Origin of the sequence: Arthrobacter sp. Edens01, from assembly GCF_001307035.1 — a bacterium.
Taxonomy (GTDB): domain Bacteria; phylum Actinomycetota; class Actinomycetes; order Actinomycetales; family Micrococcaceae; genus Arthrobacter_B.
In genome coordinates, this window is record NZ_LKIU01000002.1 from 226511 (window position 1) to 339106 (window position 112596).

The 112596-nt window shown below is 65.6% G+C and carries 108 protein-coding genes, 1 tRNA gene, 1 pseudogene and 1 riboswitch (1 of these 111 running past the window's edge); of the genes and pseudogenes, 74 read left to right on the forward strand and 36 right to left on the reverse strand.

Translation table 11 applies throughout. From position 1 onward, the window contains the following. On the forward strand, window positions 1-353 hold the 3' end of the coding sequence (locus tag AO716_RS01435) for a sensor histidine kinase (protein WP_055239178.1). Its footprint begins 979 nt before the window's first position; only the last 353 of its 1332 coding nucleotides appear in the window; the start codon falls outside the window, past its left edge; its stop codon occupies window positions 351-353. Next, on the forward strand, window positions 346-1029 hold the full coding sequence (locus AO716_RS01440; RefSeq protein WP_055239179.1) for a response regulator: 684 nt from the start codon (window positions 346-348) through the stop codon (window positions 1027-1029). The genes AO716_RS01435 and AO716_RS01440 overlap by 8 nt, the downstream gene beginning before the upstream one ends. A gap of 300 nt (window positions 1030-1329) precedes the next feature. Here the strand turns inward: AO716_RS01440 and AO716_RS01445 are convergent, their stop codons facing one another. The 3 genes from AO716_RS01445 to AO716_RS01455 all read right to left on the reverse strand — a co-directional run bounded on the left by AO716_RS01445 (window position 1330) and on the right by AO716_RS01455 (window position 4411). Continuing rightward, on the reverse strand, window positions 1330-2214 hold the full coding sequence (locus tag AO716_RS01445) for a 1,4-dihydroxy-2-naphthoate polyprenyltransferase (RefSeq protein ID WP_055239180.1): 885 nt from the start codon (window positions 2212-2214) through the stop codon (window positions 1330-1332). 100 nt (window positions 2215-2314) lie between these two features. Beyond that, the gene (locus tag AO716_RS01450; RefSeq protein WP_055239181.1) at window positions 2315-3451 is read right to left on the reverse strand and encodes an AMP-binding protein; all 1137 of its coding nucleotides are present in this window, start codon (window positions 3449-3451) and stop codon (window positions 2315-2317) included. A 6-nt stretch (window positions 3452-3457) separates the two neighbouring features. After that, complete coding sequence (locus tag AO716_RS01455) at window positions 3458-4411, reverse strand: 1,4-dihydroxy-2-naphthoyl-CoA synthase (protein WP_055239182.1); 954 nt, start codon at window positions 4409-4411, stop codon at window positions 3458-3460. A gap of 95 nt (window positions 4412-4506) precedes the next feature. Between AO716_RS01455 and AO716_RS01460 the strand changes: the two genes are divergently transcribed. Genes AO716_RS01460 through AO716_RS01490 form a run of 7 tightly spaced genes read left to right on the forward strand, consistent with a single transcriptional unit; the run spans window position 4507 to window position 14301 of the window. Further along, window positions 4507-8232 (forward strand): nitrate reductase subunit alpha, encoded by a 3726-nt coding sequence (locus AO716_RS01460; protein ID WP_055239183.1) that lies wholly within the window; start codon window positions 4507-4509, stop codon window positions 8230-8232. After that, window positions 8232-9908 (forward strand): nitrate reductase subunit beta, encoded by a 1677-nt coding sequence (gene narH, locus AO716_RS01465; RefSeq protein ID WP_055239184.1) that lies wholly within the window; start codon window positions 8232-8234, stop codon window positions 9906-9908. Before AO716_RS01460 ends, narH begins: the two co-directional genes overlap by 1 nt. After that, a complete protein-coding gene (gene narJ / locus AO716_RS01470) occupies window positions 9905-10603 on the forward strand; it encodes a nitrate reductase molybdenum cofactor assembly chaperone (protein ID WP_055239185.1) in 699 nt (232 codons plus the stop codon). The genes narH and narJ overlap by 4 nt, the downstream gene beginning before the upstream one ends. Continuing rightward, on the forward strand, window positions 10600-11427 hold the full coding sequence (gene narI, locus AO716_RS01475; protein ID WP_082413238.1) for a respiratory nitrate reductase subunit gamma: 828 nt from the start codon (window positions 10600-10602) through the stop codon (window positions 11425-11427). The genes narJ and narI overlap by 4 nt, the downstream gene beginning before the upstream one ends. A gap of 21 nt (window positions 11428-11448) precedes the next feature. Next, complete coding sequence (locus AO716_RS01480; RefSeq protein WP_055239186.1) at window positions 11449-12684, forward strand: nitrate/nitrite transporter; 1236 nt, start codon at window positions 11449-11451, stop codon at window positions 12682-12684. 38 nt (window positions 12685-12722) lie between these two features. Beyond that, window positions 12723-13448 (forward strand): histidine phosphatase family protein, encoded by a 726-nt coding sequence (locus AO716_RS01485; protein WP_055239187.1) that lies wholly within the window; start codon window positions 12723-12725, stop codon window positions 13446-13448. Continuing rightward, the gene (locus tag AO716_RS01490; RefSeq protein ID WP_055239188.1) at window positions 13432-14301 is read left to right on the forward strand and encodes an NAD(P)H-hydrate dehydratase; all 870 of its coding nucleotides are present in this window, start codon (window positions 13432-13434) and stop codon (window positions 14299-14301) included. The genes AO716_RS01485 and AO716_RS01490 overlap by 17 nt, the downstream gene beginning before the upstream one ends. 39 nt (window positions 14302-14340) lie before the next feature. Here the strand turns inward: AO716_RS01490 and AO716_RS01495 are convergent, their stop codons facing one another. Then, window positions 14341-15399, reverse strand: a complete 1059-nt coding sequence (locus AO716_RS01495) for an NAD(P)-dependent alcohol dehydrogenase (protein ID WP_235471973.1) — start codon at window positions 15397-15399, stop codon at window positions 14341-14343. 86 nt (window positions 15400-15485) lie between these two features. Between AO716_RS01495 and AO716_RS01500 the strand changes: the two genes are divergently transcribed. Both AO716_RS01500 and AO716_RS01505 read left to right on the forward strand, forming a co-directional pair. Then, the gene (locus AO716_RS01500; protein WP_082413239.1) at window positions 15486-16214 is read left to right on the forward strand and encodes a TetR/AcrR family transcriptional regulator; all 729 of its coding nucleotides are present in this window, start codon (window positions 15486-15488) and stop codon (window positions 16212-16214) included. Next, window positions 16214-16969, forward strand: coding sequence for a CPBP family intramembrane glutamic endopeptidase (locus AO716_RS01505; protein ID WP_082413240.1), 756 nt, complete (start codon window positions 16214-16216; stop codon window positions 16967-16969). The genes AO716_RS01500 and AO716_RS01505 overlap by 1 nt, the downstream gene beginning before the upstream one ends. Before the next feature lies 1 nt (window position 16970). Here AO716_RS01505 and AO716_RS01510 read toward each other — a convergent pair whose 3' ends face one another. Next, window positions 16971-17411, reverse strand: coding sequence for a VOC family protein (locus tag AO716_RS01510; RefSeq protein WP_055239189.1), 441 nt, complete (start codon window positions 17409-17411; stop codon window positions 16971-16973). A gap of 245 nt (window positions 17412-17656) precedes the next feature. On the opposite strand from AO716_RS01510, the gene AO716_RS01515 reads away from it, so the two are divergent. The 3 genes from AO716_RS01515 to AO716_RS01525 are packed head-to-tail and all read left to right on the forward strand — an operon-like array spanning window position 17657 to window position 20468. Beyond that, window positions 17657-18868 carry a thiolase family protein gene (locus AO716_RS01515; RefSeq protein WP_055239190.1) on the forward strand — a complete coding sequence of 404 codons (1212 nt, stop codon included), beginning with the start codon at window positions 17657-17659 and terminating at the stop codon, window positions 18866-18868. Then, window positions 18868-19623 (forward strand): enoyl-CoA hydratase/isomerase family protein, encoded by a 756-nt coding sequence (locus tag AO716_RS01520; RefSeq protein WP_055239191.1) that lies wholly within the window; start codon window positions 18868-18870, stop codon window positions 19621-19623. The genes AO716_RS01515 and AO716_RS01520 overlap by 1 nt, the downstream gene beginning before the upstream one ends. Next, window positions 19620-20468, forward strand: coding sequence for a 3-hydroxyacyl-CoA dehydrogenase family protein (locus AO716_RS01525; RefSeq protein ID WP_055239192.1), 849 nt, complete (start codon window positions 19620-19622; stop codon window positions 20466-20468). Before AO716_RS01520 ends, AO716_RS01525 begins: the two co-directional genes overlap by 4 nt. 93 nt (window positions 20469-20561) lie before the next feature. On the opposite strand, the gene AO716_RS01530 is transcribed toward AO716_RS01525, so the two are convergent. Both AO716_RS01530 and AO716_RS01535 read right to left on the reverse strand, forming a co-directional pair. Further along, window positions 20562-21122, reverse strand: coding sequence for a hypothetical protein (locus AO716_RS01530; RefSeq protein WP_055239193.1), 561 nt, complete (start codon window positions 21120-21122; stop codon window positions 20562-20564). A gap of 45 nt (window positions 21123-21167) precedes the next feature. Further along, on the reverse strand, window positions 21168-21971 hold the full coding sequence (locus AO716_RS01535; protein WP_055239194.1) for a MerR family transcriptional regulator: 804 nt from the start codon (window positions 21969-21971) through the stop codon (window positions 21168-21170). Between the two features lie 97 nt (window positions 21972-22068). Between AO716_RS01535 and AO716_RS01540 the strand changes: the two genes are divergently transcribed. Then, window positions 22069-22812, forward strand: coding sequence for a tyrosine-protein phosphatase (locus tag AO716_RS01540; protein WP_082413241.1), 744 nt, complete (start codon window positions 22069-22071; stop codon window positions 22810-22812). Here the strand turns inward: AO716_RS01540 and AO716_RS01545 are convergent. Then, the gene (locus AO716_RS01545) at window positions 22809-23192 is read right to left on the reverse strand and encodes a hypothetical protein (RefSeq protein WP_055239195.1); all 384 of its coding nucleotides are present in this window, start codon (window positions 23190-23192) and stop codon (window positions 22809-22811) included. The two genes, AO716_RS01540 and AO716_RS01545, sit on opposite strands and share 4 nt — an antisense overlap. 16 nt (window positions 23193-23208) lie before the next feature. Beyond that, window positions 23209-23341, reverse strand: a riboswitch (SAM riboswitch). 136 nt (window positions 23342-23477) lie between these two features. Next, window positions 23478-24452: an SGNH/GDSL hydrolase family protein gene (locus AO716_RS01550; RefSeq protein ID WP_055239196.1), complete on the reverse strand. Its 975-nt coding sequence runs from the start codon at window positions 24450-24452 to the stop codon at window positions 23478-23480. A 279-nt stretch (window positions 24453-24731) separates the two neighbouring features. Between AO716_RS01550 and paaZ the strand changes: the two genes are divergently transcribed. Continuing rightward, a complete protein-coding gene (gene paaZ / locus AO716_RS01555; RefSeq protein WP_055239197.1) occupies window positions 24732-26816 on the forward strand; it encodes a phenylacetic acid degradation bifunctional protein PaaZ in 2085 nt (694 codons plus the stop codon). A 105-nt stretch (window positions 26817-26921) separates the two neighbouring features. On the opposite strand, the gene AO716_RS01560 is transcribed toward paaZ, so the two are convergent. The 3 genes from AO716_RS01560 to AO716_RS01570 form a co-directional block, all read right to left on the reverse strand. Then, on the reverse strand, window positions 26922-27557 hold the full coding sequence (locus tag AO716_RS01560) for a TetR/AcrR family transcriptional regulator (RefSeq protein WP_055239198.1): 636 nt from the start codon (window positions 27555-27557) through the stop codon (window positions 26922-26924). 70 nt (window positions 27558-27627) lie between these two features. Beyond that, a complete protein-coding gene (gene paaK, locus AO716_RS01565; protein WP_055239199.1) occupies window positions 27628-28971 on the reverse strand; it encodes a phenylacetate--CoA ligase PaaK in 1344 nt (447 codons plus the stop codon). Between the two features lie 94 nt (window positions 28972-29065). Continuing rightward, window positions 29066-29542 (reverse strand): hotdog fold thioesterase, encoded by a 477-nt coding sequence (locus tag AO716_RS01570; RefSeq protein ID WP_055239200.1) that lies wholly within the window; start codon window positions 29540-29542, stop codon window positions 29066-29068. A gap of 165 nt (window positions 29543-29707) precedes the next feature. On the opposite strand from AO716_RS01570, the gene AO716_RS01575 reads away from it, so the two are divergent. After that, window positions 29708-30499 carry a DedA family protein gene (locus AO716_RS01575; RefSeq protein ID WP_055239201.1) on the forward strand — a complete coding sequence of 264 codons (792 nt, stop codon included), beginning with the start codon at window positions 29708-29710 and terminating at the stop codon, window positions 30497-30499. 75 nt (window positions 30500-30574) lie between these two features. On the opposite strand, the gene AO716_RS01580 is transcribed toward AO716_RS01575, so the two are convergent. Next, a complete protein-coding gene (locus AO716_RS01580; protein ID WP_055239202.1) occupies window positions 30575-32755 on the reverse strand; it encodes a S9 family peptidase in 2181 nt (726 codons plus the stop codon). 100 nt (window positions 32756-32855) lie between these two features. Beyond that, window positions 32856-33413 (reverse strand): hypothetical protein, encoded by a 558-nt coding sequence (locus AO716_RS01585; RefSeq protein WP_055239203.1) that lies wholly within the window; start codon window positions 33411-33413, stop codon window positions 32856-32858. Between the two features lie 229 nt (window positions 33414-33642). Here AO716_RS01585 and paaA point away from each other — a divergent pair, with 229 nt between their 5' ends. The 11 genes from paaA (at window position 33643) to AO716_RS01640 (ending at window position 42104) form a co-directional block, all read left to right on the forward strand. After that, complete coding sequence (gene paaA / locus AO716_RS01590) at window positions 33643-34638, forward strand: 1,2-phenylacetyl-CoA epoxidase subunit PaaA (RefSeq protein ID WP_055239204.1); 996 nt, start codon at window positions 33643-33645, stop codon at window positions 34636-34638. Window positions 34639-34640: 2 nt separating this feature from the next. Further along, a complete protein-coding gene (paaB, locus tag AO716_RS01595) occupies window positions 34641-35003 on the forward strand; it encodes a 1,2-phenylacetyl-CoA epoxidase subunit PaaB (protein WP_235471974.1) in 363 nt (120 codons plus the stop codon). After that, window positions 35000-35818: a 1,2-phenylacetyl-CoA epoxidase subunit PaaC gene (paaC, locus tag AO716_RS01600; RefSeq protein WP_055239205.1), complete on the forward strand. Its 819-nt coding sequence runs from the start codon at window positions 35000-35002 to the stop codon at window positions 35816-35818. The genes paaB and paaC overlap by 4 nt, the downstream gene beginning before the upstream one ends. 5 nt (window positions 35819-35823) lie before the next feature. Beyond that, a complete protein-coding gene (gene paaD, locus AO716_RS01605; protein ID WP_082413243.1) occupies window positions 35824-36369 on the forward strand; it encodes a 1,2-phenylacetyl-CoA epoxidase subunit PaaD in 546 nt (181 codons plus the stop codon). A gap of 3 nt (window positions 36370-36372) precedes the next feature. Then, window positions 36373-37533: a 1,2-phenylacetyl-CoA epoxidase subunit PaaE gene (gene paaE, locus AO716_RS01610; protein WP_055239206.1), complete on the forward strand. Its 1161-nt coding sequence runs from the start codon at window positions 36373-36375 to the stop codon at window positions 37531-37533. 40 nt (window positions 37534-37573) lie between these two features. Continuing rightward, entirely contained in the window at window positions 37574-38341 is a 768-nt protein-coding gene (locus AO716_RS01615; protein WP_055239724.1) for an enoyl-CoA hydratase/isomerase family protein, read from the forward strand. A gap of 170 nt (window positions 38342-38511) precedes the next feature. Continuing rightward, window positions 38512-39120, forward strand: coding sequence for a hypothetical protein (locus tag AO716_RS01620; protein WP_055239207.1), 609 nt, complete (start codon window positions 38512-38514; stop codon window positions 39118-39120). 55 nt (window positions 39121-39175) lie between these two features. After that, a complete protein-coding gene (locus tag AO716_RS01625) occupies window positions 39176-39811 on the forward strand; it encodes a copper resistance protein CopC (RefSeq protein WP_055239208.1) in 636 nt (211 codons plus the stop codon). Window positions 39812-39930: 119 nt separating this feature from the next. Beyond that, the gene (locus AO716_RS01630) at window positions 39931-40509 is read left to right on the forward strand and encodes a copper chaperone PCu(A)C (protein WP_055239209.1); all 579 of its coding nucleotides are present in this window, start codon (window positions 39931-39933) and stop codon (window positions 40507-40509) included. Next, on the forward strand, window positions 40509-41747 hold the full coding sequence (locus AO716_RS01635; RefSeq protein ID WP_055239210.1) for a Dyp-type peroxidase: 1239 nt from the start codon (window positions 40509-40511) through the stop codon (window positions 41745-41747). The genes AO716_RS01630 and AO716_RS01635 overlap by 1 nt, the downstream gene beginning before the upstream one ends. A gap of 90 nt (window positions 41748-41837) precedes the next feature. Next, window positions 41838-42104 carry a DUF6480 family protein gene (locus tag AO716_RS01640; protein ID WP_055239211.1) on the forward strand — a complete coding sequence of 89 codons (267 nt, stop codon included), beginning with the start codon at window positions 41838-41840 and terminating at the stop codon, window positions 42102-42104. A gap of 86 nt (window positions 42105-42190) precedes the next feature. On the opposite strand, the gene AO716_RS01645 is transcribed toward AO716_RS01640, so the two are convergent. After that, entirely contained in the window at window positions 42191-42640 is a 450-nt protein-coding gene (locus AO716_RS01645; RefSeq protein ID WP_055239212.1) for an Lrp/AsnC family transcriptional regulator, read from the reverse strand. A gap of 209 nt (window positions 42641-42849) precedes the next feature. Between AO716_RS01645 and pdhA the strand changes: the two genes are divergently transcribed. Genes pdhA through AO716_RS01670 form a run of 5 tightly spaced genes read left to right on the forward strand, consistent with a single transcriptional unit; the run spans window position 42850 to window position 48608 of the window. After that, window positions 42850-43998: a pyruvate dehydrogenase (acetyl-transferring) E1 component subunit alpha gene (gene pdhA, locus AO716_RS01650; protein ID WP_082413244.1), complete on the forward strand. Its 1149-nt coding sequence runs from the start codon at window positions 42850-42852 to the stop codon at window positions 43996-43998. Between the two features lie 12 nt (window positions 43999-44010). Continuing rightward, window positions 44011-45063, forward strand: a complete 1053-nt coding sequence (locus AO716_RS01655; RefSeq protein ID WP_055239213.1) for an alpha-ketoacid dehydrogenase subunit beta — start codon at window positions 44011-44013, stop codon at window positions 45061-45063. Further along, entirely contained in the window at window positions 45060-46487 is a 1428-nt protein-coding gene (locus tag AO716_RS01660) for a dihydrolipoamide acetyltransferase family protein (protein ID WP_055239214.1), read from the forward strand. Before AO716_RS01655 ends, AO716_RS01660 begins: the two co-directional genes overlap by 4 nt. Window positions 46488-46539: 52 nt before the next feature. Further along, window positions 46540-47391: an MBL fold metallo-hydrolase gene (locus AO716_RS01665; RefSeq protein WP_055239215.1), complete on the forward strand. Its 852-nt coding sequence runs from the start codon at window positions 46540-46542 to the stop codon at window positions 47389-47391. After that, entirely contained in the window at window positions 47370-48608 is a 1239-nt protein-coding gene (locus tag AO716_RS01670; RefSeq protein ID WP_200907582.1) for an MFS transporter, read from the forward strand. The genes AO716_RS01665 and AO716_RS01670 overlap by 22 nt, the downstream gene beginning before the upstream one ends. On the opposite strand, the gene AO716_RS01675 is transcribed toward AO716_RS01670, so the two are convergent. Then, window positions 48605-49504, reverse strand: a complete 900-nt coding sequence (locus AO716_RS01675; RefSeq protein ID WP_055239219.1) for a phosphatase PAP2 family protein — start codon at window positions 49502-49504, stop codon at window positions 48605-48607. The genes AO716_RS01670 and AO716_RS01675 overlap by 4 nt on opposite strands. A gap of 72 nt (window positions 49505-49576) precedes the next feature. On the opposite strand from AO716_RS01675, the gene AO716_RS01680 reads away from it, so the two are divergent. Next, window positions 49577-50590, forward strand: coding sequence for an o-succinylbenzoate synthase (locus tag AO716_RS01680; RefSeq protein ID WP_268753541.1), 1014 nt, complete (start codon window positions 49577-49579; stop codon window positions 50588-50590). A 113-nt stretch (window positions 50591-50703) separates the two neighbouring features. Next, a complete protein-coding gene (menD, locus tag AO716_RS01685; protein WP_055239220.1) occupies window positions 50704-52431 on the forward strand; it encodes a 2-succinyl-5-enolpyruvyl-6-hydroxy-3-cyclohexene-1-carboxylic-acid synthase in 1728 nt (575 codons plus the stop codon). 69 nt (window positions 52432-52500) lie between these two features. On the opposite strand, the gene AO716_RS01690 is transcribed toward menD, so the two are convergent. The 5 genes from AO716_RS01690 to AO716_RS01710 form a co-directional block, all read right to left on the reverse strand. Then, complete coding sequence (locus tag AO716_RS01690) at window positions 52501-53262, reverse strand: amino acid ABC transporter ATP-binding protein (RefSeq protein ID WP_055239222.1); 762 nt, start codon at window positions 53260-53262, stop codon at window positions 52501-52503. 6 nt (window positions 53263-53268) lie between these two features. After that, window positions 53269-54054 carry an amino acid ABC transporter permease gene (locus AO716_RS01695; RefSeq protein ID WP_055239223.1) on the reverse strand — a complete coding sequence of 262 codons (786 nt, stop codon included), beginning with the start codon at window positions 54052-54054 and terminating at the stop codon, window positions 53269-53271. A gap of 73 nt (window positions 54055-54127) precedes the next feature. Next, window positions 54128-54910 (reverse strand): basic amino acid ABC transporter substrate-binding protein, encoded by a 783-nt coding sequence (locus AO716_RS01700; RefSeq protein ID WP_055239224.1) that lies wholly within the window; start codon window positions 54908-54910, stop codon window positions 54128-54130. A 186-nt stretch (window positions 54911-55096) separates the two neighbouring features. Continuing rightward, window positions 55097-55882: a basic amino acid ABC transporter substrate-binding protein gene (locus AO716_RS01705; RefSeq protein WP_055239226.1), complete on the reverse strand. Its 786-nt coding sequence runs from the start codon at window positions 55880-55882 to the stop codon at window positions 55097-55099. Window positions 55883-55982: 100 nt separating this feature from the next. Continuing rightward, on the reverse strand, window positions 55983-57302 hold the full coding sequence (locus tag AO716_RS01710) for an isochorismate synthase MenF (RefSeq protein WP_055239228.1): 1320 nt from the start codon (window positions 57300-57302) through the stop codon (window positions 55983-55985). Window positions 57303-57445: 143 nt separating this feature from the next. On the opposite strand from AO716_RS01710, the gene AO716_RS01715 reads away from it, so the two are divergent. Genes AO716_RS01715 through AO716_RS01725 form a run of 3 tightly spaced genes read left to right on the forward strand, consistent with a single transcriptional unit; the run spans window position 57446 to window position 60625 of the window. Continuing rightward, the gene (locus AO716_RS01715; protein WP_055239230.1) at window positions 57446-58192 is read left to right on the forward strand and encodes a demethylmenaquinone methyltransferase; all 747 of its coding nucleotides are present in this window, start codon (window positions 57446-57448) and stop codon (window positions 58190-58192) included. Beyond that, window positions 58189-59526, forward strand: coding sequence for a geranylgeranyl reductase family protein (locus AO716_RS01720; RefSeq protein ID WP_055239232.1), 1338 nt, complete (start codon window positions 58189-58191; stop codon window positions 59524-59526). Before AO716_RS01715 ends, AO716_RS01720 begins: the two co-directional genes overlap by 4 nt. Window positions 59527-59566: 40 nt before the next feature. Continuing rightward, window positions 59567-60625 carry a polyprenyl synthetase family protein gene (locus AO716_RS01725; RefSeq protein WP_055239233.1) on the forward strand — a complete coding sequence of 353 codons (1059 nt, stop codon included), beginning with the start codon at window positions 59567-59569 and terminating at the stop codon, window positions 60623-60625. A 75-nt stretch (window positions 60626-60700) separates the two neighbouring features. Here AO716_RS01725 and AO716_RS01730 read toward each other — a convergent pair whose 3' ends face one another. From AO716_RS01730 to AO716_RS01740, 3 genes are all read right to left on the reverse strand, one after another. Continuing rightward, window positions 60701-61123, reverse strand: a complete 423-nt coding sequence (locus AO716_RS01730) for a hypothetical protein (RefSeq protein ID WP_055239234.1) — start codon at window positions 61121-61123, stop codon at window positions 60701-60703. A 109-nt stretch (window positions 61124-61232) separates the two neighbouring features. After that, window positions 61233-61865: a putative glycolipid-binding domain-containing protein gene (locus AO716_RS01735; protein WP_055239235.1), complete on the reverse strand. Its 633-nt coding sequence runs from the start codon at window positions 61863-61865 to the stop codon at window positions 61233-61235. A gap of 79 nt (window positions 61866-61944) precedes the next feature. Beyond that, window positions 61945-63360, reverse strand: a complete 1416-nt coding sequence (locus AO716_RS01740) for a PucR family transcriptional regulator (protein WP_055239236.1) — start codon at window positions 63358-63360, stop codon at window positions 61945-61947. A 157-nt stretch (window positions 63361-63517) separates the two neighbouring features. Between AO716_RS01740 and gabT the strand changes: the two genes are divergently transcribed. Continuing rightward, on the forward strand, window positions 63518-64873 hold the full coding sequence (gene gabT, locus AO716_RS01745) for a 4-aminobutyrate--2-oxoglutarate transaminase (RefSeq protein WP_055239237.1): 1356 nt from the start codon (window positions 63518-63520) through the stop codon (window positions 64871-64873). Window positions 64874-64953: 80 nt separating this feature from the next. Here gabT and AO716_RS01750 read toward each other — a convergent pair whose 3' ends face one another. After that, window positions 64954-65610, reverse strand: a complete 657-nt coding sequence (locus AO716_RS01750) for a TetR/AcrR family transcriptional regulator (RefSeq protein WP_055239238.1) — start codon at window positions 65608-65610, stop codon at window positions 64954-64956. A 169-nt stretch (window positions 65611-65779) separates the two neighbouring features. Here AO716_RS01750 and AO716_RS01755 point away from each other — a divergent pair, with 169 nt between their 5' ends. The 4 genes from AO716_RS01755 to AO716_RS01770 all read left to right on the forward strand — a co-directional run bounded on the left by AO716_RS01755 (window position 65780) and on the right by AO716_RS01770 (window position 71677). After that, on the forward strand, window positions 65780-67144 hold the full coding sequence (locus tag AO716_RS01755; protein ID WP_055239239.1) for a flavin monoamine oxidase family protein: 1365 nt from the start codon (window positions 65780-65782) through the stop codon (window positions 67142-67144). A 6-nt stretch (window positions 67145-67150) separates the two neighbouring features. Next, a complete protein-coding gene (locus tag AO716_RS01760; RefSeq protein ID WP_055239240.1) occupies window positions 67151-68038 on the forward strand; it encodes a universal stress protein in 888 nt (295 codons plus the stop codon). After that, window positions 68035-69591 carry an APC family permease gene (locus AO716_RS01765; protein WP_055239241.1) on the forward strand — a complete coding sequence of 519 codons (1557 nt, stop codon included), beginning with the start codon at window positions 68035-68037 and terminating at the stop codon, window positions 69589-69591. The genes AO716_RS01760 and AO716_RS01765 overlap by 4 nt, the downstream gene beginning before the upstream one ends. Before the next feature lie 658 nt (window positions 69592-70249). Beyond that, window positions 70250-71677: a CAP domain-containing protein gene (locus AO716_RS01770; protein WP_055239242.1), complete on the forward strand. Its 1428-nt coding sequence runs from the start codon at window positions 70250-70252 to the stop codon at window positions 71675-71677. An 84-nt stretch (window positions 71678-71761) separates the two neighbouring features. Here AO716_RS01770 and rarD read toward each other — a convergent pair whose 3' ends face one another. Beyond that, window positions 71762-72778, reverse strand: a complete 1017-nt coding sequence (gene rarD, locus AO716_RS01775) for an EamA family transporter RarD (RefSeq protein ID WP_055239243.1) — start codon at window positions 72776-72778, stop codon at window positions 71762-71764. A gap of 138 nt (window positions 72779-72916) precedes the next feature. On the opposite strand from rarD, the gene AO716_RS01780 reads away from it, so the two are divergent. Together AO716_RS01780 and AO716_RS01785 are read left to right on the forward strand one after the other, a co-directional pair. Continuing rightward, window positions 72917-74344 (forward strand): FAD-dependent oxidoreductase, encoded by a 1428-nt coding sequence (locus tag AO716_RS01780; RefSeq protein WP_055239244.1) that lies wholly within the window; start codon window positions 72917-72919, stop codon window positions 74342-74344. A gap of 260 nt (window positions 74345-74604) precedes the next feature. Then, window positions 74605-75897: a GAF domain-containing protein gene (locus AO716_RS01785; RefSeq protein WP_055239245.1), complete on the forward strand. Its 1293-nt coding sequence runs from the start codon at window positions 74605-74607 to the stop codon at window positions 75895-75897. On the opposite strand, the gene AO716_RS01790 is transcribed toward AO716_RS01785, so the two are convergent. Continuing rightward, window positions 75894-77558 (reverse strand): DHA2 family efflux MFS transporter permease subunit, encoded by a 1665-nt coding sequence (locus tag AO716_RS01790; RefSeq protein WP_055239246.1) that lies wholly within the window; start codon window positions 77556-77558, stop codon window positions 75894-75896. The genes AO716_RS01785 and AO716_RS01790 overlap by 4 nt on opposite strands. 191 nt (window positions 77559-77749) lie before the next feature. Between AO716_RS01790 and AO716_RS01795 the strand changes: the two genes are divergently transcribed. The 9 genes from AO716_RS01795 (at window position 77750) to AO716_RS01835 (ending at window position 87208) form a co-directional block, all read left to right on the forward strand. Continuing rightward, window positions 77750-79273 carry an aldehyde dehydrogenase family protein gene (locus AO716_RS01795; RefSeq protein WP_055239247.1) on the forward strand — a complete coding sequence of 508 codons (1524 nt, stop codon included), beginning with the start codon at window positions 77750-77752 and terminating at the stop codon, window positions 79271-79273. Window positions 79274-79331: 58 nt separating this feature from the next. Then, the gene (gene adhP / locus AO716_RS01800; protein WP_055239248.1) at window positions 79332-80351 is read left to right on the forward strand and encodes an alcohol dehydrogenase AdhP; all 1020 of its coding nucleotides are present in this window, start codon (window positions 79332-79334) and stop codon (window positions 80349-80351) included. Then, window positions 80351-80761: a DUF779 domain-containing protein gene (locus tag AO716_RS01805; protein WP_055239249.1), complete on the forward strand. Its 411-nt coding sequence runs from the start codon at window positions 80351-80353 to the stop codon at window positions 80759-80761. The genes adhP and AO716_RS01805 overlap by 1 nt, the downstream gene beginning before the upstream one ends. A 110-nt stretch (window positions 80762-80871) precedes the next feature. Further along, window positions 80872-81282: a hypothetical protein gene (locus tag AO716_RS01810; protein WP_152969825.1), complete on the forward strand. Its 411-nt coding sequence runs from the start codon at window positions 80872-80874 to the stop codon at window positions 81280-81282. 139 nt (window positions 81283-81421) lie between these two features. Then, window positions 81422-82033, forward strand: coding sequence for a TetR family transcriptional regulator (locus AO716_RS01815; RefSeq protein WP_055239251.1), 612 nt, complete (start codon window positions 81422-81424; stop codon window positions 82031-82033). Window positions 82034-82069: 36 nt separating this feature from the next. Beyond that, the gene (locus tag AO716_RS01820) at window positions 82070-84691 is read left to right on the forward strand and encodes an MMPL family transporter (RefSeq protein WP_055239252.1); all 2622 of its coding nucleotides are present in this window, start codon (window positions 82070-82072) and stop codon (window positions 84689-84691) included. 122 nt (window positions 84692-84813) lie between these two features. After that, the gene (locus tag AO716_RS01825; RefSeq protein WP_055239253.1) at window positions 84814-85113 is read left to right on the forward strand and encodes a DUF4193 domain-containing protein; all 300 of its coding nucleotides are present in this window, start codon (window positions 84814-84816) and stop codon (window positions 85111-85113) included. Window positions 85114-85214: 101 nt separating this feature from the next. Further along, window positions 85215-85838 (forward strand): NTP transferase domain-containing protein, encoded by a 624-nt coding sequence (locus tag AO716_RS01830; protein ID WP_055239254.1) that lies wholly within the window; start codon window positions 85215-85217, stop codon window positions 85836-85838. A gap of 182 nt (window positions 85839-86020) precedes the next feature. Then, window positions 86021-87208, forward strand: a complete 1188-nt coding sequence (locus AO716_RS01835) for a TerC family protein (protein ID WP_055239255.1) — start codon at window positions 86021-86023, stop codon at window positions 87206-87208. Between the two features lie 85 nt (window positions 87209-87293). Here AO716_RS01835 and AO716_RS01840 read toward each other — a convergent pair whose 3' ends face one another. Further along, complete coding sequence (locus tag AO716_RS01840; protein ID WP_055239256.1) at window positions 87294-87929, reverse strand: hypothetical protein; 636 nt, start codon at window positions 87927-87929, stop codon at window positions 87294-87296. A gap of 84 nt (window positions 87930-88013) precedes the next feature. On the opposite strand from AO716_RS01840, the gene AO716_RS01845 reads away from it, so the two are divergent. Continuing rightward, entirely contained in the window at window positions 88014-88787 is a 774-nt protein-coding gene (locus tag AO716_RS01845; protein ID WP_055239257.1) for a glycosyltransferase family 2 protein, read from the forward strand. Here the strand turns inward: AO716_RS01845 and idi are convergent. After that, on the reverse strand, window positions 88735-89265 hold the full coding sequence (gene idi / locus AO716_RS01850; protein WP_055239258.1) for an isopentenyl-diphosphate Delta-isomerase: 531 nt from the start codon (window positions 89263-89265) through the stop codon (window positions 88735-88737). The genes AO716_RS01845 and idi overlap by 53 nt on opposite strands. Before the next feature lie 50 nt (window positions 89266-89315). Between idi and AO716_RS01855 the strand changes: the two genes are divergently transcribed. From AO716_RS01855 to AO716_RS01880, 6 genes are read left to right on the forward strand one after another with little or no spacing between them, the layout of a single operon-like run. Continuing rightward, a complete protein-coding gene (locus AO716_RS01855; RefSeq protein ID WP_235471975.1) occupies window positions 89316-90368 on the forward strand; it encodes a polyprenyl synthetase family protein in 1053 nt (350 codons plus the stop codon). Window positions 90369-90370: 2 nt separating this feature from the next. Further along, entirely contained in the window at window positions 90371-91291 is a 921-nt protein-coding gene (locus AO716_RS01860) for a phytoene/squalene synthase family protein (RefSeq protein ID WP_082413246.1), read from the forward strand. Continuing rightward, on the forward strand, window positions 91288-92898 hold the full coding sequence (gene crtI, locus AO716_RS01865) for a phytoene desaturase family protein (RefSeq protein WP_055239260.1): 1611 nt from the start codon (window positions 91288-91290) through the stop codon (window positions 92896-92898). The genes AO716_RS01860 and crtI overlap by 4 nt, the downstream gene beginning before the upstream one ends. Beyond that, a complete protein-coding gene (locus AO716_RS01870) occupies window positions 92898-93248 on the forward strand; it encodes a lycopene cyclase domain-containing protein (RefSeq protein WP_055239261.1) in 351 nt (116 codons plus the stop codon). The genes crtI and AO716_RS01870 overlap by 1 nt, the downstream gene beginning before the upstream one ends. Then, window positions 93245-93583, forward strand: a complete 339-nt coding sequence (locus AO716_RS01875) for a lycopene cyclase domain-containing protein (RefSeq protein ID WP_055239262.1) — start codon at window positions 93245-93247, stop codon at window positions 93581-93583. The genes AO716_RS01870 and AO716_RS01875 overlap by 4 nt, the downstream gene beginning before the upstream one ends. Next, window positions 93580-94470 (forward strand): prenyltransferase, encoded by an 891-nt coding sequence (locus AO716_RS01880; protein WP_055239263.1) that lies wholly within the window; start codon window positions 93580-93582, stop codon window positions 94468-94470. The genes AO716_RS01875 and AO716_RS01880 overlap by 4 nt, the downstream gene beginning before the upstream one ends. Window positions 94471-94634: 164 nt before the next feature. Here AO716_RS01880 and AO716_RS01885 read toward each other — a convergent pair whose 3' ends face one another. Both AO716_RS01885 and AO716_RS01890 read right to left on the reverse strand, forming a co-directional pair. After that, window positions 94635-96125: a catalase gene (locus AO716_RS01885; protein WP_055239264.1), complete on the reverse strand. Its 1491-nt coding sequence runs from the start codon at window positions 96123-96125 to the stop codon at window positions 94635-94637. A gap of 42 nt (window positions 96126-96167) precedes the next feature. Beyond that, the gene (locus AO716_RS01890) at window positions 96168-96635 is read right to left on the reverse strand and encodes a Fur family transcriptional regulator (RefSeq protein ID WP_055239265.1); all 468 of its coding nucleotides are present in this window, start codon (window positions 96633-96635) and stop codon (window positions 96168-96170) included. Between the two features lie 108 nt (window positions 96636-96743). Here AO716_RS01890 and AO716_RS01895 point away from each other — a divergent pair, with 108 nt between their 5' ends. Together AO716_RS01895 and AO716_RS01900 are read left to right on the forward strand one after the other, a co-directional pair. Then, complete coding sequence (locus AO716_RS01895; RefSeq protein ID WP_055239266.1) at window positions 96744-97502, forward strand: alpha/beta fold hydrolase; 759 nt, start codon at window positions 96744-96746, stop codon at window positions 97500-97502. Continuing rightward, window positions 97499-98263: an esterase/lipase family protein gene (locus AO716_RS01900; RefSeq protein ID WP_235471976.1), complete on the forward strand. Its 765-nt coding sequence runs from the start codon at window positions 97499-97501 to the stop codon at window positions 98261-98263. Before AO716_RS01895 ends, AO716_RS01900 begins: the two co-directional genes overlap by 4 nt. On the opposite strand, the gene AO716_RS01905 is transcribed toward AO716_RS01900, so the two are convergent. Continuing rightward, entirely contained in the window at window positions 98260-99003 is a 744-nt protein-coding gene (locus AO716_RS01905) for an MBL fold metallo-hydrolase (RefSeq protein ID WP_055239267.1), read from the reverse strand. The genes AO716_RS01900 and AO716_RS01905 overlap by 4 nt on opposite strands. 122 nt (window positions 99004-99125) lie before the next feature. Between AO716_RS01905 and AO716_RS01910 the strand changes: the two are divergent. The 3 genes and pseudogenes from AO716_RS01910 (at window position 99126) to AO716_RS01920 (ending at window position 102130) form a co-directional block, all read left to right on the forward strand. Then, window positions 99126-100398: pseudogene (locus AO716_RS01910) on the forward strand (MFS transporter). A gap of 142 nt (window positions 100399-100540) precedes the next feature. Continuing rightward, on the forward strand, window positions 100541-101413 hold the full coding sequence (gene htpX, locus AO716_RS01915; RefSeq protein WP_055239268.1) for a zinc metalloprotease HtpX: 873 nt from the start codon (window positions 100541-100543) through the stop codon (window positions 101411-101413). Between the two features lie 33 nt (window positions 101414-101446). Further along, window positions 101447-102130, forward strand: coding sequence for a histidine phosphatase family protein (locus AO716_RS01920; RefSeq protein ID WP_055239269.1), 684 nt, complete (start codon window positions 101447-101449; stop codon window positions 102128-102130). An 81-nt stretch (window positions 102131-102211) separates the two neighbouring features. On the opposite strand, the gene AO716_RS01925 is transcribed toward AO716_RS01920, so the two are convergent. Continuing rightward, window positions 102212-102703 (reverse strand): YajQ family cyclic di-GMP-binding protein, encoded by a 492-nt coding sequence (locus AO716_RS01925; RefSeq protein ID WP_055239270.1) that lies wholly within the window; start codon window positions 102701-102703, stop codon window positions 102212-102214. 151 nt (window positions 102704-102854) lie between these two features. Here AO716_RS01925 and AO716_RS01930 point away from each other — a divergent pair, with 151 nt between their 5' ends. From AO716_RS01930 to amt, 6 genes are all read left to right on the forward strand, one after another. After that, window positions 102855-103319, forward strand: coding sequence for a hypothetical protein (locus AO716_RS01930; RefSeq protein ID WP_055239271.1), 465 nt, complete (start codon window positions 102855-102857; stop codon window positions 103317-103319). A 91-nt stretch (window positions 103320-103410) separates the two neighbouring features. Further along, window positions 103411-103492, forward strand: a tRNA-Tyr gene (locus tag AO716_RS01935). Window positions 103493-103655: 163 nt separating this feature from the next. Beyond that, on the forward strand, window positions 103656-104102 hold the full coding sequence (locus AO716_RS01940; protein WP_055239272.1) for a MarR family winged helix-turn-helix transcriptional regulator: 447 nt from the start codon (window positions 103656-103658) through the stop codon (window positions 104100-104102). 66 nt (window positions 104103-104168) lie between these two features. Next, window positions 104169-104567, forward strand: coding sequence for a thioredoxin (trxA, locus tag AO716_RS01945; RefSeq protein WP_055239273.1), 399 nt, complete (start codon window positions 104169-104171; stop codon window positions 104565-104567). Between the two features lie 243 nt (window positions 104568-104810). Further along, on the forward strand, window positions 104811-106037 hold the full coding sequence (gene fdhA / locus AO716_RS01950) for a formaldehyde dehydrogenase, glutathione-independent (protein ID WP_055239274.1): 1227 nt from the start codon (window positions 104811-104813) through the stop codon (window positions 106035-106037). 300 nt (window positions 106038-106337) lie between these two features. Then, window positions 106338-107924 carry an ammonium transporter gene (gene amt / locus AO716_RS01955; RefSeq protein WP_055239275.1) on the forward strand — a complete coding sequence of 529 codons (1587 nt, stop codon included), beginning with the start codon at window positions 106338-106340 and terminating at the stop codon, window positions 107922-107924. Between the two features lie 75 nt (window positions 107925-107999). Here the strand turns inward: amt and AO716_RS01960 are convergent, their stop codons facing one another. Both AO716_RS01960 and AO716_RS01965 read right to left on the reverse strand, forming a co-directional pair. Continuing rightward, window positions 108000-108278, reverse strand: a complete 279-nt coding sequence (locus AO716_RS01960; protein ID WP_055239276.1) for a putative quinol monooxygenase — start codon at window positions 108276-108278, stop codon at window positions 108000-108002. A 36-nt stretch (window positions 108279-108314) separates the two neighbouring features. Further along, window positions 108315-109271, reverse strand: a complete 957-nt coding sequence (locus tag AO716_RS01965) for a DNA-3-methyladenine glycosylase family protein (RefSeq protein ID WP_235471977.1) — start codon at window positions 109269-109271, stop codon at window positions 108315-108317. Window positions 109272-109394: 123 nt separating this feature from the next. Here AO716_RS01965 and AO716_RS01970 point away from each other — a divergent pair, with 123 nt between their 5' ends. Continuing rightward, the gene (locus AO716_RS01970) at window positions 109395-110765 is read left to right on the forward strand and encodes a cystathionine beta-synthase (protein WP_055239277.1); all 1371 of its coding nucleotides are present in this window, start codon (window positions 109395-109397) and stop codon (window positions 110763-110765) included. A 45-nt stretch (window positions 110766-110810) separates the two neighbouring features. Then, on the forward strand, window positions 110811-111959 hold the full coding sequence (locus tag AO716_RS01975) for a cystathionine gamma-synthase (RefSeq protein WP_055239278.1): 1149 nt from the start codon (window positions 110811-110813) through the stop codon (window positions 111957-111959). A 19-nt stretch (window positions 111960-111978) separates the two neighbouring features. Here AO716_RS01975 and AO716_RS01980 read toward each other — a convergent pair whose 3' ends face one another. Then, entirely contained in the window at window positions 111979-112395 is a 417-nt protein-coding gene (locus tag AO716_RS01980) for a hypothetical protein (protein ID WP_152969826.1), read from the reverse strand. Window positions 112396-112596: the final 201 nt, after the last annotated feature.

Sequence of the window (112596 nt, forward strand, 5' to 3'; positions counted from 1 at the left end):
TGACCAACGCCCTGAAGCACGGAGGGCGCCGCACAACCGTTCGGCTCAACTTCGACTGGAGCGGCCCGGGACTGACCCTGCACGCATCCAGTGCGCGGCATCCGAATGCGACGGAAGGCACGGCCGGGCAGCGGACGGGCCGGGGGATTCCCGGAATGCGGGAGCGGGCCAGCCTGGCCGGCGGCTGGCTTACGGCGGGTCCGGACGGCGATCAGTTCCGGGTGACGCTGTTCCTGCCTTACGGCCCAGCCGAGGGCCGTCCTGCTGCAGCTGATCCTGCAGCCGGCCAGGAACCGGGGGAGACCCCACAGCTCGCACTGAGCAGCGGAGGGAAGGTTCCCGGCGATGTCTGAAACAGATACACGGATCTCAGTTGCGCTGGTGGACGACCAGCCGCTGTTCCTGGCCGGAATCCGCATGCTGGTCGAGAGCCAAGAGGACATGGTCTTCGCCTGGGACGCCGGGGAAGGGCTGCAGGCGGCCCGGCTGGCGGCCGAAAAGCGCCCTGACGTGATCCTGATGGACCTTCGGATGCCTGTCCTGGACGGTGTGGAAGCTACCCGGCGCATTGTTGCCGAGGCGGAGGGCACCGGGGAAGAACCGCCCCGGATCATCGCGCTCACCACGTTCAACCGCGACCAGGCGGTGGTTCAGGCTGTTCAGGCCGGGGCCAGCGGATACCTGCTCAAGAGTGCTGAGCCGGAGTTCCTCCTGGCCGCCATCCGGACCGTCCACTCGGGCTATTCAGTGATTGCTCCGGGGTCAATCCATTCCCTCTTCGACCACGCGGCCCGCAACGCACCGGCACGGGAACCGGATCTTGCCGTCCTAGAAGTCCTCTCCGCACGGGAACGCGACGTGTTCCTGCTGGCGGCAAAGGGCCTGAGCAACGGTGAAATGGCACAAAGCCTCTTCGTCTCGGAAGCCACGGTGAAGACCCATCTGCGCAGCGTCCTGGACAAGCTGCAGCTGCGCACCCGGATCCAGCTGGTGTCCTTCGCCCACGAGCGCCGGCTGCTGGGCAGCTGACCGGGATGCCGGTACGCAGACAACCCGTGACAAGGACCGGGCGCGGGAAACCCAGAGGGCTGCACGCTGCCGGTCACCTGGGGATAGTGGCCGCCGCGGTCCACGCCTTGTCCTGGTGCATGGTCGGCATCCTGGCAGCTCCCGGGATTTCCGGACCCAATGCAGGGTCCGCAGGCGGGGACGCCGCATGGCTGGTTACGCTTCTGGCACTCCTGGCTTCAGCGGTGCTGATCCTTGGGACAGTGCTCGGTGTCCTCGGGACCGGCAAAGGCGGTGAGTCAGCCGCAGAGCGGCTTCGCGCTAGGCCAGCACCCGCGTCAGCACCAGCGCCAGCCCGTAGACGACGCTGAAGCCCAGGTTGATCAGGCCCGTCTGCTTCAGCACCGGGATCAGGCTGCGGCGCTTCTTGCCCTTGAGCATGAGCCAGCTGGGCATCAGGCAGGCCGGCAGCAGCAGCAGGACCAGCAGCACCCACGGATAGTCGCCCACCAGCAGCAGCGGCAGGAGAAGCGCCAGCGCGAGCATCATCACGTAACTGATGCGGGCGGCGTCGTCACCCAGGCGAACCGCAAGGGTCCGCTTCCCGGATTCCCGGTCCGTGGGGATGTCCCGCACGTTATTGGCCATCAGCAGGGCCGTGGCAATCAGCCCGGTGGAGATGGCACCGATCCAGGCCGCAGCGTTGACCTGCCCGGCCTGCGTGTAGGTGGTGCCCAGCGTGGCAACCAGGCCGAAGAAGACGAAAACGAACACATCGCCCAGGCCAAGGTACCCGTACGGGTTCCGGCCTCCGGTGTAGCCCCAGGCGGCAGCGATGCAGCCCACGCCCACCAGCAGGAGGAACCAGGCCTGGGAAAGGATTACAAGCGCAAGGCCGGCCGCCATGGCCAGGCCGAAGCACAGGAATGCCGCGTACTTCACGTGTTTGGCGGCAGCGGCACCGGAGCCCGTGAGCCGCAGGGGACCCACCCGGTTGTCATCGGTGCCGCGCACGCCGTCGGAATAGTCGTTCGCGTAGTTCACGCCCACCTGGAGCAGGATTGCCACCAGTGCGGCCAGCAGCGCGTTGAACCAGCGGAAGGAGCCCAGATCGAACGCAGCCGCGGAACCGATAATCACCGGAGCAACTGCCATGGGAAGTGTCCTGGGGCGTGCCCCCTCGAACCATTGCGCCGCTGTGGCCACAGTCAATTCCTTCGTTAGCTCGTGCTGGTGTGCTCCGGCAGGAAAAGGCTGCCGGGCAGCTTCATTCTCCCGCACCACCGGCGGGAGGGCGAAACGGGTCCTAGCCGCGGGCGGCGGCGAGCAGCTGGCGGACGGCCAGCCTGTCAGTCTTGCCGCCGGGGAGCAGGGGAAGCCGTTCCAGCTCCACCACAATCTTGGGTACTGCCGGTGCGCCCAGCGCGGAGCGGACCGCGCCCCGCAGCAGGTCGGTGTCCACCGAGCCGACGACGACGAGTCCCACCACGGCGCCCCACTCCGGGTCCTCAAGTCCCATGGCCACCGCCTGGTGCACTTCGGGAAGCTGTTCGGCCGCGGCTGCCACAGCAGCGCCGGAGACCTTCACGCCGCCGGTGACGATCACGTCGTCGAGCCGTCCGGACACGGAAACCAGTCCGTCCGCTGTCACCGAGCCCGTGTCATCGGTGCGGAACCAGCGCTTGCCCGAATGGAAGGCGAACCGTTCAGCGGTGAGCTCCGGCGCGCCGAGGTAACCCTCAGCCAGCATGTCTCCGGCAATCCAGAGCCGGCCCTCGGACTCCTGGACCTCGACGCCGGGCAGAGGCACGCCGTCGTACACGCAGCCGCCCGCCGTCTCGCTCATGCCGTAGGTGCGGACCACGTTCAGGCCCTGGGCCTGGGCCTGTGCCAGGAGGGCCGGGCTGGCGGCTGCCCCGCCCAGGAGGATCCCGTCGAAGCGCTTCAGCACGGCCAGCGTGTCCGGTGCCGGATCGGTGAGCAGCCGGTGCAGCTGGGTGGGGACCAGGGACGTCAGCCGGGTGCGGTCCGTCATCGCCTGAGCCGCGGTGGTGAAAGCTTCCGGGCTGAACGGTGCTCCGGTGTCCATGAGCACAGGTTCGGTTCCCGCATACAGGGAACGCACCAGCACCTGCACGCCGGCAATGTAATGCACCGGCAGGGCCAGCAGCCACTGGCCGTCCCTGCCCAGGTGCATCGCCGTCGCCATTGAGGAGGCCGCCAGCGCATCCGTGCTGAGCATGGTCTGCTTCGGCACTCCGGTGGAGCCGGAAGTGCTGATGACCAGGGCGACGTCGTCGTTGGGCAGTTCCCCGGTGAACGTCTGCGCCGGGTCGGAGTGCGGGGCGACGGCAGGACCTTCACCGGCCAGCGCGGCGGCCAGGGGCGGCAGCAGGTCCCCGGCGTTGTATCCGGCAGGTGTGTGGACGGGAAGCAGTTCCATGACGTCCTAGAAGTAGTAGGGGAAGTTGGACCAGTCCGGGTCCCGTTTGGACAGGAACGCTTCCTTGCCCTCCACTGCTTCGTCGGTCATGTAGGCCAGGCGGGTTGCCTCGCCGGCGAAGACCTGCTGGCCGGCCAGGCCATCATCGGCCAGGTTGAAGGCGAACTTCAGCATGCGGATCGCCTGCGGGGACTGCCGGGCAATGTCCGCGGCGTATTCGAGGGCAACCTTCTCCAGGTTCTCGTGGTCCACCGCTTCGTTGACGGCTCCCATGGCAACCATGTCCTCAGCCGAATACTCACGGGCCAGGAAGAAAATTTCCCGGGCACGCTTCTGGCCGATCTGGCGTGCCAGCAGCGCTGAGCCGTAACCGGCGTCGAAGCTTCCCACCGTCGCGTCGGTCTGCTTGAACTTGCCGTGCTGGCGGGAAGCGATGGTCAGGTCGGCAACTACGTGCAGGCTGTGTCCGCCGCCGGCGGCCCAGCCGTTGACGACGGCGATGACCACCTTGGGCATGGTCCGCATCAGGCGCTGGACTTCCAGGATGTGCAGCCGGCCAGCGCGGGCCGGATCAATCGTTTCCTGGGTCTCGCCCTCTGCATACCGGTACCCGTCACGCCCGCGGATGCGCTGGTCACCGCCGGAACAGAAGGAATGGCCGCCGTCCTTGGGAGAGGGGCCGTTGCCGGTGAGGAGCACGGTGGCAACATCGGGAGTCATCCGTGCATGGTCCATGGCGCGGTAGAGCTCGTCAACGGTACCGGGACGAAACGCGTTGCGGACCTCCGGCCGGTTGAAGGCGATCCGCACCGTGGGCAGGTCGCGCACGACGGCGCCGTCGGCGTCGCGCTCCACCTGGCGGTGGTAAGTCATGTCCTGGAAATCTTCAAAACCGCCAACCACCCTCCACTGCCGGGGATCGAAGATGTCAGAGACCTGCGCGGGAAGTTGTGTAGTCACGGTCTCGAGTTTATCGCGGCAGCATCTTGGCCGGCTCCGGACCGGTTTCCGCCTACTGCCTTCTAGCCTCCGCAGCACCGGCGTAGCTTGAGTGAATGGCTAGCAGCTCCGTTACGGGGACCGACGGCCCCGCCTCCGATGCACTCCTAAAACTTGGCAGGTTCTTCACCCGCTGGGACGAAACGGCCGACGGCCGCGCTGTCTTCCGCGAAGGTGGGCGCAAGGGCGATGCCTTCTACCGGAACAGGTGGAGCCACGACAAAGTGGTCCGCTCAACCCACGGCGTGAACTGCACGGGCTCCTGCTCGTGGAAGGTCTATGTCAAGGACGGGATCATCACCTGGGAAGCCCAGGAAACTGACTATCCCACCGTTGGCCCGGACCGGCCCGAATACGAACCCCGGGGCTGCCCGCGCGGCGCAGCGTTCTCCTGGTACACCTATTCACCCACACGGGTGCGCTATCCCTACATCCGCGGCGTGCTGCTTGAAATGTACCGGGAGGCCAAGCGGTCCACCGGAGGGGATCCGGTGCTGGCCTGGGAATCCCTCATTGCCGATCAGGGGAAGCGCCGGACGTGGCAGCAGGCCCGCGGCAAGGGCGGCCTGGTCCGTTCAAGCTGGCAGGAAGCCCTGGAAATGACCGCGGCAGCCCACGTTGCCACGATCAGGAAGTACGGTCCGGACCGGTGCACCGGCTTCTCCCCGATTCCCGCCATGTCCATGGTCTCCCACGCAGCCGGTGCACGGTTCATCAACCTGATTGGCGGGGTGATGAACAGCTTCTATGACTGGTATGCGGACCTGCCGGTCGCCTCACCGCAGGTATTCGGCGACCAGACAGACGTCCCTGAGTCAGGGGACTGGTGGGACGCCACCTACCTGATGATGTGGGGCTCGAACATTCCGGTGACCCGGACCCCGGACGCGCACTGGATGGTTGAAGGACGGTACCGGGGCACGAAAGTGGTGTCGGTCAGCCCGGATTACGCGGACAACACCAAGTTCGCCGACGAATGGCTGCCCGCCCAGGCCGGGTCCGATGCAGCGCTCGCCATGGCCATGGGCCACGTGATCCTCAAGGAGAACTTCGTGGACCGGCGGGTGCCGTTCTTCGAGGACTACGTGGTGCAGTACACGGACCTGCCGTTCCTGGTCACCCTGGTGGATGGCCCGGGCGGAACCACTGTTCCGGGAAAATTCCTTACCGCACAGGACCTGGGCGGAGAGGACGCGCAGGCTGCCGATGCCGCGTTCAAGACTGTCCTGCTGAACCGGGAAACGGGCGCCCCCACCGTGCCCAACGGTTCCATGGGGTTCCGCTACAACGATGACGACGCCGGGAAATGGAACCTGGATCTGCAGGGTGTCTATCCGGCACTGTCCCTGGCTGACGGTGCCGGCTGGCTCGGGGAGACCAGCGGGGTTGACCTGCCGGTGTTCTCCGACCCCTCCGGCGCAGGAACGGTGGTGCACCGCGGGGTTCCGGTAACAACGGTGGCGGGCAGGAAGGTCACCACGGTCTTTGACCTGATGCTGGCGCAGTACGGCGTGGGCAGGGACGGGCTGCCCGGAGACTGGGCCTCCGGATACGACGACGCCGCCACCGCCTACACCCCGGCATGGCAGGAAGAACTGACGTCCATCAAGCCCTCGGCGGTCATCCGCACAGCCCGGGATTTCGCGGCCAACGCTGAGAAGTCCAAGGGCCGGTCCATGATTATCCTCGGTGCGGGCATCTGCCAGTGGTACCACGGTGACGTTACGTACCGGGCGATCCTGGCCATGCTGATGCTCTGCGGCTGCGAGGGGCGCAACGGCGGCGGCTGGGCGCACTATGTGGGGCAGGAAAAGTGCCGTCCGATCACCGGATGGGCCGCGATGGCCTCGGCGGGGGACTGGAACCGGCCGCCGCGGTTCATGATCGGTACGGCCTTCTGGTACATGCACACGGACCAGTTCCGTTCCGACGGGTACTCCACCGACGCCGTGCAGTCGCCGCTGGCGGAAGGCCACCTGCGGGGCATGCATTCGGCGGATGTTATTGCCAAGTCCACCCGCATGGGCTGGATGCCGTTCTTCCCGCAGTTCGACGCCAAAAACTCACTGGACGTCGCCGACGAGGCCGCAGACGGCGTCGCCCGCGGTGAAGCGCCCAACGAGGCTCGGTGGGTGGCGGACCGGCTCAAGGAGGGCAGCCTGCGCTTTGCCGTGGAGGACGTCGATGCGCCGGAGAACTGGCCGCGCACCCTGATCCTGTGGCGGTCGAACCTCCTCGGTTCCTCCGCCAAGGGAGAGGAATACTTCCAGAAGCACCTGCTGGGCACGCTGAACAACGTGATGGGCAAAGACCACGGCGATGCCCGCCCCAAGGACGTGGTGTGGAGGGAGGATGCACCGCAGGGAAAGCTGGACCTGCTGGTTTCCGCGGACTTCCGGATGACGAGCTCCACCCTGCTCTCCGACGTCGTGTTCCCGGCGGCGACCTGGTACGAAAAGTACGACCTCTCCTCCACAGACATGCACCCGTACGTGCATGCGTTCACCCCGGCTATCGCGCCGCCGTGGGAGGCGAAGTCGGACTTCGAGCTTTTCCGCCTGCTTTCCGTGGAATTCTCCCGTCAGGCACAAAAGCACCTGGGGGTGCGCAGGGACATGGTCGCCACGGCGCTGACCCACGACACCCCGGGGGAAATCGCCCAGCCCGGCGGGCACGCCCCCGACTGGAAGAACACGGATATACCGGCGGTGCCCGGGAAGAACCTGCCCAACCTCGCAGTGGTGGAACGCGACTACACCGCGATCGCGGACAAGTTCGTGGCCATGGGACCGCTGGCGGAGAAAGCCGGGTTCACCACCAAATACATCACCTATGAGGTCTCCAAGCAGGTGCGCCAGCTGGCAGCCAAGCACGGCGTCTTCGACTCCGGCGCCGCCCGCGGGCGGCCTGCCGTGGATACCGACGCCCGGATGGCAGAGGCAATCCTGCTCTTCTCCGGAACCACCAACGGTGAACTGGCTGTCCAGGGCTTCGAAACCCTGGAGAAACGCACCGGAACGCCGCTGGCTGACCTGGCGATCGGCGCCGAGGACAAGTTGATCACCTTCCGGGACACCCAGGACCGCCCGACGCCGGTGATCACCTCACCGGAATGGTCCGGCTCCGAGACGGGCGGGCGCCGGTACGCCCCGTTCACCATCAACATCGAACGGCTGAAACCCTTCCACACGCTAACCGGGAGGATGCACTTCTTCCTGGACCATGACTGGATCCGGGACATGGGGGAGGCGCTGCCCGTCTTCCGGCCCCCGCTGGATATGGCACGGCTGTTCGGCGAACCGCAGCTGGGCACCCGGGGTGAGCTTTCCGTAGCGGTGCGTTACCTGACCCCGCACAACAAGTGGTCCATCCACTCCGAGTACCAGGACAACCTGTTTATGCTCTCCCTCTCCCGGGGCGGCACAGCCGTCTGGATGAGCCCGCAGGACGCGGAGCTGATCCAGGTCCGGGACAACGACTGGGTTGAATGCGTCAACACCAACGGGGTGCTGGTGGGCCGGGCGATCGTCAGCAGCCGGATGCCTGCCGGCGTCGTGTACGTCTACCACGCGCAGGAAAGGATCATCGATACGCCGAAGTCCGAAGCCACCGGCCGGCGCGGCGGCATCCACAACTCGGTAACGCGGATCCTGGTGAAGCCCAGCCACATGATCGGCGGATACGCCCAGCTGTCCTGGGCCTTCAACTACCTGGGCCCCACCGGCAACCAGCGGGACATTGTCTCCGTGGTCCGCCGGCGCTCGCAGGAGGTGAGCTACTGATGAGGATCATGGCGCAGGTTGCAATGGTCATGGCGCTGGACAAGTGCATTGGCTGCCACACGTGTTCGGTGACCTGCAAACAGGCCTGGACCAACCGGGCCGGTACTGAGTACGTCTGGTTCAACAACGTGGAGACCCGCCCCGGGCAGGGGTATCCGCGCCGCTATGAGGACCAGGAGAAATGGCGCGGCGGATGGGAATTGAACCGGCGCGGGAACCTGAAACTGAAGGCCGGCGGCCGGATGGCCAAGCTCTTCGGGATCTTCGCGAGCCCGGTCCAGCCGGAGCTCAGCGACTACTACGAACCGTGGACGTACGACTACGAGAACCTGATCCAGGCACCTGCCGGCAACGATTTCCCGGTCGCCCGGCCCAAGTCCCTGATCACCGGCGAGAACATGAAGATCGAATGGTCGGCGAACTGGGATGACGACCTCGGGGGTGCACCGGAAACGGCGCAGCAGGACCCGGTGGTGGAAAAGCTCCGGCAGGACGCTGAGGACAAGGTCAAGTTCGAATTCGACCAGACCTTCATGTTCTACCTCCCGCGGATCTGCGAGCACTGCCTGAACCCCTCCTGCATGGCATCCTGTCCTTCCGGCGCGATCTACAAGCGTGAGGAGGACGGCATTGTCCTGGTGGACCAGGACCGCTGCCGCGGCTGGCGGCAGTGCGTCACCGGCTGCCCTTACAAGAAGATCTATTTCAACCACCGCTCCGGCAAGGCTGAGAAATGTACGTTCTGCTACCCGCGGATAGAGGTGGGGCTGCCCACCGTGTGCGCGGAGACGTGCGTAGGCAGGCTGCGGTACATCGGAATTTTCCTGTACGACGCCGACCGGGTCACCGAAGCGGCAGCAACACCGAATGAACAGGATCTTTACGAGGCCCAGCTGGACCTCATGATGGACCCGAACGACCCCGAGATCATCGCGGCCGCCCGCGCGGAGGGAATCCCGGAGGACTGGCTGGATGCAGCCCGCCGCTCACCGGTCTACGCGCTGGCCAAGGAACTGCGGGTGGCTCTGCCGCTGCATCCGGAATACCGCACCATGCCCATGGTCTGGTACGTCCCGCCGCTGTCTCCGATCGTGGATGTACTAAAGGAACAGGGACACGACGGCGAGAAGGCCGAGAACCTCTTCGGGGCGATTGAAGCGCTGCGCATCCCGGTGGAATACCTGGCCGAGCTCTTCACCGCCGGGGACACCGATCTGGTGACCTCAGTGCTGCGGAAGCTGGCCGCCATGCGCGCCTACATGCGGGACATCACCCTGGGCGATGCGCCGGATGAAACCATCGCCTCCGACGTGGGCATGACCGGCGAGGAAATCGTGCGGATGTACCGGCTTATGGCGGTGGCCAAGTACGAAGAGCGGTATGTCATCCCCAGCGCGCATCTGGAAGACGCCCACAACCTGGAGGAAATCGGCTGTTCCCTGGACACCGACGGCGGACCAGGGATGGGCCAGACCGGGGTGTTCGGTGAGGCATCCGGGCGCCCCATGCCCGTGGCGGTGGAGAACTTCGCCGCCCTGGAGGCACGGCAGCGCGGCGACGACCCGGCAGGGAACCGGGACATGACGGGCCGGGTCAACCTCCTGAACTGGGACGGGCGGGGCTCACCCCGGGGACTTTTCCCGCCCGGCCAGACTGACGGCGGTGAACGGACATGAGCCTGCTGGAGAAGCTGCTGGGGAAACCCGGCAAGGGAACCATGGCTCCGGAAAGGTACGCGGACCGCAATCCGCGGCGCAGCGCCGTCGTCCGCCAGGTGGCCTCTTTGCTGCTGCAGTATCCGGAGGAGGACCTCATTGCCTCCCTGCCGGTCCTGCGCAGCGCGCTGGAAGAATCAGGTGCGCTGGAGCCGGGGGTGCAGGAGCTCTTCGGCTGGCTGGCCGCCCGTCCGCTGCCCGGCGTGCAGTCGGTCTACGTCCAGGAGTTCGACCTCTCCAAACGCCACAGCCTGCACCTGACCTACTGGACAGACGGGGACACCAGGCGGCGGGGTGAAGCGCTCGCAGCCTTCAAAGAGGTCTACCGGGAACACGGGATGCTGCCGGAGGGCACGGAACTGCCCGACTACCTGCCGCTGGTGCTGGAGTTCGCAGCGAAGGTTTCCCCGGAAGACGGCTATGAACTCCTGCAGCGCTACCGTCCTTCACTGGAACTGCTGCGCCTGGCGCTTCGGGACGCCGGGCTTCCGTACCACCACGTGCTGGCGCTGGTGTGCACCACGCTTCCCGGTGTCTCACCGGAGGACGCACAGACGGTGATGCGCACAGCCGGGTACGGGCCGCCTACGGAAACCGTGGGCCTGGAGCCCTACAGTTCGCGGCTGCTGCCGCTGTCGGAGAGGAACCGGACATGAGCACCCCAGCCTCCCGTTTTCCCGCTGATGTGCTGCCACCTGAAAACGTGACCGTCACTCTGGGCGACGTCATGCTCTGGGGAGTGCTTCCGTATGTTGTGATAGCGGTTCTGGTTTTGGGATCCATCTGGCGCTACCGGTATGACCAGTTCGGCTGGACCACCCGGTCATCCCAGCTCTACGAGGCGCGGATCCTGCGGATCGCCTCGCCGCTTTTCCACTTCGGGATCCTGGCAGTAATCGCCGGGCACTTCATCGGGCTGGTGATTCCGCAGGACTGGACAAAGGACGTTGGGATCTCCGAGGGGCTGTACCACGCAATGGCACTGGGGATCGGGCTCATCGCGGGAATCGGCACCATGGTGGGGGTCGTCCTGCTGATCTACCGGCGCCGCACCACCGGGCCGGTGTTCATGGCCACTACCCGGAACGACAAGCTGATGTACGTGGTCCTGGTTGCCGCACTGTTCGCCGGGCTGGCAACAACCCTCATCTCGGTGTTCGACCCCAACATCACGGACTACCGCGAAACCGTCTCACCTTGGTTCAGGTCCGTTTTCATCTTCCAGCCGGACATCGCCGCGATGACCGCTGCGAGCCTCTCCTTCAAAATCCATACGCTGTGGGGCCTGGCGCTGTTCGCGATCTGGCCTTTCACCCGGCTGGTGCATGCCTTTACTGCACCGCTGCAGTACCTGTTCCGCCCCTACATCGTCTACCGCTCGCGCGGGAAGCGGAATACACCCGGTGCCGTACCGCCGCGCCGCGGCTGGGCACCGGTTGGCACACCGGACCGGGTCCGCAAGGGAGTTCCCCGGCAGTAAGGGTTATGTGAAAGGACCGTCATGGCATCCGCATCATCCGCTCCCGCTGCCCCGGACCTGAAATCCGGGCAGCTGCTGAACCTCATCACGGCCACCATCGCCTCGACGGTCGGCTTCTGGGCCTGGACCATCATTGGTCCGCTCTCTGCCCGCTACACCCAGACGATGGATCTGAACCCCAGCCAGGCCTCCATCCTGGTCGCGATGCCCATCCTCGTTGGGTCCATTGCCCGGATCCCGGTCGGGGCCTGGACGGACCGCTACGGCGGACGGCGGATGTTCACCCTGGTACTGGGCGTGACAGCCCCGCTGGTCCTGCTGACGGCGGTTGCCGGAGAGACCGGCAGCTACGGGCTGATCATCGTCGTCGCATTTTTCCTGGGTATTGCCGGGACGGTCTTCGCCATCGGCATCCCGTTCTGCTCCGCCTGGTATGACCGCAGCCGCAAGGGTTTTGCCACCGGGGTGTTCGGCGCAGGCATGGTGGGTACCGCAGTCTCGGCGTTCTTCACCCCCCGGCTGGTCAGCGGCGTGGGGTACTTCAACGCCCACCTGATCATCGCCGGCGTTGTGGCACTGATGGCGGTGATCAGCTGGCTGGTACTGCGGGAATCCCCGGCCTGGAGCCGCCCCACGGAGCCGACGCTGCCGAAGATCCGCCACGCGTTTACCCTGAAGGTCACCTGGCAGCTGTGTTTCCTCTACGGCGTGGTCTTTGGCGCCTTCGTGGCGTTCTCGAACTACCTGCCAACCTATCTGGGCAACGTCTATGACTATGACGCGACCGCAGCCGGAACCCGGACCGCCGGATTTGCGGTCGCTGCAGTGATCGCCCGTCCCATCGGCGGAACCGTTGCGGACAAGGTTGGGCCCAAGATCGTCACCCTCACCTCCTTCGCGGGGACAGTTGTCCTGGCCATGGTGGTCGCCTTCCAGCCGAGTCAGGAACGGGTGTACGGAACGGCGTTCCTGCTGATGGCACTGTTCCTGGGACTGGGCACCGGCGGGGTCTTCGCCTGGGTTGGGAGGGCAACGCCGCCAAAGGACGTTGGTACGGTCGGCGGCATCATCGCGGCAGCCGGCGGCCTGGGCGGCTACTTCCCGCCACTGGTCATGGGGGCAACCTACGACGCCGAAAACTCAAGTTACTTCATTGGCCTGACCCTGCTGGCCGTGTTCGCCGCACTGGCCCTGCTGCTGACCTTTACCGTGCGCAACGGAGGGAAAACCGACGAGCGGCTCCGGGCGCCCGCCTAGACCCTTGGCACGGAGAGCCTGCTGAGTAGAGTCGGACGATGGGTGCAACAGAGCTGATCCTCATCCGTCACGGCGAGAGTGCCGGAAACGTCGCCGCCACGCAGGCGCAGCGGACCGGTGCCGAGGTGATCGACGTCGGGCTCCGGGATCCGGATGTGCCGCTCAGCGGTGACGGGGAGCGGCAGGCGGTGGCGCTGGGGGCGTGGCTCGCCTCCCTGCCCGCTGATGAGCGGCCTGAATCGGTATGGTGTTCGCCCTACCTGCGCGCCCGGCAAACCGCCGAACTGGCCGGGTTGTCACCCTTCCGGGTGGATGAGCGCCTGCGGGACCGCGAACTCGGAATCCTCGACCTGCTGACTTCCCGCGGGGTCGCTGCCCGGTATCCGGTGGAGGCCGAGCGCAAACAGTGGCTGGGCAAGTTCGCCTACCGGCCGCCCGGCGGTGAATCCTGGGCGGACGTTGCCCTGCGCCTGCGCTCGCTGCTGCGGGACCTGGACGACGCCGAAGACGGGCGCCGCGTAGCGGTGGTCTGCCACGACGCAGTGATCCTGCTGCTGCGCTACGTCTGTGAAGGACTCCTGGAGGCAGAACTGCTGGACATTGCCTCCGCGTCCAGTGTGCGCAACGGTTCAATCACCCGCCTGGTCCGGCCCTCCGGTACCGGTTTCTGGGAAGTGGCGTCCTTCAACGGCGTCGAGCACCTGGCCGCGGGAGGCGCCCCGGTCACCGAGCATGCAGGAGATGAAAATGTCCACCCGCGCTGAACTGGTTACCCCTGCGCTGCTGCGTTCCTGGCAGGTCTCCCGCGACGCCGAGGGCAAGGACGACCGCGGCACTGTCCTGGTGATCGGCGGAGCCCGGCGCACGCCCGGAGCCGCAATCCTTACCGGCCGGACGGCGCTGCGTGCCGGTGCCGGGAGACTGACTCTGGCAGTGGCTGAGACGGCAGCCGTAGCCTCTGCTGTTGTGCTGCCCGAGTGCGGCACTGTTGGACTGCCGGAAAACGGGGAACGCATCAACGGCAATGCTGCTGCCGATGCGCTGGGCACCGACCTGGACAGTGCGGACGTGCTGGTGGTGGGACCCGGGCTGGACGATGCCGAGGATACCGCAGACCTGCTGCGCAGCATCAGCCCTCGAATCCCGGAGGGAGCATCGGTGGTGCTGGACGCCTACGCGCTGGGCGTCCTGCCCGGGCTGCCGGAACTGCGTGAACTTCTCTCCGGCAGGCTTGTGCTCACACCCAACCGGACCGAAGCCGCACGCCTGCTGGACACCGATGAGGTTCAGGACGCCGACGCCGCAGCCCTGGAAATCGCGCGTGTGTACGGTGCGGTGGTCACCAGCAAGGGGCGCATTACGGCCCCGGACGGCCGGGCGTGGGAGATACCGGCGGGCAATCCCGGCCTGGCCACCTCAGGCAGCGGAGACGTCCTGGCCGGAGCGGTGGCCGGGTTCCTTGCCCGCGGTGCCTCGCCCGACCAGGCAGCCTGCTGGGGCACCTACCTGCATGCCGCGGCAGGTGACCGCCTGTCTTCGTCGAAGGGACCACTGAGTTTCCTGGCCAGTGAACTGCTGGAAGCCATGCCGCAGATCATGACCGAACTGACTGTCTAATGCCCGGGTGCCGGACGGCAGAGCATCAGTCCGAACGGCCTAGTCCCTGGAGACCGTCAGCACTATGGACCCCTGCACCTTGCCGGATTCGAGGCGTTCCATCGCGGACGCAGCAGCGGCCAGCGGAAACCGGCTGTCGATGTGCGGCACAATGCCGCCGGATTCAAGCAGCCCGGTCAGCCGTTCGAGCTCCGCTCCGCTCTCCTTGGCAAGGACAGCCCGGAACTGCCGGTGCCCCCGATCCAGTATGGACAGGACGCCGCCGGCTATCTGGCGCTCAAACATTCCGCCGGTCACTCTGCCGCCTCCTTCGCCGCCCACCAGCGCGGCGGTCCCGCCCGGCTTCAGTGCCCGCCTCAAGCGGGACAGGGAAGGATTGCCGGCTATGTCGACAACCGCGTCATAGCCGTCCGGTGACGCAGCGAAGTCCTCCAACCGGTAGTCCAGGACGGTTTGAGCCCCCAGCTCCCGTACGAAATCGGCCTTGGCTGCCGACGAGGCCCCGGTGACTTCCGCGCCTGCCGCCACCGCGAGCTGCACCGACAGGCTGCCCACGCCGCCGGACGCGCCGAGGATGAGCACCCGCTGGCCGGCGGAAACGCGTGCCACGTCCGTGACGGACTGCATCGCGGTGAGGCCAGAGACCGGAAGGACGGCAGCCTGTTCGAAGTCCAGGCCCCGGGGCATCGGAGCCAGCTTCCGTTCCAGCGCCGCTGAATACTCGGCAAAGGATCCTTTTCCGATTCCGTAGACCCTGTCCCCGGGCTTGAACCGCGTCACTGAGGAGCCAACGGCGACTACCTCTCCGGCGAGGTTGAGTCCTGCCACCGGCCGACGCGGGGTACGGAGGCCGAAGAATGCCCGCAGCAGGTACGGAGTACCCGTCATCACGTGCCAGGTTCCCTTGGCGAGTCCGGCTGCGCGCACCTGAACGAGGACCTCCTTGTCCGAGACGGAGGGGAGGGGGACGGTTTGCAGTGTGAGGACCTCGGGCCCGCCGTAGCCGTTCTGGAGCACTGCCTTCATCCGTGCGGGCAGGACGCTGTTCTTGCCGGCAGCAGGCCGGTCCAGCGGGAGGTTGGCATTCGTCCCAGACATGGGAGCCCTTTCGTGTTGGCGTTCGAACCTTACTTTGTAAGGCGGACGCTACCTTACAAAGTAAGGCGGCGGTAGAGTTAGCCGAAATGAATGAACAACGGCAGACTCCCCGCCCACCGCTGACCCGAGAACTGGTGCTGCGCCGCGCCGTCGAGCTGGCTGACGCCGGGGGGCTGGCAGCACTGACCATGCGTTCCCTGGCCCAGGCACTTGAGGTCAAGCCGATGTCCCTGTACCACCACGTCGCCGGCAAGGAGGAAATCCTGGACGGCCTGGTGGACGTCGTTTTCGCCGAAGTGGACCTCCCGGCTGACGGCGGGTCATGGCGCACGGTGATGGAACGCCGGGCCGCATCCCTGCGCGGCACCCTGGGCCGCCATCCCTGGGCAATTGGCCTGCTGGAGACCCGGACGGCACCCGGACCCGCAACACTGCAGCACCACGACTCAGTGCTCCGCGTCCTGCGCCGGACGGGTTTCAGTATTGAAGGGGCGGGGCATGCGTATGCCCTGCTGGACAGCTTTATCTATGGCTTTGCACTGCAGGAAGCCGGCCTGCCGGTGGGTACTCCGGACTCCGACCCGGACGTGATGCAGTCAATGGCGCGTTCGTTCTCTCCGTCCGACCTGCCGTACCTAGCCGAGACAGCTATGCACCGCGCGATGCAGCCCGGCTACGCCTTCGGAAACGAGTTCGGCTTCGGTCTGGGGATTATTCTGGACGGGCTGGAGGCTCTCCTGGAACGGGAGCAGAAAACCCCCGCGGAACAAGACGGGCTGATGCCCTCGCCGCGCCGGGCGGATAGTGTGGATTGATGGCAACACCTGACCTCCCGGCCCGCTCCCGCCGCACTGTCCTGCAGGAAGCGCCGCTGTCCTACCGCTTTACAAAGAGCGACGGCGCAGCGTTGGCGTTCTATGTCGGTGCGATGCTGCTGCTGAGCCTGACGCCGGCGGCGCTTGCGGTAACCACCGTGATCACGGACCCGGTAACGGCGTCGTACGCGGTGAACTTCACGTTCTACCTGATCGCCGGAATCCTCGCGTTCATTGCCGCCCGCTCCTACGTGGTGCGTGAAACCCGGATTCTGGCAACCCGGCCGTGGCTGACCCTAGGAGTCATTCCGCTGTCCATCATCGCGATGCTGGTCGCCACCATGATCCTGGTGCTGCTCACCGGACCGCCGGAGACCGCGGTGAACCAGGTGGCGGCCCAGGATTTGATGACCTCGGTGTCACCGTGGCTCATTGTGCCGCTGTTTGTTGTCCTCGCGCCGTTCGTGGAGGAGTACATCTACCGCCACCTCCTGATCGGCAAGCTCTCGCGCCGCTGGAACATCTGGGTGTGCAGCCTGCTGTCCGTGCTTGTCTTCTCCGGCATCCATGTGCTGGGGGAGTCTGAGTTCTCCCTGGCCGTGCTGGTGCCATACCTGGCCATGGGAGCTGTGCTGGTGGGCGTCTACGTCTGGGCGGGCAACAACTTTATGCTCTCCTACTTTGTGCACGCCGCGAAGAATCTGCTGGCCGTTGTCCTCACCTACGCGGTGCCGGCGGAGCTGCTGCAGCAATAACCTAGCTGATGCAGAACTCGTTGCCTTCCGGGTCTGCCATTGTGTACCAGAGGTGTGGACCCTGGCTGGCCTCCCAGAGGAATTTCGCGCCGCGTGCTTCCAGTGCGGCCCTGGTGGCGTTGATGTCATCTCCGGAGAGCCGGATGTCCAGATGAATGCGGTCCTTGACGGTCTTGGGTTCCGGCACGGGCTGGAACAGGATCCGCATCGGGGCGACAGGTGAAACCCGCGGAACCGGCTGCAGGATCGCAGACCCGGCTTTCCACATGCGGACGCCGTTGTGGTCAATGACGTCATCCGGTGTGGCAAAGCCCTTCGCGAGCATTTCGTCGATGAAGTCCTGATTGGTTTCCTCGACCGGCCAGCCGAGGGTTTCCGCCCACCAGTCGGCCTGGTCATGGGCATTTTCGCAGTCGATGCAGATCTGGATGTCGTAAGCCATGGACCAAACCTAGGCCGGTGCGCAGCTGGTGTCGTGGCCCTTGCGGACAATTGCCGTCCGCAAGAGGACTTGCGGAGTACACGCGTCGAATGCGGCCGCGTTACCCGGACGCTCCGGAAGAACCGTCACGTGTTTGACCGTCCCGGCCGGTTCTGCGATTGTTTATAGAACGATTGGTCGGTAAATCCGGCGGCCGCGGAGGCAGTGAAGCCCGGCGGCAGGCTAGCAACTCTTTGGGAGCAGACATGGCTGAGGCTTTTCTCGTTGGTGGAGTGCGGACCCCCGTGGGCCGCTACGGAGGTGCGCTCTCCAGCGTCCGCCCCGATGACCTGGCAGCGCTGACACTGCGCGAACTCGTAGCACGCGAAGGCCTGGACCCCGCCGTCGTTGATGAAGTCATCCTCGGCAACGCCAACGGTGCAGGCGAGGAAAACCGCAACGTGGCCCGCATGGCCGCACTGTTGGCGGGCTTCCCCGAGACCGTTCCCGGCATCACCGTGAACCGGCTCTGCGCCTCCGGACTGTCTGCCATCATCATGGCTTCGCACATGATCAAGGCAGGGGCCGCGGACATCGTGATTGCCGGCGGCACGGAATCGATGAGCCGTGCTCCATGGGTCACTGAAAAGCCCACCAAAGCTTTCGCAAAGCCCGGGGACACCTTCGACACCTCGATCGGCTGGCGCTTCGCCAACGAACGCTTCGTCTCCGGCGACCTGTCCCGCGACGGCAAGATGACCTACTCCATGCCCGAAACGGCAGAAGAACTAGCGTCCACTGACAACATCTCCCGTGAAGACGCCGACGCGTTCGCCGTCCGCTCCCACGAAAACGCCCTGGCCGCCATCGCTGCCGGACGCTTCAAGGACGAAATCGTTCCCGTCACCGTCAAGGGCCGCAAAGGCGACACCGTCGTGGATACCGACGAAGGCCCCCGCGAAGGCACTTCCATGGAGGTCCTGGGCAAGCTGCGCCCGGTCGTGAAGCCCGGCGGCATTGTCACTGCGGGCAACGCCAGCTCCCTGAACGACGGCGCCTCCGCGATCATCATCGCCTCCGAACGTGCCATCAAGAAGTACGGCCTGACCGCACGTGCACGGATTGTCGACGGCGCCTCCGCCGGTGTACCGCCGGAAATCATGGGCATCGGCCCGGTCCCGGCCACGCAGAAGGTCCTCGAGCGCAGCGGTGTCCGCCTGGACCAGATCGGCGCCGTCGAGCTTAATGAAGCCTTCGCCACGCAGTCCCTCGCGTGCATCCGCCGCCTGGGCCTGGACGAGGGCATTGTGAACAACGACGGCGGCGCAATCGCCCTGGGGCACCCGCTCGGTTCCTCCGGCTCCCGCATTGCCATCACCCTGCTGGGCCGGATGGAGCGCGAAGGTGCTTCCCGCGGCATCGCCACCATGTGCGTCGGTGTTGGCCAGGGCACGGCCATGCTGATCGAGGCTGTCTAGTGGCAGGGTTCGACCACTTCACCACGCTTAAGGTCACCGTCGGGGAGGACCGCATCTCTGCTGTCCTGAACCGGCCGGAGGTCCGCAATGCCATTGACCAGGCCATGGTTGATGAACTGCACGAGCTCTGTGCGGCACTTGAAAGCGATCCGAAGGTCCTGATCCTTTCCGGGACCAACGGAGTTTTCGCCTCCGGCGCGGACATCGCCCAGCTGCGCGAACGCCGTCGGGAAGACGCACTGCGCGGCATCAACTCGACCATCTTCCACCGCATCGCCAAGCTGCCCATGCCGGTTATCGCCGCGCTGGACGGCTACGCGCTGGGCGGGGGAGCGGAGCTGGCCTTCGCCGCCGACTTCCGCATTGCCACCCCGACCGTGAAGATCGGCAACCCTGAAACCTCCCTCGGCATCATGGCCGCGGCCGGGGCAACCTGGCGGCTGAAGGAACTCGTCGGGGAACCAATGGCCAAGGAGATCCTGCTGGCCGGCCGCATCCTGAACGCTGAGGAAGCACTCGCAGCCCGCCTGGTCACCGAGGTCCACGAGGCGGAGAACCTGCTGGGCGCTGCCAATGCACTGGCTGACCGGATCGCCAGGCAGGATCCGCTGGCCGTCCGCATTACCAAGTCCGTGTTCCACGCGCCCGCCGAGGCGCACCCCGTGATCGACACCCTCGCCCAGGGCATCCTCTTCGAGTCCGAGGCGAAGTTCGACCGCATGCAGGCATTCCTGGAAAGGAAGAAAAAGAAATGACAGTTCCCTCCAAGGTCGGTGTCCTCGGCGGCGGCCGCATGGGTGCAGGCATTGCCCACGCCTTCTGCACCGCCGGTGCCTCCGTCGTCGTTGTTGAGCGCGACGAACAGGCGGCCAGCGCGGCGTACGAGCGCGTTGCCTCCAACCTGGCCAAGAGCGTTGAGCGCGGCACCACGGACGAGACCCTCGATTCCCTGGTCGCCCGGCTGAGCGTTTCTACGGACTACGCCGACTTTGCCGGCTCCGGTCTGGTCGTCGAAGCCGTGCCTGAAGACTTCGATCTGAAGGCGACCGCGCTGACGGCTGTGGAGGAACAGCTCGACGCCGATGCCTGGCTTGCGTCGAACACCTCCTCGCTGTCAGTTTCCGAGCTGGCGGAGAAGCTCCAGCGCCCGGAGCGCTTCTGCGGCCTGCACTTCTTCAACCCTGTTCCGGCGTCCACCCTGATTGAGGTGGTCCTGGGCAAGCAGACTTCCGAAGAGCTGGCCGAAGCCGCCCGGACCTGGGTGGCAGACCTCGGCAAGACGCCCGTCGTCGTCAATGACGCCCCGGGCTTTGCTAGCTCCCGGCTGGGCGTGGCCATCGCACTCGAGGCCATGCGCATGGTCGAGGAAGGTGTTGCTTCCGCCGAGGATATCGACGCCGCCATGGTCCTGGGCTACAAGCACCCGACCGGTCCGCTGAAGACCACCGACATTGTGGGCCTGGACGTGCGGCTCGGCATCGCCGAGTACCTTGCCTCCACGCTCGGTCCGCGCTTCGAGCCGCCGCAGATCCTGCGGGACAAGGTTGCCCGAGGCGAACTTGGCCGCAAGACCGGCAAGGGCTTCTTCGACTGGAGCTAGTTTGCGCCTGGCAGCAGCTCGCATGCTTCGCCTCTTGAGGGAGCATGCGGGCTGCTGTTCTTAAGCTTTGCGGTGTCTGCGGAACTGGGGCCGTCAGCGCGCGGCGTCAATCCCGGCACGCCATCCCGGAGCGCGCCCGCCGTGCGGCGGGTACAGGGCCCCGGCATCAATGCCTGAGCTCTGGAGCAGCCAGGAGACCAGGGAGTTTGAGTTCCACATATCGCCGTCGGGCATTTTGGCGCCCCACACCATGTCCGGAACTTGAGGCACCCTGGCGCGCAGGGCATCGGCACCGGACGTGGATACGTTGAACACCAGGGGCGGCTCCGGAGCATAGCCAAGGTCCGGAATGACCCCACCGCGCCAGCACCGCACTTCATACCGAAAGAGCTTCAGGCGGCCGAGCACCCGGAGACCGACTGGACCTTCGGCCACCACGCCGCGTTCACCGCTGCCCTGGCCCCACGAAGGCGTCATCTCGATCGCGTAGCTGGAACCGTCGGCCGCGACCTCCAGGGCTGCGTGGAAGAGCGGCTGGGGGCGGCGCCGCTCCCGCACGGAGCGCCAGAGTTCCCACCAGCGGCTGGTGTGGATCACCAGATGTCCGCCGGCGCCAACAGGCAGCCACCACAACCGCACCTGCGCCGTGTCCATGTGCCGCCTCCTTATGGAAACTGTCCGGCCCTCAGCAGGCCGCAGCTAAGCCTTGCCGACCGGCTGCTGCAGCTCGGTCACCCAATCCGCCTGGTCCTCTGACCCGGAGCGCAGGTAGACCTCCCGGCACGGGCCGGAGGGGGTCAGCCCGCGGGCAATGATTTCGGCGTGGACCGCCTGCCAGCTGTCGGCGATGCCGTCCATGGAGCCAAGATGGACCCCGCAGATCGCCATCGGAACGCTGGGCAGTTCCACTGCCTCGACGCCGTCGGGAACCGGATCTGGGCTGGCGAAGCCTGCCGTAATCCGCATGCCGTCCTCACCCATGTCGTACTGCGCCACCGGTACACCTGACGGCGCGCCGGATGGAGACAGCCGGGCGGCGACGCTGTCGAAGAGGGGTCCGACGACGCCGGGGACCTCGGGCTGTTCGGCCACCATTGCCTGGCGGGCAGCGAGGCGGAGCGCCGGAAGGGGTTTTTCAATGATTTCGATCTGGGCCATGTGCTTTTCCTTTTCGATGAGATGGAGCCTGCGCTCCACGTCGATGAGCCGTGCGGCAGCAATCCGTGCCTCCTCTGCGACCTCTGCCCGCCTCAGGCGCAGCAGGGCGGCGATTCGCCCTGAGTCCACGCCGGAGTCGAGCATGGCGGAGATGTCCTCCAGCCCGAAGCCCAGGGAACGCAGTGCGACGATCCGGTGCAGCCGTTCAAGCTGGGCTGGATCGTAGGAACGGTAGCCGCTGAAAACATCCACGTGGGCAGGTACGAGCAGGCCGGAAGTATCCCAGTGCCGAAGCATGCGGTGGGTTACCTGGCCGATCTGCGCGAACGCTCCGATGGATAACATGGTCCAGTTCTCCTGCCTTCCACAGTGTCAGGGTCAAGTATGACTGGCTGGGGCCTGCAGAGGCCGGTTGGGCGTGCGTCCGCCTAGTCTTGGAGGCATGGGTGAGCCGAGGAGCCGGAACGTGGACTGGGAAGGCGCTGCCAATGCCCGGGACCTGGGCGGAATTCCCGCAGCCAACTCGCACATTCAGCCCGGGCGTGTGTACCGGATGGGCCGCTCCGAATGGCTCACCGCCCGCGGCTGGCAGCAGGCATACGACGCCGGTGTGCGGACGGTAGTTGACCTGCGCAACAGTTCCGAGATCGGGCGCCGCGACACGGATCCCGTAGTCCCCCCGTCGGCTGTTACCGGAATCCGGTTCCTGAATCTGCCTACCCAGGAAGCGGACGATCCTGACTTCACCGCGCTGACCGGACCGTACATGAGCTCACCCCGGTTCTACCCGGAGAACCTGCGCCGCTGGCCGGAAAAGTTCGCGGCAATCGCCCGCGCCGTCGCTGATGCGCCGCCCGGCGGCGTCGTACTGCACTGCTCAGCCGGTCGCGACCGTACGGGACTCGTCGCCGCCCTGCTGCTGGACCTGGCCGGCGTGGCGCCGGGGGAGATCGCAGCCGACTACCGCGAAGCGCTGACCGGCATCAACGACTGGCACCGCACCCAGCAGCGGCCACGGGAACGGCCGCTGGACGACTCCGAGCTCGCGGCCCGCGCCGGCTCCGCCGAAGCGGAGCTGCTGGATATGCTGCGGAACTTCGACGCCGCAGCCTACCTGCGCCGGGCCGGTGCCGGTGAGGGAACCCTCGCCCGGCTCCGGTCCCGGCTGCTGCAGGAGGACTTCTAAGCAGACTGGTCCTGCATGGTTATGTCATTGCGCGGAAGCCGGCCCCTGCATGGGAAAACCCTTTCCGTGGTGGCCAAGTAGAAAAAAGAGCTCCTGTTCCGGCCCTCAAAGGCGCCAGGGACCATCAGCGAGGAATACCGGGGGCACCACTGGGGCGTCCCGGGGCTGGCGGCCAGGGCCTCGGCCAGCAGAGGAACGTCGTGGTGCCACATGATCTGCTGCCGTCCATCGAGCACCAGGCAGATCAGGTCCAGTTCCGGGTCGGCGTGGACCTCGACGTCGATCCAGTCGTCGTACTTCATGAGGCGGCCGCCATGGATCCAATGGATCTTGTGGCCGGGGGCAAATGCGGTGCAGCGGGGGTCACTGGAGGGAATCACAGCGTGTCCTTCGAGATGAGTGTCCTTGCCCGCTCCGGTTGGACGCGGGCCGCTTCGTCATCCGAACCACCCGCCGAACATTGGGGTTGGTGCATGGCCAGTCGGAGCTTTTCCACACCCTGCGGGCGCGGAGGCCATGTCTCGTGAAGCACTGATTACGTTAGCAGGCCGCGGGGACACCCGTACATACAGACGGCCCGGGCCTTCTTCCGAACCTCACGGCACGACGGCGGTGCCCGCGTCTGGTGGGCACCGCCGTCGTCTCAGGTGCGTGAACGGTACTGGTCAGAGGCGGCCGCGGCAGGGATGGCCGCCGCCGGGGTGCAGGTCCACATCCGCGGTGATGGCGGCCAGGTAACCCTCGCGGTAGCCGGTGGCATTTGGATGCAGGTCGAACGGGCTGTTTGCGTAGATGATCCACGGAGCGGCTGAGCCGATGCCGTGGCCGGCGAACTCGTCCACCACATCAACATAGGTGGACCTGCGGTCCGGCAGCTGGGCGGCGAGAACTGCGTTCAGTGCGTCTGTTCCGGCGTTGAAAAGCGCTGCGGCGTCAGGACTCAGAAGCCCGGGAACACCGGCCCCGTCAAACAGATGCGGGTATCCGGTCAGGACCAGCTCGGCCCGGGGGGCCAGGGCCCGCAGCTGCCCGAGGGACTGGCGCACCTGGGGTGCGAGGGCTGTTTCCGCGTATTCCTGTGCCGCCGCGAGTGCCGGAGCGCAGGTGGCCGGGAGCTGGGCACCGGCGCAGGCTGCCACGACTTCGCCGAACCGCACATCGTTGCCGCCGATGGTCAGCGTGACCAGGTCGGTGTTCCGGTCGATGCTGCCTGCAGCCTGCAGGGAGGCGATTTGTTCCGGCAGGTCCACGGGGCCTGTGGGCGCTGAGGGAGGGGTGCTGGCCGCCGTCGCGCCGCCGCAGGTGACATCAGCGTCCAGTTCAACCTTGCGGAGTTCATCCAACAGGGCCGGGTAGCCTTCGGCGGTGCGGCCGCAGGCACCGAGGACTGCTCCGCCGCCGAATCCGGCGGCATACGAATCCCCAAGTGCTACGTAATCAACTGTCCTTTTGGGCCCGCGGTCCCACCCATTGTGGGGCCCGTGGTGGCCGCGGTCGCGGTCCGCTCCGGTACCGGCTGCGGTCCAGCCCGGGGGAGCACCTGCCGCGTCCGCCGCGGGTACGGCCAGGGACCCTGCCGTGAGCAGGCATCCTGCGGACAGCAGCGCCGCTGCCCGTCCCCACTTGCGTAACTGGAACATGTTCCTGCCTTCCGCCGTCGTCGTCTGCAGTGCAGTGCCGCGTAACCGCTTACGGTAGCGGCCGCGCACCTGCGGCGGAATACGAAGAGGACGAACGGAGCGGGGAGGAAAAGTATGGGCCGGTCCGCTTTTGGGTGATGTGCCGCAGGGCACTCTCATGTAGGCTGGATTCATTACCGACCGTCCGGTCAGTTATCGGCCTGCGCCGCCGCAGCTGCGGCCAGCGGAACCGGTCCGGACTGGAAAATGAACGTCCAGTATCGAAAGGGTCCGTCAAAGATGACCTCAACCGCCATAGACGTGCAAGTCGTCCCCAGTTTCGTCCAGGACGAATGGTGGACCCCGGAAGGCACCTCGGCCAACCCCGCTGAAGTCCGCGACGCCTCCACGGGCGAGCTGCTGGCACTGGTCAGCACCGACGGCCTGGACACCGCCGCAGCCGTCGAACACGGCCGCACGGTGGGCCACCGCGGCCTCGCCGGCCTCACGTTCCACCAGCGGGCACTGAAGCTGAAGGAACTGGCGCAGTACCTCAACGGACGCCGCCCGGAACTCTACGAGATCTCCGCACGCACCGGCGCCACCAAGATTGACTCCCTGGTGGACATCGACGGCGGCATCGGCGTCCTCTTCACCTTCGGTTCCAAGGGCCGCCGCGAGCTTCCGAACTCCACCGTGGTGATCGACGGCACCGCTGAGGTCCTGTCCAAGGACGGCTCCTTCATTGGCGAGCACATCTACACGTCCATCCCGGGCGTCGCCGTGCAGATCAACGCGTTCAACTTCCCTGTCTGGGGCATGCTGGAAAAGTTCGCCCCTGCCTTCATCGCCGGCGTACCGACGATCGTGAAGCCTGCAACTCCCACCGGCTACCTCACCGAAGCCGCCGTGCGGATGATGATCGAATCCGGCATCCTGCCCGCCGGTTCCCTCCAGCTGATTTCCGGCTCCGCGCGCGACCTGCTGGACCACCTCGACTACCGGGACATGGTCTCCTTCACGGGATCGGCGTCGACCGCCAACAAGCTGAAGAACCACACCAACGTCATCGAAGGCGGCGTCCGTTTCACCAGCGAAACCGACTCGCTGAACGCTTCGATCCTCGGCCCGGACGCTGTTCCCGGTACCCCGGAATTTGATGCGTACGTGAAGTCGCTGGTCACCGAAATGACCGTCAAGGCCGGCCAGAAGTGCACCTCCATCCGCCGCGCCATTGTGCCCAAGGCCTTGGTGAATGATGTCGTTGCTGCCGCCGCCAAGCGCATCGAAGAGCGCGTTGTCCTCGGCGACCCCCGCGCTGAGGGCGTCACCATGGGTGCGCTGGCTTCCGCTGAGCAGCGCGACGGCGTCCGTTCTTCCGTCCAGACGCTCCTGGATGCCGGCGCGAAGATCGCGTTCGGCAGCCTGGAGGCCCCCGAAACCGTGCAGGCTGACGGCAGCCGCGGCGTCGTCGAAGACGGTGCCTTCATGGCGCCGGTGCTGCTCACCTGGGATGACCCCAACGCAGAGGCACTGCACTCGGTTGAGGCCTTCGGCCCGGTTTCCTCCGTGGTCGGCTATGAAGACACCGCCGACGCCGTGCGCCTGGCTGCCCTGGGCGGCGGCTCGCTGGTAGCCACCGTCTGCAGCAACGACCCGTCAACCGTCCGCGAAGTTGTCGCCGGCATCGCCGGCCACCACGGCCGTGTGCACGTCCTGAACCGGGAAACCGCCCGCACCTCCACCGGCCACGGTTCGCCCGTGCCGCACCTGGTCCACGGCGGTCCCGGCCGCGCCGGCGGCGGCGAGGAGCTCGGCGGCATCCGCGCCGTCAAGCACCACATGCAGCGCACCGCCATCCAGGGTTCACCGAACATGCTCACCGCCATTACCGGCGTCTGGCACACCGGCGCAGACCAGTTCTTCGATGAGACCCACCCGTTCCGCAAGGACCTTTCGACGCTGAAGATCGGCGATGCGATGGCCTCGGAACTGCGGGAAGTCACCCTGGAGGACATCACCGCGTTCGCAAACAGCACCGGCGACACGTTCTACGCGCACACCAACCAGGAAGCTGCTGAGGCGAACCCGTTCTTCCCGGGCATCGTGGCGCACGGCTACCTGCTGCTCTCCTGGGGTGCCGGACTGTTCGTGGAGCCTGCTCCGGGACCGGTACTGGCTAACTACGGGCTGGAGAACCTGCGGTTCATCACGCCGGTTGCTGCCGGCGACTCCATCCGGGTCACCCTCACGGCCAAGAAGATCACCCCGCGTGAGACCGACGAGTACGGCGAGGTTGCCTGGGACGCCGTCCTGCACAACCAGAACGACGAGATCGTGGCCACCTACGACGTGCTGACCCTTGTGGAGAAGAAGCGCGCCTAGCCTCCACCTCACCTCACCTCCATCGAGATCGCAGAAACTGCCCGTTAGAAGCTTCTAACGGGCAGTTTCTGTCATCTCGTTTGGGGGGGAAGAAAGGGAACGGGATCAGGGCTTGCCGTGCAGGCCGTCGAACATCATTGAAATAATGTCGTCGGCGAGCTTCTCCGCGCTCAGCGAGCCGCCTGGCTTGTACCACTCAACGATCGAGTTGATCGTTCCGAAAAGCAGGCGGGTAGTGGTCCGGGGATCGATGTCGCTGCGCAGTGACCCTTCGGAGCGGGCGGCGTCTACGAGCTCCGCCACGCGGCGGTCGAACTGGCGGCGGCGCTCCATGGCGTCACGCTCGACTTCAGTGTTGCCGCGCAGCCGCAGGAGCAGGGTGACGAACGGCAGCCGCTCGGTCAGGACTTTGATGGTGCCCCGGAGCACGAACTCGAGCCGGGCGTCGGCCGGACCGGAGGAAGCCTGCGGGTCGTCCAGTATGCCTTCGAGGCCGCCCAGGGCGTTTTCGAGCGCAAGGCGCAGCAGGTCGCCCTTGGACGGAACGTGGTGATAGATCGCGGACTTGGTGATGCCCAGATTCTCCGCGAGGATGCCCATCGACGTCGCTTCGTAGCCGTGACGGTTAAACACGTCAACGGCTATGTTCAGCACGGTCTGCTGGTCATAGCCGGGCCGCCCCCTGCGGGTGCCGTTGGCGCCGGAGGGAGAGGAAGTCGCGGAACTCGTTGGACTAGGCATCTGGATATTTTCGCATGATCGTTCGGTTGGCCGGGACACGTCCCGGCCAACCGAACACTTTCTGCGGCTGTTAGGCCGGCTTGTTTTCCTGCTTGCGCAGGTCGTAGATCCGGCGCAGCTTGCCGCTGGAACGGGCCAGTGAACCGGGCTCCACCACGTGGATGGCGCAGGAGGATCCGATGTGGATCTTGATCTGGCTCTTCAGCTCAGCGGCGGCCTTGACGCACTCGTCAGCCGAAGACTCGGCGCGGCGCTCGATCTTTACGGCCAGCTCGTCCATACGGTCCGGTCGGGTGATTTCGAGCTGGAAGTGCGGGCTGAGGGCTGGGATCCGCAGGGCGATCTCCTCGATCTGGCTCGGGAAGAGGTTCACGCCGCGCAGGATGATCATGTCGTCATTGCGGCCGGTGATGCGGCCCATGCGGCGCATGCCCGGACGTGCCGTGCCGGGCAGCAGACGGGTCAGGTCGTGCGTGCGGTAGCGGATGATCGGCAGTGCTTCCTTGGTCAGGGACGTGAAGACCAGTTCGCCGTGCTCACCGTCGTCCAGGACCTTGGTGTCATCGAACGGATCGATGATCTCCGGACGGAAGTGGTCCTCCCAGATGTGGGCGCCGTCCTTGGTTTCAACGCATTCCCCGGCTACGCCCGGGCCCATGACCTCGGAGAGGCCATAGATGTCGCAGGCGTCGATGTCCATCATCTGCTCAAGCTCATGCCGCATTTCCTCAGTCCACGGCTCGGCGCCCAGGACGGCGTTCTTCAGCGAGGTGGAGCGCGGATCGATCCCGGCGCGCTTCATGGCATCGGCAATGGTCAGCAGATAGGTGGGAGTAGCCAGGATGGTGTCCGGCTGGAAGTCCTGGATCAGCTGGATCTGCCGTTCGGTCTGGCCGCCGGACATCGGAATGACCGTGCAGCCCAGCTTCTCGGCGCCGAAGTGGGCGCCCAGGCCGCCGGTGAAGAGGCCGTAGCCGTAGGCGTTGTGGACCTTGTAGTTGGACTTCACTCCGGAGGCACGCAGTGAGCGGGCCACCAGGGTGCCCCAGCGGTCAAGGTCGCCCTTGGTGTAGCCGACGACGGTCGGACGGCCGGTGGTCCCGGAGGATGCGTGGATGCGGGACACCTCGTCCATCGGCACAGCGAACATGCCAAACGGGTAGCTCTGGCGCAGGTCTTCCTTGGTCGTGTACGGGAACTTGGCCAGATCCGAGAGTTCCTTGAGATCGTCCGGGTGGACACCGGCGTCGTCGAATTTCTTCGTGTACAGCGGCACGCGGTCATAGGCGTAGCGGACCGTCTCCTTGAGGCGGGTGAGCTGCAGGGCCTCGATCTGATCCCGGCTCATGAGCTCCTCGGCGTCGAGGGTGGCGGGATCTGCTGCGGTGGCCTTGATTGCGGAGGCGGTATTCATTGCGTAGAACCTTTGGGAGAGGGGTAGGGCTTGATTGTGCAGTGTTGGGAAAGAAAGTGGAAGTGCGTAACCCGGTGCGGGCGGAAGGGCCGGTTCAGGACCGGCGGGCCGGATTCGGAATGGTGCGTGAGCGGCCCCTGAATTCAGCAACGACGCGCGTCGCGCCGTCCGGAGACTCGGCGGTGACTTCGATGTCGTACACGCCGCTGCGGCCTGCCGCTGCACGGCGGCTGGCTTCGGCCCGAAGCTTATCGCCGGAACGGGCTGAAGAGATGAAGTTGATGTCGGCTCCGGAAGCCACGGTGATGGTCTCCATGTTTGCCAGCGAGTCTGCGCCGGCCGGATTGCACGCAAGGGCAAATGCGGTGTCCGCGAAGGCGAAAACCATGCCGCCGTGCGCGATCGAAAACCCGTTCAGCATCTCCGGACGCAGATCCATGGTGATGACTGCCTCGCCGTCAGCGAGGTGCTCTACCTTAATTCCGAGCCATTCCGAAGTGGCATCGTGTTCCAGGATGGGATGCGCGGGGTTCGTTTCGCGAACCGGTGCGGTGACGCCGTAGTCAGCCATGGATGCCCTCACTTTTTTCTTTACCGAATGTTCATTAGGTAATCCTGTGAGCGTTATCACTGTCAAGTTGAAGCAGTCTCATGCGGGTGTGTGACACCGGGGGCCGGCCGTAATACTTGGCGTTCCCAGCCCCCGCAAAGGCTCATGGTCTAACCTGACAAAGTGATGTTTGCCACAGCCGCACCGGGAGTGCTGCAGCCCAAGTCCTCGCTCTTACCCGAATGGCTGGATCCCCAGGTCTTCCTCTCCGACCCCGCCGTGGGCCCCTGGGTAGTCCTGCTGATCTGCGGAATCGTCTTCGTGGAAACGGGCCTGCTCATCGGGTTTTTCCTCCCCGGGGATTCCCTGCTCTTCACCGCAGGTCTCCTGGTAGCCACAGGTGCCATGCAGATCAACATTTGGGTGCTGATCCTGCTGATTGCCCTCTGCGCTTTCGCCGGTGACCAGCTGGGCTACTACATAGGCCGCAAGGCGGGACCCGTGGTCTTCAACAGACCCGAATCCAGGTTCTTCCACCAGGACAACGTTCGCCGGGCCGAGGCATTCTTTGCCAGGCACGGTGGCAAAGCAGTGGTCCTCGCCCGCTTCATCCCGGTGATCCGGACCTTCACGCCGGTAGTCGCCGGCGTCGGCCGGATGCATTACGCAACCTTTATCGCCTACAACGCCATCGGCGGGGCCTTCTGGGCGCTGAGCGTCACGCTGCTGGGGTACATTCTGGGCGACCGCGTGCCGTTCGTACGGGACAACCTGGACCTGATCTTCCTCGGTGTTATCGCCTTGACGCTGATCTTTGTGGTTGCAGGGCTGTTCCGCCCGGGCAAGCGGCAGCGCGCTGCGGGCAAAGGCCCCGCAGGGAAGGAAGCAGGGAAGGAAGCAGGGAAGGAAGCGCGTCCGCGGATCCGTCCAGTGCCGCGGCCCCGCCCGAGAGCGCCGGAGGCCGGCGGGATCGACTAGCCGGACCTGCCCGGACCAGACATACCGGAAGCCGGGTACCCCGCGGGGTACCCGGCTTCCTGCGTCTCCTGAGAGTTACCGGGCCGCAGCCGGAGAAACCACTCCAGGCAGCAGGTCCCGGGCGCCCAGCGCCGAGAGTACAAAGGCATAGTCCCAGGCGCGGTCCTTCCAGGCTTCGTAACGGCCGGATGCGCCGCCGTGGCCGCCGTCCATCTCGATTTTCATCACGATCGGCTCGGAACCGGTGGTGGTTTCGCGCAGCTTCGCGACCCACTTGGCCGGTTCTACGTAAAGCACCCGGGTGTCGTTGAAACTGGTCACCGCTGCTATGCGCGGGTAGTCCACGGCGCGGATGTTCTCATACGGGCTGTACTCGCTCATGTAGCGGTAAACCTCGGGATCGGTGATCGGATTGCCCCACTCCTCCCACTCCAGAGCTGAAAGCGGCAGGTCGGGATCCAGGATGGAGGTCAGTGCATCAACGAACGGTACCTGGGCCAGGATCGCCCGGTACTTTTCCGGTGCCAGGTTCGCGACGGCGCCCATCAGCAGTCCGCCCGCGGAGCCGCCCATGGCCGCGATCCGCTCCGGGTCCACCCATCCTGAGGCAGCCATGTGGTCGGTCGCTGCCACGAAGTCGGTGAACGTGTTCTTTTTGTTCAGCTTCTTGCCCTGGTCGTACCAGGCGCGGCCCATCTCGCCGCCGCCGCGGATGTGCGCCACCACAAAGACGACGCCGCGGTCCAGGAGGGAGAGCCGGGCAATGTTAAACGCCGGGTCCATGGAGATTTCGTAGCTGCCGTACGCGTAGACCAGTGCGGGGTTGGAACCGTCCTGTGCCACTTCCCGGCGGCGGAGCACCGAGAGCGGGATGCGGGTGCCGTCCGCCGCCGTCGCCCAGTCCCGCTCGGCAACGTAGTCGGAGCGGTTGTACCCGCCGCGGACGGGGGTTTCCTTCCGCAGCTCCAGCTCGCCCGTGGCCAGCACATAGTCATAGACGCGCGGGGGAGTGAGGTAGGACGTGTAGCTGAGCCGGATGATCGGGGAGTCGTATTCAGCGTTGGTCAGGCCTGCCGTGTAAAGCTGCTCATCGAACGCGGGCTCGGCCGGCGCCTGCTGCTCCACAGTGCCAATCCCGGCCAGCGGCAGGATCTGCACCCGCTCCGTGGTGTCCTTGCGGACCGAAACCAGGACGTGCGTGGAGGTGACGGATACCCCGTTGACCCGGACGGCGTCGTCGTGGGCCACCACGGTGTGCCACTGCTGCTCCTGCAGCGGCTTGGCGAACTCCGGCTCCGCGACCAGGGAGACCATCGAGTTCAGTGCGTCCTTGTTGTGAGTGATCAGGTACTGGCGCACACCGTCCCCGGTAAACGGTTCGACTTCGTACAGGATCCGCTCGCTGCGCGGGATCAGGGTACGCACGGTATCCGACGGATCATCGAAGTCCAGGACACGGTATTCGCTGTACTCGGAACAGCTGATGCCGATCAGGAGCTGCCTGCGGTCGGCGGAAAGGTCGAAGCCTGTCCACATGGCGACGTCGTCCTCCTGGTAGATCACGGCGTCTTGGCTGACATCCGTGCCCAGGGTGTGAGCCTTGATCTGGTAGGGGCGCCACGAATCGTCTACGACGGTGTAGAACACCCGGGTTCCGTCCGGGGAGAAAGCGAGGGAGTAGAAGACGTTGGAAACGACGTCGGGCAGCAGCTCACCGGTGCGCAGGTCCTTGATGCGAAGGGTGAACCGCTCATCTCCTGCGTTGTCCTCGCAGTACGCCAGCAGGTTGCCGTCCTCGGTGACGGCCAGGCCGCCGAGCGCGAAGAAGGGCTTGCCCTCAGCTTCGGCATTGCCGTCAATGAGGATCTGCTCTCCGGGGACCGGAACGCCGGGTTCGACGACGGGCGGTGTCCAGTCCGCGTGCAGATCACCGGTGTCCTGGGCTGCAGTGCGGCAGTGGATCGCGTACTGCTGGCCTTCCTCGGTGCGGGTGTAGTACCACCAGCCTCGCTTGCGGGCAGGAACGGAAAGATCCGTTTCAACGGTGCGGGCCTTGATCTCGTCGAAGATCTGCTGCCTCAGCGGTTCCTGATCCGCAGTGACGGCCTCGGTGTAGGCATTCTCCGCATTGAGATGCTCAACGACCTCGGGATTTTCCTTCTCCCTCAGCCACTCATAGTCGTCGGTAAACGTTTCACCGTGATGGGTGCGCTCGACGGGGACTTTTTTGGCAGCCGGGGGAACAGGTGTAGTCATGGTCCCGAATATATCGAGCCGGACCGGCGGCGGCGACGGGCCGCGCCCCTTTATGCTTCGGGCGGAGCGGGCAGCGCCCAGGATCCCCGGCGCGGGTGGGCTAGCGTCCCAGCAGGATCCAGGCGCTGAACATTCCGGCAGCGGCAAAGAACACCCAGTTCGCCAAGACAAGGATAAGAGTGTGCGCGAAGGGCCGGGGGCCGGTGCTGGGCACCACGGTCACGGGATCTTCGGTGGCCGGTCCGCGGCGGAACTGGGACCACAGCGACGTGGCCAGCAGCAGGCCGCCGCCGGCCAGGGCTACCGGAACGGCCGGAAGGGTTAACAGGACTGTGCTGCCCGCGGTCCAGTACAGGAGGATGTGAGCCAGGACGACGCCGGCCAGGACGGCCAGCGGGCGGCCGGGCTTTCCCGCGAGGGCCGCGGGCAGATACCGGGGTGCGGCACCGGCAGCGAGAAGCAGGGTCAGGACTACGGCGAGACCGCTTGCGGTGATCTTCAGGATGCCGCCGCTTGAGGCAACGGCGGCGGCAACGGCGCAGAAGCCGAGGAGTCCCAGCAGGATTGGTACCAGCAGGTGGGCGGCCAGGGCGGGGGCGCTGCCGTTCCTGAACCCCTCCGGCACACGGACGCGCTCCGGCGTTCCCCTGCTGGCCATACGTTTCCTCCTGGATGCGGCTGTCCCTTCAAAGGTATCCGGTGTCAGCGTGGCCGCCTGACACCGCTACGGGCATGGGGCGGTGTGTCCAGGGCGGCCGCAAAGAACCCGCTCCGCCTTGACGTGCCATCGCTCACACGCATATCCTGAACGAACGGTCGGTAATTATTGGCCGAACGACTTCCGCGGAGCTGTCCGCGGCCACGTGGAAAACAGTGAGGTGACATCTATGGCTACGCAGGCAGACACAGAGCGTGACTTGTACGCCGTCCCGGCCCAGCAGGACGATGACGCAGCCGGGCAGGCAGCATTCGACGCGATCATTGCCGACGACTCGCGGATCGAGCCCCGCGACTGGATGCCGGAAGGCTACCGGAAGACCCTGGTCCGCCAGGTCTCCCAGCACGCGCACTCCGAGATCATCGGCATGCAGCCTGAAGCCAACTGGATCACCCGTGCCCCCTCACTGAAGCGCAAGGCCATCCTCCTGGCCAAGGTCCAGGACGAAGCCGGCCACGGCCTCTACCTCTACTCGGCCGCCGAGACCCTCGGAACGCCGCGGGACAAGATGACCGAAGACCTCATCGCCGGCAAGGCCCGCTACTCAAGTATCTTCAACTACCCCACCCGCAGCTGGGCAGATATGGGCGCCATTGGCTGGCTCGTTGACGGCGCCGCCATCTGCAACCAGGTCCCGCTCTGCCGCGCCTCCTACGGACCCTACGGCCGTGCCATGGTCCGTATCTGCAAGGAAGAATCCTTCCACCAGCGCCAGGGATTCGAGATCCTGCTCGAGCTGGCCAACGGCACCGAGGCGCAGAAGCAGATGGCCCAGGACGCCATCAACCGCTGGTACGCCCCGGCCCTGATGATGTTCGGCCCGCCGGATGATGATTCCCCCAACTCCCGCCAGTCAATGGCCTGGAACATCAAGCGCTTCTCCAACGACGAGCTGCGCCAGCGCTTCGTCGGCATGATCTACGAGCAGGTCAAGGTCCTTGGCCTGACCCTCCCCGATGACCAGATCCGGTTCAACGAAGAAACCGGCAAATGGGAGCACGGACCGCTGGACTGGAACGAGTTCAAGGAAGTCCTTGCAGGACGCGGCCCGTGCAACTCGCAGCGGCTGGCCCGCCGCCGCGAAGCACACGAAGACGGCGCCTGGGTGCGCGAAGCAGCAGCTGCGTACGCGGCAAAGCAGGCACGAAAGACAGAGGTGGCATAAGCATGGTTTCCGGTTCCACAACGGGCGATGACGGCACGAAGACGGCGGCAACGTCCGGTTCGGTGGCGCCCGACACGGGCGTAAACGCGGCCTGGCCGCTCTGGGAAGTGTTTGTCCGCTCCTCCCGCGGACTCTCCCACGTCCACGCAGGTTCGCTGCACGCGCCCGACGCCGACATGGCGCTGCGCAACGCACGCGACCTATACACCCGGCGCAACGAAGGCGTTTCGCTCTGGGTGGTTCCGGCCGAGGCGATCATCTCCTCCGACCCCGATGCCAAGGGCCAGTTCTTCGAGTCCCCGCAGGGCAAGGACTACCGGCACGCAACGTACTACCGCAAGTCCGAAGGGGTGAAGCACCTGTGAACACGGACAGCGCCACCCGCATCACCCCGGGCAACGCCCTCCGCCCGGAGGACATTGCAGCCTCTGATGCCAAGGCCCCCGAAGCCGTCGCGGAGTACGCGCTCCGCCTGGGCGACGACGCACTGATCCTGGCCCAGCGCCTGGGCTGGTGGGTTGCCCGGGCCCCGGAGCTGGAAGAGGACATTGCCCTTTCCAACATCGCCCTGGACCTGATTGGTCATGCCCGGTCCTTCCTCACCTACGCCGGCACTGCCTGGGACAAGACCGAGGATGACCTGGCCTACTGGCGAGGTGAAGAGGAATACCGTTCCGCCCACATCGTGGAGCAGGAAAACGGCGACTTCGCCAAGACGATTGCCCGCCAGCTGGTGGTCTCCTTCTTCCAGTACGAGCTTTACACCGCCATGCTCTCCTCCAAGGACGAGACCCTGGCGGCCATCGCGGCCAAGGCCGTGAAGGAAGTCGACTACCACCGCGACCACAGCGCCCAGTGGGTGCTGCGCCTGGGCCAGGGAACCGAGGAATCACGCACCCGGATGATCCGCGCCCTGGAACTCATCTGGCCGTACGTGGGCGAGCTGTTCGAGGACGATGACCTGGTTCGCTCCCTCGACGGAATCGCCGTCGTGCCCTCCACGCTCCGCGCTGCCTTCGATGAGAAGGTCGGTGCCGTGCTGGCCGAAGCCGAGCTCGAAGCCCCAGAGGTGCAGCCCGCACCGGGCGGCGGACGCCGCGGCGAGCACAGCGAGTACCTCGGCTACATCCTGGCTGAGCTCCAGGTGCTGGCCCGCCAGCACCCCGGTGCAACCTGGTAACAGCTATGAACGAGACTGAGGCAGCACCCCCCGTCGACGCCGCAGCCAGTACGCAGCTGCGACCCGCGGACCCCGCATCAGCGGCCGCCTGGGACGTAGCGGCGACAGTCTGCGACCCGGAAATCCCGGTCCTGACCATTGAGGACCTGGGTGTTCTGCGGGCCGTTCAGGTCCAGCAGGACAACTCGGTGCGGGTGGCCATCACCCCCACTTACTCCGGCTGCCCCGCCATGGACGCGATCCGCGACGACGTCACCGCCGCGCTCGTTGCCGCCGGCTACGGACCGGTCCGCGTGGACCTGGTCCTGGCCCCGGCCTGGACCACGGACTGGATGAGCGAATCCGGCAAGACCAAACTCAACGAGTACGGCATCGCCCCGCCCACCGGCCGGGCCGCTGCCGGACCCGTCCGGCTGGGCCTTAGCGTCAAGTGCCCCCAGTGCTCCTCACTCAACACGCGTGAAATGACACGCTTTGGCTCTACTTCCTGCAAGGCGCTGTACGTCTGCCGCGACTGCCAGGAACCCTTCGACTACTTCAAGGTGCTCTAAACCATGACAACCTCCACCACCGAGGCGGGCGCAGCTCCCGCCTCGCGCCGCACCGCCTTCCACCCGCTGACGGTCAGTGCTGTCCGCCGGCTCACCGAAGACGCCATCGAAGTCACCTTCGCGGTTCCCGAAGAGCTGACCGGTTCCTTCGATTACCTGCCCGGCCAGTACGTTGCCCTGCGCACCACGCTGGACGGCGCGGAAATCCGCCGCAGCTACTCCATCTGCGCGGAGCCGAAGCCCGGTGAAATCCGGGTCGCCATTAAGCGCGACCTCGGCGGCAAGTTCTCCACCTGGGCCAATGAAAACCTGAAGGCCGGGGACGTCCTGGACGTCATGAGCCCCACGGGCGGTTTCATCTCCAAGCACCCGATGACGGCGCTGAACCACCCCGAAGACATCGACGTAGCGGACGAGAACGTTTTCGTTGCCGTCGCTGCCGGTTCCGGGATCACCCCGGTGATCTCCATTGCCCGCACCGTGCTGGCTGCCTCGGAGAACGTGCGCTTCGACCTGGTGTACGCCAACAAGGCGGCGATGGACGTCATGTTCCTCGAAGAGCTGGCGGACCTGAAGGACAAGTACCCGGCACGTTTCGCCGTGCACCACGTGCTCTCCCGCGAGCAGCGCATCTCCCCGCTGCTTTCCGGCCGGATCGACGCTGACAAGCTGTCTGCACTGATCGAATCCGTTCTGCCGACCCGCGACGTTGACGAGTGGTTCCTCTGCGGCCCGTTCGAACTGGTGCAGCTGTGCCGGGACACCCTGGCAGAGCGCGGCGTGGACTCGGAAAAGGTTCGCTTTGAGCTGTTCACCACTGGCCAGCCGGGCAAGCCGGAAGGCCAGATCGGCCGCCCCATCCAGGTGGACCCGTCAGCGGACAACTACGAGATCAGCTTCCGCCTGGACGGACTGCAGGGCAAGGTTGCCAGCCCCACGCACGCCCGCGAATCGATCCTCAATGCAGCCCTGCGCGTGCGTCCGGATGTTCCGTTCGCCTGTGCCGGCGGCGTGTGCGGCACCTGCCGCGCCAAGGTTGTCTCCGGCACCGTGGAGATGGAAGAGAACTACGCACTGGAACCGGATGAAATCGAAAAGGGTTACATCCTGACCTGCCAGAGCCGTCCTACCAGCCCCGAAGTCACCGTCGACTACGACGCCTAGGAGCGCGGAACCCATGAGCGAACAGAACCAGCCTGAGTCCATGGTCGAACTCAGCTTTTCCGACGGCGTCGCAGAGGTTGTGCTGAACGCCCCCTACAAGCTGAACTCGCTGGACGAGCAGGCCCTCGCGGACCTGTCCAAGGCTTACGACGACGCCGCTGCCGCCGGCGTGCGGGCACTGCTGCTGCGCGGCGAGGGCCGTGCATTCTGCGCCGGACGCGACATCTCCGGCGTCGTCCCGGCCGAAGACGACGCCTATGCCTACCTGGGGGACCTGGTTACGCCGCTGCTGAAGAAGATGGCTGCCTTCCCGGCACCCACCTTTGCCGCCGCGCACGGCGCCTGCCTCGGCGTCGGGCTGGGCCTGCTTGTGGCGACGGACGTGGTCTACGTGGCGGACAACGCGAAGATCGGCTCGCCGTTCGCGAACCTGGGGGCAACCCTGGATTCGGGCGGACACTGGCTCTTCACCGAGCGGCTGGGCGCCCACCGCACGCTGGACCTGATCTACACGGCAGACCTGATGAGCGGAGCTGAAGCCGTAGGGGCCGGCCTGTTCAGCCGGGTGTTCCCGGCCGACGAGCTGCTGGACTCCACCCGTGCCACTGTGGCCCGCGTGGCCTCCGGTGCAACTGGAGCCTTCCGTGCTTCCAAGGAACTCGTCGCACAGATCCGCGATGCCCGGCTGGGGCTATGGGATTCTGTCGAAGACGAGAATAAGGCGCAGGGCGTGCTTTGCGGCACCGAGGACTATGCCGAAGGCTTCGCCGCCTTCAAGGAGAAGCGCAAGCCGGTATTCAAGGGCTAGCTTTCCCCTCTCATCGAGATAGCAGAAACTGCACGATACAGCCCTGTAACGTGCAGTTTCTGCCATCTCGATGGGAACGGGGAGCGGATATTCGACAGGGCGTCGAAACTTCGGGAGAATTGCAGGGCCGGATGCGATCCCGCCCGGCACACGGTGCCTGAGGAGGACCGATGACAGCGCGTGCCGCACGCTTGGTGCGCGGCTGGGCCGGAGCATTCGCGGCCACAGCCGTGGCCGCTGCGTCGCATGTGCTTGGCGGCGGTGCCGCTCCCGAACCGGCCCTCGTGCTGTTCTGCCTGGCAGTTTCGGGAATGGTCAGCTGCCTGCTGGCCGGACGCGGGCTCTCCCTGCCCCGGCTTTCCACCGCCGTCGTCTTCAGCCAGGGGCTGTTCCACCTCATTTTCAGCTTCGGCTCTGCCCCCGCAGCCGTCGTCGCAGGTTCCGGCCATGCCCACCACTCAGGGCCCTCCCTGACTGAGATCGGCACTGCCGCCGCGGCGTCGTCGGCCCCTGTCCACGGACTCATGATGTGGCTGAGCCACGCACTGGCCGCGGCCGCCACGGTGTGGATCGTGGCCCATGGCGAGCGGACCCTAATCCGCATCCTCGAGGCACTTGGTGTCCGGCCCGGTGCCCTGCTGCCGTTGTTCCGTCCCGCGCACCTTCCCCGCCCCATCGCTTCGGCCCTGGCCGTCCGTCCCCTGGGGCTGCGCAACCTTGGCATTCCGCTCCTGACGCTCCGGCACCGGGGCCCACCTGCTGTATTCGTGTCCAGCTAGGCGCACCCGCGCACTCCGCACGAATCCCAGTTCCTTCCCGGAACGGAAAGCAGTTATGCCTACCACTTTTTACCGCCAGGCCCGCACCCGTGCCTCGCTCCTTGCCGCAGCTCTCCTCGCAGCCTTCGCAGCGGTTCTCTTCCTTGCAGCACCGGCACACGCGCACGATGAACTCATTTCATCCAATCCGGCCGACGGCGCCGTGCTGGAAGAAGCACCGTCCGAAATCGAACTGGTCTTCAGCTCCGCGCTGATGGATCTGGGCAACCAGGTGATCGTTGCTGACGCTGCCGGCAACAACGTTGCCGAGTCGGAGCCGGTGCTAAACCGGGAAACACTGGTTCAGGCAGTTCCAGCACTCGAAGCGGGGGACTACCAGGTGAACTGGCGTGCGGTTTCCAGCGATGGGCACCCGATCACCGGCACCTTCAGCTTCACTGTGAACGCTCCGGCCGGAGCGGAGGAAAGCACCGCTCCGGCGGCTTCCGAATCCGCTTCCATCCCGGCAGCCAGCGAGCCCGCTCCCAGCGCTTCAGCAGACCCGGCAGAAGCAGAACCGGCAGCGGAGGAGTCAGATGTGGCATCCCACCTGCCGTGGGCCCTCGCCGGTGCCGGCGTAGGAGCGGCTGCAGCCCTCGCTGCCTGGGCGATCGTTGTCCAGATGCAAAAGCGCCGCGGAGATCACGCCTAGCTTCCAGCCGCCCCGCCGCGTCATGCTGCGGCACGCTTCTTTGGCCTGCCCAAATGCAGTGCCCCCGTCTTCTCTTCCGTGCCCGCGGGCGCGGAACACACCTTTGGAGTACCTGAAACATGAAAAAACTGACCCTCGCCGCCGCTGTCCTTGCGCTCTCCGCAGCCGGACTGGCCGGCTGCGCCGCAACAGACACCCCGGCTGCCGAAACCGCACAGACTGCCGAGCAGGCAGCCGCGCTGTCCGTAACGGGAGCCTGGGCGAAGGCTGCCGACGCCGGCGGTATGACCGGCGCCTTCGGCACGCTGGAGAACTCCGGCACTGAGGACCTCACCGTCGTCTCTGCCAGCACGCCCGCCGCTACCGCGGTTGAGCTGCATGAAGTTGCCATGGACGACGACGGCGCCATGGTCATGCGCGAAATCGAAGGCGGCTTTGTGGTCCCCGCCGGAGGTGAGTACCTGCTCGAACCCGGGGCCAGCCACCTGATGCTCATGGGCCTGCAGGACGGCCTGCTCGCCGGAGACACCGTAACCATCACCCTGGAACTGGAAGACGGCTCGACGGTGGAGATGGACGCGACCACCAAGGACTTTGCCGGCGCCAATGAAAGCTATGGAGACATCAGCGGCGCTGACGGCCACGGGACTGAGGGAGACCACGGTTCCACCGAAACCCACGGACACGCGGACAACTGATGGCCCAGGACCAAGCACCCGGCGGCGTCGGAAGGCGCAGGCTGCTGTTTGGGGGAGCTGCGGCCGGTCTGGGAGCAGTGGCTGCCGCCGGCGGGCACCTTCTGGGCAGCCGCAGCACGCCTGATCTGGAGCGGACAGGCCTGGATGAAGCCGGCAGCAACGGACAGGAAACAGTTCCGTTCTACGGACTTCACCAGGCCGGAATCGAAACTCCTCCCGCGGCCTACGCTGCCTTTGTGGCCCTGGACCTCCGCGAGGGCATCGGCCGCGACCGGATCCAGTCCTGGCTGCGCCTGCTCACAGACGACGCCGCGGCGCTGACCCAGGGCCAGCCGGCCTTGGCCGACACGGAACCCGAGCTGGCAGTGCATCCCGCCCGGCTGACCGTGACCATCGGTTTCGGCCGCAGCCTGGTAGCCGCGGCAGCCCCCGACAGAGTGCCTGCCTGGCTCGGCCCGCTTCCGGCGTTCGGCATCGACGCCCTGCAGGACCGCTGGAACGGCGGTGACCTGGTGCTGCAGCTCTGCGCCGATGATCCGCTGACCCTGGCCCACGCCCAGCGGATGCTGCTGAAGGACAGCCGGTCTTTCGCTTCCGTGCGCTGGGTGCAGACCGGATTCCGGCGTGCCTACGGCAGCGAACCCGCGGGCACTACCATGCGCAACCATTTCGGACAGGTAGACGGCAGCGCGAATGCGCTGCCGGGGACCCCGGAGTTCGAGCGCGTGGTCTGGGGTGACGCCGAGCTTCCGGCATGGCTGGAGGGCGGCACATCCATGGTCATTCGCCGCATCGCCATGAACCTGGACACCTGGGACGAGCTGGACCGGAGGGGACGGGAAGAATCGGTGGGCCGCAGGCTCTCCGACGGCGCCCCGCTCACCGGGGAAGCCGAACATGACGAACCGGATTTTGACGCCGTTACCGGTCTTGGTTTCAAGGTCATTCCGGAGTACGCGCACATGCGGCGGGCCAGGCCGGACAACCCGCGTCAGCGGATCTACCGGCGCGGCTACAACTATGACGACGCCCCGGAGCCGGGAGGGTCCGTCTCCAATGCCGGGCAGATTTTTGTGGCGTTCCAGGCTGACGTGACTGAACAGTTCGTGCCGATCCAGCAGCGCCTGGACCAGCTGGACCTGCTCAATGAGTGGACGACGCCGATTGGCTCAGCGGTCTTTGCCGTGCCGCCGGGTGCGCGGAAGGGCGGTTTTGTGGGGGAGGAGCTCTTCACATAGGGATTGCTCCGCTGCAGGTGGCCCCGCTAGGTTGGGAATGTCAGTATGCTGACTAACGTTCCCCTGGCGGGGCATCACCGAAAGGCAACAATGACGCAGAGCTACGATCCGAATAATGATCCGGCCAATCCGGACAAGCCCAAGGAAGCTGACAACGCTGCTGAGGCCCAGAAAGGCCCGGGCACGCAGGAGGGCACCGGAAACCATGCCGGAAGCGGTGAGAAGGGCCGCCGGGTCAACCCTGACCCGGCAGAAGGCAACATCACCGGACTGGAGCCCGGCGGCGGGGTGCCGCCGGGTGAGACTCCTCCTGCGGAGGACCAGATGAGCATGGACCAGGGACACGACGAAGACTAGGCGCGTCCGTCCCTTCTTTAATCGAGATTGCAGAAACTGCCCGTTTGGAGCTCCAAACGGGCAGTTTCTGCAATCGCGATGGAGGGTCAGCGGACGTCGAGGTCCTCGAACACCAGGAAAGTCTGGGTGTCCAGTACGCCGGGCGCAGACTGCAGCTGGTCGAAGATGACCTGCCGCAGGTGAAGGTTGTCCTCGGCCCGCACCAGCAGGATCACATCGAAGGACCCTCCCACCAGGGCAACATGGTGCACCTCGGGAATCTTGCGCAGGGCTTCCTTCAATTCGCGCCAGGAATGCTGGCGAACCTTCAAGGTGACGTAAGCGCTGGACCGCAGTCCCGCCTTGACCGGGTCCACGAGTGCGGTGAAGCGGGTCAGGACGCCGGAGCCGGTCAGCTTCGAGATGCGCGAGTAGGCGTGCGCCCGGGAGATATGCACGGCCTCGGCCACGGCACTGACTGAGGCCCGGCCGTCACGCGTGAGCTCCTCAAGGATCCGCTTATCGATCTCATCCAGTGTCGCCTGCGTCTCCGCCATAGTGTCTACGTCCTTCAAAGTAATCGAGCTCACTTTTACAAGTCGTCCATCACAATACGCAGAGAACGACAATAAATCTAGGATTCCGGCGTCCGGTGGATGCGAATCGTCAGCTTCTTCATACTGGGCTTACAGAAATTCCATCCAAGCCGGAGGAACCGGGACGCCCGGAACCCATCCGGCATCCGCCGCGGCAGACGGAGGCTTCAATGACTATTCCCACCGGCAACACTCGCGCCGGGTCCGCTCAGGGCACGCGGCCGGAAGACAATGAGGACCGCACCGCAACCATGCTGCCCTCCGCCGAACCGGTCCAGCTGATCGACGCTGACGGCACCCACCGGCACAGCGAGAAGTACCCGCTCCCGGACGGTGACGCCCTCAAGGCCGCCTTCGAGGGCCTGGTGTCCGGCCGGCGCATCAACGACCAGGCCAACGCGCTGGTCCGGCAGGGCCGGCTGGCGGTCTACCCTTCCTCCCACGGACAGGAAGCATGCCAGATTGCAGCCGCTGCCGTGCTGGCCGACGGCGACTGGCTCTTCCCGACGTACCGCGACACCGTCGCCGTCGTACACCGCGGGGTGGACCCCCTGCAGGTCCTGACCCTGCTCAAGGGTGACTGGCACGCAGGCTATGACCCGTATGAGCACAACGTGGCTCCGCAGGCGACGCCGCTGGCCACCCAGCTGCTGCACGCCGTGGGCGTGGCCCACGCGGCCAAGCTGCGCGGCGAGAACACCGTGGTGATGGCAATGTGCGGCGACGGCGCCACCAGCGAAGGCGACTTCCATGAGGCCCTGAACTTCGCCGCGGTCTTCCACGTTCCCGTGGTTTTCTTCGTGCAGAACAACGAGTACGCAATTTCTGTGCCGCTGAAGAACCAGAGCGTAGCTCCCTCGCTGGCCCATAAGGCCATCGGTTACGGCATGCCGGGCGAGCGGGTGGACGGCAACGACGCCGCGGCGCTGCTCGCCGTGCTGGGCGCCGCCGTCGAGCGTGCCCGTGAAGGTGGCGGCCCTGCCCTGGTGGAAGCACACACCTACCGGATGCAGGCCCACACCAACGCCGACGACGCCACCCGTTACCGCTCCGAGGAGGACGTCGCCCAGTGGGTTCCCAGGGATCCCCTGGCCCGGCTGCGCACCTACCTCACCGGACTGGGCGTCCTTGACGACGCCGCTGAGGAAGAGATGGCGGCCTCGGCCGAGACCATCGCGTCCCGCATCCGCGACGGCCTCAACACGGACACCGTGCCCGAGCCCATGGACCTCTTCAACTTCGTCTATGACAGCCGCACCCCGCAGCTCGCCGAGCAGGCCGCCCTGCTGCAGGACGAGCTGTCCCGGGCACAGGACTAACAGGAGCCACCAATGACAGTCACAGCACAGGCGCCTGCGCCCGAAGATACCCGTGTCAGCCTGACCTTCGCGAAGGCACTGAACACCGCCCTGGCCGACGAAATGGCCGCGGATTCCGCCGTGGTGATGTTCGGCGAGGACGTCGGCCCGCTCGGCGGCGTCTTCCGCATCACCGACGGCCTGACCGCCCGCTTCGGTGAGGAACGCTGCTTCGATACCCCGCTGGCCGAATCAGGCATCATGGGCATGGCCGTTGGCATGGCCATGAACGGAATCCGCCCGGTTGTCGAAATGCAGTTCGACGCCTTCGCCTACCCAGCCTTCGAGCAGGTGGTCAGCCACGTCGCCAAGATGTCCAACCGCACCCGCGGCAAGGTCAAACTGCCCCTGGTGATCCGCATTCCGTACGCCGGCGGAATCGGGGGAGTGGAGCACCACTGCGACTCCTCCGAGTCCTACTACGCGCACACCCCGGGCCTGACCGTCCTGGCCCCGGCCACCGTTGCGGACGCCTACACCATGCTCCGCGAAGCCATCCGCTTCCCGGACCCGGTGGTGTTCCTGGAACCCAAGAAGCTGTACTGGACCAAGGAAGACGTTGACCTGGCTGCCCTGCGGGCGCCTTTCGAAGACAGCACACCGGCCGCAGACCCGGCGATCGGCAAGGCCGCCGTCGCCCGCGAAGGCACCGACGCAACCCTGATCGCCTACGGTCCGTCCGTATCCACTGCCTTGTCCGCGGCCGAGGCGGCTGCCGCTGAAGGCCGCAGCCTGGAAGTCATCGATATCCGCAGCATCGTCCCCTTCGATGACGAAACGGTGTGCGCCTCGGTCCGGAAGACCGGCCGCGCCGTCGTCATTTCTGAAGCCCCCGGCTTTGCGTCCGTCGCATCGGAAATCGTTGCCCGCATCCAGGAACGCTGCTTCCACTCGCTGGCTGCACCCGTGCTTCGCGTGACTGGCTTCGACATCCCGTACCCGGCCCCGAAGCTGGAGCACTTCTTCCTGCCCGGTGTGGACCGCATCCTGGACGCTGTGGACGAACTTCAGTGGGAGGACAAATGAGCGTGCGCACTTTCCTGCTCCCGGACCTGGGCGAAGGCCTGACCGACGCGGAACTGGTGAACTGGCTCGTTGCCGAGGGCGACACCATTGCGGTGGACCAGCCCGTTGCCGAGGTGGAGACCGCCAAGTCACTGGTGGAAGTCCCCTCGCCGTTCGCGGGCGTGGTGCAGACACTGCACGGCGCCGCGGGGGAGAGCATCGACGTCGGCAAGCCGCTGATCTCGGTCCGCACGACGGCGGACGCCCCGGCACCCGGCGAAACCTCGCCGAGTGCCCCCAGCGACCCGGATCCTGCCGGCGAGGCCTACCGGCAGGAGGAACGGGCCGGTTCGGGCAACGTGCTCATCGGTTACGGGACTCCCGATCAGACCAGCCACGGCACTAACCGCCGCACCCGCGCCCCGCGCCGCGCTTCGGCTGTGCAGGCCGTCCCCGCAGCTCCGGCTCCTGCAGCCGTCGCCGTCGCTGACCTGGCTCCGGCCGCAGCCGCAACCGCCACCCTTGAGGCTCCGCGCTGCATCAATCCGCTGGTGCGCCGCCTGGCCCGCGAGTCCGGAATCGCCCTGCGCACCGTGGACGGCACCGGCCCGGACGGCCTGATCCTGCGCCGCGACGTCGAACTGGCCATCAGCGCCGGCTCACCAGACACAGCGGTAGCACCTGTCCCTGCGTCGCCGGCTGCTCCGGCAGCCGGCGATACGGACCCCCGATCAGGACTGGGCGTCGCGTCCCGCACCCCGGTCAAGGGACTGCGCCGCACCGTCGCCGCGAACCTCAGCGCCAGCCGCAGCGAAATCCCGGAAGCGACCGTCTGGGTGGATGTGGATGCCACCGCCCTGCTGGAACTGCGCGCGGACCTCAAACGGCGGGACCCGGAGAACACCCCGGGCCTGATGGCTTTCCTCGCCCGCTTCACCCTGGCCGGCCTGCGCCGGTTCCCGGAACTTAACACCCGTTACGTCGCCGGAACCGGCCCGGATGCCGAACTGGTGGCCTTCGACGGCGTCAACCTGGGGTTCGCTGCGCAGACCGACCGCGGCCTGATGGTTCCCTCGATCCGGCACGCCGAAAAGCTGAGCGCCCGGGAACTGGACGCGGAAATCCGGCGGCTGACGGCGTCGGCCCGGTCCGGAGCCGCCACTCCGTCAGAGCTGACCAGCGGCACCTTCACCGTGAACAACTACGGGGTATTCGGCGTTGACGGAAGCGCGGCGATCATCAACTATCCCGAATCGGCGATCCTTGGCATCGGGCGCATCATCGACAAGCCGTGGGTCGTGGACGGACAGCTCGCGGTACGCAAAATGACTGAACTGACACTCGTCTTTGACCACCGGGTCTGTGACGGAGGGACTGCCGGCGGGTTCCTTCGTTACGTTGCCGACGCAATAGAGAACCCGGGAAGCGTCCTGGCTGACCTGTAGCCTGCGGCACACGGTAGGTTGGTTAGCGCAGACACCCCGAAGGACGGACGCCATGACCCAGACCCACCCGCAGACTCCCGATGACTGGATAGAGCTGGCGCCGCGCACTTATGTGCGGGCAAGCCCGGGCTGGGGAATGAACTCCGGGCTGGTTATCGGCGAGGAACGGGCGCTGCTGGTGGATACGGGTGCCGGACCGGCCCAGGCCAAGGCGCTGCTCGACGGCGTCCGGAAGCTGACCAGCCTGCCGGTCATCGCGGTTAACACCCATGCCCACTTCGACCACTTCTTCGGCAACGCCTACCTGATGGACAACGGTGTTGAAGAGATCTGGGCAACCAGCGCCTGCGTCGGGACCATTACGGCAACAGGTGAGGAGCAGCGTTCCGCTGTTGCCGTCGTCGAACCGGGCATGGCAGCCGGGACCGGCCCGGGTACGGCCATAGCCGCACCCACCAGGCTGGTTGAGGGGGCACCCGTGGACCTGGACCTCGGCGGGATTTCCGTGACCCTGTTCCATCTGGGCCGCGGCCACACCGACCATGACCTTCTGGTGGGTGCCGGCGACGTGCTTTTCGCCGGAGACCTGGTGGAACAGGGCGCAGACCCGAATTTCGGAGACTCCTACCCGAAGGAGTGGATCCGCACGCTGGGCAAGATCGTTGCGCTGGAAGACCTTTACGGAACCGTGGTTCCCGGGCACGGAAAACCGGTGGACATGGACTTCGTGACCACCCAGATGAACAAGATGCGCACCGCCGTTGCCGTGACCCGCAGTGCCATGGACCAGGCCTCCACGGACATGACCAAGGCCGTGCCGATCCTGCCCTACGGGCCCGAACAGTCCCGGGCCCTGCTGATGCGCCTGCGTACCCTGGCCCGCTGGAAGTGGCTGAAGCAATAGATACCTTCAGTCTGCGCGGTATCGCCGTACCGGCCTTCGGGCCAACGGTGCTGTACGGAACGGCGATCGGGGCGATCCTTCCCGTCGTAGCCCTGACCGCCCGCGACCTCGGTGCCACAGTGGCGCTGGCTGCCGCGATTGTCACCCTGACCGGCATCGGTTCTCTCCTGACCAACGTTCCGGCGACGCTGGTTACCACCCGCTTCGGGGAGAAATGGGCGCTGGTGGGCGCGGCAGCCTGGTGCGCAGCTGCCATGGTTCTGGCAGCTTCAGTGCCCGTGCTCTGGGTCTTCGCCGTCGCCGTTTTTATGGTCGGCATGGCGGGAGCCGTGTTCGGGCTGGCCCGGCAAAGCTACGTCACTGAAGCCGTTCCGCTGCACTACCGGGCACGTGCGCTTTCCACTCTGGGCGGATCCAACCGGATCGGTGTCTTTATCGGTCCGTTCGCTGCCGCCGGGGTGATGTCCTTCGCCGGAACTCCAGGCGCCTACTGGGTAGGTGCTGTGGCCGCCCTGGGTGCGGGACTGCTGAGCCTGACCGTTCCAGACCTGAGCGTGCGCGGGCCAGGCCACGGAAACTGGGCCTCGCGCAGTGAGGAGCTGGAGGAAGCGGTCGACGCCGTGGCCGCGCCCACCATCAGGTCCATTCTCCGCAGCCACTCACATGTTTTCGGCACAGTGGGGATCGGGGTGCTGCTGATTGCGGCGGTTCGGGCCACCCGGCAGGCCGTCATTCCGCTGTGGGCCCAGCACCTGGGCATCGATCCTGCCCAGACCGCGCTGATCTACGGCATTTCCGCCGGCATCGACATGCTGATCTTCTATCCGGCCGGACGGGTCATGGACCTGCGCGGACGCCGGGCAGTGGCGGTGCCCTGCATGCTGCTGATGGCTGCAGGGCTTGGCCTGCTGCCGCTCACGTCATCTCCGCTGCAGCTGCTGCTGGCGGCCCTGCTCATCGGTTTCGGCAACGGAATCGGATCCGGAATCGTGATGACGCTGGGCGCGGATTTCTCTCCGCAGCCGGGCCGGCCGCAGTTTCTGGGGCTGTGGCGGCTGCTCTCGGACATTGGGATTCTCAGCGGGCCGGGACTGCTGTCCCTGGTCACCGCGCTTATCTCGCTTTCCGCCGGAATTGCCGCGACCGCGGTGATGGGTCTTGCCGGTGCCGCCGTGCTGTGGCGGTACGTTCCGAAGGGACGCCGGACCGGCCCCTAGCGGTCCCCGGCCTGCTGGGTGAACAGCCAGGAGCCAAGGGCCGCGATCATATACCCCACGCCGAGGATCAGGCTCAGTCCGCACCAGAAGTACAGTGGACGGCCGTCCAGCCCAGCCACGCCTGCGCCCCAGCGGGCATAGGCATACAGGGCAGCTGAAAGGGCCAGGAAGAACATGCCTCCCGCTGCGGACAGACCGGTCCAGAGCCGTCCGCCCGCGCCGCGGCTGCCCGGGGGGAGGGTGTTCCAGTCCTGGTTGGTCCGCATCATCACCAGGCCCCCCACCAGCGTGCAGGCGGCAACAACAAAAAAGGCTGCAACGACGTCGGCGGGCCTGTGCCAGAGATTGAAGAACGTTGCCGTGCCGGCCAGGACGGCGTAGGTGCCGCCCAGGACTGCGGTCAGCGGCCGCCACCGCGGGGAAGAGACCAGAAAGACAGCTGCCATGGCGGAGGCAGCCATGGTGGTGTGTCCGGAGGGAAGGGAATTGAACGCGAGCGTGGCGACACCGCGGTCCGGACGGTCCAGCAGCAGGTTCTTCAGCAGTTGCGTCACCAGGTTGGCACCGGCCATGGTGGCGATGGCAATGACGGCAGGGGAGAGGCGCCTGCGGTAAATCGTGACGCCGGCGATTACCGCCAGCGCAATGAACACGGATGCCAGCGGAAGGCTGTCCAGGATCTGCAGCGACGGGACGCGGGTCCCCGGTGCCACCAGCTCCGCCTCGCGCCAGGCGGATTCGTCTGCCGCCTGGCCCGTAGTGGTTCGGACGAAGCCAAAGTACGTTACTGCCGCGCCCGCTGCCGCCAGCAGTGCCGCGAAAAGAAAGAGTGCGGGGTTGTGCCCGGCCGGCCGCCGCACGGGCTGCCGCTTGTTCAGGAGATTGCGCGTATCCATCCCCTCAAGCGTGCCATAGGTCCTTGCCGGTTTGCTGTGAATAGCCGCCGTGCAGGCCATTAGGCTGGAACTGTGGAACCAAATCCTTATCCCGGCCTTCCTGTCCTGCGTGACGGGGCGCACGTTGTGTCCCTTCCCATGCGCGTGAAGTTTCGCGGAATCCTCCACCGTGAGGCCCTGGTGCTGCAGGGACCCGCTGGCTGGGGAGAGTTCTCGCCCTTCCCCGAGTATGACGACGACGAAGCGGTTCCGTGGCTGGCCTCAGCCGTCAAATCTGCCTGGGAACCGTTTCCGCAGCCGGTCCGCAGCAGCGTTCCGGTCAACGCAACGGTCCCCGCAGTGGCAGCGGACCAGGTGGAGAAAGTCCTGGCCCGGTTCGGAGCCGTGCCCGCCGTGAAGGTGAAAGTGGCCGAGCGGGGCCAGATACTGGCCAACGATCTTGAGCGGGTCTCCGAAGTGCGGCGGCTGCTTCCGGACGCGGGGATCAAGGTAGACGCGAACGGCGGCTGGAGCGTGGAGGAGGCCGTTCATGCCCTGACCCTGCTCTCGGAGTACGGCCTCGAATATGCGGAACAGCCGGCTGCGGACATTCCCGGCCTGCGCGCGGTTCGCCTGGAGCTGGCACGCCGTCAGATCCCGGTTCCGGTGGCGGCAGATGAGTCTGTGCGCAAGGAATCGGATCCTTTGCTGGTGGCGAGGGAGGACGCCGCGGATCTGCTGGTGGTTAAGGTGTCGCCGCTGGGCGGGGTGGCCCGGGCACTGGAAGTAGTGGCAGAGGCCGGTCTTCCCGCCGTCGTAAGCTCCGCACTGGATACCTCGGTGGGCATCCGGGCCGGTGTTGCGCTGGCCGCAGCCCTGCCTGAACTTCCGTTTGCCTGCGGACTGGGGACACTCTCCCTCATGGAAGGTGACGTTTCGGATCAACCCCTGCTGCCCGACGGCGGGGCGCTGGCAGTGCGCGACGCACCAGTTAATCCGGACCTGCTGGAACGTTACGCGGCCGCCCCGGACCGGCAGCAGTGGTGGCTGGAACGGCTGGAGCGGGTGTACTCGAAACTGGCCTTGGCCCCGGAAACCGGACGCTGAGGATCTATCGCCCGGCGCTCACTGTGCCGGACAGTCAGCCGGGTCAGGCAGGCCAATAGCCAATTCGCGCTTCCGGACCGCACGCTCCGGATGCCGAACCCTAGGATGGAGAGGTGACCGGATCCTCGAAGTCCCCCAGCCAGAACTCCTCCGCCAGCCCTTCGGGGCAGGGCGCAGGAAACAGCCTGAGCTCCCTCCAGTCGGCCCGCTCTGCCATTCGGGCACTGGCCCGCGCCGGAGTGCGGGACGTGGTGCTGGCACCGGGCTCCCGCAGTGCACCTCTGGCCTACGCCCTGGCCGAAGCGCAGACGCAGGGACTCGTCCAGGTCCATGTCCGCATTGATGAACGCGTTGCCGGCTTTACTGCCCTGGGTCTCGCGCGCGGCGGCGCACGCCCGGCAGCCGTAGTAACGACGTCGGGCACAGCCGTAGGTGAACTGGTTCCGGCGGTGATGGAAGCGCACCATGCAGGGATTGCGCTGGTGGTTCTCTCCGCTGACCGTCCCGCTGAACTCCACGGTACCGGCGCCAACCAGACCACGGTGCAGGACGGAATCTTCGGGCGCTTCCCGGCCGCCCAAGCCAACATTGAAGCAGGCCTGGATCCGCAGGGTGCCATCGCAGAGGCCTTCGCGAAAGTGGGCGGCCCGTCACCCTACGGTCCCGTCCACATCAACCTCCAGTTCCGTGATCCCCTCATTCCCACGGAGGCGGATGCCTTGGGGGCTGCAGAGGCGGGCCCGGTTGAGGCACTGGCAGCAGCCGAGGAAGCGGCCCCGGGAGCACTGGCGGATCTGGGCGGCGTGCACCGGACCGTGGTTGTTGCCGGCGACGGCGCCGGGGAAATAGCAGCTATCTTTGCCCGGCGTGCCGGACTGCCGCTGCTGGCTGAACCATCCTCGAACGCCCGGTTTGGCCCCAACTCAGTCACCGCCTACCGCCTGCTCCTGGCGGAGCTTGGTCCGCAGATTGAACGCGTGGTGGTCTTTGGCCGGCCCACGCTTTCCCGTCCGGTGTCCGCCCTGCTGGCCCGCCCGGACGTAGCGAAAGCCCTCTACGTTCCCCGTCCCGTGAACTGGTTTACACCCGGCAAACGGCCGGAAAAAGTCGTAACGGACCTTTCAGGGCTGCTCGCGTTTGCCGGCAGGGGAGCGCCGGGCTGGCTGAAGATGTGGCAGCGTGCCTCGGCCGCCGCAGAAACCGCAATCCACGCCGTGCTGGATGCCGAAAGCGAGTTGTCCGGCCTGCATGTGGCCCGGCTGGTCTGGGAGAACTCGGACGCCAACCTGGTGCTCGGATCCTCCAACACCATACGGGACGTTGACCTGGTGGCCGCGGGGCGCTGGCACCCGCTGGATGTCTATGCAAACCGTGGCCTGGCCGGCATTGACGGCACTATCTCCACGGCGTCGGGCATTGCCCTGGCCAACGGAATTCCGACCCGGCTGCTGCTGGGGGACCTCACCTTCCTGCATGACGCCGGCGGGCTGCTGCTCGGCGACGGAGAGGCGGAGCCCGACCTGCAGCTGGTAGTGCTCAACGACGCCGGCGGGGGCATCTTCACCACGCTCGAACACGGAGAGCTGGGGGAACGCGAGGAATACCGCGACGTCGTCGAGCGCTTCTTCGGTACCCCGCACCGGGCCGACCTGAGAGCGCTGGCCGCCGGTTACGGAGTACGCCACCAGGCCCTGGACACGGCGGGGGAGCTCGACACCGCGCTGCGGGCCCCGGTGCGGGGCCGGTCCATCCTTGAAGTCAAAGTACAGCGGTCCGCCCTGCGCGCACTGCACCGCCGGATCGAAGAAGCGGTGACCGGCGCCCTTCCTGCAGCTCCCTAACGTACCCGGACGCAGCTGCGGCCTGCACCGGAAGGTGCAGGCCGCAGCTCTTTGTGCTGAATTCGGGTCCTAGAGGACCTTGGAGAGGAAGGAGCGGGTCCGCTCGTGCTGCGGATTGCCCAGCACGGTTTCGGGTGCACCCTGCTCCACAACCACGCCGCCGTCCATGAATACCACGCGGTCACCGACCTCGCGGGCAAAGCCCATCTCATGGGTCACCACCATCATGGTCATGCCCTCCTGGGCCAGCTGGCGCATGACTTCCAGGACGTCACCAACGAGCTCCGGGTCCAGTGCGGAAGTGGGCTCGTCAAAGAGCATCATGTCCGGATCCATGGACAGGGCCCGGGCAATCGCAACGCGCTGCTGCTGGCCGCCGGACAGCTGGGCGGGGAACGCCTTGGCGCGGTCGGCCAGGCCAACCTTTGCCAGGTTCTTCATGGCCGTCGCCTCAGCCTCGGCCTTGCCGCGCTTCTTGGCACGGCGCTGGGCCAGGGTCAGGTTCTGCAGCACATTCAGGTGCGGGAAGAGGTTGAACTGCTGGAATACCATGCCGATCCGGGTGCGGACGGCATCCAGGTCCGTCTCCGGATCGGTGATGTCCGTGCCCTCGACCCGGATGGTTCCCGTTGTCGGTTCCTCGAGCCGGTTCACGCAGCGCAGCAGGGTGGACTTGCCGGAACCGGACGGACCGATCACGCAGACGACTTCGCCCTGGTTGACGTGGAAGTCGATGCCCTTGAGGACCTCGTTGTCGCCGAAGGACTTGTGCAGGTTCCGGACTTCAATGGCGGGAGTGCCTGCGGACGGGGTAGGTACAGGTGTGCTCACGCTGGATTACCGGCCTCTCTGGTTGTGGCGTTCGAGTTTGGCGACCAGCTGTGTCAGCGGCAGGGTAATGATCAGATACATGATCGCAGCCAGGACCAGGGGAGTGGAGTTGGCGTTCTGCGAGACCGCATCCCGCGCGAAGGTGGTCAGCTCCCGGTCCTGCATCGCCATGCCTGCGATGAACAGCAGCGAGGTGTCCTTGATCAGGATCACCAGCTCATTGGTCAGCGGCGGGGTGATGATGCGGAACGCCTGGGGCAGGGTCACGGAGACCATGGTCCACGCCGGGCCCATGCCCAGCGAGCGGGCCGCTTCGGTCTGTCCTGCGGGTACGGCCTGAATGCCTGCACGGATGGTCTCGGCAATGTAAGCGCCGGACACCATGATCAGGGCGATCAGGCCGGCTCCCGCGTTGCCTCCGGGCGGACGCCAGGAGAAAGCGATCGGGACGGCGAAGGCCATCGCGAAGATCACCAGCAGGGCGGGCAGGCCGCGGAAGATCTCGATGTAGACCGTTGCCGCCCAACGGTAGGGGCCCACCGGGGAGAGCTTCATCAGTGCCAGAATCAGGCCGAGGATCAGGCCGCCGATGAACGCGATGATCGTGTAGACGACGGTGTTCTTGACGGCGACCGTGATGATGGTCGGGAAGGCCGCGCGGGCCACCTCCGGGTCGAAGAAGTTCACGCCGATGGCCTGCCAGTCGGCGAGCAGGACTACGGCAACAACTGCCAGGACGAAGACGGCGTACAGGATGCCCCGGGTGAGGCGTCTGCGGGTGGACGGTTTCAAGTAAAGGCCTTCCGCGGAAGTTTAGGGCCGTCCCTGGCGGGATGTGCCAGGGACGGCCGTGGGTCAGTCGGTGTTATTCGGTGAAGTACTCGTCGTAGATTTCCTGGTATTTGCCGTTGTCACGCAGGGCGGCCAGCTGTTCGTTCACGCCGGATACGAGTTCTTCGCTCGCGTTCTTCGCCATGGCGAAACCGTAGGATTCGTCCGTCTCGAACTTCGCGGCGATGGTGAAGGCGCCCTCTTGGGTGTGGCCCAGGTTCACGGGGAGGTCCTGCAGCACGGCGTCGACGTTCCCTGCCTGCAGGGCGGGGAAGAGTTCGGCGTCCGAGGGGTAGGAGATGATCTCGGCGTCGGCAGCGTTGTCCCGGGCGTAGGCCTCGCCGGTGGTGCCCTGCTGGACCCCAACCTTCTTGCCGGCGAGGTCTTCGATGCCGGTGATGTCCGAGCCCTCGGGCACGAGGATGGACTGCAGCGAATCGTAATAGGGATCGGAGAACGTCAGGTTCTTCTGGCGTTCCTCGGTAATGGTCATGGCGCTGGCGCCCAGGTCGCACTGTCCGGCGGCCAGGACGGTGCCGCCCTGCAGGCCGTCAAAACCGACGTCCTGGATGGAGGCCTCAAGGCCCATGCCGGATGCGATTTCCTTGATGAGGTCCATGTCGAAGCCCACGTACTCGCCGTTTTCTTCGTATTCGAAGGGCGGGTAGGGAATGTCGGAGCAGACGGTGAGTTTCCCATCGGAAACCAGGTTCATTCCCGAATCAGACGCGCTGTCGCTGCCGCCGCCGCAGGCGGAGAGGGCAAGTGCGGACAGTGCCGCAGCGGCCAGGACGGAGGATCGTGCTTTGTACGGCATGGATTGGTACCTTCTCTTGGTGCCGGGCAGGACCGCCTGCGGTCCCGAACATTGTTGGTAAGCAGTCTCGATTGTACGCATCCATCACGTTTCGGGTGCCGCAGCTCACAGCGCGGGGCGTGCCCTTTACAACAGACGGCGCTGGCCTGTGAACAAGGCCGGCGCCGTCATGCAGCAGCAGATGGGTTATTCGGTGAAGTACTTGTCGTAGATTTCCTGGTACTTGCCGTTGCTGCGCAGCTCTGCCAGCTCTGCGTTGACAGCAGCCACCAGGTCTTCGCTTCCGGTCTTCTTCATGGCGAAGCCGTACACTTCATCCGTTTCGTACGTCGCGGAGATGGTGAAGGCACCGCCGTCCGTGTGGTCCAGGTTGACGGGCAGGTCCTGGAGGACGGCGTCGATGTTGCCGGCCTGCAGGGCCGGGAACAGCTCGGCGTCGGACTGGTAGGAGACAATCTCGGCGTCGGCGGCGTTCTCCCGGGCGTACGACTCGCCGGTGGTGCCCTGCTGCACGCCAACCTTCTTGCCCGCCAGGTCTTCGAGGGACTGCACAGAGGAGCCCTCGGGAACCAGCAGCGACTGGAGGGAGTCGTAGTACGGGTCGGAGAAGGCGAGCTTGTCTGCGCGTTCCGGAGTGATGGTCACTGCGGCAGCGATCAGGTCGCACTGGCCGGCGGCCAGGACGGTGCCGCTCTGGAGCCCGTCGAAGCCGACGTTCTGCAGTTCCCAGTCCAGGCCCATCCCGGCGGCGATTTCGCGCGAGAGGTCCATGTCGAACCCGGCGTATTCACCGTTGTCATCTACGTATTCAAAAGGCTGGAACGGCAGGTTGGAGCAGACAGTCAGCGTGCCGTCATTGACCAGTCCCAGACCGGACTCATCAGCTGAATCGGACCCCGAGCCGCAGGCTGCGAGGCTGAGGGCACCGACGGCCAGGACAGCGGCGACGGCTTTGCGTGCTTTGTGGTGCATTGGTTTAGAACCTTAGGTCGTGACGGAGCGTTCGGCTCCGGTTGGGGGCAGGAAAAAGGCGGCAGAAAGCCGCTCTCCGGGAATAAATTGTACGCGCCGCTCAGGAAGGCTGGCCGGAGAGCACCCGGGCACGGTCCAGTCCCAGGGCCTCAAGCATGGGACGGAACTTGGACCAGGTTTCTTCCAGCTCTGCTGCCGGGTTGGAACCCGAAACGATCCCGCAGCCTGCGAACAAGCGGACAGCTTGGGGGTCTTCGATCACGGCACCGCGCAGCGCGATGCCCCATTCCCCGTTGCCGGCGGCGTCGAACCAGCCCACCGGACCTGCATACGGACCCCGGTCCATGTGTTCAAGTTCACTGATGAGCTCCCCGGCAACACTGGTCGGGTAGCCGCAGACAGCAGCGGTTGGGTGGAGGGCTTCAACCAGGTCCAGCGATGTTGGGACAGTGCCGCCGTCCACGCGGAGGTCCGCGGTGACATCCGAGGCCAGATGCCAGACGTTGGGCAGCTCAAGGACGAATGGTTCGCTGTGCGAAGTCATCGAAGACGTGAACGGTTCAAGATGGCTGGTGACCGAATCGATGGCGATGGCATGTTCGTGCTGCTGCTTTTCGGAGCCGGCCAGGACGCGCTTGGCGTAGTCCGGATCGTCGAGGGGAGCCGTGGCACGGTCCAGGGTGCCTGCCAGCACCCGGGCACGGGCCTTGCCCTCTTCAACCTTGATCAGCATTTCAGGGGTGGACCCAATGAGTCCGTCAACTGAATACGTCCAGCAGCTCTCGTACCGCAGTGCCAGTTCGCGAAGCACCTGCGCGGTGGCGACGGGCGAAGACAGGCTGGCCACAATGTCCCGGGCCAGGACGATCTTGCTGAGCTCACCGGCGGCGATGTGCGCCACGGACCGGGCGACGGCGTTTTTCCATTCGGACTCGGAGAGCACACCGGGCTGGATGGTGTCATTGCCGTCTGAAAGTGAATCTGCGGAGATTTCCTCCAGGTAGCCGGCCAGGGCAGCTACCACCGACTCCCGGTCCAGGACGGCGTCGGGATCGAGCGTGGTCTGCGTGACCCATGCGGTTCCGTTCCGCGAGCCGACGATGATCTCCGGGACTACAACCCGGGAAAGAAAAGGGGACCGCTTGGAGAAGGCAAAGGAACCGAAGGCGGCCAGGCCGCTTCCCGGAACCTGGACCTCGTCCTCGACGGCGGCTTCGGCGCGGACTGCGTTCCACCATCGGCGGGCTGAATCAAACCGGTCCGGGCCGGTGGAAGTGTGGCGCAGGACTTCTCCGAATCCCACCAGGCCTTCGCCGTGGCGGATCCAGCACAGCTGGTCATTGCGGACCAGATACTCCAGCAGCCCGATCGCGGCCGAGGGCACGCTCAATGGGATGGTTAGGGAACGCAGGGAGGTCATAATGCCTCCAACCCTACTCCGCCTGCCTGCAAGCCCCATATCCAGGCCATGGCCCGGCGGGAGGGAACACATGCGTTTGTGAGCAAACGCAAACACCTTGCGGCCGGTTCGGCTGCCGGAACATTGTTTGAGACAATGAGCGGGTGAAGCGCGCAACTTTGGAAAAACGCCCCGATGAAGTCGCTGCCATGTTCGATGAGGTGGCTCCCAAGTACGACATCGTCAACGATGTGCTGTCCATGGGCCAGACCCGCCGCTGGCGCCGTCTGGTGGTGGACGCCGTCGGCGCCCGTCCCGGTTCCCGTGTGCTGGACCTTGCGGCCGGTACCGGAACCTCCAGCGAGCCTTATGCCGACGCCGGTGTCTCCGTGGTCGCCTGTGACTTCTCCCTGGGCATGCTCAAGGTTGGCAAACGCCGCCGCCCGGACATCGACTTCGTAGCCGGTGACGCCACCAACCTGCCGTTCGAGGACAACTCCTTCGACGCGACCACCATCTCCTTTGGGTTGCGCAATGTTAACGAGCCCAAGAAGGCCCTGGCTGAGATGCTGCGGGTCACCAAGCCGGGCGGGAAACTTGTTATTGCCGAGTTTTCATCGCCGGTTGTTCCTTTGTGGCGCACCATGTACACCGAATACCTCATGCGCGCGCTGCCTCCGATCGCCCGCAAGGTCGCATCCAACCCGGACGCCTACGTCTACCTCGCCGAGTCAATCCGCGCCTGGCCGAACCAGGACGAACTCGCGGGCTGGATCGCCGCACAAGGCTGGGAGGACGTCGCCTACCGCAACCTTACGGGCGGAATCGTCGCCATCCACCGTGCAGTGAAGCCTGCAGATAATCCTGCAGTTAATCCTGCAGATAAGCCGGCGGAGGCCGCCGGAGCGTGAGCGTCCTCATCGTCGGTGCCGGCCCGGCCGGCTCCACCGCCGCCTACTACCTCGCCTCTGCGGGTATTGACGTAACGGTTCTCGAGAAGACCGCGTTTCCCCGTGAAAAGGTGTGCGGCGACGGGCTCACGCCCCGCGCTGTCCGCGAAATCCAGCTCCTGGGCCTTCCCCATGACGAGGCAGACGGCTGGCGCCGGAACAAGGGCCTTCGGCTGATCGCCGCGGGACGGACAATCGAGCTCCCCTGGCCGGACCTGGCGGACTTCCCCTCCTACGGGCTGGTCCGCACGCGCCTGGGCTTTGATGAGGAGCTGGCGCAGCACGCCCGTTCAGCAGGCGCAAGAATCCTGGAGCGGCACAGCGTCACCGAAGCCATCAGGGACGAAGACGGCAGGGTACGCGGCGTCGTCGCGAACGTGCTTGATGAAAACGGCCGCAAGACCGGCGAGGCACGCGAGTTCACCGCCGACATCGTCCTGGCTGCCGACGGCAACTCCACCCGTACGGCCCTGAGCCTTGGCATTGAGAAGCGCGATGACCGCCCGCTGGGTGTGGCCGTGCGCACCTATTTCACCTCGCCGCGCACCAATGACGACTGGATGGAAGGCTGGCTGGAGCTTCCTGACGCTGCCGGCAACCCGCTGCCCGGCTACGGCTGGGTCTTCGGAGTTGGCGACGGCACCTCCAACGTGGGCCTGGGCATCCTGAACTCCTCCAAGGAGTTCGGCAAACTGGACTACCGCCAGGTGCTGCGGGACTGGACCGCCGGCATGCCCGAAGAATGGGGCTTCACCCCGGAGAACCAAGTCGGCGAGATCCGCGGGGCCGCCCTTCCCATGGGTTTCAACCGGACCCCGCACTACTCTCCCGGACTGCTCCTGCTCGGCGACGCCGGCGGGATGGTCAGCCCGTTCAACGGAGAAGGCATTTCCTACGCCATGGAGTCCGCACGCTTCGCGGCGGACTACATTGTCTCCGCCGAACAGGCGCGCCGCACCCCCGGGGTCCTCTCCCCGCAGGCAGCGTACGACGCCGCGCTGGCGGGCTACGCGGAGCGTGTCCGGAACGAGTGGGGCAGCCACTTTACCCTCGGCCGGATCTTCGCCGGGCTGATCGGCAAACCGGCTGTCATGAAGCTGGCACTGCGGACCGGGATGCCCATCCCGGTGCTGATGCGCTTCGTCGTTCGGATGCTGGCCAACCTCAGGGACGCCTCACCCCGCGGGATCGAGGATAGAGTGATTGCGTTGATGGAAATGCTGGTTCCTGCCGCCTCCAACCAGGACGGCGCGCCCCAGCCCGTCCGGGGCGCGGGCAGCAATGCCAGAGTTTGACCCCTGCCAACCCGTCCCCACGAGAAGTTAGCCTTGAACAGTGACTGAATCCACCAATGCCAGCCCGGATGCCCTCGGGGACGCCGAGACGGCGCTGCCTCCCGGGTTCACCCCCATCGCCGAGGATCCCGTTCTGGGACCTGCGATTGTCGCCGGACTGGGGAAGATCGAGGATGAGCTGCGCGAAGCCATCGCCAACTCCGATCCGTTCGCGGACGCAACCTCCCGTCACCTGATGGAAGCCGGCGGCAAGCGGATCCGCCCGCTGCTGGTACTGCTGGCCTCGCACCTTGGTCCCAACCCCGGCAACGAGCAGGTGCGGATGGCCGCCGTCGTCGTCGAACTAACGCACCTCGCCACCCTGTACCACGACGACGTGATGGACTCCGCGCCCGTGCGCCGCGGAGCCCCCACCGCCCACGAAGTCTGGGGCAACTCAGTTGCCGTGCTGACGGGCGACCTCATCTTTGCGCGCGCCTCCTCACTGGTGTCCGTCCTTGGGGCCGAGGCCCTGGGGATCCAGGCCCGCACCTTCGAACGGCTGGTCATGGGACAGCTGCACGAGACTCTCGGCCCGGCCGACGGCGAGGATCCGCTGGAGCACTACCTCTCCGTCATCGCGGGGAAGACCGGTTCCCTGATCGCGGCCTCGGGCCAGCTGGGTGCGCTTTTTGGCGGCGCAGACCGGGAGACCGTGGAGATCATGGTCGAATACGGAGAGAAGGTCGGTGTTGCCTTCCAGCTGGCTGACGACGTGATTGACGTAGCCGGCCTGCAGGACAAGTCGGGGAAGACTCCGGGAACGGACCTGCGGGAAGGTGTCCCCACGCTTCCCGTACTCCTGCTGCGCCGCAACGCTGCTGCCGGGGACACCGAAGCTGCCGCGGTCCTGGAGCTGGTCGACGCCGACCTGAGTTCCGATGAAGCCCTGGCTGCCGCCGTGGCTGCAGTCCGGGGCAACCGTGCCACCGCTGAGGCCTGGGAGGTTGCCCGGCAGTGGGCAGCCGATGCTGTCGCAGCGCTGGCGCCCATGCCCGAATCCCTGGTCAAGTCTTCCCTGGCGGCGTTTGCAGAAGCTGTTGTGGAGCGCGAAGCATAGGTCCTTGTCTGAACGGTTAAGAACAAAAAAGGCTGCCCCGGTGAACCAGCGGGGCAGCCTTTTAGTTTTGCCGGATCAGTCTTCGTCGTCCTCGAAAACCCACTCGAACATGTCAAAAACGTACTCGCTGAAGGTTCCCTCTTCGCTCTGCCATTCGCCGCGCGCATTGTTGCGCCGCCAGACGATCGGGTCCGGAATGTCCAGCTGGTCGGCCCGGAAACCCCAGGTGAATTTTTCATCCTCGTCTTCGAGGAAGAGCAGGAAGCCGTCCTCGACCTCAAGCTCGTCGGGGTCCCAGAAGAAGTGGTATGCCTCCATCAGGTCTTCGCAGCCGCCCAGGGCAAGGTAGAACTCACGCAGGACCAGAGGGATGGGGAAGTCATGCTCATCGAGCATGTCGTCCAGTTCATCCGCGCTGAGGCCGTCATCGGGCCGCCAGTTGTCCTCAAGGTACTTCGGGACCAGGGCACGGAACTTTTCGAGGAACATTTCACTCATTGCTGGGGCTCCAACGTTGCAGGCGGACGTACTTCTATCCTAGCCGCGGCAGGGACAGTCCCTGACCGGCCGGCCGGAGGCGGCCAGCGGGCGGGGCTGCAGCCGGGCGCTAAGCGGTACGGTGCGCCAGCCCCGGATAGTCCAGCACCACGCCGTCGGAATCAACCGTGATCTCCGCCGTGAAGCCCCCGGAATCCGAGGAGAACAGGACGATCGCGCTGCCGCGTTCCCCGCGGTAGGGAGAGACCTGTGAGTAGACCTGTTCGCTGGCAACTACCCGCAGGCTCGGCATCTGGACAAAGGCCATGGTCAGCCGGGTCTCGTCCGGGGGAGCGGCATTGTTCAGGAGGTCCAGCCGGAGGATGGGCATGGTGTTTGTCAGGGGGCACAGGCCCAGGTCGCAGTCCTGGGCATTGTCCAGGGACCGGGGGTCCTCGATCCCCGGTCCGGGAAGGTCAACTGTGCCGCTGGCGGTGACGTGCGAATCCCAGCGGCCGTCCACGGACCGCGTAAGTTCCAGGGTGCGGGACCAGCCGTTGCCGGTGACTTCAACGTGCAGCCGGCGGGTTACCCACCCCGGAGACGTTGAGAGGGACCAGGTGGCACAGTACTCGTCGCATGTGGTGGTGCCGCTGGCTGCCAGTTCGCTTTCGCGGAAGGAAACGACCGCTGAATCCCGGCGTCCGGGGTCATCGATGCCCGCCCAGTGAAGGGTCTTGGCGGGTTGCGCAGGCGAGTCCATCCCTACAGCCTAAAGTCCGGTTCAAAACCGGACCAAACTGCGCGCGGGTGTTCCGCTCTCCGCGGGCCCGGCACCGCACTCAACCTGCGAGCCTGCGCACATTCAGCGCCAGGTAGAGATGCACCCTGTCAGCAGTGACCGCAGGGTCATAGCCGGAGAGGTCAGCGATCTGCGTCAGCCGGTACCGGACGGTGTTGCGGTGCAGGCCGAGTTCCTGTGCCACCTTGGCCACCGACCCGTTCAGGGCCAGGTACTTCTCCAGTGTTGGCACCAGTTCGGCGTCGTGTGTCCGGTCGAAGGCCAGCAGCGGGTCCAGTGCCTCGGCGGCCAGGTCGGCAAGCGGAACATCCCGGCTTCCCATCAGCAGCGAGGCCAGGCTGAGGCGGTCAGGCTCATTGACCGCAGCACCGCGCAGGAGTCCTTCCTTGGCCTCGTAGTAGCCCCACCGGAGCCCTGCCGGCTCGGTATAGGGCCCGCCGACGCCAATTTTGGCCGGGATGCCGGCTTCCTGAAGATATGCGCCCAGGGCCGGAGCCAGCTGGGCGGGATTACCCTCGGGAACCAGCACGGCCAGCCGTTCCTCGCAGATGGCGCTGACTGCGGATTCGAAAGCCGCCGGGAGTGGAAGCGAGGTGAGCGCCTTTGCCTGGGACGGGGCCGCCTCCACCAGCAGGGTCAGCTGCCGGCGGCCGGTGCTGACCCCGGATGCTCGAAGTCTGTGGTCGGCATCCTGCCCGGTGAGTTTGCCGGCCACAATGTCATCCAGCAGCTGCCCGTTGACGGCGCGTTCCCGAACCCGTCGCCGGGCCTGGTTGTTCAGCTCCACACTGATCAGGCTCTGGGCGTAGGCGATTAGGTCAGGCTGGCGGAAGGGGCGGGCAACCGAGAGCGTGCAGCGGTCCCGCAGCCCGGTGGCGATCGGAACCCGGTGCCATTCACTGTCCGCCGCTGCACCGCCGGTGGAAAAGACCTCGGTGCCGAACTGGTGCAGCGCCACATCCGTTTCCAGGATTGACCCCAGTTCTGCAAGCAGCCCCGGCAGTCCCTGGCCGGACAGCAGGGCTTTCGCCAGCACCTGGTGTCCGGTGAGAAGCTCGTGCAGGTGCTCCACATGGTCTGAGGACAGTGCATCGGCCACAAGTTTCCCTATGGCAATGAACGGAGTCCGGTAGGGGACTTCGAAGACCGGCAGGCCCAGCCGGTTGGCTTCCTCCAGCAGCGGACCGGGAACCCGGTCCAGGCTCAGGCCGGTGCCGAACCCGATTGCCAGGGCCCCCGCCCGGTGCACGCTTTCAACGAACCTGCGCTGCACGGCGCCGGTGCGCTGACGCATGCCGGTGGTGAGTACGACTTCGCCGCCGCTCAGGAACGGGGACGGGTTTTCAAGTTCGGTGACGGCCACCCACTGCACCGGCACCGGTTCAATGGCGGCAGTGCCCCGGACAACCAGGTCCAGGTCTTCGGCAGAAAGCAGATCGGTAAGCGAGATAGGCACCCCACAACTATAGGCAGCTTCCGTTGGGCGCCTGCACCGCAAACTCGCGCCTTCTTTGTGCGGATGGCCGTCCCATCGAGTCCTCCCGCCGCGTAAATTTGGATCACTGCGGCGTATAACTCCCATCACTCCACCCCGTCGAAAGAGGCATGAACCAATGAGCACATCAGCCACCGCCCCGGCTTTCCGGCTGGAACAGAAGCGGAACATCACCGGGACCTTCCCCGGACCCAAGTCCGCTGCCCTCAGCGAGCGCCGTGCCGCCGTCGTGGCCAAGGGTGTTGCCTCCAGCGTCCCGGTGTATGTCCAGGATGCCGACGGCGGCATCATCCAGGATGTGGATGGTAACTCCTTCATCGACCTGGGGTCAGGCATTGCTGTCACCAGCGTCGGCGCGTCCGATCCCGCCGTGGTTGCAGCCGCGCAGGAACAGGTTTCCCGCTTCACGCACACCTGCTTTATGGTCACCCCGTACGAGGGCTATGTTGCCGTCGCAGAGAAGCTCGCCGAACTTACTCCCGGCACGCACGAAAAGCGCACGGTGCTCTTCAACTCCGGCGCCGAGGCCGTTGAAAACGCCGTCAAGATCGCCCGCTCGGCTACCGGCCGCCAGGCCGTCGTCGCGTTCGACCACGCGTACCATGGCCGCACCAACCTCACCATGGGCCTGACCGCCAAGGCCGCACCGTACAAGACCGGTTTCGGGCCGTTCGCGTCCGAGATCTACCGGATGCCCATGAGCTACCCGTACCGCGAGGAAAACCCGGAAATCACCGGCACCGAGGCAGCCGAGCGTGCCATCCTGGCCATCGAAAAGCAGATCGGCGCGGATCAGCTCGCAGCCATCCTGATCGAGCCGATCCAGGGTGAAGGCGGCTTCATTGTCCCCGCTGAAGGCTTCCTGCCCCGCCTGGCCGAATGGGCCAAGGCCAACGGAATCGTATTCATCGCTGATGAAGTCCAGTCCGGTTTCTGCCGCACCGGCGAGTGGTTCGCCGTGGACCATGAAGGTGTTGTTCCGGACATTATGACCATGGCAAAGGGCATTGCCGGCGGCATGCCGCTCTCCGCTGTGACCGGCCGCGCCGACCTGCTGGATGCAGTGCACCCCGGCGGCCTGGGCGGAACCTACGGCGGCAACCCCGTGGCCTGTGCCTCGGCACTGGCAGCGATCGAAACGATGGAAACCCAGGATCTCGCCGGGCGCGCCCGCCGCATCGAGGAAATCACCGTTCCCAGGATGCGCAGGCTTGCAGACGAGACAGGGGTTATCGGCGATGTCCGCGGACGCGGCGCAATGCTTGCCCTCGAGCTGGTCAAGCCCGGTACCAAGACTCCCGACGCCGCTGCCGCCAAGGCGGTCGCCGCCGCCTGCCTGGCCGAGGGCGTCATCATCCTCACCTGCGGTACCTACGGCAACGTGATCCGCCTGCTGCCTCCGCTGGTGATCGGCGAGGAGCTGCTCTCCGACGGCCTCGACGTGCTGGAAGCAGCCATCCGCGCCCAGGCATAACTCCTATTGGCCAAAGGGCGGTATCCGGTCACCCGGATGCCGCCCTTTGGTGTTTCCCGGTCCCGGTTTTCCCGCGAAGCCTACGCGCGGGAGAACCCCGCGAAGCCGCGGATCATCGCATCAAGTCCGGTCTCGAAGGCCTGCTCGGCCGCCTTGCCGCTTTCCCTGCCGGGGGCGGCGGCCACAGCCGCGGTGAACAGCGGGCTGGCCCCGGCAAGTGAACCGGTGTCGAAAATGTCCTCCGGGGCAACGGCGTCGAAGGCCGATCCGAAGATAAACGACTCAAGGGCCACAATCGCCGGAATGATCTGTGCCTGCTTCCAGCCTGCCCGCAGGAAGCCCTCCGTGACCGCTTCGTACATGGCTAGGGTGCGCGGAGCGCCGGAGACCTGCAGGACGGCAATCACGGCAATGAGCGGGGTGTGCCGGGCAAAGACTGCCCGGTAGGACCGGGCCCAGGTCCGCACGGCGTCGTTCCAGGGCAGTTCGGCGAAGCAGGCCACATCCACCTCCGCCATGAGGTCGTCCTGGATCCAGCGCAGCACTTCCGCTTTGGAGGAGGCGTGGTTGTAGAGGGCCGACGGCGCCACCTGCAGCCTGGCTGCCAGCGAGGACATGGTGAAGCCCTCATAGCCCCCTGCGGTGATGACTTCCAGGGCAGCTGCGGCGATATTCTCCCTTGTCAGGACGCGCTTGGACGGACGGCCCGCGCTGCGCCGCGTGCGTGCTGCCGGCATCCATTCCTCCAGGTGTCTGCGGCACTTCCGGTGCCGGAAATTAATATTCGCACAGACTCTCCCTCCACAGCCGGGCGTCGGTTAGAGTGTCGGTACAAAATGAACGCTATTCATTTATGTGGCGTGGCATTTGAGCGGCCGGAGGTCGGCCGCTGGAGAGAGGAATAAAGTGCAAACCCTGGAACGGAACGTTGTCATCATCGGCGCAGGCCCCTCCGGCCTCACTGCGGCACGGAAACTCAAGGCCGCAGGCCTGAGCGTGGCAGTGCTTGAGGCGCGGGACCGGGTAGGCGGCCGCACCTGGTCGGACACCATCGACGGTGCCTTCCTCGAAATCGGCGGACAGTGGATCTCCCCTGACCAGGAAGCGCTCAGCGAACTGGTCGAGGAGCTGGGACTGGAGACTTTCCCGCGGTACCGCGAGGGCGAATCCGTGTACATCGGCTCGGACCACCGCGCCGTCCGCTACTCGGGAGACATGTTCCCCGTAGCCGAGTCAACAGCCCGGGAAATGGAACGGCTCATCACCCTGCTTGACGAGCTCACCGCGAAGACCGATCCGGCAACTCCGTGGACACACCCCGACGCCCGGGCACTGGATACCATCTCTTTCTCCGCCTGGCTGCGTGAACAGTCCTCCGACGAAGAAGCCTGCAACAACATCGGCCTGTTCGTCGCCGGCGGGATGCTCACCAAGCCCGCGCATTCCTTCTCCGCCCTGCAGGCGCTGCTGATGGCTTCCTCTGCCGGATCGTTCTCCAACCTGGTGGATGAGAACTTCATTCTGGACCGCCGCGTGGCCGGAGGCATGCAGCAGGTCTCCGAGCGGATGGCCGCGGAGCTGGGAGAAGACGTCATTCTCGGCGCGCCGGTGCGCACCCTGCGCTGGAACGAGGACGGCCACTCCGTAACGGCAGAGGCCGACGGCGTCACCGTCCACGCCCGCTACGCCATCATGGCAGTCCCGCCGAACCTCTACTCCCGCGTCTCCTACGACCCGCCGCTTCCTCGCCGGCAGCATCAGATGCACCAGCATGTCTCTCTGGGCCTGGTCATCAAGGTCCATGCCGTGTACGAGAAGCCGTTCTGGCGCGAGTCCGGTCTTTCCGGCACCTGCTTCGGCGCCCACGAACTGGTGCAGGAGGTCTACGACAACACGAACCACGGGGATTCCCGCGGCACCCTGGTGGGCTTTGTCTCCGATGAAAAGGCCGACGCCATGTTCGAGCTGACCGCTGAGGAACGCCGCCAGGCAATCCTCGAATCGATCGCCCGCTACCTCGGCGACGAAGCACTCACCCCCGAGGTTTACTACGAATCCGACTGGGGCTCGGAGGAATGGACCCGCGGCGCCTACGCTGCCAGCTATGACCTGGGCGGCCTGCACCGCTACGGTCCGGACCAGCTGACCCCGGTTGGCCCCATCTACTGGTCCTGTTCCGATCTTGCAGCCGAGGGCTACCAGCACGTCGACGGCGCCGTCCGCATGGGCGCGAAGACCGCCGAACGCATCATCTCCCGGTTCCAGGGCTGATCAGCCGTGCGTTACGTAGTCGGCTACACGGCCACCGAACGGGGCAGGGACGCGCTGTTCCTGGCCTGTGCAATCGCCCGGAGCCAGGGAGCATCCCTGGACCTGGTGATCGTTGACCCCGAAGAGTCTCCCTACACGGCTGTCTACCCGCCGGAGCGGACCTACGCGTCCCTCCTGGCCAAGCAGCTCAGGGACTGGCTGGATGAAGCCCTGGCCCTGGTGCCCGAAGACATCGAGGCAAGGGGGCACATCCGCACTGCCGACTCGGACGCGCGTGGACTGATCGAAGCGGCCGAAGCCTTCGGCGCCGGCCTCATTGTGGTCGGCGCAGGAAGCAACGGGCTGTTCAAGCGCTTCACGGTGGGCAGCGTTGCCAACGCGCTGCTGCATGCTGCCGGCGTCCCGGTGGCCCTTGCTCCCCGCGGCTACAGCAGGATGGAACCGCTCACGCGGATCACCTGTGCGGTGGGGGAGCGGCGGGGTGCGGAAGACGTCCTGGAGGTTGCCTGTGATTCAGCTGCCCGCCGGGGCCTGCCGCTGCGCCTGCTCTCCCTGCTGGCGCTGGACTCCTCCGGCGGTGCGGCCCTGGACGAAGCACGGCTGCACGTTGCGGACCGGGTCCGGCGGGCTGAGGAACTTACCAAGGGAAAGAGCAGCATTACCGGTGTTGTCGCCCACGGGCGCACCATCGAAAACGCCGTCGACGACCTTGAATTCGACGACGGCGAGGTCCTGATCATCGGCTCTAGCCGATTGGCCCGCAGCAACCAGCTTTTCCTCGGCACCACCGCGTCCAAAGTCCTCCGCAGCCTCCCGGTGCCAATGGTCGTGGTCCCGCGTAACTATTCCCGCGCCGCACACGGCCAGGCACCCCAGTCAGGAGATACCCAGTGAAGACACGCACCCGGGCACAGGGCGGAGCCGCCGCAAGCGGGCTGAGCAGCAAAGGGCTGAAGGGAGGACAGGTCGGGCTGATCGGCGCCGTCGTCATTGGCATTTCCTGCATTGCGCCCGCCTACACCCTCACATCCGGACTCGGGCCGACCATTTCAGAGGTCGGGGTGCAGCTTCCGGCGATCTTCCTGGTCGGGTTTATTCCCATGATCCTGGTGGCGCTTGGCTACCGGGAGCTGAACAACGCCATGCCGGACTCAGGCACGTCCTTCACCTGGGCAACGCGGGCCTTCGGTCCATGGGTGGGCTGGATGGGCGGCTGGGGACTGATTGCGGCGACCATCATTGTCCTCTCCAACCTGGCAGCTGTAGCGGTCGATTTCTTCTACCTGATGCTCGCCCAGGTCACAGGCAACGATTCCCTCGCCGACCTGACTTTGAACCTGCCCCTGAATATCGCAACAACCCTGGTCTTCGTGGCCATAGCCTGCTGGATCTCCTACCGCGGCGTGGAGACCACCAAGACAGTGCAGTACGTACTGGTGGCCTTCCAGCTGGTGGTCCTCACCTGGTTCTCGGTGGCGGCCTTCGCCCACGTTGCCGGCGGAACGGCATTCGACGCCACGCAGATCAGCTGGGACTGGTTCAATCCGTTCGCGGTTGAGTCCTTCTCCGCATTTGCGGCCGGCGTATCCCTCTCAATCTTCGTCTACTGGGGCTGGGACGTAACCCTGACCATGAACGAGGAAACCAGGGATCCGGACCGGACACCGGGCCGGGCTGCCACCGCCACCGTGTTCGTCATCGTGCTCATTTACATGATGATCGCGCTGGCCGTCATCTCCTTTGCCGGAGTAGGCGACGGGGAGCTCGGTGCCGGCAACCCGGACAACCAGGAGAGCATCTTCGCGGTACTGGCGACGCCGGTCATGGGCCCCTTTGCCATCCTCATGTCCCTGTCCATCCTCTCCAGTTCGGCGGCCTCACTTCAGTCGACGTTCGTGTCTCCTGCCCGCACACTGCTGGCAATGGGCCACTACCGCGCCCTGCCCCGGCGCTTCGGGCGGATCAGCCCGGCGCACAAGTCCCCGGGCTATGCCACGGTGGCTGCTGCAGTGGCGGCAGCGGGGTTCTACGTCATTACCCGGCTGCTTTCTGAAAACGCGCTGTGGGACACCATTACAGCGCTGGGCCTGATGATCTGCTTCTACTACGGCATCACGGCCCTGGCCTGTGTCTGGTACTTCCGGCGGGAGGCATTCGCCAGCGCACGGTCCTTCCTGCTGAAGTTCCTGGCGCCCGCCCTGGGCGGCGTCATCCTCTTCATCATGTTCATCAAGACCGCTTTCGACTCGATGGACCCGGACTACGGGTCCGGCTCCTCCGTGGGCGGCGTTGGCCTGGTGTTCGTCCTGGGAATGGGCGTAATTGTCCTCGGTGCTGTGCTGATGCTCATCATGTACCGAGCCAACCCGGGCTTCTTCCGCGGTGAGACGCTGCGCACCGGAGATTCGGTTTCCGCTGCCCAGCCCGAATCGGCTCCTTTGGTATAGCCCGGTTTCTGTCCGGGACCGTGTGGCCGGGCGTGGGTCCTTCCCGGCTTGCCCGGGCTCGGCGCAGTTCGGTCTGGCTGGCATGGGCCGACCCGGCCGACCCGGCTGGCCCGGTCTGGCTCGGTCTGCCCTGACGTGGTCCGGCTTGCTGTTGTGGCCCGTCCTCCGGCGGAGGGCGATCGCAGCTGTTTCCGCGGGAACGCCCCGGGATCGCTCCGGTTTGTGGCTTTCGCTCCGCTTTGTTCGGTGGGAAGCGCTACAAACCGGAGCGAACCGGCCAGGGCCAGGATTGGGCGGCGGATATCCTCCGGCCTGGGACTTCCCCGCCGCAGGGGGACAATCCTGCCGTGGCGCCGCGGAGGATTGTCCCGAGACGGCAGGGAAGTCCCAAAGCGCGGGATATCCGGTCTGGGCAGCAGCCCCGACTCCACGGAAGTCCTGGGGTGCCTGGAAGAGCCATAAGACCCGACGTCGCGGCATTTCGGGACGCCTGTTGTCGGTGTGAATAGAGGGGTCGTTGTGAAGAATGAGGCGTTGGGTTAGATTGAGTGTCAAGCACCGCACGCATGCGGCGTGTCGCGCCCGTTTGGGGACGGGCGCTCAAGGAAGGCCTCCACGGGGGTACCCCCCCAAGGGTCTCGAGGCACTAAGGATTGAAATGCGACTGAGGAAACTCGCGGGCGTTTTTGCTGCGCTCGCGCTGGCTCTGGGGGCGACGGCGGTGGCCATGCCTTCAGCGTCTGCTACATCGCTGGACGGCTCGGCTGCGGCCCGCCTCCACACCCTTATCAACGATTACCGGCAAGTCCACGCGCTCAAGCCCCTGGCCTGGAACCAGGGAATTGCCAACGTGGCGCAGCAGTGGACACTGGACTCCGCCAAGACTGCCAGCGTGTCCGGAGCAGGAACGTTCCTGCACAACCCGTCCTTCGCAGCACAGTATCCGGCAGGGGCGAAGCATGCCTCAGAGAACATCGCCTGGAACATGAGCGTGGACCAGGCATTCCAGTGGTGGGTGAACTCGGGCCCGCACAAGGCAAACATGCTGCGGGCGGCAGACACCGAACTCGGCATCGGTGTTGTGCAGCTTACTGAAGGTCCGAACAGGGGTGTGTACCTGGCAACGGTCAACTTCGGCCAGTACGAAACCCCTCCGCCCGCACCGGTCCCGCCGGCTCCTGAACCTGAGCCCGCTCCGGAGCCGGACCCGACACCGGTCCCTGCACCCGAGCCGGACCCGACGCCGACACCGGCACCCGAGCCTGCTCCTGCCCCGGCCCCTGCACCGGCCCCCGCACCGGCCCCCGAACCCGAGCCTGCACCGGCCCCGGCACCGGCCCCCGCACCGGCCCCTGAGCCCGCTCCTGCACCGGCCCCCGAACCCGAGCCTGCACCGGCCCCCGAACCGGAACCGACACCCGAAGCAGAGCCGGCCCCTGCACCTGTACAGGTGGCAGGCACGGCGCCCGATGCGGACAACGTGCCTGCCGCGGAAACCGGGCCGCTGCCTGAGTCCGAGCCTGCTGTGGATGAAAACACGGCACCGGAAGAACCCGCCGTTCTTCAGGAAGACCCAGCGGAAGAACCAGCGCCGGCCGCTTCACGGGCTGAACTCCTGACCAGCGATCCCGCCGTCCTGACCCCGGAAGCCCGGGGCACGTTTGAGGCGAAGGCAAGCGGAAGCCTTCTGGTGGTTGCAGGTCTGACGCCGGGCACCCAGTACCAGGTGTTCCTGCATTCGACGCCGGTCAAGGTCGGCACACTGACCGTTGACGCTGCCGGGGTACTCCCGGTGAGCATCCCGGCCGATCTCGAAGCCGGAGACCACAGGGTTGCCCTCTACGACATGGACGGAACCCTGGCGGGCTGGCAGTCCTTCACGCTCCAGCCGGCAGTGACCGTGCTGGGCGCCCCGGGGCAGAGCGCCGGAACCGCTCCCGCCGTGCTGGCGGAAACCGGTGTGACTCCGGCGCAGATGCTCGTCGGCGGTGCAGGCGTGCTGATGGCTCTGGCCGGCGGCGCAGTGCTTCTGGCACTTCGCATCCAGGGCCGGCGGCCTGAAACCGCGACCGTAGCCGCAAGCTAGGCTGCCAGCGGCATAACGAACAAAACCGGACGGTGAAGGGTTTCCCTTCGCCGTCCGGCGTTTAAGCAGCAGGTTCCAGCGCCGCTAGGCAGCTGCCGCGCGGCGGATCCGTGCGCGCCGCGGGGAACCCAGCATGTCGATGCTCAGCATCAGCAGTGCCAGCCAGACCAAACCGAATCCAGCCCACCGCTCAGCAGGCATGGCCTCCTTGAAGACCAGCAGCGCTAGCGTGAACTGCAGGATGGGCGCCAGGTACTGCAGCAGTCCCACGGTGCTCAGCGGCAGCCGCCGTGCTGCGGCACCGAAAAACACCAGCGGAACCGCGGTGGCGATGCCGGAGGCCGCGAGCAGCCAGAAGTGGGCCGGCCCCTCGGTCAGGAGGGTCCCGGAGCCCGTGACGGCAAGGATCACCAGGACTGCGGCGGCGACTGGCGTGAGGACGGCGGTTTCAATCGTGAGGCTGGAAACGGCGTCCACCTTGCCGCCCACGTTCTTTTTCACCAGCCCGTACAGGCCAAAGCTGAAAGCCAGCGCCAGCGCGACCCACGGCACAGTTCCGTAGCCGAACGCCAGAACCAGCACAGCTATGAAGCCGACGGCGATCGCGGCCCACTGAAGCGGCCGAAGGCGTTCCTTGAGCACCAGGACGCCCAGCAGTACGGAGATGAGCGGGTTAATGAAGTAACCCAGGGCGGCTTCTACGGCGTGTCCGCTGAGGACGGCCCACGCGAACACCAGCCAGTTGACGGCGATCAAAAACGCAGCCAGGGTCAGGGTGCCTACTACGGCCAGGTTCCGAGCAGCCGCGAACACCAGCCGCCAGGAGCGCATGACCGTGAGCAGTGCAGCACAGAAGACCAGGGAGAAGAGGACCCGGGCTGCCACAATCTCCACGGGGCCGGCCGGTTCCAGCAACAGGAAATAGAGGGGGAGGACCCCCCAGATTCCGTAGGCGCCGATGCCGAAGAGCAGCCCCGAAGTACTGGGCTTGTCATCGGGCGGAGTCCCGCCCGCCGGCCTGGACGAAACGTAGGAGGTTCCGCCGGGTGACTGCGTGGCGGACGCGGCCGGCATTCCGGCAGGAGATTGCTCATTGGGCATGTGGGGTGCAACCGGCTACGCCGTGGGCGTATTCCCGTATGTCGGGGGCACGACGTTTAGACGCGATGGTGAGTGCCAATTAGAATAGAAAAGTGTGCGCCATTTGCGTGCCACGACTCCCAAGTAGAAGGACTCTAAGTGTCTAACTCAGCTCCGGACAGCTCGCAGCGTCCCATGCGAGTCGCAATTATCGGTGCTGGTCCGGCAGGCGTTTACGCCGCAGACATCCTGACCAAAGCGGACCGCGACTTCGAAGTCAGCATTGATCTCTTTGATCAGTACCCGGCACCCTACGGCCTCATTCGCTACGGCGTGGCCCCGGACCATCCGCGTATCAAAGGAATCGTCAACGCCCTGGAAAAGGTGCTGGACCGCGGTGACATCCGCTTCCTGGGGAACGTGAATTACGGCCGCGACCTTACCCTGAAGGACTTCCGGCACTTCTACGACGCGATCATCTTCGCGACCGGTGCCCTGAAGGACGCTCCGCTGAACGTCCCCGGTGTCGATCTTGAAGGCTCCTTCGGAGGCGCGGACTTCGTCTCCTGGTACGACGGCAACCCGGACGTGCCGCGCGACTGGCCGCTGGATGCCAGGGAAATCGCCGTCATCGGCAACGGCAACGTGGCCCTTGACGTTGCCCGAATTCTCTCCAAGCACGCCGATGACCTGCTGACCACCGAGATTCCGTCCAACGTGTACGAGGGGCTCAAGAAGTCCCCGGTCACCGACGTGCACATTTTTGGGCGGCGCGGCCCGGCCCAGGTGAAGTTCACTCCGCTGGAACTGCGGGAGCTCTCGCACTCACGCGACGTGGACATTGTGCTTTACCCCGAAGATTTCGAATTCGACGAAGCTTCGGATGAGCAGATCCGGACCAACAACCAGACCAAGACCATGGTCAACACCCTGACGAACTGGCTGGTCGAGGAACAGGACACCGGCGCGTCCCGCCGGCTGCACCTGCACTTCCTTCATTCCCCGGTTGAGATCCACGACGATCCCTCCACCCCCGGCAAGGTTGCGGGAATCAAAATGGAGCGCACGGAACTCGACGGAACCGGCAATGCGCGCGGCACCGGCGAGATCATCGATTATCCGGTCCAGGCCGTTTACCGTGCCGTCGGCTACTTCGGCTCCGAGCTTCCGGAAGTTGGCTACGATTCCCGCCGCGGTGTCATTCCCAACGAAGGCGGCCGCGTCGTCGACACCAGCGGCACGCCGGTCCCGGGCATCTACACCACCGGCTGGATCAAGCGCGGTCCGGTTGGCCTGATCGGCCACACCAAGGGCGACGCCCTTGAGACCATCGGCTACCTGCTCGAAGACCGCCGGTCCCTGCCCGCAGCCGAAGAGCCCCAGCCGGAGGCGATCATCGCGCTGCTGGAAGAACGCGGCGTCGAGTACACCACGTGGGAGGGATGGAAGCGCCTGGACGCTTACGAGAAGTCCCTGGGCGCCAAGTACGTGCACGGTGACCCCGGAATCGGCGACCTGGTCCGCGAGCGGGTCAAGGTTGTTGACCGGGAGGAAATGACCCGGATCTCCCGTGAGGGCTCCGAGTAGGCTGCTCTTTCCAAACTGTTGACCGAAGCCGGGTGCCGCTGTGCGGTGCCCGGCTTCGGCCGTTAATCCCCGGCCTTGCCGGCAGCCGGGTTTCCCGGCCCGCGGTGCTCTGGAACTGTGCCGTGGCGCATGTCACTATGGACGGGCAGCCACCCGCTGCCCGGAATCCTGCCTTCAACATGGCAGGACCGGATCGGACGGTCTCCTTATCAACGCGGATAGGCAGGACGGTGCAGAAGTCTTCCAGTGCCTTGCAGGGGATGGCTTTTCGGAGCCCTGAGACCCTGCAGCGTGATGCCTGGCGGGCACACGAGAGCCTTGGGTCCCAGAGCCAGATCCTGGATATGCTGCGTCCCGGCGTCCGGGAATCCTGGCAGCGTTCCCTCCGGCACCATCCCGATCCCGATGCCGCCCGCTCTGCGCTCGTGCTCGAAGGGCCCGATCTGAACGCGTACCGGGATTCCCACCCCCTGGCTTCGATCATGCCGGTGATCCAGCGGCTGCTGGTCGAACCGGGACGGGACAGCGGACTGCTCGTCGCCGTCGGAGACCAGCTGGGACGCCTGCTCTGGGTCGACGGGGACCCCGAACTGCTGCGCCGCGCTGAGAGCATGATGTTCATGCCCGGCGCCGACTGGTCCGAAAACGCTGTGGGTACCAGCGCTCCGGGCACCGCGCTGGCCACCGGACGGAGCGTGCAGATTGCCGGGGCCGAGCACTTCAGCCCGCAGGTGCACCCCTGGTCCTGCACAGCGGTTCCGGTCCAGGATCCGGAAACGGGGTCCGTACTGGGGGTCGTGGACATTACCGGCAAGGAAGAAGCCGTGGCTGTCCATACACTCGCCCTGGTCGAGGCAGCTGTGGCCGCTGCCACCGCCCAGCTGCGGGTGGAACGGCTGCAGCTGGGGGGCACAGGCCTGCGCCGCTCGACGGAGCGGGCCTCGCGGTCCAGCCTCTACCAGGACAGCCTGCAGGTTCTCGGTACAGACACCGCGGACCTCTGCGTGGATGGCGTCCGCCTGCAGCTGAGCCAGCGGCATTCGGAGCTGATGACCCTCCTTGCCCTGCATCCCCGCGGCCTTACCGCTGAGGAGCTGGCTGTGCTCGCTTACCCGACCGAAGCCTCCGTGGGCAGTGTCCGCGCGGAGATGCTCCGGCTGCGCAAGCTGCTCTCCAAGTCTTCCTCAGCGCGGATTGTCCCGGACTCCCGCCCATACCGGCTGCCGGTGGACCTGGTCCTGGACGCGGGGCAGGTCCGCGCCTGCCTGGGCCGCGGTGCGCACCGGCTGGCGCTGAATATCTACAAGGGGCCGGTTCTGCCGCACTCTGAGGCTCCGGGCATCGTGGAACTGCGGCAGAGCCTCAGCGCCGAACTGCGCGAAGCAGTCCTCGGCGAGGCTGGAATCGAGACTGTCCTTCAGTACCTGAAGCTGGAGGAAGCAGCGCACGACGCCGAGGCGTGGCGGCTGGCGCTGCAGCTGCTCCCGCCGCGTTCCCCGCGGCGGGCCGGCATAGTCGCGGGCCTGCAGCGGATGGAGCGGGAGCTCGCCTAGCCGCGTGTTTCGTTGTCCGGTTCCGGAGCCCGCACTCCGGCAGGATCGCCGGCCTGCGGGCCGATAACCGGCTTGATCCGCAGGCTGGTCAGGAACCCAATGAGCAGTGCGCCGGCGGCGATCCAGCCCGCGAGCGAGGCGCCGCTGGTCATAGCGTCACGGGCGGCGTCGGCAATAAACGCGGTCTGGGGATCTGCTGCCAGTGCCGCGATGCTGCCGCCGGAGGTGGCGTTTACCGAATCCACCGCCCCGGCCAGCTGCGGTGCGCCGGCAACGGCATCCGCCACCTGGTTCTCAGTGCCTGTGCGAAGCGTGGTGAAGAATGCCGTTCCAAGCACGGCGATGCCCAGCGCCGAACCGGTCTGCCGGGCGGTGCTCTGGGTAGCTGAACCCTGGCCGCTCTTGGCCAGCGGAACCTCGGCCAGGATGACCGACGTCAGCTGGGCAGTGGCCAGGCCAACGCCCATGCCGTAGAAGAGCAGGATCGGGGAAGTGAGCCAGGCTGAGCTGTCCGGTCGGATCAGCAGGGCCAGGGCGGCGATGCTTAGGATTTCAAGACCCAGGCCCATCCGGACGACCACCACCGGACTGTACTTCCTGGCCAGAGCGGCAACACCTCCGGAGGCCAGGAAGGAGCCCAGTGCCAGGGGAAGCAGTGCCAGGCCGGCTTCGAAGGCGGTGTAGCCCAGCACGTTCTGGAACCACAGGGGCAGTGAAAGGATCAGCCCGAACTCGCCGAAGCTAACAATAAGCGCGGTCACGTTGCCGTTGGCGAAGGACGGGATACGGAACAGGGAGAGGTCCAGGATTACGCCCTTCCCTGCTTCCGTGCGCGAACGCTCCAGCAGCACAAAACCCACCAGGGCCACGGCCGCCAGCAGGAAGGCCAGCGGGACGGGGGAGAGCGTCCCTGCCTGGAACGGCGCGTCCTCGGTGGCGTTCCACCAGCCGTAACTGCGGCCTTCGATCAGGCCGAAGACGAGCGCCCCGAAGCCCAGAATGGACAGTGCGGCTCCGCCAAGGTCCAGGCGCTGTGCAGCCCCGGTGACGGCTTCGGATGATTCGGCCACGAACAGCAGCAGCCCCGCAACTACCAGCACACCCACCGGGATGTTGATGCCGAAGGCCCAGCGCCAGCTGGCGTTCTCGGTCAGCCAGCCGCCCAGCAGCGGGCCGATGGCTGCCATGCCGCCGATTGTGGAACCCCAGACCGCGAAGGCAATGCCCCGTTCCCGGCCCTGGAAGTTGGCGTTCAGCAGGGCGAGGGTGGTGGGCAGGATCATTGAGCCGCCCAGGCCCTGCAATGCACGGCCCAGGATCAGGATGCCTCCGGACTCGGCGACGGCGCAAAGCACCGAGGCCGCCACAAAGAGCACGACGCCGGTCAGCATGATCCGCCGCCGGCCCACCCGGTCCGCAATCCGGCCCCAGGTCAGCAGCAGCGCAGCGAACAGCAGCGTGTAGATCTCCTGCACCCATTGGATCTCGGTGCTGGAAATCCCCAGGTCCGCAACGATCGAGGGGACGGACACCGACACGATGGTGGCGTCCATGATGATCATTGCCACGCCGAGGCTGATGGCCAGCAGGCCCCACCAGCGGTAGCGGATGTACCGGCCCGGCTGCGGTTCTGCGCCGCTCCCCGTGAGTTCGGAAGTCATTAGCGTTCCTTATATCTCGATTACTAAGAAATTGCCTTAGGTAACCATAAACCCGCCTGCAGCGGGCCGCTAGCCGGTGTGCAGCGTCCCTGCTACGCAGATGCTACGTCTGCCTGCGTACTGTTCACCACACCGACGGACACGACACCGAGGTCGTGTACCAACGCTCGAAAATGAGGAGCAAACAAGTCATGACCGTTTACGCGCAGCCCGGCCAAGGCGAGGCACTTGTTTCATTCAAGCCCCGCTATGAGAACTGGATCGGCGGGGAGTGGGTCCCCCCGGTCAAGGGCGGCTACTTCGAGAATGTTTCACCGGTTACGGGCAAGGTCTTCTGCGAGGTGGCCCGCGGCACCTCCGAGGACATTGACCTGGCCCTGGATGCAGCGCACAAGGCAGCGCCGTCGTGGGGCAAGACCTCCGTCGCGGAGCGCGCCAACATCCTGAACCGCATCGCCGACCGCATCGAAGAGAACCTGGAGATGCTCGCCGTTGCCGAGACCTGGGACAACGGCAAGCCGGTTCGTGAAACCCTGGCTGCGGACATGCCGCTGGCCGTGGACCACTTCCGCTACTTCGCCGGCGCTGTCCGCGCCCAGGAAGGCACGCTCTCCCAGATCGATGACAACACCACCGCGTACCACTTCCATGAGCCGCTGGGGGTGGTGGGCCAGATCATCCCGTGGAACTTCCCCATTCTGATGGCGGTCTGGAAGCTTGCTCCTGCACTCGCGGCCGGCAACGCCATAGTCCTGAAACCAGCCGAACAGACCCCTGCCTCGATCCTGGTGCTGGCTGAACTCATTGCAGACCTGCTGCCGGCCGGCGTGCTGAATATCGTCAACGGTTTCGGTGTGGAAGCGGGCAAGCCGCTGGCATCCTCCAAGCGCATCCGCAAGATCGCCTTTACCGGTGAGACCACCACCGGCCGCCTGATCATGCAGTACGCCAGCCAGAACCTGATTCCGGTGACGCTGGAACTGGGCGGCAAGAGCCCGAACATCTTCTTCGCGGACGTGGCAGCCCAGGACGATGCGTTTTATGACAAGGCCCTGGAGGGCTTTAACATGTTCGCCCTGAACCAGGGTGAGGTCTGCACCTGTCCGTCCCGTGCACTGGTCCAGGACTCCATCTACGACAGCTTCATGTCCGATGCCCTTGCCCGCACCGCCGCCATGGTGCAGGGCAACCCGCTGGACACCAACACCATGGTGGGAGCCCAGGCCTCGAATGACCAGCTGGAAAAGATCCTTTCCTACATGGATATCGCCGGGCAGGAAGGCGCCAAGGTCCTCGCCGGAGGACAGCGCAACATGCTCGACGGCGACCTGGCGGGCGGCTATTACGTGCAGCCCACCGTTTTTGAAGGCACCAACAACATGCGCATCTTCCAGGAGGAGATTTTCGGACCGGTGGTGTCCGTGACGCGGTTCTCCGACTACGGCGAGGCGCTCTCCATTGCCAATGACACCCTCTACGGCCTTGGAGCGGGCGTCTGGTCACGGGACGGCAACACCGCCTACCGCGCAGGCAGGGACATCCAGGCCGGCCGCGTCTGGGTGAACAACTACCACGCCTACCCCGCACACGCGGCGTTCGGCGGCTACAAGTCATCCGGCATCGGACGCGAAAACCACGCCATGATGCTGGACCACTACCAGCAGACCAAGAACCTGCTGGTCAGCTACGCCGAATCCAAGCAGGGGTTCTTCTAAGCCGGTTCCATCTGCCAGTCCCGCTCAGCTTCGCCATCTAAACAGCAAGGAGATCGACATGGAACACATGCATGCCGCCGTCGCAAACACCCTGGGTGAACCTCTCACCGTAGGAGAGGTGGATGTTCCGAGCCCCGGGCCCGGGCAGGTGCTGGTCAAACTCATCTCAACCGGGGTCTGCCACACGGATCTGCATGCAGTCCAGGGGGACTGGCCGGTGAAGCCCAGCCCGCCCTTCATTCCCGGACATGAGGGTGTGGGCCGCGTGGTCTCGGTGGGCGAGGGCGTGACCGCGTTGAAGGAAGGGGACATGGTGGGCAATGCCTGGCTGTGGTCCGCCTGCGGCATCTGTGAATACTGCCGCACCGGATGGGAAACATTGTGCGAGCAGCAGCAGAACGGCGGCTACAGCGTCGACGGTTCCTTCGGTGAGTACATGCTGGTGGATGAGAAGTTCGCCGCGCATATCCCCGAGGGAGCGGACCCGGTGGAGGTCGCGCCCGTGCTCTGTGCCGGCGTCACCGTTTACAAGGGACTGAAGATGACGGAGGCGCGTCCGGGGCAATGGGTGGTGATTTCCGGAATCGGCGGGCTGGGGCACATTGCCGTTCAGTACGCCAAGGCGATGGGACTGCGGGTTGCGGCCGTGGACATTGCCGAGGACAAACTGGCCCTGGCACGCGAATTCGGTGCCGAAGTGACGGTCAATGCCCTGGACGAGGACCCGGTTGAAGCCATCCAGGCGCAGACCGGGGGAGCGCACGGCGTGCTGGTCACGGCCGTGCACCCTTCAGCCTTCGGCCAGGCAATCGGAATGGCCCGCCGCGGCGGAACCATTGTCTTCAACGGGCTGCCGCCAGGTGATTTCCCGGCACCGATCTTCGACATCGTGCTCAAGGGACTGACCATCCGGGGTTCGATCGTGGGCACCAGGCAGGACATGGTGGAGGCACTGGACTTCTACGACCGGGGACTCATCCACCCGAAAATCACCACGCGTCCGCTCGAGGACATCAACGACGTCCTCGACGAACTGGCCGCAGGCCGGATCGACGGACGGGTAGTGGTCCAGTACTGATGGACCCGATCGCACCGCCCGTCCTGGCTGCGGCGCCGGCCCTGCCCGGGGAGACAACCTCCCGGGTGGGGCTTACCGCCGCGGCGCGGGACCTGCTCCGGAAACTGAAGCAGCAGCACGGGCCCCTGATGTTCCACCAGTCCGGCGGATGCTGTGACGGGTCATCTCCCATGTGTTACCCGGAGGGAGACTTCATCACCTCGGAAGCCGACGTGCTTTTGGGTGTCTTCGACCTCGACGGTGAGGACATTGGATTCTGGATGTCCGCCGAGCAGTTCGAGTACTGGAAACACACCCATCTGACCGTTGACGTGGTGACCGGCCGGGGGAGCGGATTCTCCGTTGAGGCGCCGGAAGGCAAACGGTTCCTCATCCGCTCGCGGCTGATGGACGTTGCAGGGGAAGCATGAAGTAGTAAGGTTGCTGTTTAATTCCTTTATGGCCTCACGGCCACGGGATTTGTCCGATGCATCATGATGCCTCAGCCGGGGCGGGAATGAGGAACAGCATGGTTAAGAAGATGACTTTTCTGGCAGGGATCGGCGTCGGTTATCTGATCGGTTCCAAAGCCGGCCGGGAGAAGATCAAGTCGCTGTGGAATGATCCGAAGGTTCAGGACACGGTGAACCAGGGTACGGAATGGGCAAAGCAGAAGGCCCCCGTTCTCCAGGACAAAGTGACGGATGCGGCCAAGGATGCCGCCTCGTCAGCAAAGGATGCGGCATCGTCTGCCAAGAGCAGCGTGAGCAGCTCCAACGGCGGTTCCGGCTCAGGTTCCGGCAGCGGGTCCTCCGGCAGCGGGTCCACCGGCGGAGGATCCTCTGCCGGTGCATCAACCGTTGCAGGGTCATCGAATCCGGCCGACCGCTCCCACACCTCGGGCGGGAACTACAGCATGGATCCGGCCAAGCCGCAGCCTGACGGACGCTAGTCCGCAGCCGGAACCTGCGCCGGGTTCCACAGCACCAGTAATGCCCGCTCCGGTCTGCCGGGGCGGGCATTAGTGTGTCTGATGCCCCTCGGGTGCTACAAATTTGCCTCTCGTGCAAATTTGCACTTAGTGTAGCGATGTGACTGAGCAGCAGGTATCCCGCAGGGAGCAGAACAAAACGGCAACCCGCCGGGCGATCGCCGATGCCACGCTGCAGCTGGTCCGCAGCAAAGGTGCCGGGCAGTTCACCATTGACGACATTGCCGAGGCCGCCGGGATCTCCCGCCGGACCTTCTTCAATTACTTCCCCAGCACGACGGCAGCACTCAACGTCGCCATGGAGGACTTCCTGGACGGGGTGCTGGGCCACTTCCAGGCACGTCCGCAGAACGAGAACATCGTTGACTCGATGCTTCATGCCCTCTCCCAGCCAGCCGATCCGGCGAACCTTGCAGTGATGGCCGAGTTGCACGGCCTGGCTGAAGAGCGCCCGGAGATGGCACGGGTCCACCTTGAAGCCTGGGACCACGCCGAACACCGGATCGTGGACTCCCTGCGGACCCGCCTGGGGCAGGAAGCGGACCCGTTCTACACCGGCACCCTCGTCGCTGCAGTATTGGCCTGCGGGCGCAGTGCGTTTGCGCAATGGCAGCACCGTACGCACGGTGAGATCACACCGCAGACCCTCACTCTGCTCGAAGAACTCTTCAGCGAAGCCATCGGTTTCCTCCGCGACGGCTTCAGCCGCTAGATCACTCAACCCGACCCGCTCAAAGAAAGACACCCCATGGCATCCCTGCTTTACCGGCTCGGTAAGTTCAGCTTCCGTCACCGCTGGTGGTTCCTCAGCTCCTGGCTGGTGCTGCTGCTAGGTATTGGCGGCGCGTTCGCCGCCTTTAGCGCGCCGACGTCGAACAACTTCACGATTCCCGGGTCGGAAAGCCAGCGGGTGCTCGACGAGATGCGCGAGCGCGTCCCAGACGTCTCGGGCGGATCCGGGCGCATCGTCTTCGAAACGGAATCCGGAGAGGCCTTCACCGAGGCCGAACGCCAGGCGGTCATCGACACGGTGGCGGAACTCAACGGCCTGGACTTCCTGAAATCGGTCAGCGATCCCTTTGAGATGCAGGCACAGCTGGACGGCAGCGGTGAGCAGCTGGCTGCCGGCCAGGCAGAGCTCGATGCCGCCCGAGCCCAGCTCGAAGCGGGCAAGCCGCAGCTGGATGCCGCCGCGGCACAGCTGGCAGCGGGGCGGGAGCAGCTCTCCCTCGCCCAGATGCAGGCCGGCCAGCTTGAAGCTGCCGGCCAGACCCAGCAGGCAGAAGCAATGCGGGCGCAGCTTCAAACCCAGGAACAGCAGCTGCAGGCCGGTGAAGCCCAGCTGGCTGAGCAGCAGGATGCCTATGACGACGGCGTGGCCCAGCTGGCAGCAGGGGAGCAGGAGCTCAAGGATGCCGAGCGGATGGCCGAAGCCACCAGCGGACTGCGTTTCGTCTCCGAGGACGGCGGAACCGCCTTCTCCGAAGTCCAGTTCCAGGAACAGGCCTACTCGGTAACCCCGGAACAGCGCCAGGAAGTCCAGGACACCGCCAACCAGATCACTGATTCCGGCGTCCAGGTCTTTTACAGCAAGGAAATCGTCGAGGACGTTTCCTCCCTCTTCGGACCTTCGGAAGCGATCGGCGTTGCCGTTGCCGCCGTTGTGCTGATCCTGATGCTGGGCACCCTGGTTGCCGCCGGCCTGCCGCTGCTGATGGCACTCGTTGGCGTGATTGCAGGGGTCGGCACCACGATGGCCCTTACCGGCGTCGTGGACATGACATCCATTTCCCCCATGCTTGCGCTGATGCTGGGGCTGGCCGTGGGCATCGACTACTCCCTGTTCATCATTAACCGGCACCGCACACAGCTGCTGCACGGCATGGAGCTGGAAGAATCCGCCGGCGTCGCCACCGGCACCAGCGGCAACGCCGTGCTGTTCGCCGGGTTGACCGTGGTGATCGCCCTGGCGGCGCTCGCAGTCCCGGGACTGCCGTTCCTGAGCGTTATGGGCCTGGCAGCGGCCGGTACGGTGGCCATGGCCATCCTGGTGGCCCTCACCCTGACGCCGGCCTTCCTGGGCTTCATCGGCAACCGCATCCTGTCGAAGAAGGCCTGGGCAAAGGCGGGAATCACCCCTCCCGCGGCGCATGCTGCGCTGTCCCCCCAGGACCGGGCAGCGGCCGTCGAACACAGGGAAAACGGAAACCCGCGGCGTTGGGGACGCCTGGTCACCAACCACCCCGTCATCACCGTGATCCTCAGCGTCCTGCTGCTGGGCACCATGGCCATCCCCGCCGGTTCGCTGCGGGTCGGACTGCCCGACGGCGGCTCCGAACCCGAGGATTCGACGGCCTACCAGGCCTACCAGCTGCTGGGCGAGAGCTTCGGCGAAGGCATCAATGGACCCGTGATCGTTGTGGGCTACCTGCCCGACGGGGTCTCCGAGTCTGAAGCATCGGACATGACGTACCAGGTAGCCGACTCGCTGCGCGGACTGGACAACGTCACCACGGTGGTCCCGGCATCCACCAGCGAAGACGGAACCATGGTTGTTTTCCAGGTCATTCCGGAAGGCGGCCCGGCCGCCGAAGGCACCGAAGACCTGGTCCACACCATCCGCGATGATGCCGCCCAGATCAAGGCGGACACCGGCGTCGAGGTAGCCATCACCGGGCAGACCGGCATCAACATCGATGTCTCGGACAAACTGATGGATGCCATGCCCATCTACCTGCTAATCGTCGTTGGCCTGTCCCTGGTCCTGCTCCTGCTGGTCTTCCGGTCCGTCCTGGTACCGCTGATCGCCACCGGCGGCTTCCTGCTCTCGCTCGCCGCCAGCTTCGGTGCCGTCGTTGCGATCTACCAGTGGGGCTGGCTGGGCAGCATCTTCGACGTGCACAATCCCGGCGCAGTCCTGAGTTTCCTGCCGATCATCCTGATCGGCGTGCTCTTCGGGCTGGCTATGGACTACCAGATGTTCCTGGTCTCCGGAATGCGGGAAGCCTACGTCCACGGTGAAGACCCAAGGCAGGCTGTCCGTTCCGGTTTCGACCATGCCTCACGGGTGGTTACAGCCGCGGCGATCATCATGGTCTCTGTGTTTGCCGGGTTCATCTTCGCGCACCTGACAATGGTTCGGCCGATTGGCTTTGCCCTGGCGATTGGCGTGCTGCTGGACGCCTTTGTCATCCGGATGACGCTGATTCCGGCCGTGCTCCATCTGCTGGGCAAGTCGGCCTGGTGGATTCCAAAGTGGCTGGACCGGATTCTGCCGGATGTCGATGTTGAGGGTGCCAAGCTGCTGAACCGGACAACCGCTGCAGACCGGGACGACGCAGAACCGGAGCTCGCTTCGGCAGGACGGTAGCGGAAATGTGTCACACTTGTTGCGCTTTAGACCGGCACACCCTTCAGTAACAGTTACCATCGGGGTGCACCGCTCCATCCACCACACCTTTCCCCACCAAGCATTGGAGAGTGAGCCTGAATATGGCAACTGATTACGACGCACCGCGCAAGGCCGAAGAGGACGCCGGAACCGCCTCAATCGAAGAACTTCAGGCCCGGCGGAGCGACAAGCAGTCAGCTGTGGTGGACGTAGATGAATCCGAAGCCGCGGAAGCCTTTGAGCTTCCCGGTGCCGACCTTTCCAGCGAAGAACTGCTGGTCCGGGTAGTGCCGGCCCAGGAGGACGAGTTCACCTGCGGTTCCTGTTTCCTGGTCCGCCACCGGTCACAGTTCGCTGTCGAGAAGAACGGCACCAAGTACTGCAAAGACTGCGAGGGGTAAGTCCCCGGGTGCCCGGCCGAAACCGGGCGTACAACAGCCGCTCCGTACAAAACGCGAGCGGCTGTTGTGGTTAAGCCGTCCGGTGTGCTTTGGTTCCATGCATGGTCAGCGCGGTGCTTTTGGCAGCGGGGGCAGGGATTCGGCTGGGCCGTGGTCCCAAGGCCCTCCTGCCCTTCAACGGGCGGCCGCTGATCGAGCATCTCGCCGGGGAACTGCGGCGCGGAGGGTGCACGCGCGTCGTCGTGATCCTTGGCTCCGGATCAGCCAGGGTCCGGACTGAAGCAGACCTGGCGGATTCGCACGTGGTCATCAATCCGGACTGGGAAACGGGGATGGGTTCATCGTTCCGGGCCGGAATCGCCGAAGCACTCACGCTGGCACCGCGGGAGCCCGTACTCGTGGCGCTTGCCGACCAGCCGGGGCTCACAGCCCAAACGGTGGCCCGGCTGATCGAAAGAGCCGCACCGGCGAGGGTGTCCTGCGCGGCCTACCGGCTCCCGGGCGGGAACCTGCTGCGCGGGCACCCCGTGCTTTTCGCGCCGCAGCTGGCCCGGGCAGCCGCCGCCGGAGCACTGGGTGACTCCGGGGCACGTTCCTTTCTGGCAGCCCACCCCGGCCTGGTGGATCTGGTGGCGTGCGGCGCGGAAGCCGAAGGCCGTGACATAGATACCCCGGCGGACCTGACCCTGCTGGAGAGCCGTGGTCCCGCCGAAGCGGAGGGCTAGGACATGGATATCGCTGCGCCGGCCCGGCATCAGGTAGAGTTGACCGTTCGTAGGGGAGTATCCACCCACGCTGAACCTCGTCAACACGTAGGGCACCGACGCCCGGCCGGGGCCAGCGGGCAGCCACAGGCTGCCGGAGAGACTTGCGGTCCCTTGGCGTACCCTACGAAAGCAGAGACTCCATGACTGTTTCCCCCCTCATCTGGGGCGTGACGATAGCCGTCATCCTCGGCCTGCTGGCCTTTGATTACTTCTTCCACATCCGCAAGGCACATATTCCAACGCTGAAGGAAGCGGCCATCTGGTCCTCCATCTACGTGGGACTGGCCATCATCTTCGGTGTCCTGGTGCTGGTCTTCGGCGGGGTCACCATGGGCGGCGAGTACTTCGCCGGCTACATCACGGAGAAGGCCCTCTCGGTGGACAACCTGTTTGTCTTCCTGATCATCATGGCCTCCTTCCGGGTGCCCCGTGAGGACCAGCAGAAGGTCCTGCTCTTCGGCATTGTCTTCGCTCTGATTGCCCGCACCGGGTTCATCTTCCTTGGCGCAGCGCTGATCAACTCCTTCTCCTGGATCTTCTACCTGTTCGGGCTGATCCTGCTGATCACGGCCGGCAACCTGCTCAAGCCCGAGGACAGCGAAAAAGACGAAGCGAACAACTTCATCATCCGGATCGCCAAGCGGGTGCTGCCCACTACGGACCACTACGACGGCGACAAGCTGATGACCGTCGAGAACGGCAAGAAGGTCCTCACCCCGATGCTGCTCGTCATGGTGGCAATCGGCGGAACCGACATCCTGTTCGCCCTGGATTCGATTCCGGCGATCTTCGGCCTGACGCAGAACACCTTCATTGTCTTCACTGCCACCGCGTTCTCCCTGATGGGCCTGCGCCAGCTCTACTTCCTGATCGACGGACTGCTGGACCGCCTGATCTATCTTTCCTACGGACTGGCAGCGATCCTGGCCTTCATCGGCGTCAAGCTGGTGCTGCACGCCCTGCATGAGAACACGCTCCCGTTCATCAACAACGGCGAGCATGTGGAAGTCATCGAGGTCAGCACCGGCCTGTCCCTGAGCGTGATCATCGGCGTCCTTCTCGTCACCGTGATTGCGTCGCTGGTCAGCCCGGCAGGCAAGGCCCAGACCGCCGTGAACAACGCGCGCCGGCACGCCAACGACTATCTGGACCTCTCCTACACCTCGGATGACTCCGAGCGTGAGCGGATTTACCGGGCGCTGTGCGAGGAGGAGAAGCAGATCCTGCAGATGGACAAGAAGTACCGGGACAAGGTGAAGGACATCGAGGACATCCGTGCCGAGGTGGCCCGTGCCCATGAGGAGCACACCCGCTACAGCAGCAAGTAGTTCCCCGGAGTATTGATGGGCCCGCCGCAGCCGTTGAGCTGGGGCGGGCCCATTCGTGTCAAGACCCGGTCGGAGCCGGTTTTCCCTATTCCTGAAGGCGCCGCTGCAGCGGAACGCCCGGGCGGACGCCGGGAACTGCCGCCCCGGGGTTTCTCCGAATCATCCGGCCCAGCAGGAAGCCTGAAAGCAGCGAACCAAATCCACCGGCTGCCAAATCCCCGATGGTGTCCTGGTAGCCGACGTTGATGGTGGCATCCACATAGTTGTGTCCCCACCACTCGCCGAACTCCCAGAGGACACTAAGTGCCAGGCCCAGGGTAGTGACAACGGCGGGAACCGCGAACCGCGGCACCGGACGGCCTCCAGGATGCCAGGCTGTCACTGCTCCGTAGGCGGCTAGCAGATACCAGGCCATCACCGCGATGGTCCCCGTAGCGGCAAAGTGCACAGCCAGGTCCCACCAGGAGATGCGGGCGTAAAGGTCCATCACGCTGCTCCAGGCCGCCAGAAGAAGGGTGAGGCCGTAAAGAGAGGAAAACAGGGGTGCCGCCGGCAGGCAGCGGGAGACCAGAAGCCCCAGCAGCACCAGCGCGAACAATGCGGCCTCCACCGGGCCGTGCCAAAGCAGTACTGCCAGCAGGCTCACCACGCCGAGAAGCCGGACTCCGTCCGAAGCCACCTCCGCTGTGGAGGCCGGACGGCGCAGGAGGGCATCGATCATGTAGCTACGGTATCCGAGCAGAGTTGGCGCCGCCCAGCCTCGGACGCCGCAGGCAACGCAGGAATTGCACGTAGGATCACTGGCATGCAAGCCCCAGACCTTCCCGCAGTGAGCGTTGTGATTCCGTGCCTGAATGACGCCGGGGTGCTCCGGACATGCTTGGCCTCCCTGGCTGAACAAAGCATGCAGCCGGCGGAAATCGTGGTGGTGGATAACAACAGCACCGATAACAGTGCGGAGGTGGCGGCGGAGTTTGGTGCGAAGGTGGTGTTCGAGCCGCGGCCGGGCATCCCGGCGGCTGCGGCCGCCGGTTATGACGCTGCGGCGTCGGAAATCATTGCCCGATGCGACGCGGACTGCATCCTGCCGCCCAACTGGATTCAGCAGTTAGCTGAACATTTCGCTGCCGATCCGCAGCTTGCCGCTGTGAGTGGACCCGGCAGGTTCTACGGTTTTTCCCCGTGGCTGGGCAGGGCGCTCTCCCGGATCTACCTCGGGTCCTACTATCAGGCTATGACCCTGGCCCTGGCCCACCGGCCGCTTTTTGGATCAAACCTCGGCCTGCGGACAGCGGTCTGGCACGAGGTGAAGGATGCTGTCCACCGGGAGGATCCCGAACAGCACGACGACGTGTGCCTTAGCGCGCATCTGGGCCTGGATTACCGGTGTGCCTGGGACAGGACGCTGGTGGTGGGCATGGCTCCGCGCGCTGTCCTGGGCGGCGCGAACCTGGCCCGCCGGTTCCGCCGGGCGTTCCATACGCTGGCCGTACATTGGCAGGCTGAGCCGCCGTGGCAGCGTTGGGTCAGGCGTTTTCGGGATAAAGCAGGGGCAGCTGCAGTACCAGCCAGGGACTGAAGGCCCACGGCGTTAGCCTGACGGATTCAACCACCCGGGCAGGATCTGCCCAGGTCCAGTCCATCACTTCGTCTGCGGCAGGGACCGGGTCGGCCTCAGCTATGGCTGTGTACACGGGGCAGATTTCGTTCTCAACGATTCCGGAGGCATCCACAGCCCGGTACCGGAAGTCGGGGAGCGCGACGGCGATGTCCCGAAGCTTCAGGCCCAGCTCGCGTTCGGCGCGGCGCACCACGGCGTCCTCCGTGGCTTCACCCGGTCCGGGATGGCCGCAGAAGGAGTTGGTCCAGACTCCCGGCCAGGTCAGCTTGGACAGCGCCCTGCGGGTGACCAGGATCCGTCCGTCCGGATGGTAGACGTGCGTGGAGAAGGCCCGGTGCAGCGGCGTGTCCGTGGTGTGGACGGTCATCTTGTCCGCTGTACCTATCATTTGACCCTCGTTATCGACCAGAATGACTTCTTCCCGGCGTTGCGGCATTTCTTCCCCTAACGATCAGCGTGTTTACTTTATGCATGGAGACAGAACACTTGCCAGACGAGAGAATTGGCCAAAAGCAGGTGGAACGTGTCCTGGACGGGTTTTTCACCGCGGCCAAGGAGCGCGCGGAGCGTATCAGTCCCAGCTACCTTAGCCTCTGGGAGACTCTCGAAAAATCTACGGTCGGGGGCAAGCGGCTGCGCCCCCAAATCGTCATGACGGCCTACACGCACCTTGGCGGAACAGACCTGGAAGCCGCGGCCCGCGTGGGTGCGGCCTTCGAACTGCTGCACACCGCCCTGATTGTCCACGACGACGTGATCGACCTGGATTTTGTCCGCCGCGGGCAGGACAACGTCGCCGGGGTCTACCGGCGGATGGCCGAAACCGCAGGTGAGCCGAATGAAGTGGCACGGCACCGCGGACTCTCAGTTGGTGTCATCGCCGGAGACCTGGCCCTGAGCGGCGCTTTCCGGATGCTGGATTCCGTCTCCACGGATCCGCTGACCAGGGAGGTCCTTGCCGGAATCCTGGATGAGGCAGTGTTCGCATCAGCGGGAGGGGAGCTCATCGACGTCGACTTTTCCTTTGCCGCAGGATCGCCGCCCGTGTCAGAGATCCTGGACATGGAACGGCTCAAGACGGCGGTCTACTCCTTCGAAGCTCCGCTGCGTGCCGGAGCAGTACTGGCCGGTGCCGGCGTGGAGGTGGCAGCGGCCCTGGGCCGCTTCGGCCGGGACACCGGAATCGCCTACCAGGTGGTCGATGACCTCCTGGGCGTCTTCGGGAATGAGAGCGCCACGGGCAAGTCCAGCATGGGAGACCTCCGCGAAGGCAAGCGCACGGTCCTGATTGCCTACGCTGCGCAGACTCCCTGCTGGGAAGAACTCTCCGGACTGATCGGCCGCCCGGACATGCGGCCGGCCGATGCCGACCGCGCCCGGCAGATCCTCGTGGACTGCGGGGCACTCGCGTACGCCCAGGACCTCGCCGACCGGTATGCCTCCACCGCACGCAGCCACCTCGAGTGCGCCGAAGTACCGGCAGGGCTGGCCTCGGTGCTTGACGACGTCGTCTCCTCCTCCGTGAACCGGGGGCGGTAGGCATGGCACAGGAAACCGGCCTCCCGCTGTACAACCGGGTGGCAGCTGAGACCGCGGCCGTGATGATCCGGGCCTATTCAACCTCCTTCGGCCTCGCGTCGCGGCTGCTCGACTCCCGCACCCGGCGGCAGATTGAGACGATTTATGCGCTGGTCAGGCTGGCCGACGAGATTGTTGACGGCGTTGCACTGGCCGCGGAAATTCCCCCGGCCGAAATCCGGCGCATGCTTGATGACCTTGAAGCCGAGACCGCCAGCGCCCTGCGCACCGGCTACAGCGTGAACCTGGTGGTCCACGCCTTTGCGGTAACTGCACGCCGCACCGGAATCGGAACCGACCTCACCGCTCCGTTCTTCCGCTCCATGCGTGCAGACCTCACCCGGGCCGAGCACACCCAGGCAAGCTTTGAGGACTACGTCTACGGTTCCGCTGAAGTAGTGGGCCTGATGTGCCTGCAGTGTTTCCTGAACGGCCGCGAGGTGCCTGCAGACCAGGAGAAGCGGCTGCGCGAAGGGGCGCAGCGCCTGGGCGCGGCCTTTCAGAAGGTCAATTTCCTGCGGGACCTGGCAGAGGATTTCGAGGCACTGGGCCGAAGCTATTTCCCGGGCATAACTGTGGACGCGTTCACCGAGACGGACAAACACCGTCTCCTTGATGACATTGAAGCGGACCTTGTGGTTTCCGGTGCCGCCATTGCCGAGCTGCCGCGTGAGTGCCGGGCCGCCGTTGCCCTGGCACAGGAGCTCTTCGCGGAACTGGCCCGCAGGCTGCGCCGGACCCCGGCGTCGCAGCTGCGCACCACCCGGATCCGGGTGCCCAACCCGGTGAAGCTGCGCATCGCTGCTGACGCCGTCTACACTCACCGGCTCCGCCGCGCTTCGGCGCCGCAGCTCTCCGCCCCCGACGCCGAAAGGGCGCCATGAACTCCGCAAAAACCAAGTCCCGCCCGCGCACGGCCATCGTCATTGGCGGAGGCATTACGGGACTGGCAACCGCTGCACTGCTGGCACGTGAGGGCCTGGACGTGACCGTACTCGAGAAGAACAGCACTGCCGGAGGGCGTACCGGAAGCTGGGAAACAGACGGGTTCCGCTTTGATACCGGTCCGTCCTGGTACCTGATGCCCGAGGTGTTCGACCACTTTTTCCGCATGCTGGGAACCAGTGCCGAGGAACAGCTGGACCTGGTGCAGCTGGACCCCGGCTACCGGGTGTATTTCGAGGGTGACGAGGCCCCCGTAGACGTGCAGGCCACACGGGAAAAGAACATTGCCTTGTTTGAGTCGCTGGAACCGGGTGCCGGGGCCCGGCTGGCGTCCTACCTGGATTCCGCTGCCGAGGTCTATGACATGGCCAAGAAGCGCTTCCTGTACAGCACGTTCGCTTCCTTCCTGCCGCTGCTGCGTCCGGATGTGCTCTCCCGCGGGCCCCGGCTGGCGAAGCTGCTGCTCCAGCCGCTGAGCTCCTTCGTGGCGAAGCGGTTCACCGACCCAAGGATCCGGCAGATCCTCGGCTACCCGGCAGTGTTCCTGGGTTCCTCCCCGTACACGACGCCGAGCATGTACCACCTGATGAGCCGGCTGGACCTCCAGGACGGTGTCCTCTATCCGCGCGGGGGTTTCCACCGGCTGATCACTGTCATTGCCGCGCTGGCTGAATCCGAGGGTGTGAAGATCCGGCTGGAAGCGAACGTTACTGCGATCCGCACGGAGGGCTCCGGCAAGGGCAAAGCGCGTGCCACCGGCGTCGAGTACCGGGACGCTGCGGGCAACCCGGTGGCGCTCGACGCCGACCTGGTGGTTTCCGCTGCGGACCTGCACCACACTGAAACCCGCCTGCTTCCCGCCCAGCTGCAGACCTACCCGCCCAAGTACTGGGAATCCCGGATCCCGGGCCCCGGGGGGATCCTGCTGCACCTGGGCGTCCGCGGCGAGCTGCCCCAGCTGGCACACCACACCCTGCTCTTCACGAAGGACTGGAAAGCGAACTTCGAGAAGATCTTCGGAAAGCACACATCAGTTCCGGATCCGGCGTCACTGTACATCTGCAAACCCTCGGCCACGGATGAGGACGCTGCCCCGGCCGGCCAGGAAAACCTTTTCGTGCTGGTCCCTGTTCCCTCCGACCCGGCGCTGGGGGCCGGCGGAATCGACGGCGCGGGGGACCCCCGGCTCGAAGCGATGGCAGACACCGTCATTGGGCAGATCGCCGACTGGGCCGGGATTCCGGACCTGGCCGAACGAATAACGGTCCGCCGGACCGTGGGCCCGGGCGATTTCAGTGCGGACTTCAACTCCTGGCGCGGGACTCTGCTGGGTCCGGCGCACGTTCTGAAGCAGAGCGCCTTCCTGCGCGGCACCAACGCCAGCCGCAAGGTGGAGAACCTGCTGTACGCAGGCGGGTCAACACTGCCCGGCATCGGTCTGCCGATGTGCCTGATCAGCGCTGAGCTGGTGTTGAAGCGGCTGCGCGGGGACACCAGCACCGAGGCGCTTCCCGAGCCTGCCTGCCCGGCGGAACGGCTGGACTGATGGGGGTTCTCTACCTGCTGTTCCTGCTGGCCTCGATTGGCTGCATGGTACTGCTCGACCACCGCTTCAAGCTCTTCTTCTTTTCCGGCGCGCCCCTGCGGGCTGCCGTGGTACTGGCTGCGGGGCTGGTGTTTTTCCTGGCCTGGGACCTCCTTGGTATTGGACTGGATATCTTCTACCGGGGAGAGACACAGTTCATGCTCGGACTGGAACTGGCCCCTCACCTGCCTGTGGAGGAAGCCTTCTTCCTGGCGTTCCTTTGTTACCTCACCATGGTGCTTTTTGGGCTCCTGAAGGTTGCCGCCACGCACTATGGGCGGCCCCGCAGCGGCCAGGCGGTGGAACGGTGACCTACTGGCTACTGAACCTCTGTTTCCTGCTGCCCGCAGCCCTGGTGCTGGCAGCAGCACTGCTGCGCCGCCGTCGTGCCGGACGCAGCAACCGGACCTTCCTGCTCCGTCTTGCCGCTACCGCGGCGGTCCTGCTCCTGCTGACAGCAGTGTTCGACAATTTGATGATCGCGGTGGACCTCTTCGGCTACAACCCGTACCGGATTTCCGGCGCGTTCCTGGGGCTGGCCCCGCTGGAGGACTTCGCCTACCCGCTGGCGGCCGTGCTTGCACTGCCGGCGCTCTGGGAGCTGCTCTCCCCGCGCACCACCACTCTCCCGGAGGAAAAACGATGAGCGCCCCTGCCACCCGGACGCCCGGCTCCACCCTGCGGATGCTGCTGGTCTCGTCCCGGCCGTTGTCCTGGGTCAACACGGCGTACCCGTTCGCTGCGGCGTATCTGCTGACCACCGGCCGTATTGATGCCGCCTGGATCATTGGGACGCTGTACTTCCTCATCCCGTACAACCTGGCCATGTACGGCATCAACGATGTCTTCGACTATGAATCCGACCTGCGTAACCCGCGGAAGGGCGGCGTCGAGGGCGCCCTGCTGGACCGCAGCTTCCATCGGGTCACCCTGTTCGCCGCAGTGGTGACCAATGTGCCGTTTCTTGTGGTGCTGGCGCTGCTGGGCTCCCCGCTGTCCTGGCTGGTGCTGGCCGTCAGTGTGTTCGCGGTCATCGCGTACAGCGCTCCGGGTCTGAGGTTCAAAGAGCGTCCCTTCCTGGACTCGATTACCTCCAGCACGCACTTTGTCTCCCCTGCCGTGTATGCGCTGGTGCTGGCCGGGGCGCAGTTCACGCCCGGACTGTGGGCGGTGCTGGGCGCCTTCTTCCTGTGGGGGATGGCAAGCCAGGCCTTCGGCGCGGTGCAGGACATCATTCCTGACAGGGAAGGCGGGCTGTCTTCAATTGCCACCGTGCTGGGCGGCAAGTCTGTGGTGCGGCTGGCCTTCGGCGCCTACGCCGCAGCCGGCGCATTGATGCTGTTCACCCCGTGGCCCGCGCTGCTCGGGTCCCTGCTGGCGCTGCCGTATCTGCTGAACCTGCTGCCCTTCCTCTCCATCACGGACGAACGGTCGGAGGAAGCCAACGCCGGCTGGAAGCGGTTCCTGAAGCTGAACTTCCTGACCGGTTTCCTCGTAACGATGCTGCTCATCTGGTACTGGCCCTCCCGCTGATCCCCCGCCCCCTCCCTTCCCTTCCCCCTCCCCACCCACCATCGAGAGGTCAGTTGCGGCTGGTTTCAGGGCTGAAAAGAGCCGTAACTGGCCTCTCGGTGGGAAGACGAAAGCGGCCGGCCCCCTAAGGGACCGGCCGCTTTCGCTAGCCGAAGGGACGCTGATTAGTCAGCAACGCCGACGAACTCAGCCTGCTCGTTGGCCGTGGTCTCGCCGGTGGCGAGGTTGGCACGCAGCTTGGCGCCGAGGTCGGCGTCAACGTTGGTCCAGTACTGGATTGCAGCTTCGCGGATGTGCGGGCGCTGCACACCGGAGACTGCACCGGTGATGGTCTCCAGGAAACGGGCCTTGGCGGCGTCGTCGAACACCTCGCGGTACAGCGTGCCGGCCTGGCCGAAGTCGCTGTCCTCGGAGTGCAGGGTCGCCGCGGAACGCACCAGGGCGCCGTCGTTCTCCCACGTGCCTTCGCCGGCGAGTGCCGGGTCGGCCACGGGGCCGCCCAGGGTGTTCGGGGCGTAGACCGGAGTCTCGGGGGAGTTGAAGAAGAAGCGGCCGGAGCCGTCCTGGGAGTAGTTGTTAACCGGGGCCTTCGGTGCGTTGACCGGCAGCTGGTTGTAGTTGGTGCCAACGCGGTAGCGCTGGGCATCCGGGTAAGAGAAGATGCGGGCCATCAGCATCTTGTCCGGGGAGGCTGCAATGCCCGGAACCAGGTTGGCGGGGGAGAGTGCCACCTGCTCGATCTGGGCGAAGAAGTTCTCCGGGTTGCGGTTCAGGGTGTGGGTACCCACCTTGATCAGCGGGTAGTCAGCGTGCGGCCAGACCTTGGTCAGGTCGAACGGGTTGAACCGGTAGTTCTTGGCGTCGTCGTACGGCATGACCTGAACGTGCAGGTCCCAGGACGGGAAGTTGCCGGCGGCAATGTTCTCGTACAGGTCGCGGCGGTAGTAGTCAGCGTCGGCGCCGGCGATGCGCTCTGCTTCTGCACCGGTGATCTCGTGGTTGCCCTGGTTCGAGGTGAAGTGGTACTTCACCCAGAAGCGCTCACCGGCAGCGTTGATCCACTGGTAGGTGTGCGAGCCGAAGCCGGGCATTTCACGCCAGGAGCGCGGGATGCCGCGGTCGCCCATCAGGTACGTGACCTGGTGTGCGGACTCGGGGGAGTTGGTCCAGAAGTCCCACTGCATGTCGGCGTCACGCAGGCCGGAACCCGGGAGGCGCTTCTGCGAGTGGATGAAATCCGGGAACTTGATGCCGTCGCGGATGAAGAACACCGGGGTGTTGTTTCCGACGATGTCGTAGTTGCCTTCGGAGCTATAGAAACGCAGCGCGAAACCGCGGACGTCGCGCCAGGTGTCGGGCGAGCCCATTTCACCGGCAACAGAGGAGAACCGCTGGATGGTTTCGGTGGTGGTGCCGGGCTGGAAAACAGCGGCACGCGTGTACATGGAAACGTCTTCGGTGACGGTGAATTCGCCGAACGCGCCGCCGCCCTTGGCGTGCACGATGCGCTCCGGGATGCGCTCCCGGTTGAACTGGGCCAGCTTCTCAACCAGGTAACGGTCGTGGAGTACAACCGCGCCGTCAGCTCCGTGGGACAGCGAGTGTGCGTCGCTGGCAACCGGAGTGCCGGTCTGGGTGGTGGTGAAGTTCGACATTCTCTCTCTTTCTTCTTTGGGTGGAGTGTTTAAGTCGATGGGTCAGGAAGTCTTGCCGGCAGTGTCCGGCTTGGCTGCGCAGTCGGCGCAGAGGCCCTGGTAGAGCACATCCGCAATCTGGATGGTCATGCCATGGGTGTTGCTGGGGGTCAGGCACGGTGCGTGTCCGACGGCGCAGTCAACGTCCTCGATGTGTCCACAGCCGGTGCACATCGCGTGATGGTGGTTGTCATCGACGCGGGTCTCATAACGGGCGGGAGAGTGCGGCGGTTCGATCCGGCGCAGCATGCCCGTTTCCGTGAGATCGGTGAGCACAACGTAGACGGACTGGAGGCTGATGTCCGGAAGGGTGGTCCGCACAATAGCTGCGACTTCATCCGCACCTGCGTGCGGTGAATGTTCGACGGCGTCCAGCACGGCCAGGCGCTGCTTGGTGACCCGGCGTCCGTGTGCACGCAGCTGCGCTGACCACTTGTCAGTGGCTGCCGCGGAGGCTGCTGTGGAAGTCATGCGTCAACAGTACCGTTTATTCTGAGTTATTCATAATAAGGTGACCCTAATCGTGCACGCTTAGGGTGGTGGTGCGGCAACGTGTGCTGCAGCCAACCAGGAGGCAAAGTGTCCGCAACAGCTGCCCGGCCCCAGGCGCTCCGCCTGCGAGTGGGCAAAACCGAGGTGGGGCTGCGCTCATCCGGGACGCCGGGGCCATCAGTGGTGCTTGTCCACGGGATCGGCGCGTCACCGCGATACTTCGAGCCCCTGGTCCGTGAGCTCTCGCGGGACCACTCCGTCCACTGTGTAGAGCTGCCGGGGCATGCGGGCCTGCCGAAGCCGGAAGAGCCGCTCAGCATGGCGGGGTACGGCGCCGCCGTTGCCCAGTCGCTGCGCCAGGCCGGAATTTCCGAGGCAGTGCTGGTGGGCCATTCGATGGGATGCCAGGTGGTGGTGGAGGCGGCCCTCGCGGATCCGGACCTCGCCAGGTCACTGCTGCTGCTCGCTCCAACAGTGAACCGGGCCGAACGCACCATCGCCGAGCAGGCGCTGCGCCTGGGCCAGGACACCCTGCGTGAACACCCGGCAGTCAATTGGACTGTCTTCTCGGACTACCTTCGCACCGGGCCCCGCTGGTACCTGGGCACCCTTCGCCGGATGATGGAGCACAGGCTTGAGGAACGCCTTGCCCTTGCAGCCTGCCCGGCTGCGGTGGTGAGCGGGAGCAGGGATCCAATCGTGCCGCGCTCCTGGCTCCTGCGGCTGGAGCAGGCCGGGTCCGGCGTGCAGCTTGGCGAAGTTCCTGCGGCCCCGCACGTACTGATGTGGACGCACCCTGCCCAGACAGCGCAGTGGGTGCGCAAACTCGGGAAAGCAGTCCCGTGACCGGTACCGGGAGAAGCGCAGAACGTCCGGGGCTTCTGCGGCGGGTCCGGTACCGGCTGCGCCTGGCTGCGGCGTGGGCGGCCGACTACGCCTACGTGGCGCGGTGGCAGGTGCAGGGATTCCTGTTCCGTCTTGATCCGGCCCCCTATCTGGAGCCTGCGGGAGGCCAGGCGCCCCGGCTGCCGGTGGTGCTGATCCCGGGCGTCTACGAAAACTGGCAGTTCCTCCGGCCGCTGGCCGCTGCGCTAGCCGAACGCGGTCACCCGGTGCACACCGTCAACAGCCTGGGCTACAACCGGGGCCGGGTGGACAGGATGGCCCGGCTGGTGGAGGCCTACCTGGACTCCGCCGGCCTGCAGGACGCGGCGATCGTGGCGCACAGCAAGGGCGGCCTGATTGGAAAGCAGGTCCTGCTCGGGCCGAAGGGGCACCGCATCCGGCACCTGGTGGCGATCAACACGCCTTTCTCCGGCTCACCGTACGCCCGGCTCTTCTTCCTCCCGTCCATCCGGGCGTTCTCCCCGCGCAATGCCCTGCTCCGCAGCCTGCAGGCAAGCCTGGATGCGAATGCCAGGATTACCTCCATCTATGCCGGCTTTGACCCGCACATCCCCGGCGGCAGCAGGCTCGACGGCGCACGCAACATCCAGCTCGAGGCCATGGGACACTTCCGCCCAGTCGGAGACCCCGAGGTGCACCGGCTCGTTGCCGAGGTGCTGGAGAACCAGGGTGCGCCGGGCAGCGCTCAAAGCCGGCCCTAGCTGGCTCCGTGCGCCAGCGCCTGTCCAACGGCGGATTCAACGCCGGCGGTCCAGGGGTCGCCGTGGCCTGTCAGCAGCAGGGGAGCCCGCGTCTCGGCGAGCGCGTTCAGGGATTCAAGCGCCGCAGCGCTGTTGGCCGTCGCCGCCCCTGAGACAATCTGCGGGCCGCGATGGCCGGTATAGGGGTTGAGGGTGACCAGTGCATCGCCGGCAATGAGTGCCCCGCGGTCCGGAAAATGCAGGGACACATGCCCGGCGGTGTGTCCCGGCGTCGGAATCACCTGCGGAGCACCCGGCAGGACCGCCGCAGACCCGGCGTCGAGCGCATGGACGTCCGCTACGCCGCGGACCATCAGGGCGCCGGCCATAGTCATGGCCCCCAGCTGCCGAAGGGAACCGGGAAAGCGGATCGGATACTGGAACCGGGCCCGTTCATGGGCGTACCGGTACGGGTGGGCAGCGATGTAGTGGTCCGCCGGATCTGCCAGGACGGGAGCACGGAACTCGATGCGCAGCTTCGCCGCGGTGCCCACATGGTCAAAGTGTCCATGTGTCAGCACAATCGCACTGACCGAACCCGGGCCGTAGCCAAGGGACCGGACGGCTCCTGAAATCTCGTGCTGCGCGGCAGGCAGTCCGGAGTCGATGATCATCACCTCGCCGTCACCCTCGACCAGATACACGTTTGTGTAGGCGTGCTCGATCAGGTGGATACCGTCAGCAACGTTGCGGGTCAGCATGGTTCCTCCTAGGCATGCGGTGAAAGGACAATCCTAAGCTTGCTTTCCGCCTGATGGTGCCAGCTCCGCCGCAAGGGGTCACCTTGACCGGCCACCGGGCAGCGCTCGCCTAGACTGCTCGAGTGCCAAGACTGCTCGCTGACCTCACCCCGCTGCGCGAAAGCCGGGATTTCCGCCGACTGTGGACCGGAACAGCGCTTTCCGCGGTCGGTACACAGCTCACCCTCGTCGCCGTAAGCCTGGAGGTCTATGAACTGACCCAGTCCAGCCTGTACGTGGGAATGCTCGGCGTGGTCGGCCTGGTGCCGCTTGTACTGGCCGGGTTGTACGGCGGATCAGTGGTGGACGCCTACGACAGGCGCAAGGTGGCACTGTTCTCCGCAGTCGTTCTGTGGCTTACCACCATCGGCATCGCGGTGCAGGCCTGGCTCGGCCTTCAAAACGTGTGGCTGCTCTTTGCCCTGGTGGCCGTCAACGCCGGTGCCGGAGGCCTGAACCATCCCGCCCGCAGTGCAATCATTCCGCGGCTTATCCGCACCGAGCTGCTTCCGGCAGCAAACGCCCTGAGCATGATTACCTTCGGCCTGGCCATGGCGGTAGGGCCGCTTCTGGCAGGTGTGCTGGTGGGGCAGGTGGGCTACGGCTGGACTTACACGATCGACGTCGTTACATTCACAGCCGCCATGTGGGCGCTGTACCGCCTGGATCCAATGCCTCCGGTTGGCCAGGTGCAGAAGGCCGGGCTGAAGTCCGTGCTCGAGGGCTTCACCTTCCTTGACACACGCCCCAACATCCGCATGACGTTCATTGTGGACCTGGCGGCCATGGTCCTGGCCCAGCCGCGTGCGCTGCTGCCCGCCATTGGGGCGCTGATGCTGGGCGGGGGGAGCTGAAACAGTGGGCATCCTGCTCGCTGCCACGGCTGCCGGCGCGTTCCTCGCCGGCCTCTTCTCCGGGCCCCTGGGCCTGGTGCGGCGGCAGGGGCTGGCCGTTATGTGGTCGGTGGTTGCCTGGGGACTCTCAGTTGCCGCATTCGGTGTGGTGGTGGTGCTGGCAGGTGAGCACGACGGCGGCGGCGTCTCACCGTGGCTCCTTCCGGCGGCGCTGGCCATGGGGGCTGCGGGCATCGCCGACTCGATCAGCGGAGTCTTCCGTTCCACGATCCTGCAGGCCGCCACACCGGACGCCATGCGCGGCCGGCTCCAGGGAGTCTTTGTGGTGGTGGTCGCCGGCGGTCCCCGGCTGGGAGACCTGGTGGCCGGAATCGACGCTTCCCTTCTGGGAGAGGGCTGGGCCGCCGTCGCGGGAGGACTGGCGTGCGTTGCCGCCGTCGTGGTCCTGGCCCGGCTGCAGCCCGCGTTTGCGCGGTACGACGCCAGGCACCCGGCTCCATAATTCGCCAAGGACCGGGAAGAACCGCCGTGGAACAGTGAGCGGGGCAGATACGTTAACGCTTAGGAAAAGTACCGCGGAAGGTTTTGGACCTGCGCTCCTGATGGGAGGGTGGGGCCTTCCGCCCAGGAAGGATCGTGTACACGTGCACCGACATTTCAACGGTTTGAAGACCGCACTCCTCTTTGGCGTGCTCTTCGCCGTGCTGCTGGGAATCGGCGGGCTGCTGTCCAGCGGCACGGGGAACTCCTCGTTCATCTGGATTTTCCTGGTGATCGGCCTGGCCACGACGGCGTACAGCTACTGGAACAGCGACAAGCTCGCCATCAGGGCCATGCATGCCGTGCCGGTAACCGAAGCCCAGGCCCCGGAAATGTACCGGATTGTCCGTGAGCTCTCGGCCAAGGCCAACCAGCCGATGCCCCGGCTGTATATCTCGCCCACCATGGCGCCGAACGCCTTCGCCACCGGCCGCAACCCGCAGAACGCCGCTGTCTGCTGCACCCAGGGCATCCTGGCGCTGCTCAACGAACGCGAGCTGCGCGGGGTACTGGGCCACGAGCTGATGCATGTCTACAACCGGGACATCCTGACCTCCTCGGTTGCCGCTGCGATTGCCGGCGTCATCACCTCGCTGGGGCAGTTCCTGCTCTTCTTCGGCGGCGGCGACCGCCGCAACCAGAACCCGCTGGCCATGATCGCCATGGCCATCCTGGCTCCGCTGGCGGCCAGCCTCATCCAGATGGCCATCGGCCGTACCCGGGAGTACGACGCCGATGAGGACGGCGCGACCCTGACCGACGATCCGCTGGCGCTGGCATCGGCGCTACGGAAGCTTGAAACCGGAACCCAGCAGGCCCCGCTGCCCAACACGGACCAGAAGCTGGTCAACACCTCCCACCTGATGATTGCCAATCCGTTCCGCAACGGCGTGCGCGGCCTGCTGGCCACCCACCCGCCGATGGCTGACCGGATCCGTCGCCTCGAAAACATGGCGGGACGCCCACTCGGTTCCTAAGCGCAGCGGCATCGACACAGAAAGCGAGCACACATGCGGCTGATCCTCGTCCGCCACGGCCAGACGCCGTCGAACATTGAACGGCTGCTGGACACCGGAGCCCCCGGGCCCGGGCTGACCGAACTCGGCCTGGCCCAGGCAGCGGCCCTGCCTCAGGCCCTCGGGCATGAGCAGATCAGCGGCGTCTACGCCTCAAACCTGGTGCGCACGCAGCTCACCGCCACGCCGCTGGCCAACGCCCTTGCCCAGCCCATTGAGGTCCGGGAAGGGCTGCGCGAAATCTCCGCCGGCAACCTGGAGATGCGCGGGGACAGCGAATCCATCCAGGCCTACCTGCGCACGGTCTACGCGTGGGTGCAGGGCGATCTCTCCGTGAGGATGCCCGGTGGTCCGGACGGCGCGGAGACGCTGGGCCGCTTCGATGAGGTGGTCTCCGAACTGCAGCGCACGGGACAGCAGACTCCGGTGATCTTCAGCCACGGCGCGATCATCCGGGCCTGGGCCACCGCACGCGCCCGCAATGTGGGGCCGGACTTCATTGTCCACAACACGCTGAGCAATACGGGAATCGTGGTGCTTGAGTCCAAACCGCGTCCGGAAGCCCACGGGCATGCCTGGGAACTGCTCACCTGGCAGGGGGAGGCCGTCGGCGGTTCCACCCTGGAGGACCCGGGGGCTGACGGCCCGGCGGGCGAGGACGTCGAGCTCACGCCCTGAGCCCGGCAACAAACGACGGCGGCGCTTCCCGGAAGGGGGGGGCGCCGCCGTCGTTTTCTTCGTCTGCGTTAGATGCAGTGATTAGCGGAAGTTGATGAACTGCAGATCGACGTCCAGGTCGGCGCCCTTCAGCATTGCCATGGTGGCCTGCAGGTCGTCGCGGGACTTGGAGCTGACACGAAGCTCATCGCCCTGGATCTGGGACTTGACGCCCTTCGGGCCCTCGTCACGGATCATCTTGTTGATCTTCTTGGCCTGGTCCTGGGCGATGCCTTCCTTCATGGAGGCCTCGATCCGGTATTCCTTGCCCGAGGCGTAGGGCTCGCCGTCATCGAGGGACTTCAGCGAGATTCCCCGCTTCACCAGCTTGGACTGGAAGACGTCCAGGACGGCCTTGACGCGTTCCTCTGAGTTGGCCTTCATCAGGATCTTTTCGCCGCTGAAATCGACCTCCGCACCGACACCCTTGAAGTCGTAGCGCTGTGCGATTTCCTTCTGGGCCTGGTTCAGGGCGTTGGCGACCTCCTGCTTGTCGATCTTGCTGACGACGTCGAATGATGACTCGCTGGCCATAATGCGCTCCTTAGGTGTGCGTGGGTAGGTGGACTTCTCCTGTGCACCAGCCTAATAGGTGGGCAGGGCCCCCGGGCAGCCGCGGGTGCTCACAGGCAGTATTCAGCCCCAGCGCACCGTCCTCACATCTGCCTGGGAAAAGGTTGGGACCATGAGCACGCACCCCACTGAACCCAAGGAGCCTCCGCGCACAGCCGCGAAGGCGGAGACCGAAGAACCAGAGGGACAGAGCCCCGTGCCGCCGGGAACGCCCGTGCCGCCCGGGGCAGCGGCGCTGGTGTCTGCGGCATCGCCGCGTCTGTCTGCCGGAATCCGGCTGCGGCGGGTGGCAGCATCCTCCATGATCGCTGCCGTGTCGGTGACGGGTGTGGGTGCGGCATCGGCGCAGGCCCGGGAACCGCAGGAAGCTGCGTGGCTGGTCCCCGCCGAAGACGTGGAGGAAACATCCGCCCAGCTGCCGCTGGCCAGCCCTGCTGCAGCAGCCCGGGACGGTGCCGAGCGACTTGCCGGCGTCCGCCGGGACCTCGCCAATGCGGTCGCATGGGGCAGCGTGACTGCTTCCCAGGCGGAGCATTTCTATGCCCAGATCAGCGCCCGGATTGCCCGCGGACTCTAGCCCGGGGCGCCGATTCGATTCTTGGGCCAATGTTCTGTAAAGTTGTCTTGCCCGCGGTTACCGCGGACAAAGTCTTCGCAAGAAGGCCTTCGGCAGATTACCCGAGCGGCCAAAGGGGGCTGACTGTAAATCAGCTGGCAATGCCTACGGGGGTTCGAATCCCTCATCTGCCACCGAAGAGAGAACATCCCCGGTCTTAGGACCGGGGATGTTTTTTTGTTTTCCCACGTCCCAACCGCCGCCGAAGCGACCGGCAGCCAAAATCTCGGCACAAAAGCACCGGTTATGGGCACGCCCCCAAGAACTATGTGACTAGGCCGTCTAGTGTTTCTAAGCATGAAAGAGGACCTGGCTCTGGACCGTCTTGCCGAACAGTTTCGGGAAGCGCTGCGCGAAGCCGTCTTCCTCGTGCGCCACATGGACACGGAATTCGGCATTACCTCTAATCAGCTGGGTACGCTGCGGATGGTGGACGGCGACGGCATGCGGGTTTCCGACGTCGCCAGGAACCTGGGCGTCAAGGTTCCCAGCGCCACGGAGCAGATTATCCGCCTCGAGCATGCAGGCCTGGTGCGGCGGAGTCCGGACCCCGAGGATTCACGCGGTGTACGGGTCAGCCTGACTCCGGACGGACGCCGCAAACTGGCAGTTGAAACCGAGCGCCGGGAGTCGCTGCTCTCGGACCTGCTGGGCCAGCTGGGCGCCGCAGAGCAGGAGAAACTGCGCGAGGCGCTGCCGGTGATCGCCAAGGTCACGCAGATGGGATTCTCCACCGTCGGCTGAACCCGGTCTTCACCGCAGAGCGAACAATTGCAGACATCGTCCGGCAGGCGCTATAGCGTGGATGCTATGGCAACTATTGACATCACCGAGGCAACGTTCCCCGAGACCATTGAGGAAAACGACATTGTGTTCGTTGACTTCTGGGCGGACTGGTGCGGCCCGTGCAAGCAGTTCGCACCGGTTTACGACGCCGTCTCGCAGCAGCACGAGGACATCACCTTCGCGAAGGTGGACACCGAGGCTGAGCAGGGACTTGCCGCAGCCGCTGGCATCACTTCCATCCCCACCCTGATGGCGTTCCGCGAAAAGGTGCTGGTGTTTTCCCAGCCCGGCGCGCTCAACGCGAACCAGTTCAGCGAACTGGTCGAAGCCGTGAAGGGACTGGACATGAAGGCTGTCCACGAGCAGATCGCCGCCCAGGAACAGGGCCAGGCAGCAGCCGGCCAGGATGGACAGGTCAGCTAGCGCACCAGCGCTCCACAGCTAAACACCAGCAGGGAGCTCCTCCGGCAGCGGAGGGGTTCCCTGCTGCGCGTTAACCTTCCGAGCCGCTGCCGGAGCCCCCTGACCGATAAGTATTTTCCCTAGCCGCGAGCTTTGACGAGTTGTAGGCTCGTGCATCCCGGGGGAGCCGCGCTGACGCCGGCTGCCCGTCTGCCGGGGGAACCCAGTCAACGACGACCAAGGTTACAAGGCGAGGAATACCAAATGAGCGGTAATCGAGCAGTTGCTTATATCGAGCCCGGTGTTGTGGAAGTCCAGGACATCGACTATCCAACCTTCGAGCTCCGGGACGGTCCGGGGGTGAACCCGGCCAATGTGGGACGCAAGCTGCCCCACGCGGCCATTCTGAAGGTCCTGACAACCAACATCTGCGGGTCCGACCAGCACATGGTCCGCGGGCGCACCACGGCACCGGCGAACCTGATCCTCGGACACGAGATTACCGGCGAGGTAGTTGAAACCGGACCGGATGTGGAGTTCATCAAGGTTGGCGACGTGGTGTCCGTCCCCTTCAACATTTCCTGCGGCCGCTGCCGGAACTGCAAGGAGCGGAAAACCGGGATCTGCCTCAACGTGAACCCGGACCGTCCCGGCAGCGCCTACGGCTATGTGGACATGGGCGGCTGGGTGGGAGGCCAGGCAGAATACGCGCTTGTGCCCTACGCGGACTGGAACCTGCTGAAGTTCCCGGATTCTGAGCAGGCCATGGAGAAGATCATGGACCTGACCATGCTCTCCGACATCTTTCCCACCGGCTACCACGGCGCCGTCACGGCGGGCGTGCGTACCGGCTCCACCGTCTACATCGCCGGTGCCGGCCCCGTCGGGCTGGCCGCGGCAGCGGGTGCACAGCTGCTGGGTGCCGCCGTCGTCATCGTCGGTGACCTCAATGAGGACCGGCTGGCGCAGGCGCGCAGCTTCGGCTGTGAAACCGTGGACGTCTCCAAGGGCGATCCCAAGGACCAGATCGAGCAGATCCTGGGTGTTCCGGAAGTGGACTGCGGCGTGGACGCCGTGGGGTTCGAGGCCCGCGGGCACGGGCACGGATCCGGACAGGAGGCTCCGGCGACGGTCCTGAACTCGCTGATGGACATCACTGCGGCAGGCGGGGCGCTGGGCATCCCGGGCCTGTACGTCACCGGCGACCCCGGCGGAATTGATGAGGCAGCCAAGGTCGGCTCGCTGTCCATCAGCCTGGGAACGGGATGGGCCAAGTCGCTGTCCTTCACTACCGGCCAGTGTCCGGTGATGAAGTACAACCGCGACTTGATGATGGCCATCCTCAATGACCGCGTGCAGATTGCCAAGGCGGTGAACGCCACCGCTATCCGTCTCGATGATGCACCGGAGGCATACCGGGAGTTCGACTCCGGTGCGGCCAGGAAGTATGTCATTGACCCGCACGGAGTTACCGGAGCCAACGCCAACTAGGGTCCGGAGGTGAAGGGCCGCCGGGAAGGACGCACGAATTGCGTTCCCCGGCGGCTCTTTGCGCGACCGCACCTTCCGCCCGCTGACGGCGCCTCGCTAGACTCGATGAGCCGGAGACCCCCCTCCCAGTATTTTCGTGGACCTTCGGCTGCACCACTCATGCGGGACACGAGTTGGAAGCGGGGACCAGATGCGCACAATCCTCACACGCCGGGACGGGTTACAACCCCTCCGCCGGGGCACCGCCCCGCCGCCTGGGTGCAGTTGGCCAATATGCCCTCAACCTGACGGAGCAGTGCAGTGAACGGGGCGGATACCGCCTGGGTCCTGGTATGCGCCGGGCTCGTGCTGTTCATGACGCCGGGGCTGGCACTGTTCTACGGCGGGATGGTTCCCGTACGGAACGTGCTCACCATGATGATGCAGAACATCATCCCGCTGGGCGTCATCACCCTGACGTGGATTCTGGTGGGCTACACACTGGCCTTCAGCAACAAGGGGAACTCCGTTCTGGGAGAGTTCGATGCCTTCGCCCTGATTACCGTGGACACACCCCAGTTCCATACCGTCACCGCAGGGGTGACCATCCCTGCCCTGGCGTTCGTGGCATACCAGATGATGTTCGCAATCATCACTCCTGCCCTGCTCACCGGTGCCACCGCCGGACGGCTGAAATTCGCCGGCTGGACGGTATTCCTGGTGGCCTTTTCAATCCTGGTCTATCCCCAGGTGGCCCGCTGGCTCTGGCATCCCAAGGGCTGGCTCGCCCAGCTCGGCGCCCAGGACTGGGCCGGCGGCCTCGTGGTTCATGCCTCCGCCGGTGCCGCAGCCGTGGCAGTGCTCCTGGTAGTGGGACGCCGCCGGGGCTGGCCGCAGCTCAAGACCTCACCCAACAACCTGCCGCTAATGCTGGTGGGTGCGGGGATTCTGTGGTTCGGCTGGTTCGGGTTCAACGCCGGCGATGGGCTGCAGGCCAACGACATCGCCGCCCAGGCTCTGATCAACACCCACGTGGCCGGCGGAGCCGCCATGCTGACATGGCTGCTGGTTGAACGCCTCACCAGCGGACACTCCACGCTGGTTGGGGCAGTGTCCGGAGCCGTGGCGGGGCTGGCCACGATTACCCCGTGCGCCGGATTCGTCAACACCGGCTCCGCGCTGCTCATTGGGCTGATCGCCGGCTGCGTCTGCTGCTTCGCGGTCCGGCTTAAGCACCTGCTGCGCTACGACGATGCACTGGATGTAATCGCCGTGCACTTCGTCGGAGGCCTTATCGGTTCGTTCATGCTGGGGTTCTTCGCGGACAGCGCCGTGAACCCGGTCAGCGCCGACGGCCTGTTCGCCGGCGGCGGCGGGCTCCTGCTGTGGCATCAGACCGTGGCAATCGTCTGCGTCGTGGTGTTCTCGTTCGTGCTGAGCTGGATCGTCGCAGCGCTCATCAACCGGACCATTGGCCTGCGCGAACCGGGCCCGGAACAGGACTCGCTGGATCAGGTACAGCAGGGCCAGTCGGGATATTCCCTGAGCGGTGTTACTGCCCACCCCACGACCAGCGGACGCGGTGCCGGTGCACCTCAGGGGGATGCGGCCGGGCCGGGCGAACCACGGCATGTGATCAGCGCGATCGTCAACACCGAACGGATCGACGGGCTGCGCGATGCCCTGCTGATGGCCGGCGCCAGATCCATTGAACTGATGGAGACCACGGTTTATACCGGCCGGGTCCGTACCGAGGTTTTCCGTTCCGACGTGCGGAAGCTGGACTTCGAGGAACGGATGCGGGTGTACGCAGCCGTCGACGACGAGCATGAAGAGGCCGTAGCCGCCGTCCTGCGGCGTTTCGGTGCTGAACCTGAATCGGTCCACCGGCTGGAAATCAGTCCGTAGCCGGCCGCGGATTTAGCCAGTTCCCGGGCCGCACCTTGGCTGCCCGGGAACTGTTCCGTTTTTTTGGGAGGGGGATCAGCCGCGGTGGAGTGCGACCGGTTCTGCCAGCAGGGCGCTGAGGGATTCATCCAGGTCCTGCTTGGCCGCGCCGGCAGCGTGCCGGGCCAGGTCATCTTCGGATGCCCAGCGTTCGGTCAGGACAATCCGGTCCTCTGATTCCTCAGTGATTTCGTACCGCAGGCAGCCCGGCTCGGCCTGAACCTGTTCGATCGCGATTTCCAGGGCCAGCTTCACGCGGAAGAACTCTCCGGGGTTGGGAACGAATACGGCTGTCAGATCTACGGGTGCGCTCATTCAACCAACCTTAGGCGACCGGCACACCGGGCAGCGTCAGTGCCTGCGGTGGTCCTGGGGCGCAAGCCGCGGACCGTAGGCCTGTTTGCGGAAACCGGTCAGGACGATCATGCGCACTACCCGCTGCCTGTGCCCGCGCCAGGGTTCCAGCAGCGCCAGCATCCCGGCGTCGTCCGTCCGTTTGCCGGTCAGCGCGGCACCCACATCTGCGGCGAGGTGGAAGTCTCCCACGGAAACATGGTCGGGGGAGCCGTGCGTGCGCTGCAGGATTTCTGCCGCGGTCCACGGCCCGATTCCCGGAAGGGACTGCAGCTTGGCGCTGACTTCCTCTCCCAGCGGCATGCCGGCCAGGCGTTCAAGGCCCGACGCCGAGGCACAGGCCCGCAGGATGGTGCGGGAACGGTGCGAATCAACGCCGGCCCGGTGCCAGTCCCAGCTGGGAATCCTCCGCCATCCCGAGGCCTCGGGAGCGAGCATCAGCCCCGGGGGCACCGGCCCCGGCGCCGGCTCACCAAAGCGCTGTACCAGGTACCGCCAGGCGTGGACCGCTTCCATCTGGGTTACCTTTTGGCCCAGCACCATGGGCACCAGGGTCTGGAGGATCCTTCCGGTGCTGGGCAGCCGGAGGCCGGGGTGGCGCCTGCGGGCCTCACGCACAGCCGCAGGCAGGGTTGCCAGGAAGGCCGGATCGTCGAAAGAAGACCAGTCGTCGTGCTCGCCCAGCAGCGCCGGAACGGAGGCGAGCGCCTCCTCCGCGCCCGGACCCCAGGCCTGGGCCGAAACCCGGGCGGGCGAACGCAGCGCGCCGGCATGCTGGGTGAGCCGGAGCGTTGCCGGTCCGGTACGGGTACGGAAAGCCAGCCAGACCCCTGCATCGGAAAGCTGCACGGTGGGATCGGAGGCCCCGTTCGCCAGGGTCCGCAGCGTGCGTACCAGCTCCAGCGGGCGGGAGAACTCGAACTCACCGCGACTGGAGGCCGATCCGGAAGACATGCCACCATGCTCGCACGCCCGGAGTGAACTTCTGTCCCAAAACCACGGGGACTGTAAGCAAGTTTGCTACGCAGTGTTCAGCCCGGCCTGTTCCTTCGCGCCTCAGCCAGTAACGTGGTGCGCATGAAGTATGCCAACACTGTCCTGGACCTGATCGGCAACACCCCGCTGGTGAAACTCCACCACGTCACCGAAGGCATTAAAGCCACGGTGCTGGTGAAGCTGGAGTACCTCAATCCCGGCGGTTCCATCAAGGACCGCATCGCCGTGAAGATGATCGAAGCGGCGGAAGCGGAAGGCAAACTGCGCCCGGGCGGGACGGTGGTTGAACCGACCAGCGGCAACACCGGCGTCGGCCTTGCCCTGGTGGCCCAGCAGAAGGGCTACAACTGCATCTTCGTCACGCCGGACAAGGTTGGTGTGGAAAAGCGCGACGTACTGCGCGCCTACGGTGCCGAGGTGGTGGTGACGCCCACCGCCGTCGCGCCCGAAAGCCCCGAATCCTACTACGGTGTCTCCGACCGGCTGGTCCGGGAGATCGACGGCGCCTACAAGCCCGACCAGTTTTCCAACCCGGCCGCCCCGGCCAGCCACTACGAGTCCACCGGACCCGAGATCTGGAACGACACCGAGGGAAAGCTCACCCACTTCGTTGCAGGTGCAGGCACCGGCGGAACCATCACCGGCACCGGCCGCTACCTGAAGGAAGTCTCCGCGGACCGCCCCTCAGGCCCGGTGAAGATTATCGCTGCTGATCCCGATGGTTCGGTCTACTCCGGCGGCACCGGACGCCCGTACTTCGTGGAAGGCGTCGGCGAGGACATGTGGCCCGGCAACTACGATCCGTCGGTTCCGGACGAGGTCATTGCCGTCAACGACGCCGAGTCCTTTGCGATGACGCGCCGCCTGGCGCGGGAAGAGGGCCTGCTGGTAGGCGGGTCCTCCGGCATGGCCGTGGTGGCTGCGCTGCGTGCCGCCAAGGATCTGGGGCCCGACGACGTTGTGGTGGTCCTGCTGCCGGACAGCGGCCGGGGATACATCGGCAAGATCTTCAACGACGGCTGGATGAAGTCCCACGGGTTCCTGGCCGATCAGGATCAGGATGCCTCCGTAGCGGACGTGCTGGCAGCCCGCGGCGGCGAGCCTGCACCGTACGTACCCAAGACGGCCACCGTCCTGGAAGCCGTTGAACTGCTGGCCCGGCACGGCAGCAGCCTTCCGGTGCTGTCCCACGAGCCGCCGGCAGTGCTGGGTGAAGTGCACGGCTCGGTGGATGAGCGCTCGCTGAGTGAGAAACTCTTCCGTGGCGAAGCCAAGCCCGGGGACCCGGTCAGTGAGCACCTCTCGGCCAAACTGCCGCAGATTGGTGCCGGGGAATCCGTATCCGCAGCGATGGAACGCCTGGCAGAGGCAGACACGCTGCTGGTCGCCTCCGGCGGCACCTGGCACGGTATCCTCACCCGCCGCGACCTGCTCTCCTACCTCAGCGCCTAGACCCGTAAACCCCGAGCGCCGCCGCGCCGGCACAGGAGGAAAACCATGACTTCAGGATTCAACACCCGCGCCATCCACGCCGGACAGACCCCCGACCCGACCACCGGGGCCGTGATCCCGCCGCTGTACCAGAGCACCACCTATGCCCAGGACGGGATCGGCGGACTGCGCAACGGCTACGAATACGGCCGCGGCACCAACCCCACGAGGGATTCGCTGCAGGAACAGCTCGCGGCGCTGGAAGGCGGGCGCCACGCGTTCTCCTTCAGCTCCGGCCTTGCCGCTGAGGACGCCCTGATCCGCGCGCTGCTGGCACCCGGAGACCATATTGTGCTGGGCAACGACGCCTACGGCGGAACGTACCGCCTGATCAACCGGGTGCTTTCCGCCTGGGGCATCACCAACGCGGCCGTTGACATGTCCGACACCGCTGCCCTGTCAGCGGCCATCTCAGCGGGAAACACAAAAATCGTGTGGCTTGAAACGCCGTCGAACCCGATGATGAAGATTTCAGACATCGCCGCAGTGGCGCAGGCCGCACACGACGCCGGTGCCCTCCTGGTAGTGGACAACACTTTCGCGTCCCCGTACCTGCAGCAGCCGCTGGCCTTCGGAGCGGACATCGTGGTGCATTCGACCACCAAGTACATCGGCGGCCATTCGGACGCGGTGGGCGGGGCAGTGATCCTGAACGACGACGCCGCTGCGGAGAAGATCGGGTTCATCCAGTACGCGGTGGGCGCCGTTTCAGCTCCGATGGAAGCATGGCTGACCACCCGCGGGCTGAAGACCCTGGGAGTGCGCATGGACCGGCACTCTTCCAACGCCATGGCGGTGGCGCGGTGGCTGAAGGACCAGACCGCGGTCGAGTCGGTGCTTTACCCGGGGCTGGAAGAGCACCCCGGCCATGACCTGGCCAAGGCCCAGATGAAGGACTTCGGCGGCATGGTCTCGGTCAGCTTCAAGGGCGGGGAAGCAGCAGCCCGCAAGGTTGCCGAGTCCACGAAGGTGTTTACCCTGGCCGAGTCCCTGGGTGGGGTGGAGTCCCTGATGAACTACCCCTCGGAAATGACGCATGCCTCCGTGAAGGGCACCGAGCTGGCCGTGCCGGAAAACCTGCTGCGGCTCTCCGTGGGCATTGAGGACGTTGAGGACCTCATTGCGGACCTGGACCAGGCGCTGAAGCAGCTCTGATTTCGCAGCCGTCCTGCGCTCAGCGGCGTCCCGTGAGACGGCGCCGGCGCACCTTCGGGTCCGTTTGGGCGTAGAACCGGGTGCTCTGCGGCAGCCACAGCAGCACGGCGCAGGCCAGCAGCAGCGCGCCCAGCGCCATGAGCGAGGGGCCGCGGAACAGCAGGGGGACACCGGCTATCAGCCCCAGTGTGGTCAGGGTTTCCCTGCTGCTGCGCCTGCCGCGGCGGAGCCGCAGGGCGTAGAAGGCGGTGAGGGCACCCAGCGCAATCCCCAGGATGCCCAGCGTCAGCAGGCCCTGGGAATCCTGGCGCTGCGTCTGCGCTGTAAACAGGAACGAACCGCCGGCCAGGAACAGGACGACGGCGGCGACTGACCAGGCTGCCGTCGCCAGCCGCATGGTCCCGGGCATGGGAGTCAGTGGATGTGTCTTGCTCAAGCTGGTTCTCCTTATCGGGGATCCTGCCGCCGCTGGAGGCTGTGCAGGCATCCCGTTCACTGACTACCGTAGCGGCAGTAGGGGACGCGCTGCCCGAACATGACCGACCCTGCCGCAGAGCTTTAAACCGATTAGGGGAAGTTCAGCGGGAAAAACCCCTCCTGAGGCCACTTGGGAAAGGCCGGCAGGTAGAGTGTCGCT

Bases quoted from the DNA above. Each gene is read 5' to 3' on its own strand.
- AO716_RS01640 (WP_055239211.1), top strand. From the start codon at position 41,838: ATGACGCAGAGCTACGATCCGAATAATGATCCGGCCAATCCGGACAAG.
- AO716_RS01960 (WP_055239276.1), bottom strand. From the start codon at position 108,278: ATGAGCGCACCCGTAGATCTGACAGCCGTATTCGTTCCCAACCCCGGA.
- paaK (WP_055239199.1), bottom strand. From the start codon at position 28,971: ATGAATACCGCCTCCGCAATCAAGGCCACCGCAGCAGATCCCGCCACC.
- AO716_RS01490 (WP_055239188.1), top strand. From the start codon at position 13,432: ATGTCCACCCGCGCTGAACTGGTTACCCCTGCGCTGCTGCGTTCCTGG.
- AO716_RS01525 (WP_055239192.1), top strand. From the start codon at position 19,620: ATGACAGTTCCCTCCAAGGTCGGTGTCCTCGGCGGCGGCCGCATGGGT.
- paaD (WP_082413243.1), top strand. From the start codon at position 35,824: ATGAACGAGACTGAGGCAGCACCCCCCGTCGACGCCGCAGCCAGTACG.
- AO716_RS01940 (WP_055239272.1), top strand. From the start codon at position 103,656: ATGAAAGAGGACCTGGCTCTGGACCGTCTTGCCGAACAGTTTCGGGAA.
- AO716_RS01730 (WP_055239234.1), bottom strand. From the start codon at position 61,123: ATGAGTGAAATGTTCCTCGAAAAGTTCCGTGCCCTGGTCCCGAAGTAC.
- AO716_RS01870 (WP_055239261.1), top strand. From the start codon at position 92,898: ATGGGGGTTCTCTACCTGCTGTTCCTGCTGGCCTCGATTGGCTGCATG.
- AO716_RS01440 (WP_055239179.1), top strand. From the start codon at position 346: ATGTCTGAAACAGATACACGGATCTCAGTTGCGCTGGTGGACGACCAG.
- AO716_RS01825 (WP_055239253.1), top strand. From the start codon at position 84,814: ATGGCAACTGATTACGACGCACCGCGCAAGGCCGAAGAGGACGCCGGA.
- crtI (WP_055239260.1), top strand. From the start codon at position 91,288: ATGAACTCCGCAAAAACCAAGTCCCGCCCGCGCACGGCCATCGTCATT.
- AO716_RS01550 (WP_055239196.1), bottom strand. From the start codon at position 24,452: ATGTTCCAGTTACGCAAGTGGGGACGGGCAGCGGCGCTGCTGTCCGCA.
- AO716_RS01735 (WP_055239235.1), bottom strand. From the start codon at position 61,865: ATGGACTCGCCTGCGCAACCCGCCAAGACCCTTCACTGGGCGGGCATC.
- AO716_RS01840 (WP_055239256.1), bottom strand. From the start codon at position 87,929: ATGATCGATGCCCTCCTGCGCCGTCCGGCCTCCACAGCGGAGGTGGCT.
- AO716_RS01540 (WP_082413241.1), top strand. From the start codon at position 22,069: ATGGGTGAGCCGAGGAGCCGGAACGTGGACTGGGAAGGCGCTGCCAAT.
- AO716_RS01505 (WP_082413240.1), top strand. From the start codon at position 16,214: ATGGCAACACCTGACCTCCCGGCCCGCTCCCGCCGCACTGTCCTGCAG.
- fdhA (WP_055239274.1), top strand. From the start codon at position 104,811: ATGAGCGGTAATCGAGCAGTTGCTTATATCGAGCCCGGTGTTGTGGAA.
- AO716_RS01805 (WP_055239249.1), top strand. From the start codon at position 80,351: ATGGACCCGATCGCACCGCCCGTCCTGGCTGCGGCGCCGGCCCTGCCC.
- idi (WP_055239258.1), bottom strand. From the start codon at position 89,265: ATGCCGCAACGCCGGGAAGAAGTCATTCTGGTCGATAACGAGGGTCAA.
- rarD (WP_055239243.1), bottom strand. From the start codon at position 72,778: ATGCCCAATGAGCAATCTCCTGCCGGAATGCCGGCCGCGTCCGCCACG.
- AO716_RS01560 (WP_055239198.1), bottom strand. From the start codon at position 27,557: ATGCCTAGTCCAACGAGTTCCGCGACTTCCTCTCCCTCCGGCGCCAAC.
- AO716_RS01770 (WP_055239242.1), top strand. From the start codon at position 70,250: ATGCGACTGAGGAAACTCGCGGGCGTTTTTGCTGCGCTCGCGCTGGCT.
- AO716_RS01710 (WP_055239228.1), bottom strand. From the start codon at position 57,302: ATGACCTCCCTGCGTTCCCTAACCATCCCATTGAGCGTGCCCTCGGCC.
- trxA (WP_055239273.1), top strand. From the start codon at position 104,169: ATGGCAACTATTGACATCACCGAGGCAACGTTCCCCGAGACCATTGAG.
- AO716_RS01965 (WP_235471977.1), bottom strand. From the start codon at position 109,271: ATGTCTTCCGGATCGGCCTCCAGTCGCGGTGAGTTCGAGTTCTCCCGC.
- AO716_RS01530 (WP_055239193.1), bottom strand. From the start codon at position 21,122: ATGGACACGGCGCAGGTGCGGTTGTGGTGGCTGCCTGTTGGCGCCGGC.
- paaA (WP_055239204.1), top strand. From the start codon at position 33,643: ATGGCTACGCAGGCAGACACAGAGCGTGACTTGTACGCCGTCCCGGCC.
- adhP (WP_055239248.1), top strand. From the start codon at position 79,332: ATGGAACACATGCATGCCGCCGTCGCAAACACCCTGGGTGAACCTCTC.
- AO716_RS01810 (WP_152969825.1), top strand. From the start codon at position 80,872: ATGACTTTTCTGGCAGGGATCGGCGTCGGTTATCTGATCGGTTCCAAA.
- AO716_RS01880 (WP_055239263.1), top strand. From the start codon at position 93,580: ATGAGCGCCCCTGCCACCCGGACGCCCGGCTCCACCCTGCGGATGCTG.
- AO716_RS01920 (WP_055239269.1), top strand. From the start codon at position 101,447: ATGCGGCTGATCCTCGTCCGCCACGGCCAGACGCCGTCGAACATTGAA.
- AO716_RS01905 (WP_055239267.1), bottom strand. From the start codon at position 99,003: ATGCTGACCCGCAACGTTGCTGACGGTATCCACCTGATCGAGCACGCC.
- AO716_RS01630 (WP_055239209.1), top strand. From the start codon at position 39,931: ATGAAAAAACTGACCCTCGCCGCCGCTGTCCTTGCGCTCTCCGCAGCC.
- AO716_RS01480 (WP_055239186.1), top strand. From the start codon at position 11,449: ATGGCATCCGCATCATCCGCTCCCGCTGCCCCGGACCTGAAATCCGGG.
- AO716_RS01580 (WP_055239202.1), bottom strand. From the start codon at position 32,755: ATGACTACACCTGTTCCCCCGGCTGCCAAAAAAGTCCCCGTCGAGCGC.
- AO716_RS01785 (WP_055239245.1), top strand. From the start codon at position 74,605: ATGGCTTTTCGGAGCCCTGAGACCCTGCAGCGTGATGCCTGGCGGGCA.
- paaB (WP_235471974.1), top strand. From the start codon at position 34,641: ATGGTTTCCGGTTCCACAACGGGCGATGACGGCACGAAGACGGCGGCA.
- AO716_RS01625 (WP_055239208.1), top strand. From the start codon at position 39,176: ATGCCTACCACTTTTTACCGCCAGGCCCGCACCCGTGCCTCGCTCCTT.
- AO716_RS01930 (WP_055239271.1), top strand. From the start codon at position 102,855: ATGAGCACGCACCCCACTGAACCCAAGGAGCCTCCGCGCACAGCCGCG.
- AO716_RS01645 (WP_055239212.1), bottom strand. From the start codon at position 42,640: ATGGCGGAGACGCAGGCGACACTGGATGAGATCGATAAGCGGATCCTT.
- AO716_RS01585 (WP_055239203.1), bottom strand. From the start codon at position 33,413: ATGGCCAGCAGGGGAACGCCGGAGCGCGTCCGTGTGCCGGAGGGGTTC.
- AO716_RS01665 (WP_055239215.1), top strand. From the start codon at position 46,540: ATGACCCAGACCCACCCGCAGACTCCCGATGACTGGATAGAGCTGGCG.
- narJ (WP_055239185.1), top strand. From the start codon at position 9,905: ATGAGCCTGCTGGAGAAGCTGCTGGGGAAACCCGGCAAGGGAACCATG.
- AO716_RS01660 (WP_055239214.1), top strand. From the start codon at position 45,060: ATGAGCGTGCGCACTTTCCTGCTCCCGGACCTGGGCGAAGGCCTGACC.
- AO716_RS01860 (WP_082413246.1), top strand. From the start codon at position 90,371: ATGGCACAGGAAACCGGCCTCCCGCTGTACAACCGGGTGGCAGCTGAG.
- AO716_RS01795 (WP_055239247.1), top strand. From the start codon at position 77,750: ATGACCGTTTACGCGCAGCCCGGCCAAGGCGAGGCACTTGTTTCATTC.
- paaZ (WP_055239197.1), top strand. From the start codon at position 24,732: ATGACCTCAACCGCCATAGACGTGCAAGTCGTCCCCAGTTTCGTCCAG.
- paaE (WP_055239206.1), top strand. From the start codon at position 36,373: ATGACAACCTCCACCACCGAGGCGGGCGCAGCTCCCGCCTCGCGCCGC.
- AO716_RS01750 (WP_055239238.1), bottom strand. From the start codon at position 65,610: ATGCCGGCAGCACGCACGCGGCGCAGCGCGGGCCGTCCGTCCAAGCGC.
- pdhA (WP_082413244.1), top strand. From the start codon at position 42,850: ATGACTATTCCCACCGGCAACACTCGCGCCGGGTCCGCTCAGGGCACG.
- AO716_RS01485 (WP_055239187.1), top strand. From the start codon at position 12,723: ATGGGTGCAACAGAGCTGATCCTCATCCGTCACGGCGAGAGTGCCGGA.
- AO716_RS01515 (WP_055239190.1), top strand. From the start codon at position 17,657: ATGGCTGAGGCTTTTCTCGTTGGTGGAGTGCGGACCCCCGTGGGCCGC.
- narI (WP_082413238.1), top strand. From the start codon at position 10,600: ATGAGCACCCCAGCCTCCCGTTTTCCCGCTGATGTGCTGCCACCTGAA.
- AO716_RS01570 (WP_055239200.1), bottom strand. From the start codon at position 29,542: ATGGCTGACTACGGCGTCACCGCACCGGTTCGCGAAACGAACCCCGCG.
- AO716_RS01885 (WP_055239264.1), bottom strand. From the start codon at position 96,125: ATGTCGAACTTCACCACCACCCAGACCGGCACTCCGGTTGCCAGCGAC.
- AO716_RS01500 (WP_082413239.1), top strand. From the start codon at position 15,486: ATGAATGAACAACGGCAGACTCCCCGCCCACCGCTGACCCGAGAACTG.
- AO716_RS01510 (WP_055239189.1), bottom strand. From the start codon at position 17,411: ATGGCTTACGACATCCAGATCTGCATCGACTGCGAAAATGCCCATGAC.
- AO716_RS01820 (WP_055239252.1), top strand. From the start codon at position 82,070: ATGGCATCCCTGCTTTACCGGCTCGGTAAGTTCAGCTTCCGTCACCGC.
- AO716_RS01450 (WP_055239181.1), bottom strand. From the start codon at position 3,451: ATGGAACTGCTTCCCGTCCACACACCTGCCGGATACAACGCCGGGGAC.
- AO716_RS01700 (WP_055239224.1), bottom strand. From the start codon at position 54,910: ATGCCGTACAAAGCACGATCCTCCGTCCTGGCCGCTGCGGCACTGTCC.
- AO716_RS01535 (WP_055239194.1), bottom strand. From the start codon at position 21,971: ATGTTATCCATCGGAGCGTTCGCGCAGATCGGCCAGGTAACCCACCGC.
- AO716_RS01970 (WP_055239277.1), top strand. From the start codon at position 109,395: ATGAAGTATGCCAACACTGTCCTGGACCTGATCGGCAACACCCCGCTG.
- AO716_RS01575 (WP_055239201.1), top strand. From the start codon at position 29,708: ATGTTTGCCACAGCCGCACCGGGAGTGCTGCAGCCCAAGTCCTCGCTC.
- AO716_RS01460 (WP_055239183.1), top strand. From the start codon at position 4,507: ATGGCTAGCAGCTCCGTTACGGGGACCGACGGCCCCGCCTCCGATGCA.
- AO716_RS01495 (WP_235471973.1), bottom strand. From the start codon at position 15,399: ATGTCTGGGACGAATGCCAACCTCCCGCTGGACCGGCCTGCTGCCGGC.
- AO716_RS01635 (WP_055239210.1), top strand. From the start codon at position 40,509: ATGGCCCAGGACCAAGCACCCGGCGGCGTCGGAAGGCGCAGGCTGCTG.
- AO716_RS01975 (WP_055239278.1), top strand. From the start codon at position 110,811: ATGACTTCAGGATTCAACACCCGCGCCATCCACGCCGGACAGACCCCC.
- AO716_RS01655 (WP_055239213.1), top strand. From the start codon at position 44,011: ATGACAGTCACAGCACAGGCGCCTGCGCCCGAAGATACCCGTGTCAGC.
- AO716_RS01890 (WP_055239265.1), bottom strand. From the start codon at position 96,635: ATGACTTCCACAGCAGCCTCCGCGGCAGCCACTGACAAGTGGTCAGCG.
- gabT (WP_055239237.1), top strand. From the start codon at position 63,518: ATGAGCACATCAGCCACCGCCCCGGCTTTCCGGCTGGAACAGAAGCGG.
- AO716_RS01620 (WP_055239207.1), top strand. From the start codon at position 38,512: ATGACAGCGCGTGCCGCACGCTTGGTGCGCGGCTGGGCCGGAGCATTC.
- AO716_RS01790 (WP_055239246.1), bottom strand. From the start codon at position 77,558: ATGACTTCCGAACTCACGGGGAGCGGCGCAGAACCGCAGCCGGGCCGG.
- AO716_RS01925 (WP_055239270.1), bottom strand. From the start codon at position 102,703: ATGGCCAGCGAGTCATCATTCGACGTCGTCAGCAAGATCGACAAGCAG.
- AO716_RS01675 (WP_055239219.1), bottom strand. From the start codon at position 49,504: ATGGATACGCGCAATCTCCTGAACAAGCGGCAGCCCGTGCGGCGGCCG.
- AO716_RS01705 (WP_055239226.1), bottom strand. From the start codon at position 55,882: ATGCACCACAAAGCACGCAAAGCCGTCGCCGCTGTCCTGGCCGTCGGT.
- AO716_RS01835 (WP_055239255.1), top strand. From the start codon at position 86,021: ATGACTGTTTCCCCCCTCATCTGGGGCGTGACGATAGCCGTCATCCTC.
- AO716_RS01615 (WP_055239724.1), top strand. From the start codon at position 37,574: ATGGTCGAACTCAGCTTTTCCGACGGCGTCGCAGAGGTTGTGCTGAAC.
- AO716_RS01830 (WP_055239254.1), top strand. From the start codon at position 85,215: ATGGTCAGCGCGGTGCTTTTGGCAGCGGGGGCAGGGATTCGGCTGGGC.
- AO716_RS01845 (WP_055239257.1), top strand. From the start codon at position 88,014: ATGCAAGCCCCAGACCTTCCCGCAGTGAGCGTTGTGATTCCGTGCCTG.
- narH (WP_055239184.1), top strand. From the start codon at position 8,232: ATGAGGATCATGGCGCAGGTTGCAATGGTCATGGCGCTGGACAAGTGC.